The organism is Herbidospora cretacea (assembly GCF_001570605.1).
GTDB lineage: Bacteria > Actinomycetota > Actinomycetes > Streptosporangiales > Streptosporangiaceae > Herbidospora > Herbidospora cretacea.
In genome coordinates this window covers 170,880-285,219 of sequence record NZ_BBXG01000003.1, presented here as the reverse complement: position 1 = coordinate 285,219, position 114,340 = coordinate 170,880, and the positions used below count along the sequence as shown (strand labels likewise).

At 71.0% G+C, this 114,340-nt stretch carries 97 protein-coding genes, 1 other RNA gene and 1 pseudogene (1 of these 99 running past the window's edge); 45 read left to right on the top strand and 54 right to left on the bottom strand.

Annotation, left to right across the window (positions count from 1 at the left end):
* Positions 1-9 precede the first annotated feature (9 nt).
* Positions 10-921, bottom strand: coding sequence for an LLM class F420-dependent oxidoreductase (locus AW270_RS07115; protein ID WP_061291934.1), 912 nt, complete (start codon positions 919-921; stop codon positions 10-12).
* Positions 922-1,001: 80 nt separating this feature from the next.
* On the opposite strand from AW270_RS07115, the gene AW270_RS07110 reads away from it, so the two are divergent.
* Positions 1,002-1,973 (top strand): glycoside hydrolase family 18 protein, encoded by a 972-nt coding sequence (locus tag AW270_RS07110; protein ID WP_157521744.1) that lies wholly within the window; start codon positions 1,002-1,004, stop codon positions 1,971-1,973.
* Here AW270_RS07110 and AW270_RS07105 read toward each other — a convergent pair.
* Complete coding sequence (locus AW270_RS07105; RefSeq protein ID WP_061291930.1) at positions 1,915-2,337, bottom strand: hypothetical protein; 423 nt, start codon at positions 2,335-2,337, stop codon at positions 1,915-1,917. The genes AW270_RS07110 and AW270_RS07105 overlap by 59 nt on opposite strands.
* 437 nt (positions 2,338-2,774) lie before the next feature.
* On the opposite strand from AW270_RS07105, the gene AW270_RS07100 reads away from it, so the two are divergent.
* The gene (locus tag AW270_RS07100; protein ID WP_061291929.1) at positions 2,775-3,494 is read left to right on the top strand and encodes a hypothetical protein; all 720 of its coding nucleotides are present in this window, start codon (positions 2,775-2,777) and stop codon (positions 3,492-3,494) included.
* Positions 3,495-3,581: 87 nt separating this feature from the next.
* Here the strand turns inward: AW270_RS07100 and AW270_RS07095 are convergent, their stop codons facing one another.
* Both AW270_RS07095 and AW270_RS07090 read right to left on the bottom strand, forming a co-directional pair.
* Positions 3,582-4,814, bottom strand: a complete 1,233-nt coding sequence (locus AW270_RS07095) for a class I SAM-dependent RNA methyltransferase (protein ID WP_061291927.1) — start codon at positions 4,812-4,814, stop codon at positions 3,582-3,584.
* A gap of 7 nt (positions 4,815-4,821) precedes the next feature.
* On the bottom strand, positions 4,822-6,870 hold the full coding sequence (locus AW270_RS07090; RefSeq protein ID WP_061291925.1) for an APC family permease: 2,049 nt from the start codon (positions 6,868-6,870) through the stop codon (positions 4,822-4,824).
* 98 nt (positions 6,871-6,968) lie between these two features.
* Here AW270_RS07090 and AW270_RS07085 point away from each other — a divergent pair, with 98 nt between their 5' ends.
* Positions 6,969-7,640 carry a potassium channel family protein gene (locus AW270_RS07085; RefSeq protein WP_061291923.1) on the top strand — a complete coding sequence of 224 codons (672 nt, stop codon included), beginning with the start codon at positions 6,969-6,971 and terminating at the stop codon, positions 7,638-7,640.
* The gene (locus AW270_RS07080; protein ID WP_061291921.1) at positions 7,640-8,299 is read left to right on the top strand and encodes a potassium channel family protein; all 660 of its coding nucleotides are present in this window, start codon (positions 7,640-7,642) and stop codon (positions 8,297-8,299) included. Before AW270_RS07085 ends, AW270_RS07080 begins: the two co-directional genes overlap by 1 nt.
* An 18-nt stretch (positions 8,300-8,317) precedes the next feature.
* Here the strand turns inward: AW270_RS07080 and AW270_RS07075 are convergent, their stop codons facing one another.
* From AW270_RS07075 to valS, 6 genes are all read right to left on the bottom strand, one after another.
* A complete protein-coding gene (locus AW270_RS07075; RefSeq protein WP_245674596.1) occupies positions 8,318-9,004 on the bottom strand; it encodes a DUF3159 domain-containing protein in 687 nt (228 codons plus the stop codon).
* A gap of 20 nt (positions 9,005-9,024) precedes the next feature.
* Positions 9,025-9,411 carry an OB-fold nucleic acid binding domain-containing protein gene (locus AW270_RS07070; protein ID WP_061291917.1) on the bottom strand — a complete coding sequence of 129 codons (387 nt, stop codon included), beginning with the start codon at positions 9,409-9,411 and terminating at the stop codon, positions 9,025-9,027.
* A 70-nt stretch (positions 9,412-9,481) separates the two neighbouring features.
* The gene (locus AW270_RS07065; RefSeq protein WP_061291915.1) at positions 9,482-10,171 is read right to left on the bottom strand and encodes a DUF3710 domain-containing protein; all 690 of its coding nucleotides are present in this window, start codon (positions 10,169-10,171) and stop codon (positions 9,482-9,484) included.
* A 14-nt stretch (positions 10,172-10,185) separates the two neighbouring features.
* On the bottom strand, positions 10,186-10,623 hold the full coding sequence (dut, locus tag AW270_RS07060; RefSeq protein WP_030454392.1) for a dUTP diphosphatase: 438 nt from the start codon (positions 10,621-10,623) through the stop codon (positions 10,186-10,188).
* Between the two features lie 11 nt (positions 10,624-10,634).
* Positions 10,635-11,810, bottom strand: a complete 1,176-nt coding sequence (locus tag AW270_RS07055) for an AI-2E family transporter (RefSeq protein WP_061291914.1) — start codon at positions 11,808-11,810, stop codon at positions 10,635-10,637.
* Positions 11,811-11,852: 42 nt separating this feature from the next.
* On the bottom strand, positions 11,853-14,375 hold the full coding sequence (valS, locus tag AW270_RS07050) for a valine--tRNA ligase (protein WP_061291912.1): 2,523 nt from the start codon (positions 14,373-14,375) through the stop codon (positions 11,853-11,855).
* A gap of 68 nt (positions 14,376-14,443) precedes the next feature.
* Between valS and AW270_RS07045 the strand changes: the two genes are divergently transcribed.
* Positions 14,444-14,743: a DUF4235 domain-containing protein gene (locus AW270_RS07045; RefSeq protein ID WP_061291910.1), complete on the top strand. Its 300-nt coding sequence runs from the start codon at positions 14,444-14,446 to the stop codon at positions 14,741-14,743.
* Between the two features lie 118 nt (positions 14,744-14,861).
* Here the strand turns inward: AW270_RS07045 and AW270_RS07040 are convergent, their stop codons facing one another.
* From AW270_RS07040 to AW270_RS07020, 5 genes are all read right to left on the bottom strand, one after another.
* Positions 14,862-16,235: an alpha,alpha-trehalose-phosphate synthase (UDP-forming) gene (locus AW270_RS07040; RefSeq protein WP_061291908.1), complete on the bottom strand. Its 1,374-nt coding sequence runs from the start codon at positions 16,233-16,235 to the stop codon at positions 14,862-14,864.
* A 162-nt stretch (positions 16,236-16,397) separates the two neighbouring features.
* A complete protein-coding gene (locus AW270_RS07035) occupies positions 16,398-17,198 on the bottom strand; it encodes a hypothetical protein (RefSeq protein ID WP_061291906.1) in 801 nt (266 codons plus the stop codon).
* Positions 17,199-17,217: 19 nt separating this feature from the next.
* Positions 17,218-17,517, bottom strand: a complete 300-nt coding sequence (locus tag AW270_RS07030) for a DUF4193 domain-containing protein (RefSeq protein ID WP_030454398.1) — start codon at positions 17,515-17,517, stop codon at positions 17,218-17,220.
* Between the two features lie 233 nt (positions 17,518-17,750).
* On the bottom strand, positions 17,751-19,073 hold the full coding sequence (locus AW270_RS07025) for a sensor histidine kinase (RefSeq protein ID WP_061291903.1): 1,323 nt from the start codon (positions 19,071-19,073) through the stop codon (positions 17,751-17,753).
* The gene (locus AW270_RS07020) at positions 19,070-19,723 is read right to left on the bottom strand and encodes a response regulator transcription factor (RefSeq protein ID WP_061291901.1); all 654 of its coding nucleotides are present in this window, start codon (positions 19,721-19,723) and stop codon (positions 19,070-19,072) included. Before AW270_RS07020 ends, AW270_RS07025 begins: the two co-directional genes overlap by 4 nt.
* Positions 19,724-19,911: 188 nt before the next feature.
* Between AW270_RS07020 and AW270_RS39465 the strand changes: the two genes are divergently transcribed.
* Positions 19,912-20,076: a hypothetical protein gene (locus AW270_RS39465; RefSeq protein WP_169807267.1), complete on the top strand. Its 165-nt coding sequence runs from the start codon at positions 19,912-19,914 to the stop codon at positions 20,074-20,076.
* A 79-nt stretch (positions 20,077-20,155) separates the two neighbouring features.
* On the opposite strand, the gene AW270_RS07015 is transcribed toward AW270_RS39465, so the two are convergent.
* Entirely contained in the window at positions 20,156-20,965 is an 810-nt protein-coding gene (locus AW270_RS07015; protein WP_061291898.1) for an inositol monophosphatase family protein, read from the bottom strand.
* Between the two features lie 40 nt (positions 20,966-21,005).
* On the opposite strand from AW270_RS07015, the gene AW270_RS07010 reads away from it, so the two are divergent.
* Positions 21,006-21,743 carry an aminoglycoside adenylyltransferase domain-containing protein gene (locus AW270_RS07010; protein ID WP_061291896.1) on the top strand — a complete coding sequence of 246 codons (738 nt, stop codon included), beginning with the start codon at positions 21,006-21,008 and terminating at the stop codon, positions 21,741-21,743.
* A gap of 19 nt (positions 21,744-21,762) precedes the next feature.
* On the opposite strand, the gene AW270_RS07005 is transcribed toward AW270_RS07010, so the two are convergent.
* From AW270_RS07005 to AW270_RS06990, 4 genes are all read right to left on the bottom strand, one after another.
* Positions 21,763-23,961, bottom strand: coding sequence for an ATP-binding protein (locus tag AW270_RS07005; protein WP_063819122.1), 2,199 nt, complete (start codon positions 23,959-23,961; stop codon positions 21,763-21,765).
* On the bottom strand, positions 23,958-25,082 hold the full coding sequence (locus tag AW270_RS07000; protein WP_061291894.1) for a hypothetical protein: 1,125 nt from the start codon (positions 25,080-25,082) through the stop codon (positions 23,958-23,960). Before AW270_RS07000 ends, AW270_RS07005 begins: the two co-directional genes overlap by 4 nt.
* 6 nt (positions 25,083-25,088) lie before the next feature.
* Positions 25,089-26,228: a DNA methyltransferase gene (locus AW270_RS06995; protein ID WP_218009116.1), complete on the bottom strand. Its 1,140-nt coding sequence runs from the start codon at positions 26,226-26,228 to the stop codon at positions 25,089-25,091.
* A 179-nt stretch (positions 26,229-26,407) separates the two neighbouring features.
* A complete protein-coding gene (locus AW270_RS06990; protein WP_061291892.1) occupies positions 26,408-28,333 on the bottom strand; it encodes a S9 family peptidase in 1,926 nt (641 codons plus the stop codon).
* A 30-nt stretch (positions 28,334-28,363) separates the two neighbouring features.
* Between AW270_RS06990 and AW270_RS06985 the strand changes: the two genes are divergently transcribed.
* Positions 28,364-29,341: a ferrochelatase gene (locus tag AW270_RS06985; protein WP_061291890.1), complete on the top strand. Its 978-nt coding sequence runs from the start codon at positions 28,364-28,366 to the stop codon at positions 29,339-29,341.
* Here AW270_RS06985 and AW270_RS06980 read toward each other — a convergent pair.
* Positions 29,303-30,448, bottom strand: coding sequence for a lytic transglycosylase domain-containing protein (locus AW270_RS06980; RefSeq protein WP_061291888.1), 1,146 nt, complete (start codon positions 30,446-30,448; stop codon positions 29,303-29,305). The two genes, AW270_RS06985 and AW270_RS06980, sit on opposite strands and share 39 nt — an antisense overlap.
* 175 nt (positions 30,449-30,623) lie before the next feature.
* Here AW270_RS06980 and AW270_RS06975 point away from each other — a divergent pair, with 175 nt between their 5' ends.
* The 3 genes from AW270_RS06975 (at position 30,624) to sepH (ending at position 35,294) form a co-directional block, all read left to right on the top strand.
* Positions 30,624-31,826, top strand: a complete 1,203-nt coding sequence (locus tag AW270_RS06975; RefSeq protein ID WP_061291885.1) for an MFS transporter — start codon at positions 30,624-30,626, stop codon at positions 31,824-31,826.
* Positions 31,823-33,100, top strand: coding sequence for a D-arabinono-1,4-lactone oxidase (locus AW270_RS06970; RefSeq protein ID WP_061291883.1), 1,278 nt, complete (start codon positions 31,823-31,825; stop codon positions 33,098-33,100). Before AW270_RS06975 ends, AW270_RS06970 begins: the two co-directional genes overlap by 4 nt.
* A 376-nt stretch (positions 33,101-33,476) precedes the next feature.
* Complete coding sequence (gene sepH, locus AW270_RS40470) at positions 33,477-35,294, top strand: septation protein SepH (protein ID WP_061291879.1); 1,818 nt, start codon at positions 33,477-33,479, stop codon at positions 35,292-35,294.
* Here the strand turns inward: sepH and AW270_RS06960 are convergent.
* Positions 35,291-36,769 (bottom strand): PH domain-containing protein, encoded by a 1,479-nt coding sequence (locus AW270_RS06960; protein WP_245674595.1) that lies wholly within the window; start codon positions 36,767-36,769, stop codon positions 35,291-35,293. The genes sepH and AW270_RS06960 overlap by 4 nt on opposite strands.
* Positions 36,766-37,275, bottom strand: a complete 510-nt coding sequence (locus AW270_RS06955) for a PH domain-containing protein (RefSeq protein WP_061291877.1) — start codon at positions 37,273-37,275, stop codon at positions 36,766-36,768. Before AW270_RS06955 ends, AW270_RS06960 begins: the two co-directional genes overlap by 4 nt.
* 298 nt (positions 37,276-37,573) lie before the next feature.
* Between AW270_RS06955 and AW270_RS06950 the strand changes: the two genes are divergently transcribed.
* The 6 genes from AW270_RS06950 (at position 37,574) to AW270_RS06925 (ending at position 45,220) form a co-directional block, all read left to right on the top strand.
* Positions 37,574-38,071, top strand: a complete 498-nt coding sequence (locus tag AW270_RS06950) for a YbhB/YbcL family Raf kinase inhibitor-like protein (RefSeq protein ID WP_245674594.1) — start codon at positions 37,574-37,576, stop codon at positions 38,069-38,071.
* Positions 38,072-38,256: 185 nt separating this feature from the next.
* Positions 38,257-39,747 (top strand): hypothetical protein, encoded by a 1,491-nt coding sequence (locus tag AW270_RS06945; RefSeq protein WP_061291873.1) that lies wholly within the window; start codon positions 38,257-38,259, stop codon positions 39,745-39,747.
* Positions 39,748-39,798: 51 nt separating this feature from the next.
* A complete protein-coding gene (locus AW270_RS06940) occupies positions 39,799-42,003 on the top strand; it encodes a SulP family inorganic anion transporter (RefSeq protein ID WP_061291871.1) in 2,205 nt (734 codons plus the stop codon).
* Between the two features lie 42 nt (positions 42,004-42,045).
* A complete protein-coding gene (locus AW270_RS06935; RefSeq protein WP_061291870.1) occupies positions 42,046-43,047 on the top strand; it encodes an NAD-dependent epimerase/dehydratase family protein in 1,002 nt (333 codons plus the stop codon).
* Positions 43,048-43,148: 101 nt separating this feature from the next.
* Entirely contained in the window at positions 43,149-44,900 is a 1,752-nt protein-coding gene (locus AW270_RS06930) for a hypothetical protein (RefSeq protein ID WP_061291866.1), read from the top strand.
* A gap of 44 nt (positions 44,901-44,944) precedes the next feature.
* Positions 44,945-45,220, top strand: coding sequence for a hypothetical protein (locus AW270_RS06925; RefSeq protein ID WP_061291864.1), 276 nt, complete (start codon positions 44,945-44,947; stop codon positions 45,218-45,220).
* A 10-nt stretch (positions 45,221-45,230) separates the two neighbouring features.
* Here AW270_RS06925 and AW270_RS06920 read toward each other — a convergent pair whose 3' ends face one another.
* Positions 45,231-45,605 carry a cupin domain-containing protein gene (locus AW270_RS06920; protein WP_061291862.1) on the bottom strand — a complete coding sequence of 125 codons (375 nt, stop codon included), beginning with the start codon at positions 45,603-45,605 and terminating at the stop codon, positions 45,231-45,233.
* A gap of 58 nt (positions 45,606-45,663) precedes the next feature.
* Between AW270_RS06920 and AW270_RS06915 the strand changes: the two genes are divergently transcribed.
* Positions 45,664-46,119 (top strand): MarR family winged helix-turn-helix transcriptional regulator, encoded by a 456-nt coding sequence (locus AW270_RS06915; protein WP_061291861.1) that lies wholly within the window; start codon positions 45,664-45,666, stop codon positions 46,117-46,119.
* Here the strand turns inward: AW270_RS06915 and AW270_RS42085 are convergent.
* Both AW270_RS42085 and AW270_RS06905 read right to left on the bottom strand, forming a co-directional pair.
* Positions 46,116-47,078 carry a nitroreductase family deazaflavin-dependent oxidoreductase gene (locus AW270_RS42085; RefSeq protein WP_369408977.1) on the bottom strand — a complete coding sequence of 321 codons (963 nt, stop codon included), beginning with the start codon at positions 47,076-47,078 and terminating at the stop codon, positions 46,116-46,118. The genes AW270_RS06915 and AW270_RS42085 overlap by 4 nt on opposite strands.
* The gene (locus tag AW270_RS06905) at positions 47,071-47,595 is read right to left on the bottom strand and encodes an NADPH-dependent FMN reductase (protein ID WP_061291860.1); all 525 of its coding nucleotides are present in this window, start codon (positions 47,593-47,595) and stop codon (positions 47,071-47,073) included. Before AW270_RS06905 ends, AW270_RS42085 begins: the two co-directional genes overlap by 8 nt.
* 52 nt (positions 47,596-47,647) lie before the next feature.
* On the opposite strand from AW270_RS06905, the gene soxR reads away from it, so the two are divergent.
* Positions 47,648-48,106: a redox-sensitive transcriptional activator SoxR gene (gene soxR / locus AW270_RS06900; protein WP_061292402.1), complete on the top strand. Its 459-nt coding sequence runs from the start codon at positions 47,648-47,650 to the stop codon at positions 48,104-48,106.
* On the opposite strand, the gene AW270_RS06895 is transcribed toward soxR, so the two are convergent.
* Together AW270_RS06895 and AW270_RS06890 are read right to left on the bottom strand one after the other, a co-directional pair.
* Positions 48,090-48,875 (bottom strand): hypothetical protein, encoded by a 786-nt coding sequence (locus AW270_RS06895; RefSeq protein WP_061291859.1) that lies wholly within the window; start codon positions 48,873-48,875, stop codon positions 48,090-48,092. The genes soxR and AW270_RS06895 overlap by 17 nt on opposite strands.
* Before the next feature lie 63 nt (positions 48,876-48,938).
* Positions 48,939-50,132: an MFS transporter gene (locus AW270_RS06890; protein WP_061291857.1), complete on the bottom strand. Its 1,194-nt coding sequence runs from the start codon at positions 50,130-50,132 to the stop codon at positions 48,939-48,941.
* 1,005 nt (positions 50,133-51,137) lie between these two features.
* Between AW270_RS06890 and AW270_RS06885 the strand changes: the two genes are divergently transcribed.
* Positions 51,138-51,923 (top strand): TNT domain-containing protein, encoded by a 786-nt coding sequence (locus AW270_RS06885; RefSeq protein ID WP_082801363.1) that lies wholly within the window; start codon positions 51,138-51,140, stop codon positions 51,921-51,923.
* A 91-nt stretch (positions 51,924-52,014) separates the two neighbouring features.
* Here the strand turns inward: AW270_RS06885 and AW270_RS06880 are convergent.
* From AW270_RS06880 to rnpB, 4 genes and pseudogenes are all read right to left on the bottom strand, one after another.
* A pseudogene (locus tag AW270_RS06880) lies at positions 52,015-52,792 on the bottom strand (transposase family protein).
* Between the two features lie 481 nt (positions 52,793-53,273).
* Positions 53,274-53,873, bottom strand: a complete 600-nt coding sequence (locus AW270_RS06875; RefSeq protein ID WP_218009115.1) for a hypothetical protein — start codon at positions 53,871-53,873, stop codon at positions 53,274-53,276.
* A 176-nt stretch (positions 53,874-54,049) separates the two neighbouring features.
* Positions 54,050-54,334 (bottom strand): hypothetical protein, encoded by a 285-nt coding sequence (locus AW270_RS06870; protein WP_061292401.1) that lies wholly within the window; start codon positions 54,332-54,334, stop codon positions 54,050-54,052.
* A 295-nt stretch (positions 54,335-54,629) separates the two neighbouring features.
* Positions 54,630-55,021: RNase P RNA component class A (rnpB, locus tag AW270_RS06865), an RNA gene on the bottom strand.
* A gap of 237 nt (positions 55,022-55,258) precedes the next feature.
* On the opposite strand from rnpB, the gene AW270_RS06860 reads away from it, so the two are divergent.
* Positions 55,259-55,828, top strand: coding sequence for a GNAT family N-acetyltransferase (locus AW270_RS06860; protein WP_061291854.1), 570 nt, complete (start codon positions 55,259-55,261; stop codon positions 55,826-55,828).
* Positions 55,829-55,884: 56 nt separating this feature from the next.
* Here the strand turns inward: AW270_RS06860 and AW270_RS06855 are convergent, their stop codons facing one another.
* Genes AW270_RS06855 through AW270_RS06845 form a run of 3 tightly spaced genes read right to left on the bottom strand, consistent with a single transcriptional unit; the run spans position 55,885 to position 58,687 of the window.
* A complete protein-coding gene (locus AW270_RS06855) occupies positions 55,885-57,117 on the bottom strand; it encodes a bifunctional RNase H/acid phosphatase (protein ID WP_061291852.1) in 1,233 nt (410 codons plus the stop codon).
* Complete coding sequence (locus AW270_RS06850; protein WP_061291850.1) at positions 57,114-57,854, bottom strand: zinc ribbon domain-containing protein; 741 nt, start codon at positions 57,852-57,854, stop codon at positions 57,114-57,116. Before AW270_RS06850 ends, AW270_RS06855 begins: the two co-directional genes overlap by 4 nt.
* A 2-nt stretch (positions 57,855-57,856) precedes the next feature.
* Positions 57,857-58,687 (bottom strand): Nif3-like dinuclear metal center hexameric protein, encoded by an 831-nt coding sequence (locus AW270_RS06845; protein WP_245674593.1) that lies wholly within the window; start codon positions 58,685-58,687, stop codon positions 57,857-57,859.
* A gap of 38 nt (positions 58,688-58,725) precedes the next feature.
* On the opposite strand from AW270_RS06845, the gene AW270_RS06840 reads away from it, so the two are divergent.
* From AW270_RS06840 to AW270_RS06825, 4 genes are read left to right on the top strand one after another with little or no spacing between them, the layout of a single operon-like run.
* Positions 58,726-60,147, top strand: a complete 1,422-nt coding sequence (locus AW270_RS06840) for a flavin-containing monooxygenase (protein WP_061291848.1) — start codon at positions 58,726-58,728, stop codon at positions 60,145-60,147.
* 33 nt (positions 60,148-60,180) lie between these two features.
* On the top strand, positions 60,181-61,206 hold the full coding sequence (locus AW270_RS06835; RefSeq protein ID WP_061291846.1) for a dipeptidase: 1,026 nt from the start codon (positions 60,181-60,183) through the stop codon (positions 61,204-61,206).
* Positions 61,203-62,306 carry a M20/M25/M40 family metallo-hydrolase gene (locus AW270_RS06830; protein ID WP_218009114.1) on the top strand — a complete coding sequence of 368 codons (1,104 nt, stop codon included), beginning with the start codon at positions 61,203-61,205 and terminating at the stop codon, positions 62,304-62,306. The genes AW270_RS06835 and AW270_RS06830 overlap by 4 nt, the downstream gene beginning before the upstream one ends.
* On the top strand, positions 62,303-63,013 hold the full coding sequence (locus AW270_RS06825) for a hypothetical protein (RefSeq protein ID WP_061291844.1): 711 nt from the start codon (positions 62,303-62,305) through the stop codon (positions 63,011-63,013). Before AW270_RS06830 ends, AW270_RS06825 begins: the two co-directional genes overlap by 4 nt.
* Here AW270_RS06825 and AW270_RS06820 read toward each other — a convergent pair whose 3' ends face one another.
* Positions 63,014-64,444 (bottom strand): AMP-binding protein, encoded by a 1,431-nt coding sequence (locus AW270_RS06820; RefSeq protein WP_061291842.1) that lies wholly within the window; start codon positions 64,442-64,444, stop codon positions 63,014-63,016. It abuts the gene before it with no gap.
* A gap of 126 nt (positions 64,445-64,570) precedes the next feature.
* Between AW270_RS06820 and AW270_RS06815 the strand changes: the two genes are divergently transcribed.
* The gene (locus AW270_RS06815) at positions 64,571-65,890 is read left to right on the top strand and encodes a sensor histidine kinase (RefSeq protein ID WP_063819121.1); all 1,320 of its coding nucleotides are present in this window, start codon (positions 64,571-64,573) and stop codon (positions 65,888-65,890) included.
* Between the two features lie 30 nt (positions 65,891-65,920).
* Entirely contained in the window at positions 65,921-66,502 is a 582-nt protein-coding gene (locus AW270_RS06810; protein WP_245674592.1) for a TetR/AcrR family transcriptional regulator, read from the top strand.
* On the opposite strand, the gene AW270_RS06805 is transcribed toward AW270_RS06810, so the two are convergent.
* The 6 genes from AW270_RS06805 to AW270_RS06780 are packed head-to-tail and all read right to left on the bottom strand — an operon-like array spanning position 66,490 to position 74,686.
* Positions 66,490-68,553: an acetate--CoA ligase family protein gene (locus AW270_RS06805; RefSeq protein ID WP_061291837.1), complete on the bottom strand. Its 2,064-nt coding sequence runs from the start codon at positions 68,551-68,553 to the stop codon at positions 66,490-66,492. The two genes, AW270_RS06810 and AW270_RS06805, sit on opposite strands and share 13 nt — an antisense overlap.
* Positions 68,550-69,668, bottom strand: coding sequence for a Glu/Leu/Phe/Val dehydrogenase dimerization domain-containing protein (locus AW270_RS06800; protein WP_061291835.1), 1,119 nt, complete (start codon positions 69,666-69,668; stop codon positions 68,550-68,552). Before AW270_RS06800 ends, AW270_RS06805 begins: the two co-directional genes overlap by 4 nt.
* Positions 69,665-71,410, bottom strand: a complete 1,746-nt coding sequence (locus AW270_RS40465) for a thiamine pyrophosphate-binding protein (RefSeq protein WP_061291833.1) — start codon at positions 71,408-71,410, stop codon at positions 69,665-69,667. Before AW270_RS40465 ends, AW270_RS06800 begins: the two co-directional genes overlap by 4 nt.
* A complete protein-coding gene (locus AW270_RS06790; RefSeq protein WP_061291831.1) occupies positions 71,407-72,573 on the bottom strand; it encodes an acyl-CoA dehydrogenase family protein in 1,167 nt (388 codons plus the stop codon). Before AW270_RS06790 ends, AW270_RS40465 begins: the two co-directional genes overlap by 4 nt.
* On the bottom strand, positions 72,540-73,466 hold the full coding sequence (locus tag AW270_RS06785; protein WP_061291829.1) for a DMT family transporter: 927 nt from the start codon (positions 73,464-73,466) through the stop codon (positions 72,540-72,542). The genes AW270_RS06790 and AW270_RS06785 overlap by 34 nt, the downstream gene beginning before the upstream one ends.
* Entirely contained in the window at positions 73,463-74,686 is a 1,224-nt protein-coding gene (locus AW270_RS06780; RefSeq protein ID WP_082801362.1) for a metal-dependent hydrolase family protein, read from the bottom strand. Before AW270_RS06780 ends, AW270_RS06785 begins: the two co-directional genes overlap by 4 nt.
* Before the next feature lie 75 nt (positions 74,687-74,761).
* On the opposite strand from AW270_RS06780, the gene AW270_RS06775 reads away from it, so the two are divergent.
* On the top strand, positions 74,762-76,549 hold the full coding sequence (locus AW270_RS06775) for a S9 family peptidase (protein ID WP_061291825.1): 1,788 nt from the start codon (positions 74,762-74,764) through the stop codon (positions 76,547-76,549).
* A 77-nt stretch (positions 76,550-76,626) separates the two neighbouring features.
* On the opposite strand, the gene AW270_RS06770 is transcribed toward AW270_RS06775, so the two are convergent.
* From AW270_RS06770 to AW270_RS06755, 4 genes are all read right to left on the bottom strand, one after another.
* Entirely contained in the window at positions 76,627-77,466 is an 840-nt protein-coding gene (locus AW270_RS06770) for a hypothetical protein (RefSeq protein WP_061291819.1), read from the bottom strand.
* Positions 77,467-77,531: 65 nt separating this feature from the next.
* Positions 77,532-79,058: a glycoside hydrolase family 43 protein gene (locus AW270_RS06765; protein WP_061291817.1), complete on the bottom strand. Its 1,527-nt coding sequence runs from the start codon at positions 79,056-79,058 to the stop codon at positions 77,532-77,534.
* Positions 79,059-79,143: 85 nt separating this feature from the next.
* Positions 79,144-82,023, bottom strand: coding sequence for an endo-1,4-beta-xylanase (locus tag AW270_RS06760; RefSeq protein WP_061291815.1), 2,880 nt, complete (start codon positions 82,021-82,023; stop codon positions 79,144-79,146).
* 17 nt (positions 82,024-82,040) lie between these two features.
* The gene (locus tag AW270_RS06755; protein WP_061291813.1) at positions 82,041-83,420 is read right to left on the bottom strand and encodes a glycoside hydrolase family 5 protein; all 1,380 of its coding nucleotides are present in this window, start codon (positions 83,418-83,420) and stop codon (positions 82,041-82,043) included.
* 157 nt (positions 83,421-83,577) lie between these two features.
* Here AW270_RS06755 and AW270_RS06750 point away from each other — a divergent pair, with 157 nt between their 5' ends.
* Complete coding sequence (locus tag AW270_RS06750) at positions 83,578-84,591, top strand: LacI family DNA-binding transcriptional regulator (protein ID WP_061291810.1); 1,014 nt, start codon at positions 83,578-83,580, stop codon at positions 84,589-84,591.
* On the opposite strand, the gene AW270_RS06745 is transcribed toward AW270_RS06750, so the two are convergent.
* Genes AW270_RS06745 through AW270_RS06735 form a run of 3 tightly spaced genes read right to left on the bottom strand, consistent with a single transcriptional unit; the run spans position 84,581 to position 87,736 of the window.
* Entirely contained in the window at positions 84,581-85,438 is an 858-nt protein-coding gene (locus tag AW270_RS06745; protein ID WP_061291808.1) for a carbohydrate ABC transporter permease, read from the bottom strand. The two genes, AW270_RS06750 and AW270_RS06745, sit on opposite strands and share 11 nt — an antisense overlap.
* On the bottom strand, positions 85,435-86,436 hold the full coding sequence (locus tag AW270_RS06740) for a carbohydrate ABC transporter permease (RefSeq protein WP_061291806.1): 1,002 nt from the start codon (positions 86,434-86,436) through the stop codon (positions 85,435-85,437). Before AW270_RS06740 ends, AW270_RS06745 begins: the two co-directional genes overlap by 4 nt.
* Before the next feature lie 7 nt (positions 86,437-86,443).
* Complete coding sequence (locus tag AW270_RS06735; RefSeq protein WP_061291803.1) at positions 86,444-87,736, bottom strand: extracellular solute-binding protein; 1,293 nt, start codon at positions 87,734-87,736, stop codon at positions 86,444-86,446.
* Between the two features lie 282 nt (positions 87,737-88,018).
* Between AW270_RS06735 and AW270_RS06730 the strand changes: the two genes are divergently transcribed.
* The 7 genes from AW270_RS06730 to AW270_RS06700 all read left to right on the top strand — a co-directional run bounded on the left by AW270_RS06730 (position 88,019) and on the right by AW270_RS06700 (position 95,558).
* Positions 88,019-89,722: an alpha/beta fold hydrolase gene (locus AW270_RS06730; protein WP_157521742.1), complete on the top strand. Its 1,704-nt coding sequence runs from the start codon at positions 88,019-88,021 to the stop codon at positions 89,720-89,722.
* Positions 89,723-89,828: 106 nt separating this feature from the next.
* A complete protein-coding gene (locus AW270_RS06725; protein ID WP_061291799.1) occupies positions 89,829-91,184 on the top strand; it encodes a glycoside hydrolase family 30 protein in 1,356 nt (451 codons plus the stop codon).
* A 72-nt stretch (positions 91,185-91,256) separates the two neighbouring features.
* On the top strand, positions 91,257-92,291 hold the full coding sequence (locus AW270_RS06720; protein WP_061291797.1) for a Gfo/Idh/MocA family protein: 1,035 nt from the start codon (positions 91,257-91,259) through the stop codon (positions 92,289-92,291).
* The gene (locus AW270_RS06715; protein ID WP_061291795.1) at positions 92,279-93,118 is read left to right on the top strand and encodes a DUF6807 domain-containing protein; all 840 of its coding nucleotides are present in this window, start codon (positions 92,279-92,281) and stop codon (positions 93,116-93,118) included. The genes AW270_RS06720 and AW270_RS06715 overlap by 13 nt, the downstream gene beginning before the upstream one ends.
* Positions 93,106-93,744: a cupin domain-containing protein gene (locus tag AW270_RS06710; protein WP_061291793.1), complete on the top strand. Its 639-nt coding sequence runs from the start codon at positions 93,106-93,108 to the stop codon at positions 93,742-93,744. Before AW270_RS06715 ends, AW270_RS06710 begins: the two co-directional genes overlap by 13 nt.
* A 181-nt stretch (positions 93,745-93,925) precedes the next feature.
* Positions 93,926-94,492: a copper resistance CopC family protein gene (locus tag AW270_RS06705; protein ID WP_061291792.1), complete on the top strand. Its 567-nt coding sequence runs from the start codon at positions 93,926-93,928 to the stop codon at positions 94,490-94,492.
* Between the two features lie 43 nt (positions 94,493-94,535).
* Positions 94,536-95,558 (top strand): CopD family protein, encoded by a 1,023-nt coding sequence (locus tag AW270_RS06700; RefSeq protein ID WP_061291790.1) that lies wholly within the window; start codon positions 94,536-94,538, stop codon positions 95,556-95,558.
* On the opposite strand, the gene AW270_RS06695 is transcribed toward AW270_RS06700, so the two are convergent.
* The gene (locus AW270_RS06695; RefSeq protein ID WP_157521741.1) at positions 95,539-96,660 is read right to left on the bottom strand and encodes a hypothetical protein; all 1,122 of its coding nucleotides are present in this window, start codon (positions 96,658-96,660) and stop codon (positions 95,539-95,541) included. The two genes, AW270_RS06700 and AW270_RS06695, sit on opposite strands and share 20 nt — an antisense overlap.
* Before the next feature lie 56 nt (positions 96,661-96,716).
* Between AW270_RS06695 and AW270_RS06690 the strand changes: the two genes are divergently transcribed.
* The 4 genes from AW270_RS06690 (at position 96,717) to AW270_RS06675 (ending at position 103,713) form a co-directional block, all read left to right on the top strand.
* Positions 96,717-99,008 (top strand): beta-glucosidase family protein, encoded by a 2,292-nt coding sequence (locus AW270_RS06690; RefSeq protein WP_082801360.1) that lies wholly within the window; start codon positions 96,717-96,719, stop codon positions 99,006-99,008.
* On the top strand, positions 99,005-101,575 hold the full coding sequence (locus AW270_RS06685) for an alpha/beta fold hydrolase (RefSeq protein WP_061291785.1): 2,571 nt from the start codon (positions 99,005-99,007) through the stop codon (positions 101,573-101,575). Before AW270_RS06690 ends, AW270_RS06685 begins: the two co-directional genes overlap by 4 nt.
* Positions 101,572-102,417: an ABC transporter permease gene (locus AW270_RS06680; RefSeq protein WP_061291783.1), complete on the top strand. Its 846-nt coding sequence runs from the start codon at positions 101,572-101,574 to the stop codon at positions 102,415-102,417. The genes AW270_RS06685 and AW270_RS06680 overlap by 4 nt, the downstream gene beginning before the upstream one ends.
* Positions 102,418-102,714: 297 nt before the next feature.
* Positions 102,715-103,713 carry a terpene synthase family protein gene (locus tag AW270_RS06675; RefSeq protein ID WP_061291781.1) on the top strand — a complete coding sequence of 333 codons (999 nt, stop codon included), beginning with the start codon at positions 102,715-102,717 and terminating at the stop codon, positions 103,711-103,713.
* Positions 103,714-103,715: 2 nt separating this feature from the next.
* Here AW270_RS06675 and AW270_RS39450 read toward each other — a convergent pair whose 3' ends face one another.
* On the bottom strand, positions 103,716-103,883 hold the full coding sequence (locus AW270_RS39450; protein WP_169807266.1) for a hypothetical protein: 168 nt from the start codon (positions 103,881-103,883) through the stop codon (positions 103,716-103,718).
* A 129-nt stretch (positions 103,884-104,012) separates the two neighbouring features.
* Between AW270_RS39450 and AW270_RS06670 the strand changes: the two genes are divergently transcribed.
* Entirely contained in the window at positions 104,013-106,121 is a 2,109-nt protein-coding gene (locus AW270_RS06670; RefSeq protein ID WP_061291779.1) for an ATP-binding protein, read from the top strand.
* Here the strand turns inward: AW270_RS06670 and AW270_RS06665 are convergent.
* Positions 106,118-106,516, bottom strand: a complete 399-nt coding sequence (locus AW270_RS06665) for an ankyrin repeat domain-containing protein (RefSeq protein ID WP_061291777.1) — start codon at positions 106,514-106,516, stop codon at positions 106,118-106,120. The two genes, AW270_RS06670 and AW270_RS06665, sit on opposite strands and share 4 nt — an antisense overlap.
* A gap of 100 nt (positions 106,517-106,616) precedes the next feature.
* On the opposite strand from AW270_RS06665, the gene AW270_RS06660 reads away from it, so the two are divergent.
* Positions 106,617-107,516 carry a proteasome assembly chaperone family protein gene (locus AW270_RS06660; protein WP_061291774.1) on the top strand — a complete coding sequence of 300 codons (900 nt, stop codon included), beginning with the start codon at positions 106,617-106,619 and terminating at the stop codon, positions 107,514-107,516.
* A gap of 4 nt (positions 107,517-107,520) precedes the next feature.
* Entirely contained in the window at positions 107,521-108,531 is a 1,011-nt protein-coding gene (locus tag AW270_RS06655) for a Gfo/Idh/MocA family oxidoreductase (RefSeq protein WP_061291772.1), read from the top strand.
* Positions 108,532-108,595: 64 nt separating this feature from the next.
* Here AW270_RS06655 and AW270_RS06650 read toward each other — a convergent pair whose 3' ends face one another.
* Positions 108,596-109,405 (bottom strand): tyrosine-protein phosphatase, encoded by an 810-nt coding sequence (locus AW270_RS06650; protein ID WP_061291770.1) that lies wholly within the window; start codon positions 109,403-109,405, stop codon positions 108,596-108,598.
* Positions 109,406-109,492: 87 nt separating this feature from the next.
* A complete protein-coding gene (locus tag AW270_RS06645; protein ID WP_061291767.1) occupies positions 109,493-112,078 on the bottom strand; it encodes an ATP-binding protein in 2,586 nt (861 codons plus the stop codon).
* Between the two features lie 156 nt (positions 112,079-112,234).
* Here AW270_RS06645 and AW270_RS06640 point away from each other — a divergent pair, with 156 nt between their 5' ends.
* Positions 112,235-113,389 (top strand): SGNH/GDSL hydrolase family protein, encoded by a 1,155-nt coding sequence (locus AW270_RS06640; RefSeq protein WP_169807265.1) that lies wholly within the window; start codon positions 112,235-112,237, stop codon positions 113,387-113,389.
* 70 nt (positions 113,390-113,459) lie between these two features.
* Positions 113,460-114,340: the 5' portion of a choice-of-anchor I family protein gene (locus AW270_RS06635; protein ID WP_157521740.1), read on the top strand. Its footprint extends 649 nt past the window's final position; the window shows 881 of its 1,530 coding nt (coding positions 1-881); it begins with the start codon at positions 113,460-113,462; its stop codon lies beyond the right edge, outside the window.

Here is a 114,340-nt window from a genome sequence, read left to right as displayed (position 1 = left end):
GTAGCCGGGTCAGACGTGGGGCAGGACCTCGCGGGCGATCAGGTCGAGGTGGTCGAGGTCGGACAGGTCCATGACCTGGAGGTACACCCGCTCGGCCCCCAGTTCGGCGAACCGGCCGATCTTGTCGACGACCTCCTCGGGAGTGCCCGCGAGGCCGCCGGAGCGGAGCTGCGCCGGGCTCTCGCCGATGGCGGCGGCCCGGCGGGAGACCTCGGCCTCGTCGGCGCCGACGCAGACGGTCTGGGCGACCGAGTAGATCAGCGACCGGCCCGTCAGCTCGCTGGCCGCCCGGACCCGGGCGAACCCCTCGCCGACCTCGTCGACCGAGCGGAAGGGGATGTTGTACTCGGCGGCGTAGGTGGCGGCGAGCTTGGGCGTGCGGGTCGCGCCGAAGCCGCCGATGATGATCGGCAGCGGGTCCTGCACCGGCTTGGGCAGCGCCGGGGAGTCGGTGAGCTGGTAGTGCGTCCCGGCGTAGGAGAACGACTTCTCGGCCGCCCACAGCCCGGTGATGATCGCGAGCTGCTCCTCCAGCCGGTCGAAGCGCTCCTTCACCGGCGGGAAGGGGATGCCGTAGGAGCGGTGTTCGGCGTCGTACCACCCGGCGCCCAGGCCCAGTTCGATCCGGCCGCCGCTCATCTGGTCGGCCTGCGCGACGCTGATCGCCAGCGGCCCGGGGAACCGGAAGGTGGCGGGGGTGACGAGCGTGCCCAGCCGGATCGTCGCGGTCTCCCGGGCCAGCGCCGCCAGGGTGAGCCAGGCGTCGGTGGAGCCGGGCCCGGGGTCGCCCGCGTTGATGGCCTGATAGTGGTCGGATCGGAAGAACGCGTCGAACCCGAGCCGCTCGGCCGTCTGCGCGACCGCGAGCAGATCGTCGTAGGTCGCGCCCTCCTGGGGCTCCGTGAAGATCCTCAACTTCATTCGGCCATTATCGCCGTCCGGCCCTTGCTATGGTCCCTTGCGGATAGTAGTCGTCGCGCGACGCTCGGTGGTGATAGCACGTGGAATCCGCAAGCCGGCCCCGCCCTGTGGGCACGCCGTCGCGCGCCCTCGTCACGGCCGCCGCGACCTGTCTGGTCGCGGCCACGGGCGCCGCGCTGTGGCTGCTCCCGGCCGAGCCGCTCCCCGAGTGGGCCGCCCCCGTGACCCCGCCGGTCGCCGCCGCGCCCGCCGTCGCCGTGGCCCCCAAGGCCGAGCGGACCGTCCCCTATGTGACCTTCATCGACGCGATCCGCGCCGAGGGCGGGATCTCCCGCGCCCCGTCCTACCTGGTCGGCCACGTCAACGCGACCGGCTGCCTCCCGACGTGGAGCGGCCTCCCGGCCTCGGCGAAGAAACCGCTGGTCTCCTCGCTCCACAAGACCGGCCGCCCGGTGGCGCTGTCGTTCGGCGGGCCCCAGGGCGCCGAGCTGGCCGCGACGTGCCCGGGCCCCGCCCGGCTGCTGCGGGCCTACCGGGCGGTGCTGAAGGCCTACCGCCCCGAATCGATCGACTTCGAGGTGACCGACTCGGCCGACGCCGCCACGACCACGCGGCGGGCGGTCGCGATCCAGCGGCTCCAGGAGGAGGCCCGGCGGGCCGGCTCCGAACTGCTGGTGACGATGACCCTCCCCGCGACGAGGGCGGGCCTGTCCCTGGCCGACCGGGCGATGCTCAAGGCGACCCGGGCGGCGGGCGCGGAGATCGGCAGGGTCAACGTCCTGGTCCCGTTCGCCCCCGGCCGGCGCGACAACCTGCGCGCCCTGGCCGACGCCGCCCACGCGACCAACCGCCAGCTGACCCGGATGCTCGACCGCCCGGCCTGGCCCCACCTGGGCCTGACCCCGGTCCTGGCCGGCCCCGACGATCTGACGGCGGCCGACGCGAAGACGCTGGTCGCCTTCCAGACCAGGAACAGCCTGGGCGAACTGTCCGTCAGGGGCGCGACCCCGGCGGAAGAGGTCTCCCAGATCCTGACGGCCCCCCGTCAGTGACCGGTAAGGGCACCTCGATCGGGGTGCCCGCCCGGCGGCAGGCGCCCTCGACAGCGGCCAGAGCACTGACCAGAGCCGTGGTGTCGCCTCTTTCGGCGGCCAGAGCGGCGTCGTCCATCACGGGTTCGACCTCGCCGTTGGCTGCCTGGACGGCCCGGTCGATGTGACGCAGCGCGGGTTCGAGAGCCTGGCCGACGTCGGCCGCCGGACGGCTCGCGGCGTCGCGGAGGTCGTCGGCGGCCAGCGCGAACTCCAGGCAGGCGGCCGCGTTGACCGGGTCGGGCGCCTGGGCGCCGGGGCCGGCCTCGCCGGTGCCGCAGGCGGCCAGGACCAGGGCGAGGCCCAGTAAGAGGGTGATCCTCATGAGGCTCCTCGGGGGTTCTCCCCCAAGCGTTGCCCCGCAGGCCCGGCGAACCGGCGCTTCCGACCTGATTGGTTGGCGTACCAGGCCCTCCAGCCCCCGTGGCGCGTCATAACCCGCCCGGCTCACGACTGTGCGGTCTCCGCAGTCGGACGCCAGTCGGCGAGACCGTCGCCGAGGCGTCCTGATGTCCTCGAACCGGGCCAGATTCGGTGGAATGTCCAAGCCTGGAGGGCGGCGGCGCAGATCTCCAGGCCGCACATCTCCCGCGTCGGATCCTCCAGAGGGGGCTTCCTTCGCATCGGTGCCCCACGGGGCTGGTTCCCGCCGGACCGGGTCTTGAGGGTGACGGGCCGGCGCGGTCTTGTCGATCTGTAGACGTCTACGCCGCATCACCCTGCCTGACCGGTTTGTAGGCGATTGTCGGTACTCTGCGGCACGTGCTGGATCTTTCGTTCGCCGGGTCGACCCTGGCTCCCGAACCCCCCGTCACGCAGACGGACCTGATGCTCCCCACGATCACGACGCCGATCATCAGCGTCGCTCCGCCGGACGACGGCTCGATCGACGTGTGGAGAGAGATCATCTGGACCGACTTCGGCGGCGCGTTCCTCGGCGTGGTGGTCGCCATCGGGGTCGCGGTGTGGATCGCACGTCGCGACCACCGCGCACGCCTCGAAGACCGGCGCCTGGCGATCGCCACGCGACTCCTCGACGCCGTGAGCGAGGTCATCCGGCTCCTGCCCACCCGCGACGACGGCGAGATCCGGTCGGCTCTCGGCGCCCTCACCACCGTCACGACCCGGATCCAGGGGCAGTACGGCACGTCGCGGATCCACAGCCGCTTCACCACGTGGCTGGGCCAGGAGGTGACCAGGTTCCGGACCGACTGGCTGACCACGAACCTTCGCGACCTGGCGGCGAACCTCGACGGCGGCGTCGCGGAGCCGACCCGGACGTCGATCGGCGACACGAACGATCAGATCGCCGAGCTCACCACCATCCAGGACACCACGACAGCCTGGATGGTCGACCCGAAGGGATGGAAAGTGGACGAGTCCTACCAGGAGATCTGGCGCCGGCAGCGCAGCCTGCTCTTCGGCCCCACACCCGCTGAAGCAGTCTCTCCGGGAGCTCCGTCACCACGTCCATCGGAGTGAAGAAGGCCGGCAGCGCGTCCTCGATGGAGCGACCTGGAGTTCCGCGGAGCACCCGAAGCCCGCGGAACCCCGGGCCAGCGTGTCTTCCTAGTCTCTGACCAGCAACGCGACACATTCGACGTGGTGGGTCATCGGGTATTGGTCGAAGGCGCGGATGTCGGCCAGGTCGTATCCGAGCTCCTTGAACCACTTGATGTCCCGCGCCAACGTCGCCGGGTCGCACGACACGTACACGATCCTGGACGCCCGCAGGTTCGCCACCCGCTCCACGACCCCCCGCCCGAGCCCCGCGCGGGGCGGGTCGGTCACCACGAGGTCGGCGCGCTCGATCTCCAGCCGGTCGAGGGCCTCCTCGACCCGGCCGCGCTCGAAGGACACCTGGGGAACGCCCTGGAGGTTCCACCGCGCGTCCTGCACGGCCTGCGCCTCGGACTCGATGCCCAGCACGGCCCCCGACGGGCCGACGGCCTCGGCGAGACCGGCGGCGAACAGGCCGGCGCCGCAGTAGAGGTCCAGGGCCCACTCCCCCGGCTTGGCCTGGGCGAAGTCGAGGACCGCGTCGAGCAGGGTCTCGGCCGCCCCGGGGTGGACCTGCCAGAACCCGCTGGCCGAGACCCGGAAGTCGCGGTCGCCCACGCGCTCGACCAGAGTGCCGTGGCCTTGGATGACCCGGGTGCCCCGGCGGCCCTCGTCGAGCATCACGCTGGCGTCGATGTCGGGGATGCGCACGTCGCGGTGGGGCTTGGGGGTCACCACGACCGCGTTGTCGCCGCCCGTCGAGGCGATGAACTCCACCGAGGCGGCTCCCCGCCAGCCCTCGGTCGCGACGCGCAGTTCCTCGATCTCCGGGGCGGCGATCAGGCAGTCGGTCACCGGCTCGACCTCGTGGGAGCGGTGACGGCGCAGGCCCAGCAGGCCGTCGCGGCCGGTCGCGTACTGGACGCGGGTGCGCCACCCCAGGCCGTCGGGGGCGCCGGGGACCTCCTCGACGGTGATCTCACGGTCGATGCCCGCCAGGCGGGAGAGCTGTTCGGCCACCACGTCGGCCTTCAGGCGGCGCTGGGCCTCCAGCGAGGCGTGCTGCCAGTCGCAGCCGCCGCACTTCCCCGGCCCGCTGAAGGGGCACGGCGGGGTCACCCGGTCGGGGGACGCCTCCAGGATCTCCACCGCGTCGGCGCGCAGGAAGCGGGCCGTCTCCTCGGTGACCCGGGCGCGGACGCGCTCACCGGGAAGGGCGTGCCTGACGAAGACCACCCGCCCGTCGTGCCGGGCGACGCACCATCCGCCATTGGCCACCTGGCCCACCGTCAGTTCAAGCATCCCCCCATCATGCCTTGGGCCGGCCCCCGGACTGACCGGGCGGAGATCCGTAGGCCCGCCGTGCGGACCCCGGCGCGGCCGGTTCGGCGCGGCCGATGACACGGTCGGCCGACTGGAGCTGCCACGGCACGCTGGTGACCATGACCCCCGGCTTGAACAGCAGGTTCGCCTTCAGCCGCAGGGCGCTCTGGTTGTGGAGCAGGTGCTCCCACCAGCGGCCGACGACGTATTCGGGGATGTAGACGGTCACCACGTCGCGCGGGGAGCGGCGGCGCAGCGACTTGACGTACTCGAGGATGGGCCGGGTGATCTCCCGGTAGGGGGAGTCGAGGATCTTCAGCGGCACGGGGATCTCGCGCCGGTCCCACTCCTCCCGCAACCGCTGCGACTCCGCCGGGTCGACCCCGACCGAGACGGCCTCCAGGGCCGAGGGGCGGGTGGCGCGGGCGTACGCGAGGGCCCGCAGGGTCGGCTTGTGGATCTTGGAGACCAGCACGATCGCGTGGTTGCGGGCCGGCAGCATCGAGGCGTCGACGTCGTCCTCGGGGGCGGCCAGCTCGGCCGCGACCGCGTCGTAGTGGTGGCGGATGCCCTTCATCATCAGGAACAGCACCGGCATGGCGATGCAGACGATGTAGGCGCCGTGGGTGAACTTCGTGATCAGCACGACGACGAGCACGAGCCCGGTCATCACGCCGCCGAAGCCGTTGATCACCCGGGCGCGCATCATCTGGAACCGGACCTTGGCGTCGGCCTCGGTGCGCAGCAGCCGCGTCCAGTGGCGGACCATGCCGGTCTGGCTGAGCGTGAACGACACGAACACGCCCACGATGTAGAGGTTCAGCAGCTTGCTGACGTCGGCGTCGAACGCCCAGATCAGCAGGCCCGCCCCGGCGGCCAGGATGATGATGCCGTTGCTGAAGGCCAGCCGGTCGCCGCGGGTGTGGAGCTGGCGGGGCAGGTAGCGGTCCTGGGCCAGGATCGAGCCGAGCACCGGGAAGCCGTTGAACGCGGTGTTGGCGGCCAGGAACAGGATCAGCGCCGTCACGGCCGAGACCAGGATGAACAGGACCGTCCCCGGCCCGAAGACCGCCGAGGCGACCTGCGAGATGATCGGCTCCTGGTAGTAGTTGGGCCCGACCGCCGTGCCGTCGGGGCGCAGCAGGCCCTCGGCGACGTGGGCCGGCTCGGCGACCGTCACGCCCGCCTTCAGCCCCAGGAAGATGATGCCGGCGAACATGCTGACGGCGACCATGCCCATCATCAGCAGCGTGGTCGCGGCGTTGCGGCTCTTGGGCTTGCGGAAGGCCGGCACCCCGTTGCTGATCGCCTCGACCCCGGTCAGCGCCGCACACCCGGACGCGAACGCCCGCAGGATCAGGAACGCCATGGCGAACCCGGCCAGGTCGACCTCTTCGGGCACCACGTCGAACCCGGCCGTGGGGGCGCGCAGTTCGTCGCCCAGGACGCCCAGGCGGAACAGCCCCCACAGGATCATCCCGATCACGGAGGCCATGAAGAGGTAGACGGGGATCGCGAACAGCACGCCCGACTCGCGGATGCCGCGCAGGTTCATCATCGTCAGCACGACCACGATGACGATCGCCACGAGCGGCTTGTGGGTGGCCACGAACGGGATGGTCGCCCCGACGTAGTCGACGCCGTTGGCGACCGACACGGCCACCGTGAGCACGTAGTCGACCAGCAGCGCGCTGGCCACGGTGAGCCCGGCGTTGGGGCCGAGGTTGACCGTCGCGACCTCGTAGTCGCCGCCGCCGGAGGGGTAGGCGTGCACGTTCTGCCGGTAGGACGCCACCACCGTCAGCATGATCACCACGACGCCGACGGCGACCCACGGGCTGAAGCTGTAGGCCGCCACACCGGCGATGGAGAGGATGACGAGGATTTCCTGCGGCGCGTAGGCCACCGAAGAGAGCGCGTCGCTGGCGAAGACCGGCAGGGCGACGCGCTTGGGCAGGAGCTGCCCGTGCAGCTCGGTGCTGCGCAAGGCGCGCCCGACGACGAGGCGCTTGACGAGGTCCGTCACCTTTGGCACGACTGAGAAGCCTAGCCTCCCTGACCAGGGCACCGGCACGGGGCGGTACCCGTAGGCGGGATACTGTCCCCATCGACGTCTCGACACCGGCGGGGAGCATGCACATCGTGATCATGGGGTGCGGGCGCGTGGGTTCCACGCTCGCCCACATCCTTGAGGACAACGGCCATTCGGTCGCGATCATCGATCGTGATCCCCAGGCGTTCCGGCGCCTGCGTGCCGGGTTCCGCGGCCGCCGGGTGACCGGGATCGGTTTCGACCGCGACGTCCTCGAAGAGGCCGGCATCGAGTCCGCGCAGGCCTACGTGGCCGTGTCCAGCGGCGACAACTCCAACATCATCAGCGCCCGGGTGGCGCGCGAGACCTTCGGCGTCGACAACGTGGTCGCCCGCATCTACGACCCCCGGCGCGCCGAGGTCTACCAGCGGCTGGGCATCCCGACCGTGGCCACCGTGCGGTGGACCGCCGACCAGATCCTGCGCCGGGTGCTGCCCGAGGGCGCCGAGCCGCTGTGGCGCGACCCGACGGGTACGGTCGTGCTGGCCGAGGTGACCTACAACCCGGCGTGGATCGGCACCCGCGCCAAAGACCTCGAATCCGCTGTCGGCGGGCGGGTCGCCTTCTTCAACCGGATGGGCGAGGCGGTCGTCCCGCGCGAGGACACCGTGCTCCAGGAGGGAGACGTGCTCCACGTCGTCGCCTCCGGCAATCACATGGACCACATCAACAAGGTGCTGTCCGGCACTCCGGCCGAGACCGAGGAGAACTGATGCGCGTCACGATCGCGGGGGCGGGCGCCGTCGGCCGGTCGATCGCGGCCGAGCTCCTGGAGAACGGCCACGAGGTGCTGCTGATCGACATCGACCCCAAGGCCATCAAGATCGACAGTGTGCCGAGGGCCGAGTGGCTGCTCGCCGACGCCTGTGAGATCTCCGCGCTCGACGAGGCCGGGCTCAACGCCTGCCACGTCGTGATCGCCGCCTCGGGCGACGACAAGGTCAACCTGGTCGTCTCGCTGCTGGCCAAGACCGAATACGGCGTGCCGCGCGTGGTCGCCCGGATCAACCACCCGAAGAACGAGTGGCTGTTCAACGAGTCGTGGGGCGTCGACGTGGCGGTCTCCACGCCGCGTCTGATCAGCGCGCTGGTCGAAGAGGCGGTCAGCGTCGGCGACCTGGTGCGGCTGATGACGTTCCGCCAGGGGCAGGCCAACCTGGTCGAGCTGACCCTGCCGGAAGACGCGCCCGTGGTGGGCCAGCGGGCCGGTTCGGTGCCGTGGCCGACCGACTCGGCCCTGGTGGCGATCCTGCGCGAGGGCCGGGTGCTGGTGCCGTCGGTCGACGACCCGCTGGAGGCCGGCGACGAACTGCTGTTCGTGGCCAGCCAGGAGGTCGAGGAGGAGCTGGCCCAGCTCCTCGCTCCCCACTAGTTCCCTACGACGCGTTCGCTACGACGCGGTGGCCTCGGGAGCGGCGGTCCGCCCCCGGGCCAGCATCCAGCCGACCGTGGCCAGGGCGGCCAGGTAGACCGGCCAGCCGAGCGCCACCTTGGCGATGCCGAGCCAGAACACGTTCCCCGCGAGGTAGAGCGGGATCTGCACGGCCAGCTTGATCAGGCCGGGCAGCGCCATGATCCACGACAGCTTCACGCACAGGTCGACGATGCCCTTGTCGCGGTGCCAGGCGATCGGGTCGTCGGGGTTGGTCGCGCCGAGCAGGAAGCCCAGGAACGGCCAGCGCACCAAAATCGACAGGATCATCAGCGCCTCGACGACGGCGATCCACAGCATGCCGGGCAGGAACGCGTCCTCCGCGTTGCCGCTGCGCAGCGCGAAGAACGCGCCGATGCCGATGCCGAAGAGGCTGTTGAGCACGAACTGCGGCGTCGACCGCTGCACGATGCGCGCGATCAGCAGCAGCACCGACAGGGCGACCGACAGGATCACGGAGAACTTGAGGTCTTCGGTGAAGATCCAGCTCAGCGTGAAGGCGATCGTCGGCACGGCCGCCTCGACGGTGCCCCGCTTGCCGCCGAACGCCTTGGCGATCTGGGCGCGGACGACGGCCTCGACGGACTCGTGGGCGCTCGCCGGCGGGGTCACCGATGGGGGCGCGGCCTCTTCGGCAGTGCTCACGTGTGCTTCACCGTTCCTCGTCACCCGGCTGGGCGCAGTTCGTACCTGGGGTTGAACATGACCTTGCGACCGTCTTGCAGGCTCACGAGGCCCTCGGCCCGGACCACCCGGCCCGGCTCAATGCCGACGATCTTGCGTCGGCCCAGCCAGACCAGGTCGATGACGTCGGAGCCGTCGTAGAGCTCGGCCTCCAGGGCCGGCGCGCCGCCCCGCGGCCGGAGCGTCACCGTACGGAGAGTACCGGCCACGCAGAAGCGCTGGCGCTCACCACACGCCGCGATGGGCGTGGCTCCTTCGGGTTCGAGGCCTTCCCGGAGTTCGGCCGCCTCCAGCTCGGCCTGGCTGGTGGCCAACCGGCGGAAGAAGCCTCGTAGTCCGCCCTTTTTGACGGGCTCCTGTGTACTCATGATGCTTCAGCCTAGGCGATGGGCCGCCAGGTGCATAACGGTCCCATATCGACCGGGCAAAAGCGGGAATTCACCGCGTTTCGGTGATCTCCGGACCACGCTCGTACGGGTTGTACGACCCGTCGTCGGCCTGCTCCTCCAGGGCCTGCCGGGCCTCGGGCGGGAGCTGCAGCGCGATGCCCTCGCGGGGGGCCATCGGCTCGTCGCCCCGGACGACCACGACCTCGCGCACCACGCCCTCCAGCACCGCGGCGGCGTTGGGGTCGACGGCGGCGCGGCCGGTGATCACGGCCCGCAGGAACCAGCGCGGCCCGTCGACGCCGATGTAGCGGATCGGCGCCCGCTGCCCGTTCTCCTGCGGCACGTGGGCGTGGAGCTCGGTGCCGAAGGGGCCCTCGCGCTCCTCGACCGTGCCCTTGGCGGCCTCGACGTCACGGGAGAGCTCGACGCGCAGGTCGTCCCACAGGCCGGACTTCTTGGGGGCGGCGAAGGCGTGGAGCTGCAGGGCGCTCTCCTGGGCCAGCACCAGCGCGCCGACGATCTGCTCGCCGGCCACCTGGAGCTGGACCTCGAAGTCGGGCCCGATCGGCAGGTGGAGCCCGCCCAGGTCGACCCGGTCGGCCTGGGGGTAGCTGTCGGCGGAGTCCCAAGGGCCGGACTCACGGCCCGAGCCACCGGAGGCGGGGGTCTCCTGTCGCGGAGTGGGGTCGGAAGGCTTGTCGGACGGGGTCTCGGCCGCGCCACGTCGGCGTCGGAACACTTGGTTCACCTTTCCTATCTGCCGGTGGAGCCGAAGCCGCCGGCGCCGCGCGCCGAACCGGGCAGCCGCTCCACCTCGTAGAACGCCGCCTTCTCGACCCGCTGGATGACCAGCTGGGCGACGCGGTCACCGCGCCGCAGCCGGACGGCCTCCTTGAGGTCGGTGTTGAGCAGCGTCACCTTGATCTCGCCTCGGTATCCGGCATCGACCGTTCCAGGCGCGTTGACGAGCGTCACACCGTGCTTGGCGGCGAGCCCGGAACGCGGGTGGACGAACGCGGCGTAGCCGTCGGGCAGCGCGATCGCCACGCCCGTGCCGACCATGGCCCGCTCGCCGGGGAGCAACTCGACGTCTTCTGCCGCGTAGAGATCGGCACCCGCGTCGCCCGGATGGGCGTATGCCGGTAGCGGCAGCTCAGGGTCGAGCCGGTGGATCAGCACCTCGACACTCATGGATCGCAACCCTACCGGTTGGGGCCGCCCGGGACCGCGTCTCCCGCGCCTGGTGAGGGCTCTGGTTCAGGCGGTGCCGGTCCGATCATCCGGGGCGGTTCCTCCGGCCGGTCGCGGCGCAGCTCGGGCAGCGCCCGGTAGATCACCGCGGTCACCGGGACGGCCACCACGGCCCCGGCGATGCCGCCGATCACACCGCCGACGGCCAGCACGATGATGATGGCCAGCGGGTGGAACTCCAGCGCCCGGCCCACGATGAGGGGCTGCAGCACGTGGTTCTCCAGCTGCTGCTCGACCACCAGGACGCCGACGAAGATCAGGGCGTACACCCAGCCCTGGGAGCCGAAAACAACGAGGGTCGCGACGCCGCCGGCGAAGAAGATGCCGACGATCGGGATGAACGAGGCGAAGAAGATGAGCACCGCGAGCGGCGCCCAGAGCGGAACCCGCATCCCGGCCAGCACGATGCCGATGACCAGGGCGTGGACGGCCGCGACCGCGACCGTGCCGAGCACGTAGTGGGACAGGGTGCGCCAGGCGGCCCGCCCGGCGCGGTCGACCCGGTCGGCCGCGCCGCCGAACGCCCGCAGGAACCAGGCCCAGATCCGGTCGCCGTCCTTGAGCAGGAAGAACGTCACGAACAGCAGCAGCACGATCGCGGCCAGCACCTCGACGAGGGCGGTCGCGCCGGTCAGCACGGTGTCGGTGATCTGGCTGCGCTGCTCGTTGAGCTGGCGGGTGAGGTCGTCGACGAAGTCGGCGATCTGCGCCTCGCGCAGGTGGAGCGGCCCGGTGAGCAGCCAGTTCTGCACGTCGCGGGCGGTCCGCTGGATCTGCGCGACCAGACCGGGGAACTCCTCGTTGGCCCGGTTGCCGATCAGGAAGCCGATGCCGCCGATGAACGCCAGCGCGACCAGCATGGTCAGCCACGTGGCGTAGATGGGCCGCAGCCCGGCCCGGCGCAGCCGCTTGGTGATCGGGAACAGCAGCGCGGTCAGCAGGAACGCGATCGCGACCGGCAGGGTCACGAAGCTGAGCCTGGCGATGATCATGGCGACGAAGTAGACGACCACGCCGATGACGATCAGCCGCCAGGACCACGACGCGACGAGATTCAGTGTGGGCGGGACGTCCCCGCTCCGCCGGCCCTTCCCCGGGTGGGCCGCCCGCTCACGTTCTGCGATCACGCGTCCAGCCTGGCACGGGAACAGGCCGGACGCGCAACCGGATTAGCCTTCTTCGAGGACCGTCTTCACCACAAGCGGACCCTCCGCCGCCTCCAGCACGAACTCCTCGACGTTCCCCGCCGAGCAGAGGTCGTCCTGGGCGAGGCGGACCAGGTCGGCCTTCTCCCCGCGCACGTCGAGCCGGGCCACCTCGGCCCGCATCGACAGCTTGGCCGCCGACTTGGCCTTGCGGACCCGCGCCAGCACGTCGGCCACCGCCTCCAGGACGCCGGGGTCACCGCCGCGACCGCCGACCGACGGCCAGGAGGCGGTGTGGACGGAGCCCTCCCGCCACCACGACCAGACCTCCTCGGTCACGAACGGCAGGAACGGCGCGAACAGCCGCAGCAGCGTGTCGAGCGCGGCGCGCAGCGCGGCCACCGCCGAGGCGTCGCCGTCGTAGGCGCGCGCCTTGACCAGTTCGAGGTGGTCGTCGCAGAACGCCCAGAAGAACCGTTCGGTCCGCTCCAGCGCCTTGGTGTAGTCGAAGGCCTCGAACGCGCGGGTGGCGTCGCGGACCACCTCGTCGAGCGCGGCCAGCATCGACAGGTCGAGCGGCGCGGTGACCTCGCCGGGGTTGTCGTCGAAGGACAGCACGAACTTCGACGCGTTGAGGATCTTGATGGCCAGCCGCCGGCCGATCTTGATCATCCCGGTGTCGAAGGTGGTGTCGGTGCCGGGACGGCCGTTGGCGGCCCAGTAGCGGACCGCGTCGGAGCCGTACTCCTCCAGCAGTCCCATGGGCGTGACCACGTTGCCCTTGGACTTCGACATCTTCTTGCGGTCGGGGTCGAGGATCCAGCCGGAGATGGCGGCGTGCTTCCACGGGACCACGCCCTCCTCCTGGTGGGCCCGGACCATCGTGGAGAACAGCCAGGTGCGGATGATCTCGTGGGCCTGGGGCCGCAGGTCCATCGGGAAGACCCGCTGGAACAGGTCGGCGTCGCGCTCCCAGCCGCCCGCGATCTGCGGGGTCAGCGAGGAGGTCGCCCAGGTGTCCATGACGTCGGGGTCGCCCGCGAAGCCGAAGGGCTTGCCGCGCAGGTCCTCGGTGAAGCCGGGCGGCACGTCGCTCGCCGGGTCGACCGGCAGCATGCTCTCGGGCGGCGTCAGCGGCGCCTCGTGGATGATCTCGCCCTCGGAATCGAGCTGGTACCAGACCGGGATCGGCACGCCGAAGAACCGCTGCCGGGAGATCAGCCAGTCGCCGGCCAGCCCCTCGACCCAGTTGTCGTAGCGGACCCGCATGTGGGCCGGGTGCCAGATCAGCTCCCGCCCCCGGTCGAGCATCTCCCAGCGCAGCTTGGCGTCGCGCCCGCCGTTGCGGATGTACCACTGGCGGGTGGTCACGATCTCCAGAGGCTTGTCGCCCTTCTCGTAGAACTTGACCGGCCGCTTCACCGGCCGCGGCTGCCCCTCCAGTTCGCCGCTGTCGCGCAGCATCTCGACCATGCGCTCGCGGGCGCTGTGCATGGTCTTCCCGGCCAGTTCCTTGTACGGCTCCGCGTTCACGCCCTCCGGGGCGTCCGGCAGCATCCGGCCGTCCCAGCCGACGACGGCGCGCGTGGGCAGTTCGAGCTCCCGCCACCAGACGACGTCGGTGACGTCGCCGAAGGTGCAGATCATCGCGATGCCCGAGCCCTTGTCGGGTTCGGCCAGGTGATGGGCGAGGACCGGGACCTCGGCCCCGAAGACGGGGGTGCGGACGGTCGAGCCGAACAGCGGCCGGTAGCGCTCGTCGTCGGGGTGGGCGACCAGCGCCACGCAGGCCGGGATCAGCTCGGGCCGGGTCGTCTCGATCCAGACCCGGTCGGCGAACCCCTGCGCCTGCTGCTCGGGCGACAGGTGGAAGGCGATGCGGTGGAAGGCGCCCGGCCACTCGCGGTCTTCGAGCTCGGCCTGGGCGACGGCGGTCCGGAACGTGACGTCCCAGAGCGTCGGGGCCTCCGACAGATAGGCCTGCCCCCGTTCGAGGTTGCGCAGGAAGGCGCGCTGGGACGCCGCCCGCGCGTTCGCGTCGATCGTCTGGTAGGTCATCGACCAGTCGACCGACAGCCCGAGCCGCCGCCACAGCTCCTCGAACGCCTTCTCGTCGTCGGCGGTCAGCCGTTCGCACAGCTCGATGAAGTTGCGCCGGGAGATCGGCACCTGCTGCTTGCCGGGCTTGTCCGGCGGCTGGAAATCGGGGTCGTAGGGGACCGACGGGTCGCACCGGACGCCGAAGACGATCTGGACCCGGCGTTCGGTCGGCAGGCCGTTGTCGTCCCACCCCATGGGGTAGAAGACCGACTTGCCGCGCATCCGCTGGAACCGGGCGATCGTGTCGGTGTGGGTATAGGAGAAGACGTGGCCGACGTGGAGTGATCCGGAGACGGTCGGGGGCGGCGTGTCGATCGAGAAGATCTGCTCGCGCGGGCGCGTCCGGTCGAAGCGGTAGACATCGTCGGCGGCCCAGCGGGCTACCCATGCCTGCTCCAAGCCGTCGAGAGAGGGCCTGTCGGGGGGCAGTGGTCGCTGAGTCGTCATGCCACCAGATGTTATGGCGTACGGGCCTGGCGGACGCACCAGAATAAGGCTGTTACCGAGGAGGGATCATGGCGGGTAAGGAAGAGAAACCGGACATGCAGTGGCGCATCGTCGGCGGCCTGGTGGGGCTGGCGGTCGGCTTCGCCGCGAAGAAGGTGCTGTCCTTCGGCTGGGAGAAGGCCACCGGCAAGAAACCCCCGGCCAGCGTCGACTCCCCCGACGTCAGCCTCGGCGAGGCCATCGCCTACGCGGTCGTGATGGGCCTCGGCATCGAGGTCACCCGCATCATCACCACCCGCGCGGCGGCCAAGCGCTGGAAGAACTGGAAGGACATGGCCCAGGACGTGACGGACGAGCTCAAGGACTGACCCAGGCTTTGGATCTTGTGCCTTGCAGACAGGCGGCCTTTCCCGGAGGGCCGCCTGTCTATTGGGCGGATTCGGAGGCGCGACCCCAGGCCAGCCTCCGGCCGACCAGGGCTCACGCTCACGCCTCCAGGTCCGTCAGGAAGTCGCTGGCCCAGCGGTCCACGTCGTGGGTGGCGACGCGGCGGCGCAGCGACCGCATGCGGCGGCCGAGTTCGTGCGGGGGCTCGTGCATGGCGGTCATCATGGCGCGCTTCATGCCGTCGATGTCGTAGGGGTTGACCAGGTAGGCGTGCTTGAGCTCGTCGGCGGCGCCGGCGAACTCGCTCAGGACGAGGGCGCCCCGCAGGTCGTGGCGGCAGGCGACGTACTCCTTGGCCACCAGGTTCATGCCGTCGCGCAGCGGCGTCACGACCATGACGTCGGCGGCGCAGTAGAGGGCGGCCAGCTCGTCGCGGTTGTACGACTGGTGCATGTAGTTGATCGGCGACCACCCGAACAGGCCGTATTCGCCGTTCATGCGCCCGACCTGGAGCTCGATGTCGTTGCGCAGCCGGATGTACTCCTCGACCCGTTCCCGGGTGGGCGTGGCGATCTGCACGAACACCGCCTCGCCGGGCTCGATCCGGCCCTCGGCGAGCAGCTCGCCGTAGGCCTTGAGGCGCTGGCCGATGCCCTTGGTGTAGTCGAGCCGGTCGACGCCGAGCAGCACGTGGTCGGGGTTGCCGAGCTCGGCCCGGATCTCCTTGGCCCGCGTCATGATGTGGGGCTCGCGCACGAGCTGGTCGAGGGAGCCGAAGTCGACCGAGATCGGGTAGGCCTCGGCGCGGACGATCCGGTCGTCCATCTGGATCTCGTTGCGGCTGGTCGGGAGGTTGAGCACCCGCCGGGCGAGCCGGACGAAGTTGGAGGCGCCGCCGGGCCGCTGGAACCCGACGAGGTCGGCGCCGAGCAACCCTTCGAGGATCTCCTTGCGCCAGGGCAGCTGCCAGAACAGCTCGGCCGGAGGGAAGGGGATGTGCAGGAAGAAGCCGATCTTCAGGTCGGGCCGCAGCTTGCGCAGCATCGCCGGCACCAGCTGCAGCTGGTAGTCCTGGATCCACACGACCGCCCCGGGCGCCGCGGCGTCGGCCGCCGCCCGCGCGAACCGGTCGTTCACCGCCTTGTACGCGTCCCACAGCACCCGTGAGTAGACGGGGGTCGCCACGACGTCGTGATAGAGGGGCCACAGGGTGGCGTTGGAGAACCCCTCGTAATAGAACTCCACCTCCAGCTGCGACAACGGCACCGGGATGAGGTGCATCCCGTCGTGGTCGAACGGCTTGAGTTCCTCACCGGCCGCGCCGTGCCAGCCGAGCCATGCCCCGTCTCTCCGCTGCATCACCGGAGCGATCGCGGTCACGAGGCCGCCAGGACTGCGGCGCCATTGTTTTTCGCCCACACGGTCGACCGGCAACCGGTTCGCGACGATCAGGAACGAGCTGGTGCCACGCATGAGCCCTCCAGTTATCGCCTTACGGATAACCATACGTAAGGTCCCCGGACCCGCCCATACCCCCATCGACGTGCACAATTCATAACGTGAAGTGTGAGAATGATCTCCCGCAGGTCGTGACCTGTTACTTATTGGTTTAGACCAGATGGTAACGGTTTGATATCAGCGTGACGGAGCGGGGGGAAGACCCCGCTGACGCCGGAGATCCGTGCGCACGGCCTGAGCGAGGCGCTTGGTGGCGAGCCGGTTGAGCGTGCCGCCGGCGACCGCTCCCGTGAGGAAGGGGCCCAGGGTGGTGAGGTGCCGGCCGAGGGTGCGCATCAGCCGGTTGCGCAGCGAGGTCTTGGCCGCCGCCCCGAGGGCGAGCGTGACCGACGCGGGTTTCAGGGGGTCGACCCCTCGCTGCTTGGACCAGGCGACGGCGAACTGCGCCGCCCTGGCGGGCCCGGTGCCGGGCACCTGGACGCCGTAGACCTCGTGGAGTTCGGCCAGGAGCTTGACCTCGATGGCCGCCACGACGATCGTCTCGGCCACGAGCTGGGCCGGTGCGGAGAGAAGGAGAGGGGGCGCGGCGAACTCCGCCGCGGCCAGCGCGCCGCCCACGGCGCCGACGGCCATGGTGGCCTTCGTCGCGGTGCGGACGAGATCGTCGGCGAGTTGCTCGCCGGTCATGCCGTAGTGATGTTCCTGCAGGGTCGCCAGGTCGCGGATCGGCAGCCGCATGGCGACGTTCATGAACAGGTCGGCCAGCCAGCGGCCGCGGCCGACCCCGCTCGCGCCCGCCTTCCTGGCGGACGTGGCCAGCGCCCCGCTGAGGCGGCCGAGCAGCCTGCGCCGCTCGGCGCCGTCAGTTTCCCCCGGTTCGTCCTGGCTGACGAGCTTGCCGATGATCTCAGCGACTTCGTCGTCGCCGCTGTTCGGATCTCTGTTCTGATCTCTGGTCTGATCCGCTTCTGAAGCCATCAACGGACCCTTCCCGGAATCAGGCCGCGCACTCGCGGCAGACCTGCTGTCCGTTCTTCTCCGAGGCCAACTGGCTGCGGTGATGCACCAGGAAGCACCGTGAACAGGTGAACTCGTCGGCCTGCCGAGGAATCACGCGGAGCGAGAGCTCCTCGTTCGACAGGTCGGCCCCCGGGAGCTCGAGCGACTCGGCCAGATCGGTCTCGTCGATGTCGATGCTGCCCGACGACTTGTCGCTGCGCCGCGCCTGGAGTTCCTGAAGGCTGTCTTCACTCAGGTCGTCGTCAGTCTTGCGCGGGCTGTCGTAGTCGGTAGCCATTTGCGTACTCCATCCCCCTCATCTATATCTCTGACGCTTCGGGAGGGTGGCGCCCATACCGGGCAATCGGTACCCCGGTTGAATAGACACTGAACCTCCTGCCTCGCGAGGGTGTTCCCCACCTTGGCTCCGGTTAGCCAAATATGGCGAAACCACAGCATTGGCGGGATGACCCACCGCGTTCGACGGCACATCCAACCACATTGCGCGAGTGGATGTGCAGCAGGGCACGATCACCGCGCCGAGGGAGTCGCCGCGGGGGCCGAGCCCGGCAGTCGCACCGTCACCACGAGGCCGCCGCCGTCACGCGGGACCGCCGTGACCGTCCCTCCGTGGGCGCGCACGATGGCGCGCACGATGGACAGTCCGAGTCCTGCCCCCTTGGCCGACTCGATCCGGTCGGCGTGCAGCCGCCGGAAGGGCTCGAAGAGCGCGTCGACCTCGTAGGCCGGGACGAGAATGCCGGTGTTGGCGACCTGAACAACGGATGCCCCGTCCACGATTCCCGATCGCACCCAGACTTTTCCGCCGGACTCGTTGTTGTACTTGATCGCGTTCTCGACCAGGTTGCTGACGCAGCGTTCGAGCAGCACCGGGTCGCCGGTGACCTGGGCGGGGTGCAGGTCGTACTCGACGTCGACGTCCTCCTCGGCGGCGAAGGGGCCGAGTTGGTCGACGGCGGTCTTGGCGACGTCCTGGACGTCGACGGCCTTGCGCACCGACAGTTCGCGTTCGCTGCGGGCGAGCAGCAGGAGGCCCTCGATGAGGCGTTCGTGCCGGGCGTTGGTGCCGAGCAGGGTCCGGCCCAGCACCTTCAGGTCCTCGGAGGCGGCCGGGTCGGACAGGGCCACCTCCAGGACGGTCCGGTTGATCGCCAGGGGCGTCCTGAGCTCGTGGGAGGCGTTGCCGACGAATCTTCGCTGGGCGTCGAAGGCGCTGTTCAGCCGGGAGAGCATGGCGTCGAAGGTGTCGGCCAGCTCCTTGAGCTCGTCGTCGGGGCCCTGGAGGTCGATGCGCTCGTGGGCCAGCGAGGTCTCCGAGAGCTTGCGGGCGGTGGCGGTCATCTGGATGACCGGCCGCAGCGCCCGGTCGGCCACGACGTAGCCGAGGATCAGCGCGAGGATGCCCACGCCGAGCAGGGCCATCAGCGACCGCTCCAGGACGTAGCGCTGGGCCACCTCGATCGACTGGCCGCGCAGGGCGGCCCACCAGTCGCGGATCAGCGGGTCGACGTCCTCGGGCGGCGGCCAGGCGTCCTTGATCGCCCAGCCGACGAGGGAGTACATGACGAACACCAGCAGGGCCCCGGCGGCGAAGAACATCGCGCCGTAGGTGATGGTGAGGCGCCAGCGGATGCTGAGGCGTCCGGCCAGTTCCTTGATCTGCTCGGTGAGCGGGGGCTTGGCCGGGTGGAGGTCTCCCGGGGGCGGGCCGTCCCAGACGGGCGGGCCGCTCGGCGGCGGGGCCTGCTGCCGCCGGTAGGGGCCGGTGCCCATCGTCGAGGTCATCCGCACGTCGAGGGTCTCGGGCGCGGCGTCGTCCTTGCGCTCCGTCACAGCTTGTACCCCACTCCAGGTACCGTCTCGATCACCTGGGGCTCGCCCAGCTTCTTCCGCAGCGTCATCATCGTCACCCGGACCACGTTGGTGAACGGGTCGATGTTCTCGTCCCACGCCTTGTCGAGCAGGTCCTCCTGGCTGACCACGGCGCCCTCGGCGCGCAGCAGCTCCTCCAGGACGGCGAACTCCTTCTTGGTCAGCGTGATCTCGTTGTCGTCCCGGGTGACCAGGCGCTTGCCGGGGTCGAGCCGGATGCCCGAGCGCTCCAGGACCGGCGGCAGCGCCGACGCCGAGCGCCGCCCGAGGGCCCGCACCCGCGCCACCAGCTCCATGAACACGAACGGCTTGGCCAGGTAGTCGTCGGCCCCCAGCTCAAGACCCTCGACCTTGTCGTCGACGTCACCGCTGGCGGTCAGCATGATGATCCGCGAGGCGGTGCGCTGCGCCACCAGCCGCCGGGCCACCTCGTCGCCGTGGACCTTGGGCAGGTCGCGGTCGAGCACGATCACGTCGTAGTCGATGTAGCCCGTCTTCTCCAGGGCGGCGGCGCCGTCGTAGGCCACGTCGACGGCCATCGCCTCACGGCGAAGTCCGGTCGCGATCGCGTCGGCGAGCACGCGCTCGTCCTCCACCACAAGCACCCGCATCGGGCTCCTCCTTCATCAGGTGGCTTCATTCTCGCGGCAGTGACCGTAAGTGCACGGTAAGGCTCATCCCGAGATGGAGAAATTTCCATGTTTAGGTGTTTAAGCAGGGTGGGTAGAGGTGGACATACCCCCGAGCCTTCGCGTCCGCTTCCGCGTCGGCTCGTCGACCCCACAGGAAAGAAGGTGAGATGGGCGAGTTCACGAGCACGATCGAAACCCGGCTCGACCAGGCCTACAAGGGACTGCAGGAGGCCACCAACGCCGGCGACGATTTCCTCGCCGACACCCTCACCGCCGAGATCGAGGATCTTCGGAGGTTGGCCGACGACCACGGCATCCCTCTTCAGCGCTGACTGACCCAGGCTGGAAAAACCCTCCCGAGCAGAGCGAGGCCCCGCGCGACCAACAGGTCGGCGGGGCCTCGCGCTCTGCTCAGAGATCCCTTTCGGGGTCCAGGCCGAGCAGCAGGTCGTGGAGCTGGTCGAACAGCCCCGGCGCGGCGGCCAGGCCCATCTCGATGTTGTACGACGTCCCGCGCAGCCCCCCGACCTTCGCGCCGGCCTCCTCGGCGATCAGACCGCCCGCGGCGTGGTCCCAGTAGTTGGTGCCGCGCTCGTAGTAGGCGTCCACCCGCCCGGCCGCCACCGAGCACAGGTCCACCGCGCACGACCCGCCCCGGCGGATGTCCCGCACCCGGGGCAGCACCTCGGCCAGCACCTGCGCCTGCACGGCCCGGCGCCCCGCGGCGTACCCGAACCCGGTCGCCACCAGCGCCCGCTCCAGCGGCACCCCGGTCGAGCACGAGATCGGCCGGTCGTTCAGGAACGCCCCGCCGCCCCGGACGGCGGTGAACACCTCCCCCATCGGCGGCACGTTGACCACCCCCGCCACGATCACCCCGTCGACCTCGACGCCGATCGACACCGACCAGGCGGGCAGGCCGTAGAGGAAGTTGACCGTCCCGTCGATGGGGTCGACGACCCAGCGGGCGTCGCCCGCGCCGGGGGTGTCGCCGCCCTCCTCGCCGAGGATCGCGTCGTCCGGGCGGTTCTCGGTGATCCGGGCCCGGATCAGGTCCTCGGCGGCGCGGTCGAGGGCGGTCACGACGTCGGTGGGGCTGGACTTGGTCTCCACCACTTCGGGGCGGGCGGACAGCGCGGCGCGTTCGGCGAGCAGCAGGTCGCCCGCCTCGATCGCGATGCTCCGGGCGAGATCGAGGAATTTGTCCGGGTTCAGCGGCATGCGATCAGGCTACCGAGGCCCGCCGGATAGGTTTCCTCGCATGCCGCACCCGAACGCCACGCGCTACCTCACCCTGGCGGATCGCCTGCTGCCCGGCCGGATCACGGCCTTCTACCTGGTCGGCTCCGCCGCCCTGGGGGCCTTCCGCCCCCGCCGCAGCGACCTCGACTTCGTCGCCCTGACCTCGGGCGAGGTGAACGCCCGGGGCCTCCACTACGCGCGCATGCTGCTCGGCTTCCCCACCGTCAACGGCGTCTTCGTCCACCAGGACGACGTCGCGCGCCCGGTCACGACGATCCGCCCGCTGGCCTCCAGCACCGGCCTGCACTACCGCCCCGGGCAGGGCTTCGACGTGAACCCCGTGCAGTGGCTCGTCCTGCGCGACCACGGCATCGCCCTGCGCGGCCCGCACCCGCGCGAGCTGAACCTGGACCCCGAGCCCGCCCGGCTGCGCGAGTGGAACCTCGCCAACCTGAACGGATACTGGGCGGCGTACGCCGAGGCGATGCGGCACCGCCGGGTCCGCCGCGCGGAGATCGCCTGGGCGACCCTGTGCTCACCGCGCCTGCACTGCACGATCGCGACCGGCCGCGTGATCACGAAGGAGGCGGCCGGGGAGTACGCCCTGGCGACCTTCCCCGAGACCCACCACCGGGTGATCCGCGAAGGGCTGGCCTACCGGCGGGGCGAGCCCCCGCTCATGAGGGACGCGCGGGAACGCGCCCTGGCGGCCTCCGACCTCGTCCGGGCCGTGATCGCCGGCGCGATCGACCTCTGAACCGAGCCGTGGCCGGACGCTAGAGGTAATCCACGTCGGGCGGAGGAGCATTGCGATCGTCCGGCACCCACTCCTCAAGCGGCGGAGGTGCCCCTTGCTGAGCCGAAGGGGCGACGCCCCGCAACTTCACCCACTTGGCCGACTTCATGGGGTCGTTGGCTCGTGGGCGCGCTTCCGCCAGCCACGCACCGCGGCCGAGAACCTCGTTCAGAGCTCGTACGTCGAGTCCACGTTCTCGAATCCAATCCCGGCGATCTCCACTCCATGTCGGGGGTAGACCTACCGCGAGGATTTTCAGCAGCCCGCCCCAGGGGTAGCCCCGGTCAGTCCGTACCTCGCGGTGGAAGTCAGCGTTGTCGGCCAGTTGCTGGATCACCGCCTTCGCGAAGGTGTCGATGGTGTCGAGGTGGTCGGCGACGGTGACGCCGCGCCCGCCCGCAGCCTGGATCGCATGGCGGACAGCCTGCTGGAGTCGTCTCCTCAGCCCGGACGCGTAGCAGTCCACGGGACCACGGTCGTAGTTCGGATCGGCCGGCTTGACCATGTTTTCGAAGAGCATCGCGCGGATCGGAATGGGATACGGCGTGGTTCCGGCGCTGGACCAGAAGATCCCATGGCCGGGGATGGGTTCGTTCAGCAGGGACGACAGCAGATCGTCGGAGAAATGGGCGTTCGCTTTCTTCGCGGCGCGCAGGTCTCCCTCGCTGAGGAGATGGAAGATGAACCAGTTGTCCCCCTGGGAAAGGATCTCCGGAGGAATGCTGGCCGGCTGCTGAGTGATCAGTACCGCGCCGAGATCGTATTTCCGCCCCTCTTTGACCCAGGAGACGAAAGGACCCTCACCCTGCGCCGCAGCGGGGCTGAGGACGGACTGAGCCTCTTCGATGACCGCGATCGTCGGGATGCTGCGCGAGTTCTTCTTCGTGAACTCGACCTGGTTGTGTTCGAAGATGTGCTGGAGGATCACTCCCGCCAGGGCGAGCCCCTGCGCTCCACGCATTTGGGAGATGTCGACCACGCAGAGCATGCCGTCGGAGAGCGCTTGGCGGAGCGCCCCCAGAAGCTGGCTGGAAGGGTCGTGGAGTGCGTTGACGATACGCACCATGTTCGCGCGGGCCGCCAGCGCCTCTGCGTCCTGAGTGCCGTCGGACTTGAGCTGGAGAGCGCTGTAGATGTGGCGAAGGTCGGTGCCGCCCTTCTCCCGCCACACCTGATCGACCAGCTGTTCCCAGGCCTCGGGGCGTAACTGCTTGAGCTTGGCGACGTTCTGCTGGTCCTGGCGTTCGGCTGGGATGACCAGGGAGACGACCTTGGCCGCCTGGAGTTCCTTGATGTTGAGCTTCACCCTGTCCACGACGAAGGACCGGTAGAAGTCGCTGTCGCCCTCCTTGTCGGTGAAGACCACCAGCCGGTCTTTCAACTGGGGGACGTCACAGAGCCCCGGTCTGCCCTTGTCATCCGGCCAGTAGTACTCGCCGTCCGGATCGAAGATCACCGTGCCCACGGGGACTTGACGGTCCCGCTTGGTCGTAGTGGGCGCCTTGGCCTGGCCGTACAGGTTCGAGAACTGCATCTTCACGAGGTTGGACTTACCGAAACCGGCTCGCGCGAAGACGAAGGAACGCCTGCTGACCAATTGGTTGACGTTGAAACGTGGGATGACCTTGGGACTCCGTACTTCCAGCCACTCCACGTCGCCCACCCGTGGGTCGTCACCGGCGAACACGAACTCCCCGAATGCCAGGAACCCCAGTTCGGCTGCCTCGTCGCCGGCGGCGCCGGCCACGTGACGGAGAAGTTCCTCGGAGAGGAAGGCGACCTTCGCCCCCACATGGGGCAGTCGCCGGTGGGAGGGCACGAACATCGGCGGCTTTCCCGCTTCCCCGATCCGGAGGACGCCGAGGATGCGGATGTCGACGCGGTATTTCAGATACTGCTCCCGGAGGTCCTCCGGAATGGCGCGGTCTTCGCGCTGCTGCCGCAACGCGTAGTCCTCTCCGGTTCCGGAGACCAAGCGGCCCTGGGCGGAGATCGTGGTGATCCGGCCGAGCACCGCTTCGGTGTCGTTCTCCAATCCCACGATGATGAACTGCCCGTGCATGGGCGACGACTGGAAGTCGTTGCGGTAGGGCAGGACGAGGTCGGCGTGGAATTCCAGCCCTCCTTCCGAGAAACCGAGGAAGGTGCCGACCACATTCTGCTTCTCGAAGAGGGTCATTGATACCTCACAGCCGCCGGATCGGCGACGGCGAGGCGCTGGGCGTCGAACACATGCCGTCGATCAGCGGCGATCTGTTCACGAACGGCCTCCTCAAGTGAGTCCTGCAGAATCGCCAGGTCCAGGTCGACCACCTGCGCGTGCCGGTCGGCCTCCTGAAGGCAGTGCGGATAGAAGGGGACGGGAAAGCCCTTCTGCGCGTCGTCCAGCAGGGAACCGAACACCTGCTGGGCCCGGTCGGTCTCGCTGTGCAGGATGTCGACGGTCCACACCGGGTCTCCGGAACGGCCGCCGAACCTGACCAGATGCATCGCGCCCATGTTGAACTTCGGATTCTCCCTGCCGTCATCGGAGTCCTCCGGCGAACGGACGTACTCGTCCCATTCGTAGACCTTGCTCTGCAGCGCGGCAGGCACGGGGACGTAGCAGGCGTAACCGGCCCTGAAGACATCCTGAACGGCCATCGCGAGCCGATAGCGCTCGATCACCCGGGACCGCTTCGCGATGCCCACCAGGAAGATCTCTCTTCTGCGCGTCCTCCTGGTCACCTCGATCGCCTCTTTGATCTTCCTGTACATCTGGACGAAAAGGTCATCCCGGAAGATCTTGGCTCTGAGGAGACCGTCTCTGACGATCAGGGTGTCGCTGCCCCATGTCTGCTTCGTGATCAGGTCGTACAGCGCCGCCCATTCGCACAGGTCCCGGAAGACCAACGGCCACGACTGCGACTTCGGATTGGCAGGGATCATCGGGCTGAGATCGGCCAGCGAGGTGGCGTTCAGATCACTCATCAGCCTCCCTAGAGGGGTGCCCTGACGAAGGTGACGCCGGCCCAATGCGGTCGTGTCGCTCGACGGCGAGATGACGTCAAGGACCAGTTCCTGGCCGAAGGTGTCCACGACGCGTACTACTTGGAGCGAGAAGGGATTGAAGACCAGACGGTTGTTGCCCCCATCGGAGGCGACCAGCGAGATCCTGTTGGTGTTCCGGGGCTGAATGGTGCTGACGTCCTGTTTCAGCAGTGTGACGTCGCTCATCACCTCGTCCAGGAGATTCGAGTCACCCGACGTCGCCTGACGAACCAGCTCTTTCAACTCGGGAAGACGGTCCGGATCGAACATCGCCGATCACCCGCGTCTTCTCAGCAATTCGGCGGTGACATCAATCTCGTCGACGGCGACCCCCATCGTCTGATGTTTCCCGTTGAACTGTTCCGCCTGCCGGCGGGGCCCACTGGCGGACCCTGCCGGGCACACGTCCCGCACGAGCCATCCCGCTTTCGCCTCCCTTAGTGAGGCGAGGAGCATCTTCTCGGGTGAGACGCCGACGGAGGGAAGGGCCCCGAAGCGGATCACCAGATGAGCTCCGGGCGAGCATCGGCTCGCGACCGCGCGCCAGACCTCGGCCATGGCGGAGACGAAGGCCGCCTGGTTCCTCTGGGTGGCGAGTTGGCCCGCAGTCCCGTAGGGCACGTTCGGCGGCCCGCCGAGGAACCAGTTCCTGAGCCACTGGTCAGGCACATACGTCCGCATTCCGTAGTAGGGAGGGGACGTGACCACGAGGTCGAATCGTCGTTTCAGCCGGGCCACGGTCGAGGCCGCGTCTCCTGTCAGAACCTCCCCAGCGGTACGGGGCGGGAGGCCGCGCAGCATCCGCTCCGCTCTGCGCGTGATCACCTGAACCGGATCGACGAATACGGGCCGAAGATCCCGCTCACGCCAGAACCGGACCGCGTAGGCGGGTTTCGAGGCGTAGGTCCTAGGCATCTGGTTGGACAGATAGGACGGTAATCCCTTGTTTCTCGGGCCGTGGAGAATCCCCAGAATCAGGGCACGGAGCATCACCGAGGTGGGCGTGTCCTGCCGGTCGAGTAATCCCGTCCGGAGGGCGGCGATTTCCCGCAGCGTCCGGCTGTGGAAGGCCCAGTTCCAGAAATCCCCGGCAGGAGCGGGGGCACAGCCGTATTCCTTGATCAGTTTTCTGGTCAGGCGGACCACCGGCGCCGGCCCGACACGGGTGAGTTTCGCTCGGGCGATCGCACTCGCGACCGGATTCAGATCGATGCCCACTGCGGATCGACCGGCCAGCCGGGCGGCGAACAGAGTGGTTCCCCGACCGCAGAAGGGGTCAAGGACGCTCTTGGCCTCGGGATATACGGCCATCTGCCGAAGGGGGAAATCCAGCGGGAACATCGTGTAGTAGGGGCAAACCGCATTCAGTCGGAGCCAGTCTTCCGGCCATGCCTCCATGTCCACCGCTACCGGCATGCGGTGATCATAAAATGACAATCCGCCCGAGCATAGCTATGAACGGTGAATACTAACGAGATAGGGACGTATTCATCAGATCGAGATTAGATGCTTTACAGCGGAGGGGAACCGGGTACGCAAAAGGGTTTGTCTATAAATATGACGGGGGCCCGGTTACGAGAACCGAGCCCCGGTCGTCAGGCCACCGAGCCGGGCCTGTCCCAGTCCTCGCCCAGCACGTGGTGGGCCAGGAACGCGAAGACGGTGTCGTACCAGGCGATCGAGTTGCCGGGTTTGAGGATCCAGTGGTTCTCGTCGGGGAAGTACAGGAACTTGGCCTCGGCGCCGGTGCGCTGGAGGTCCCACCACAGGCGCAGGCCCTCCCCGATGGGGACGCGGTAGTCCTTGTCGCCGTGGATGACCAGCATCGGCGTGGTGATCCGGTCGAGCCAGTGGTGCGGCGACAGGCGCCGGTAGCGGTCGGAGCCGGGGGCGCCGAACTCGCGCTGCCAGTAGGAGGAGACGTCGGTCGTGCCGGCGAACTGGTCGAGGTTCCACAGGGAGGCGTGGGTGACGATCGCCTTGAAGCGGTCGGTGTGGCCGGCCACCCAGTTGGCCATGTAGCCGCCGAAGGAGCCGCCCATGGCGGCGGTGCGGGCCTCGTCGATCTCGGGGAGCTTGCAGGCGGCGTCGGTGATCGCCATCAGGTCGCCGTGGGTGACCGGGCCCCATTCGCCCCAGCCCCGGTCGATCATCCGCTGCCCGTAGCCGGTCGACATGGCGGGGTCGGGCAGCAGCACGGCGTAGCCCTTCGCGGCCATCAGCCAGGGGTTCCACCGCCACGACCAGTCGTTCCAGCTGCCGAGCGGGCCGCCGTGGATCCACAGCAGCAGCGGGGCGGGCTGCTCCGAGGCGGGCAGCACCAGCCAGGCGTGGATCTCGGTGCCGTCCTCGGCGGTGGCGGTCACCTCGGTGAGGGTGCCGGGCAGGTCGAGGTCGGGGGTGGGGGACGGCAGCGTGACGTAGCCGCCTTCGGTGAGCCTCACCGGGACGGGCGGGTGGTCGACGGCGCCGCGCAGGGCGTAGACGGTGCCGTCGGGGGCCACGTTGATCTCGATGTAGGCGCCGTGGTCGGAGGTGACGCGGCGGCGCTCGCCGTCGAGGGACACCGCGAAGATCGGGCGGCGGCCGCGGTCGTCGCAGGCGGCGTACAGGAAGGAGGAGTCGGGGGCCCAGGCGATCGAGTGGCCGGAGTCGCCAAGGGAGCGCTGGTCGCCGGTCTCCAGGTCGATCAGCCACAGCTCGCCCCTGGCCGAGAGGGTCTCGGTGGTGAGGCGCTCGCGGTGGCAGGCGACGTAGCGGCCGTCGGGCGAGACCACGACGGGACCCTCGAAGTGGTGGTCGTCGTCAGCGGCCAGGACGCGGCGCTCGCCGCCGGTCAGCGCGACCACGCGGGCGCGGTAGTCGCCGAGGGGGAACTCCTCGCGCCACAGCGCGACGACGGTCGCGCCGTCGGGGGTGACGTCGAAGGCGGTCCGCTGCAGCGCGTCGCCCGCGTCGGGGGTCAGGTCGCCGTGCTCCAGCGAGAACAGGCGGGGACGGCCGGGGCCGAGGTCGTGGTCCCAGAAGCGGACGGGGTAGCCCTCGTGGAGGATCGCGGTGATCCCGGCCTCCTCGCGGTCCTTGCGGCGCTGCCGCTCGGTGTCCGGGTCGCCGGGGAACACCTCGGAGAGGTACACCACCGAGGATCCTCCGGCCCGCACGCCGGAGATCCCGCCCGGACGGGTGGCCAGGCGGCGGGGCTCGCCGGTCTTCGGCAGCAGCCACAGGGCCGGCTTGTCGTTCTCGTCCTTCTCGGTCGGGTCGGGGCGGGCCGACACGAAGAGCAGGTCGCCGTCGGGGGTGAAGACCGCGCCGCTCTCTCCCTTCGCCGACCGGGTCAGCCGGGCAGGCTCGCCGCCGGGGTCGAGGGGGATGTCGTAGAGCGCCGTGCCGTAGCTCTTGCCGTCGGGGTTCAGGGACTGCGTGACGGCCACGAGCCGGGAGCCGTCGGGGGCCAGACGCAGCGAGGCCGTCCGGGGGACGGCGACGTAGTCACGCACATCCTGGAAGATCGAGCTCATCCGTCGAACCTACCCCCCTAAGCTGGGCACATGGGGAACTACGACGCGGTCGTCGTGCTGTCGTTCGGCGGGCCGGAGCGACCGGAAGACGTGCTCCCGTTCCTGGAGAACGTGGTGCGCGGACGGGGTGTGCCGCGCGAGCGGCTCCTGGAGGTGGAGGCCCACTACCAGGCCATGGGCGGGGCCAGCCCGATCAACGACCAGAACCGGGCGCTGATCGCCGAGCTGGAGAAGGTCGTCGACCTGCCGGTCTACTGGGGCAACCGCAACTGGCACCCCTTCCTGGAGGAGACCGTCGCCCGGATGAAGGCCGACGGGATCAAGAGGGCGGCGGCGTTCGCGACGGCGGCCACGGCCTCCTATTCGAGCTGCCGTCAGTACCGGGAGGACATCGCCCGCGCCGCCGCGGCCGTGCCCGGCGGGCCCGAGCTGATCAAGATGCGCCACTTCTACGACCATCCGGGGTTCGTCGCGGCGATGGCCGACCGCACCCGCGCGGCCCTCGACGAGATCGGCGGCGAGGCGCGGCTGGTGTTCACCGCCCACTCGATCCCGGTGTCGATGGCCGTCTCGGCCGGGCCGCAGGGCAACGCCTACGAGCGCCAGCTGCGGGAGGCCTCCGCGCTGGTCGCGGCCGAGGTCGGGGCAGCCGACTTCGACCTGGTCTGGCAGAGCCGCAGCGGCCCGCCGCAGATCCCGTGGCTGGAGCCCGACGTCTGCGACCACCTGGAGACCCTCCACGCCAAGGGCGTCGAGTCGGTCGTGCTGGTGCCGATCGGGTTCGTCTCCGACCACATGGAGGTCCTCTACGACCTCGACGTCGAGGCCCGAGACCGGGCCGCCGAGCTGGGCCTGCGCCTGGCCCGCGCGGGCACGGCCGGCACCCACCCGAGGTTCGTCGAGATGATCCGCGACCTGGTGAACGAGCCCGAGCCGACGGCCTGCCCGGTCACCTGCTGCCCGGCGCCCTCACGGGTACGCCCTGGCGTAGGCGGCGGCGAGTCCTAGGACCTTGTTCACGTAGTCCCACGAGTGGTTGTAGGCCCACACGGCCTTCCTGAGGCTCTCGCCGCCACCGGCCGCGCCGGTGGCGCACAGGTAGTTGGCCGCGCCGGGCACGGCGTCGTAGGCGCTCCAGATGTCGGCCTCGCCGTCCCCGTCGCCGTCGACGCCGTAGGCCCGCCAGGTGGCCGGCATGAACTGCATCGGGCCGAGCGCCCCGGCCGACGACGGGCCGTTGTTGCGGCCGTGGCCGCTCTCGACCTGGCCGATCGCGGCCAGGACCGTCCACGACAGCCCCGGGCAGACGGCGGCCGAGCGCTGGTAGAGCTCCAGGTAGCTCTCGGGGCGGCCGACGAGGGTCTGCTTCGGGGCGGCGTCCCGTCCGGCGGGCCGCTGCTCCTTGACCACCCCGATGGGCACGACGCTCGACCCGGTGCCCATCAGCTTGCGCACCCGCGTCCCGCTGACCTTCTCGCCGTGGACGAGCACGACCACCCCGTCGGAGAAGCCGAGCCGCTGCCCGAGGTCCTTGGAGATCAGGCCGTCGATGTTGGGGAAGCCGAGCGTGGCCGAGGCGGCGATGCGCAGGCGGGGGCCGTTGTCGACCTGGTACTCCTCCCCCAGGATCATCCCGAGCCGCTTCATGACGGCCCGGTCGGCGACCACCTCGCCGCGCGCGATGGCGCTCCACACCTCGGGGTGCTCGGCGACCGGCTTGGGCGTCCACGACCGGAACTGGGCCGGTTCGACGGCCAGCAGCTGCAGCGGGTGGCCCGACAGCCGCACCCCGCCGCCCGCCACGAGGGCGACCTTCTGGACGTGCTTGACCTTGGCGATGCGCAGCACCGTCTCCTGGGGCACCGGCCGGGGCGCGATGCCGAGCAGCTGCGGCGGGGTCACCTGGACGCCCGGCCCGCCGATGGCGGGGGGCGCGGAGGGGATCGTCCGGTCGGGGACGAGGTTCGGCACGTCCTCCCCGGCCACGGGCTGTTCCTCACCGGCGCCGAGCAGGAACACACCGCCGGCGGTGAGCGTCACCACGATCGTCGCGGCGAGCCCGGCCACGAGCGCGAGAAGCGGCGTGAACCGGGGATGACGGGGAGCCCTGTTCACGTTGGTACCTTATCGACCGGAAACTCACTTGCCATCCACATCGGCTGTGAGACATGGTCAGAAGAGTTTCAAGGGGAGTAAGCAGTAGTCGTCCGCGTGCCATCCCATTCCCCCATGGCCGCAGCCGTTCATCGGCTCGCCCGGACGCTTGGGTACGGGTTAGAGGTCTGTTCTCATGCGTACGTATCGGGGTCTGTTCCGCACGCCAGGTGCGAAGGGCTTCGTCCTCTCCGGTTTCGTCGGGCGCATCCCCATGTCCATGCTGGGCATCGGGATCACGCTGCTCGTCCAGGAGGTCACCGGATCCATCGCGACGGCGGGCGCGGTCGCGGCCGTCTTCGCCCTGTCCACCGCCGTCGGCGCGCCCGTCATGGGGCGGCTGAGCGACCGCTTCGGCCAGGCCCGGGTCGCGCTCCCGGCCGTGCTGGCGCACGGCGGCGCGCTCGTGGCGCTGATGCTGCTGGCGCACGCCGCCGCGCCGACCTGGACGCTGTTCCTGTCCGGCGCCTTGGCGGGCATGGCGGCGGTGCAGCTCGGGTCGATGGTGCGGGCCCGCTGGTCCCACCTGCTCGACGACCCGGCGAAGCTGCACACCGCGTTCTCGTTCGAGTCGGTCGCCGACGAGGTGATCTTCGTCACCGGACCGGCCTTCACCGCGCTGGTGGCCACGTCCCTGAACGTGTACGCCGGTCTCGTCGTCGCCGTCGTCCTGGCGGTGTCGGGCACGACGGCGTTCGCGCTGCTGCGGTCGAGCCAGCCGCCGGTCGTCCGGCACCGGGAGCACCGGGGGTCGCCGATCGCGATCCCGGGGGTGGCGCTGCTGTCGGTCGTCCTGCTCGGCATGGGGGCGGTGTTCGGCACGGTCGACATCGTCACGGTGGCCTTCGCCCAGGAACACGGCAACAGGGCGGTGGCCGGGCTGCTGCTGGCCTCGTTCAGCGCCGGGTCGATGGTCTCGGGTCTCTGGTACGGCTCCCGCGCCTGGAAGCTCACCCTCCGCAGCCGGTTCGTGCGCGGCCTCGGCGTGTTCGCGGTGGGCCTGACCCCGATCGTGCTGATCGGCGAGCTGGCCCCGATGGCGGTCGCGCTGTTCTTCGCCGGCCTGGCGATCTCGCCCACCCTGATCACCAGCTTCTCGCTGATCGAGCGGATGGTCCCGGCCACCCAGCTCAACGAGGGCATGTCGTGGCTGACGACCTCGATCGGGTTCGGCGTGGCGGTCGGCGCCTGGGCTGGCGGCCACCTGGCCGAGACGTTCGGCGCGTCCAACGCGTACGGTTTCGCCTACGGCTGCGCCCTGCTGGCGGCCGTCGTCGGGCTGGCCGGGTCGAGCGCACTACGAACGCCGGTGGTTTCTGAGTATCGTTCACATTCATGACGTTCACGAACTGGGCGGGCAACCAGTCGATCACCCCGGCTGAGACGCGTTCGCCGAGTTCACCCGCCGAGGTCGCGCAGGCCGTGGGCGACGCCCGGCGGCAGGGCCGCAAGGTCCGCATGACCGGCACGGGCCACTCCTTCACCGGGGTGGCCCTCACCGACGGGATCCTGCTCCGGCCGGACGGCCTGACCGGGATCCTGTCGGTCGGCGACGACACCGTCACCGTGGCCGCCGGGACCCCCGTCCACGTGCTCAACGTCGAGCTCGACCGGCGCGGGCTGGCCCTGGCCAACATGGGCGACGTCACCGTGCAGACCGTGGCCGGGGCGATCCAGACCGGCACCCACGGCAGCGGCCGGTCGGTCGGCGGGCTGGCCGACCAGGTGACCGGGCTGGAGCTCGTGCTCGCCGACGGGTCCCTGGTGACCGTCTCGGAGGGCGACCTGTTCGACGCGGCCCGGGTCGGGCTGGGGGCGCTGGGCGTCGTGACGGCGGTGACGTTCCGGGTCGAACCGGCGTTCCTGCTGCACAGCCGCCGGGCGCCGATGACCTTCGACGCGGTTCTCGACGCGCTGGACGCCTACACGCTGGACAACGACCACCTCGACTTCTTCTGGTTCCCGCACACCGACCGGTGCCTGGTCAAACGGAACAACCGGGCGACCGGCGGGCAGCACACGCCCGGCCGGTTCCGCACCTGGCTCGACGAGGTCTTCCTGGAGAACCGGGTGTTCGAGGTGACCAACCGGGTGGGGGCACGGTTCCCGGCGGTCATCCCGCCGATCAACCGGCTCTCCGGGGTGGTGCTCAGCGCGTCGGAGAGCGCCGACACCGCGTACAAGGTCTTCACCAGCGTGCGCGACGTGCGGTTCCTGGAGATGGAGTACGCCGTCCCGCGCCGCCACCTGGCCTCCGCCCTCCGCGAGGTGCGCGCCCTGGTGGAGCGGTCGCCGTGGCGGATCTCGTTCCCGGTGGAGGTGCGGGTCACGCCGCCCTCGACGGCCTGGCTGTCGACCGCCCACGACCGGGACACCGCGTACATCGCCTGCCACGTCTACCGGCGGACCCCGAACCCCTCCTACTTCGCGGCGGTGGAGGAGATCATGACCGCGCTGGGCGGCCGGCCCCACTGGGGCAAGCTGCACAATCAGGACTACACATATCTTTCAGGGGTATATCCGCGTTTCACGGATTTCGTGGCGCTACGTAACCGGCTCGACCCCGACCGTCTCTTCGGCAACGCCTACCTGGACCGTGTCCTGGGCGGCTAGTTCTCCGTCGAGTTGACCCAAGTTCACCACCCTCAGGTACGTCTACCGGGAGAATCCGACGAGGACCCCGAACCGCTTGCTCAACCCGCCTGTCTATAGCAGGGTGAACGCGACAAAGCGAGACGCGCACGGCCGAAGGCCGGGTGTGGCTCGCGCCACTGAACTGCCCGATAGACACGAGACGCGCACGGCCGAAGGCCGGGTGTGGCTCGCGCCACCCATCCGCCACGACGAATTGTGACTGGCGTCATGTCGCCTCCGCAGCCCCTGGAGAAGGCGATGTTCGGACATGCCGGGTACGGTGCTTGGAAGGCAACCGGCTCACGCGAGAGACTCAAGGGTCCGGGGGAAGATTCAGCACGACGAAGGGACTCGCATGCAGGAGCTCCGTCTCGTCGCGGTGAGTGAGGACGGCACTTACCTCGTCCTGGCCACGGCCGGGAGGGGTACCCGCTTCACGCTGCCCGTCGACGACCGGCTCCGCGCTGCCGTCCGCGGCAACTTCTCCCGTCTCGGTCAATTTGAGATCGAAGTGGAGAGCCCGTTGCGTCCCAAGGAGATCCAGGCCCGCATCCGTGCCGGTGAGACCGCCGAGGAGATCGCCGCCACGGCGGGCATCCCGGTCGAGCGGGTGCGCTGGTTCGAGGGGCCGGTGCTCCAGGAACGCGAGTACATCGCCCAGCAGGCCCAGCGGGTCGCCGTGCGCCTCCCCGGCGAGTCCGCCGCCCGCCCCACCCTCGGCGAGCTCGTCGCCGAGCGCCTCACCCGGCGCGGCGTCCCCGTCGACGAGATCGACTGGGACTCCTGCAAGCGCGACGACAACCTGTGGCGCATCAAGCTCGGGTACGTCTGGAACGGCCACACCCGCCACGCCGAGTGGCTCTTCGACCCCCGCCGCCGCCACGTCTCCCCCTACGACGACGAGGCCATGCGCCTGTCGGCCGACGACTACGCCGACCCCCAGGCCGAAGAGGCGACGGTACGCCCCTTCGTGCCCAGGATCGCGGGCAAGCTCGCCCCGGTCCCGCCGCCCGAGTTCGACTACGACGTGGCCGAGCCCGCGCCGCTGCGCGTCGCGCCGAACGGCAACCTGCCCGACCACTTCTCGCCCCGGTTCAGCCCCGAGCCGTCCCTTCCGGCCGCCTTCCACGAGCCCGCCGAGCCGCCCCGGCCCCCGAACTACGGGCCGCCGGAGCCCCAGGTCAGCGCGCCCCCGTCCCAGCCGACCCATTACTACACCGCGCCCGAGCCGCCGCCCGCCGCGCCCCCGGCCAAGGACACCCGCCTCGCGACCGCCGAGCCGCAGGCCGCCGAGCCGCCCGTCAGCGCGCCGGTGACCCCGGAACCGCAGGCCGCCGCGCAGGAGACGCCGAGCGCCCCCGAGCCGCAGGCCGGCCCCGCCGCCCCGGCCGAACCGGTCCGCGCCCCCGCGACACCGGAACCGCAGGCCGCCGCCCCCGCGACACCGGAACCGCAGGCCGCCGCCCCCGCGACAGCGGAACCGCAGGCCGTCGCTCCCGCGAGGCCGGAGACGCAGGTCAGCGCGCCCGTCGCCGAGCCGCGGCCGAGCGCGCCCGAAGAGGCGACCGCGACACCGGCCGCGCAGGAGGTCCGCCCGGCCGAGGCGCCGGCCGCCCCCGCGACGCCCGAAGCGGCTTCGGCGCAGGCGACTCCCGAGGCATCTGCGGCGCAAGAGGCCGCTCCCGAGCCGAAAGCCGCCGAGCCCGTCGTTCGCGAGGCTCAGCCGGTCGCGCCGGAACCGCGAAGCACCCCGGCCGCTCCGGCGGCGGAGGCGCGTCCCGCCGAGCCCGCCGCCCCGGTCGTGGACCGTGCCGTCGAAGAGGCGACCGCGTTCGTAGCGCCCGAGGCGCCCGCCGTCGTTCCGGCGCAGCCCACGCCCGCCCCCGTTCCCGCCCCGGCCCCCGCTCCGGAGCCGGTCGCCGAGGAGCCGGTGGAGGAGCCGCCCACTCCGGCGGTCATGCCGAAGACGGTCGCGCCACGGCCGGGGCCGCCCCGGGCCAAGCCGCCCGCGCAACGGCCCGCGCCGAAGGAGGACAAGCCGTCCGAGCCGGTGCCCGCGGGCGCCGCGCCCGCTCCGGCGCCCAAGCCCGCCCCGCGCCGCAAGTCGCGGGCGCGCCGGGCGTCCGTCCCGTCGTGGGACGAGATCATGTTCGGCGCTCCCAAGCAGGACTAACGCTTGAGGAAGGGCGCCATCCACTCGGGGGTGACCTCGGCGGCGAAGGCGGCCGCCTGGGTCTCCCCGGCGTCGATCGCCTTGTAGCCGCCGCTGCCCGCGCCGACCCCGGCGATCACGGTGACCAGTCCGGCCCGGCGCTGGAACCACGACTGCTCGATGGTCCAGCCGACCACCGCCCGGCGTTCGACGACCGCCTGGGCCCGGCGCAGCGATCCCGAGCGGACCGACAGCCGGGTTCCGTCGTAGGTGTGGCCCAGCGAGCGGTAACGGTCGAGGCCGAGCGCGATTCCGGCCACGGCCAGGACGGTGGCGATGATCCCGATGATGGTCTGGCCCAGGGCGTACAGGACCAGGGCCAGGACCAGCCACGGCGCGATCGCCCGGAACAGGCGGCGGCGCCGGGCGGCGGGCGGGTGAGGGCGCAGCGCCTCGCTGAACGGGCCGACGGCCTCGGCGGCGATGTCGCCGACGGCGGCGCGGGGGGCCACCGGCAGGAGCTGGCCGCGCGTCTGGGAGTCGCCGAGGCCGGTCACCACGGCCCACAGGCGGGCCACCTTCGCCTGGCGCTCCAATGGGCTCTCGGCGATCTCGTAGCCCCGGATGCGGCGGCGTTCGAGGGAGACCACGCGCCGGTTGATCAGGCCGCGCTCGGCGACCAGGTGGTCGCCCCGGCCGAACAACACGAAGTTCCAGTTGAAGACGGCGTACATGGCCGCGCCCAGGAACGGCATGAGCACGACCAGCGCGACCGCGACGCCGACGAGCAGCAGCGGGTGGCCCCAGAGCCACGAGCCGACCGCCACCGCGTCGTCCTCGTCGAGCCCGAGCTCGCCGCCCCACTGGAACGCCAGGCCGACCGCGCCGGCGACCAGCGCGAAAGGGGTGAACAGGAACGCGCCGGACAGCGGGCCGTAGCGGAGCCAGGCCGGGGGCACGCGCAGGAACACGTGGTCGCGCGGCGCGGCGGCGGCCTGTTCGAGAGGCTGCCCGGCGACCCCGGGGGCCCCAGTGACCCCCGCGTGGCGGGCCAGCAGCACGGCGCGCAGCCGTTCGGCCTCCTCGACCGTGATGCCGTCGAGCTCGCCCTCCTGCTTCTCGCCGCCCGCGCCGGTGTCGAGCTTCAGCACCGCCAGGCCGAGCAGCCGGTGGAGGAACGGGGTGGTGACGTCGACGCCCCGGATGCGCTCCAGCGGGATGACCCGGGTCGAGCGGCCGATGAAGGCCCGGGAGAGCTCCAGGCGGCCGCCGGTGATCGTGTAGGAGAAGGTGGCCCAGCGCACCACGGCGTACAGGACCGAACCGGCGACGCCGAACGCGGCCCAGATGAACGAGCGCGGCGAGAACCCCCCGGCGACCAGCACCCCCGCGAGCGGCACCAGCAGCGAGGGCAGCACCCTTATGGGGTCTATGAGCAGCAGGCGCGGGCTGAGCCGGGCGGCCTCGGGCACCGGCTCATGGAAGGGCAGGCTCACGTCGCGTCGTCCCGGAGTTCCTGGGCCCGGCGCGACAGCTCCTCGGCCAGCCGCGCGGCCACCTCGTAGTCGAGACCCTTGATCGTGGACGACCCCGCGTAGGACGCGGTCCGGATCTCCACCGTCGCCAGCCCGAAGAAGCGCTCCAGCCAGCCCTGCGCCTTGTCGACCGTCTGGATGCGGGACACCGGCACGAACACCCACTTGCGCGACAGCCAGCCCGACCGGGCGTAGACGACGTCGGCGGCCAGCTCCCAGCGGTGCACGGCGAACCGCACGACCGGCTCGGCGAGCACGAACGGCACCATCAGCAGCCCGAGCACGAGCGCGACCACCCAGGTGCGGTCGAGCAGCCACTGCGGGAGGAACTCCCAGCCGGTCATCCACATGGACAGCAGCACCAGCCCGCCCACCAGCAGCGCCGTCACGATGACGGCCTCCGCGAACCACAACGACCTGGCCCTCGGCGACACCTGGTTGGCGGGGTCACGCAACGCGTCACGCATCTGGCATCACGAGTCCACCCTAAATCGTCGGGATGTGCCGTTGGTCACCCCCCAACCCCCCCTTGAAGATTTCTACCGGCGAGTACCCGTTCCCCACCCGAAACATAGGAATCCCAGGTCACACGGGTTCGGGCGGAGGGGCAGGGTGAACGAACCCGGCTTATGTGGAGTTTCTTCTCGCGCTGGATCATCGCGATCCGGTCGGCGCACCAGCGGGATCCGCGTAGCATCAACGGGCATGGGGTCGCTGACGAAGTCCGTTCGCACGCGCCGAGCCGCTCTCCTACCGGCGGCTGTCGTGGCGCTGACGGCATCGACCTCGGGCTGCGGGATCGTGGGCGGCGGTTCGCCCGCCGACCTCGACGTGATCAGTGTGTCGAGCCCGCAGTTCCGTGACGGCGATCCACTGCCGTCCGGCTACTCGTGCAAGGGAGACCTGGGCAATCCGCCCCTCCGCTGGTCGGGTACGTCGGGCGCCAAGTCGGTGGCCCTCGTGGTCGACGACAACGCCGACGGGCAGAAAGCGATGGTGCACTGGGTGGTGTTCAACATCGACCCCAACACCACCGAGCTCGCGGAGAACGGCACCCCTAGAGGTGCCCGGCAGGGGCAGACGACCAATGGAAAAGTCGGATATGTGCCCCCATGCCAGCCCGATGACAGCTACCGTTTCACCGTCTACGCCCTGAACAAGGAGCTGGACCTCCCTCAGGGCGCCCCCCTCTCGGAGAGTCTGGCCACCATCGCGTCCCACACCATCGCCCGAGGTCGCCTCACGGCGGCTGACATCGAGTGACATGCTGATGACCGGAGGTAGTAGTGGTGGACCAATCTTCGCCTAGGGTGTGACAACGGTCATTGTGGTCGAGCAGAATCGGATCCTGAATTGCTGAGCGCAGGTGATCACAGGGGGCAGGTCGCGTCGATGGCCGCGCGATCTCACCGGCGCCGCTGGAAGGCCATGGCCTTGAGGGTGGTGCTATGACCGCGGTCATTTTGGGCCTTGTCGCCGTTGTCCTGCTGGTGCTGATAGTGGTGGCGCTGGGCATGCGGTCGATGAACCGGAGAGAGAGCGCGCTCTCCTCCGAGCGCATCAAGGCGATGGCCGAGGGCGCCGCGAAGAAGAAGGGCAGCCGGCCGGCCGAAGAGACGTTCTTCGAGAGTTTCCCCGAGGGTTTCGACGCGTTCGAGGAGCCGAAGAAGGCGCCGGTCAAACCGGTCGCCAAGGCCCCCGGCGCGCAGCCCCGTCCGGGCAGCCGCCAGGGCGCCAAGCCCGCGCAGCGTGGCAAGCAGCCCGCCGGCGCCGGTGCTCCCCGTGGCAAGCGGGGGGTCGACGAGTGGGGCGCCGACGACGACTACGACGACGACTACTGGTCGCGCGTCCGCGCCGACGACGGCGCGTTCGGGGGGACCATCAAGCAGCGCATGGCCCACTCCCGCCCGGTCGAGCCCGAGCCCGCCGCCTCCTCCCCGGTGTCCCCGGTCTCCTCCGTGTCCTCCGGGGCGATCGACCCCAACGCCGCGACTGTCCAGGGCATCCTCCCCCAGCGCCCGGCCGCCGTGCCGCCGCCCGCCGCCCCGGTCCCCGGTGTGGTGACCCCGATCGCGGCCACGCTCACCCCGGGCGTGGTCACCCCGATCAGCAGCGCGCTCAACGCGGGCACCCCGTCCAACGGTTTCTTCTCCCCCGACACCGGCGTCGTCGACGGCCTGCGCGCCACCCCCTCCTCGCAGCTCGCCGAGCAGAAGACGGTCACCTTCTCCGCCCCGACCCCCGATCTGACCAGCCCCGCGACCGGCCCGTTCCCCCCGCCGGGCGCCTCGACCGACCCGTTCTCCACCGGGCCGTCGACCGGCATGTTCGAGACCCGGCCGGGCGCTTTCGACCAGCCCGCCACCGGACCGTTCCCCAGCCGCCCCGGCTACGACACGGGCTACACCAGCGGCAACTTCCCGGTTCCGCCCGCGGCGCAGCCCGAGCCGATCCCCCCGGCCTACCCCGAGCCCTCCGGCTGGGCCGTCCAGCCCGCGCCCAACTACCCGCAGCCGCCGGCCGCGGCTCCCCCGGCGTGGGGCGGCGGCGACGTGTTCGACGACCCGCAGCCGGTGCAGGGCAGCGGGTCGACCTGGGCGGCCGGCGAGGCGGCGGGCTACCAGATGCCCGCTCCGCCGCCCCCGTCCTACAACGACTTCTCGACCGGGGCCTACCAGACCGGCAACCTGCCGACCCCGCCGCCCGGGTCCTACGAGGTCAGCGCCGGGTGGGCGACGATCGACGACTCCGACTCGGTGGCCGGCGCCTACGGCTACGACCAGCAGGGCTACCCCAACCCCGCCCCGCCGCAGAACACCGGCGGGAGCTGGCCCTCCTACGACGAGCTCTATCCCGAGCAGACCACCCGCAGCGGTGTCGGGCGGCGCGGCACCCACCGCGGCAATCCGGAGACCGACCAACCCGACTATTACCGCTGATTTCCCCGTCCGTGTTCGACCCCCCGGCTGACCTTGGCATAAAGTCGCCGCATGACCGGGGGTAACAGTTCGACCACGCAGCGTTTCATCGACGTCCTGCGGCATGACGTTCCGGCCTCACTCGTGGTGTTCCTGGTGGCGGTTCCACTGTCACTGGGCATCGCGGTCGCGTCCGGGGCGCCGATCGCGGCCGGGCTGGTGGCGGCGATCGTCGGCGGCATCGTCGCGGGCGCGCTGGGCGGCTCCGTCGTCCAGGTCAGCGGGCCCGCCGCGGGCCTGTCGCTGGTGGTGGCCGATCTCGTCCAGGTGTACGGCTGGCGGGCCACCTGCGCCATCACACTCGCGGCCGGGCTGCTGCAGATCGTTCTCGGCGCGTTCCGGGTGGCCAGGGCCGCCCTGGGGGTCTCCCCCGCCGTCATCCACGGCATGCTGGCCGGGGTCGGCGTCGTCATCGCGCTCTCGCAGCTCCACATCGTCCTGGGCGGCAGCCCGCAGCGGTCCGCGCTCGACAACCTGATCGAGGTCCCGGCCCAGGTGGCCACGCTCCACGGCGACGCCGTCATGATCGGGCTCCTGACGATCGGCGTGCTGCTGGTGTGGGACCGCATTCCCAAGGTCGGGTTCGTGCCCGCCCCGCTGGCCGCGCTGGCCATCGCGACGGTGACGGCGGCGCTGGCCGGCTGGAAGTTCACCGAGGTCGACCTCGCCAACGGGCTGAGCCAGCTCGCCGGGCCGATCCTGCCCACCGGCGACTGGCACGCCATCGCCGCCTCGATCCTGCTGGTGGCGGTGCTGGCCGGGGTCGAGTCACTGCTGACCTGCGTGGCCGCCGACCGCATGCACGACGGGCCGCGCGCCGACCTCGACCGTGAGCTGTGCGCCCAGGGCGTCGCCAACGTCGTGTCCGGCGGTCTGGGCGGCCTGCCGGTGTCGGGCGTGGTGGTCCGCACGACCACCAACGTCCGGGCGGGCGCGCGCAGCCGCTGGTCGACGGTGCTCCACGGCGTGTGGGTGCTGATCGCCACGATCGCGTTCGCCTCGGCGCTCGGGCTGATCCCGATGGAGGCGCTGGCCGCGCTGCTGCTGTTCATCGGCGTGAAGATGGTCAACCTGGGCACCGCCCGGGGGCTGCGCGGCCACGGCGAGATGCCGATCTACTTCCTCACCATGGCCGCGGTCGTGCTGCTCGGGCTGGCCGAGGGCATCCTCATCGGGCTCGGCCTGGCGGCGCTGCTGGCGCTGCGGCGGCTCACCTGGGTGTCGGTCGAGGTCACGCCCGGCGGCGGGCGCTGGCGCGTGGTGGTGACCGGGTCGCTCATCTTCATCGGGGTGCCCCGGCTGACCGACTCGCTGCGCACGATCCCGCGCGGGGCCGACGTCGACCTGCTGCTCAACGTCGACTTCATGGACAACGCGGCGTTCGAGGCGCTGCGCAACTGGCGGCTGGAACACGAACGGGCCGGCGGCACGGTCGAGATCGACGAGCTCCACGACGACTGGTACACCGCCGCCGCCAACGGCATCCGGGTGTTCCCGGCCAAGACCCCGCCGAAGATGGACTGGTCGTGGCTGCCGTGGTCGCACCGCCGGCCTCCGGAGGCCGAGGCGAACCTGCTGGAGGGCACCCGCGAATACCAGCGCCGGACCGCGCCGCTGATCCGGCCGCTGCTGACCCGCATGGCGCGCAAGCAGTCTCCGTCCCACCTGTTCATCACCTGCGCCGACTCACGGGTGATGCCCTCGGTCATCACCGCGAGCGGGCCGGGCGACCTCTTCATGGTCCGCAACGTCGGCAACCTGGTGCCCAGGTTCGAGTCGGTGCCCTCCGACGACTCGGTGGCGGCGGCGATCGAATACGCCGTGGGCGTGCTCGGCGTCTCCACCATCACGGTCTGCGGCCACTCGGGGTGCGGCGCGATGGCGGCGCTGCTCGGCGAGGCCCCCACGGGCCTGACGGCGGTGGGCAACTGGCTGCGCCACGGCCACCACACGGTCGAGCGGTTCGAGAACACCCCCCACGGCTCCGACGAGCCGGCGCTCGACCACCTGTGCCGGGTCAACGTGATCCAGCAGCTGGAGAACCTGCGCAGCTATCCGATGGTCGACCGTTTGGAACGTGCCGGGAAGCTGGAGCTGTCCGGGCTCTACTTCGACATCGGCACCGCCCGGGTCCACGTGCTCGACGTAGAGGGGTTCACCCCCGTGCCGGAGCTCCGCCCCGACGAATTCGCACAGGGTGAAATCGGCCGGGCGTGAAACGGCACGGATGACCAGCTTCCGGGCGCCCAGGATGGGGTCATGAGAATTCTGGTGATCGGCGGCTCGGTCTTCCTCGGCCGGGCCCACGTCGAGGAGGCCCTCGCCCGGGGCCACGAGGTGACGATGTTCAACCGGGGTGTCAGCCGCGCCGACCGGCCCGGCGTCGAGGTGGTCCACGGAGACCGGACCGACCACGACGACGTGGTGCGGCTGGTCGAGGGCCGCAGCTGGGACGCGGTCGTCGACGTGTGCGGCTACACCCCGGCGACGGTGCTCGACAACGTGCGGGTCCTCAACGGGCACGCCTCCCACTACACGTTCATCTCCAGCATCAGCGCCTACAAGGGGTTCCCCGAGGAGATCGGGGTCAACGAGGAGTCCGAGCAGTTCCCCGGCGACCCCGAGGCGACCGAGGGCGAATACGGCCCGCTCAAGTCGGGCTGCGAGCTGGCCGTGACCGAGAACTTCGAGGGCGGCGCGCTGATCGTCCAGCCGGGCCTGATCCTCGGTCCCCACGAGAACGTCGGCCGCCTGCCGTGGTGGCTGACCCGGGTCCAGCGCGGCGGCCGGGTGGTCGCGCCGGGCGACCCCGACCGGGAGATGCAGCTCATCGACGCCCGCGACATCGCCGCGTTCACGATCGCGCAGGTCGAGAAGGGCACCACCGGCAAGTTCCTGACCGGCGGCGTCCCGGCCAACACCACCTACGGCCGGTGGCTGCGCGAGTGCGTCGAGGTGACCGGGTCGGACGCCGAGCTCGTCTGGGTCGACGACGCGGTGCTCCACGAGCACAAGGCGCAGATGTGGACGGAGTTCCCCCTCTGGGCCGACGACACCATGCCCGGCGTGTGGCTGACCGACTCGTCGAAGGCCCACGCGGCCGGGCTGACGTGCCGGCCGGTCAGCGAGACCGTGCGCGACACGTGGGAGTGGCTGCGGCACATCCCGGTGGAGGAGCGGGTGTTCGGGGCGCGGTTCCAGCACGGCATCGACCCGGACAAGGAGGCCGCGATCCTGGCCGACTGGGACAGCCGGGCCTGACGACTTTCCCGGCATCCCCACCGAGAGTGGGACGCTGCCCCTAGGATTCACGAGCCGCGTTCAGACGGCTACACCGCGTGATGATTCGGGAGACGCGTTCCATGGCAAGGTCCATCAAGGGGAACTCCGCCCTTGCCCGGCCCTACCGCGACCTCGTGTGGCTCGCCTATCTGACGCTGCCGCCCGACAGCGGCGAGCGGCGGGTGCTGCTCGCCCACCGCCTCGCCGCCCGAGCGCTGCTGCGCCGTCCGGGCGACCCGGCCCAGGCCCGTCTCGACGTGCTGAAGCGGGTGCTGAAGCGGCGTCCCTACCCGCTGATCGGGTTCGGGCGCCGTCTGGAGGTGGTGCCGGCCGTCGTCCGCAGCGACGAGCGCGCCTTCACCGCCGCGCTGGAGGAGCTGCCGCCCGCCGCCCGCGCCGCTTACGCGCTCACCCGGATCGAGGGCCTCGACGCGGGTGAGGCCCGCCGTCTGCTGGCCGCCGCCGGGGTGGCCGAGCCGACGATCGCGCTGGCACTCGTCGAGGCGCTCGACGACGAGCACGGCCGCTTCGCCGACCACCGTCCGGCCGCCGACCCGACGCTGGCCCGCATCTACGGGCGGGGCCCGTCCAAGGTCCTGATCGCGCTGGCCGCCGCGGGCGGCCTCCTCGCCGTCTCCGGCGTCCCCCACCTGCTGGGTCTGTACGACGTCCGCGCCGCCACCGCCGCCGAACCCGCGCTGCCCGAGGTCGCCAGGGTCTCCCCCGGCACCTGGCGGACCACGACCACCCTCGACCTGCACACCTGGGAGCCCCGGGGCGACCTGACCGACGACGACGGCCTGGTCACCCGCGCGGTCCGGGCCTGGCAGGGCGAGGTGACCCCGCAGCCCGTGTCGGGCGCGCTGCCCAGCCCGCCGGTCGCGCCGCAGCTGCTGTTCGCGGGGGGTCTCGACGGCAACGCGGTCGTGCTGCTGCGCGACTCGGGCCGGGTCGCGCGCTACGCCGAGACGGGCCGGTCGCGGTCGCTGGAGGTGTTCCCCGAGCCCCGGCTGAAGGCCGACGGGTCGAGCCCGCTGAAGCTGTCGGGGGGCCGCTATCTGGTGCCGCCGTGGGTGACCGAGGTGTCGGCGGCCAACCTGAGCCGGCTGGGCGCCAAGTGGCGTCCGGTCGCGGTGACCGGCGGGGTGACCGAGCCGGTGCCGCAGGTGACGGCCGGTCCGTGCTGGCGCGGCCCGGTGCTGCGGCTGCGCGCGCCGGGGGTGGCCCACGGGATGCCGTACACGATGCTCGATCTGGGCCGGATCGGGCTGGCGAACGTGACCCACCAGGCGCCGCCGCCGGCCGAGGTCAACCGGCTCGGGCCCGAGGAGATCGACGTGTCGCCGGGCGGGTTCAGCGCGTGGGCCCACCTGTCGTGCGCGCTGCCGTTCCCCACGGCCGAGGCCGAGGCGGCGTCGGCCTGGGAGTTCTGGTCGGGCGAGCTGCCGGAGGCGGCGCGGGCGCGGTGGATGTGCGCCCGGTTCGCCAACGCCGACGGCACGAGCTCGGTGCGCGGCGTGCTCGCCGTCGCCACCCCCGGCCGGACGGTCACCATCCCGACGGGCGGCCTGACCGGAACCTGGGACTGCAGCCGGTTGAAGCGCCACCTGGTGTCGGCGACGTGGTGGCAGGCCCCGTCGGGGCAGTGGTACTACCTGGTGGCGGGCAGCCGCGACGTCCCCGCCATCAAGGTCACCGGGCCCACGGTGCGGGACGTCCTGGCCGGGCGCGGGCTGATCGCCGCGCTCGGGCCGAAGGGCGGGCCCCAGCCGGTCGGGGAGGTCACCGTGGACGCGGGGGCGACGACGGTCCTGCGCGAGACGAGTCCCTGACCGACCCTGACCGACCCTGACCGACCCTGACCGACAATGGCGTCGTGGACGACTGCGCCTGCGGGCACGCCCGGTTCTCCGCGCCCCGGGACCGGGCCGAGGGCCTGGTCCTGGCCGGGCACCTGCGGGCCGTCGGCCATCTGCTGGAGCCGGTCGAGCGCGACGCGTCCCGCTGGCTCGGGATCCTGCGGTGCACGGCCTGTGGCCGCCACTGGGCGGAGGACAGCATGTCGTCGGGCCACGCCGACCTGTTCTTCGTCTATCCCGTCGACACCGCCGACCCGAGCGCCTGGCTGGCGGCGGCCCGGCCGGTCTTCTAGCGGCGCTGTTCTAGGCGATCCACGGCGGGGTGCCGTGGACGGTGCCGTCGGGCAGGATCGCCCTGGCTCCCCCGGCGGCGGTGACGACGGCGGTGAACCCCTCCCCGGCGGCGGTGACCTGGCGGGCGGTGTGGGGCGGCATCACCACGGTGTCGCCCTGGGCGACCTCGAAGGTCTCGCCGCCGAGTTCGACGACGGCGCCGCCGCTGACGAACGCCCAGATCTGCTCCCGGTCGAAGTCGTGTCTCGGCCCGGCGACGCCCGGCCGGACCTCGACCCGCCACAGGGAGCGTTCGGCGCCGCCCTGGGTGGGCGAGGCGAAGGTGGTCATGACCCCGCCGGGGGTCTCGGAGCGGCGGGCGGACGCGGCGCGGACGACGGTCATGGCTGATCCCCTAAGATGGACAATGTCGTTGTCCATATAGTCAACCAGGTTGTCTTTCATGTCAAACGGGTTCGAGCTGCCGCTGCGGCTGCTGATGGCGTTCCGGGTGCTCATCGACGCCCTCCACGAGGAGCTGGCCGCCCAGGGACACCCCGACATGCGGCCCATGCACGGGTTCGTCCTCCAGGCCATCGCCCGAGGGGGCGACTCGGCCGCCTCCCTCGGGCGCACGCTGGGCGTGTCGAAGCAGGCGGCCGGGAAGACCGTCGAGACGCTGGAGGGCCTCGGATACGTCACCCGGGTGCCCGACCCGGCCGACTCCCGCCGCAAGAGGGTCGTCCTGACCGAGTTCGGGATCGACGCCCTGCGGCGGTCGGCGGCGGTGTTCGACGACCTGCGGGCGCGCTGGGCCCGCGAGCTCGGGGCCGAGCGGCTCGACGACCTGGAGGACGCGCTGCGCCGGATGACGCCCGGCGATCCGTTCCGGCTGGACGTGCCGGGCTGGTTCGGTTAGCTCCCCCAGCCGGGGACCGTCCGGTCGAGGATCACGAGGGGCAGGTCGCGGGGGGACTTGGTCTCGTAGGTGGCGTACAGGGGGAACATCTCGGTCATCGTGGGCCACAGGGCCCGTTTCTCCTCGGGGGTGGCGGTGCGGGCGCGGGCGGTGAAGACGTCCGGGCCGACCTGGACGGTCACGTCGGGGTCGGCGGTCAGGTTGAGATACCAGGCGGGGTGCGTGGGCGAGCCGCCGTTGGAGGCGACCAGCAGGTGGCGGGGGCCGTCGGTGCCGTAGAAGAGCGCGGTGCGGCGCGGGCGGCCCGACTTTCGGCCGGTCGTGGTCAGCAGGAGGGCCGGTCTGCCCTGGAAGGTGTGGCCCTTCCGGCCGCCCGACTCGACGTAGCCGGCCACGTGGGCGGCGACCCATCCCGTGGGGCTGGGCTCGATGTCGGCGCGCGGCCTGATGGGGGCGTACCTGCGGAAACCGCCGCTCTCCACACCGGGGAAGTCGTAGACGCGCTGCCAGGCGGGGTTGCGGTCGGCGATCGCCTCCTCGTGGGCCTCGGCGCCGGTCCAGCCGGCCAGGTTGAGCATGCGGGTGCCGTCGAGGCTGACGTGGAAGCGGCCCGAGATGCCGCCGGGGTGGGGCTTCTCCCCCGCCATGACCTCGAAGACGGTGTCGATCCAGCGGCGCACCCGGTCGGGGTCGGGCCCGTCGAACTCCGCCTCGACCGCGACCACGCAGCCCGGCGCGCGTCCGTCGGTGTCCTCGCGGTGGAGGTGGTAGCCGGTCGGGACCGCGCCGGTGAGGCCGGTCAGGAAGGCGCTCCCGTCGGTGGTCCACCGGCTGTAGGTCAGGACGGTGGTGGCGTCGAGGCTCTCGTACACCTCGAAGGAGACGAGCCCCTCGGGCCACGGGACCGGCGCCCAGCCGTCGGCGGCGTTGGACTCGGTCGTGAAGAACAGGTCAGGCAACGTTCGCTCCATAAGGGTGAGCCAGGCGGGCCGCCGCGAGGGCGCGGCCCCACCAGGCGAGCTGGTCGAGCAGCCGGTCGGCGGCGGCGCCGCACGGACCGGGGTCGATCGGGCTTCCGCCGGCGTCGAACCGGCCGGGGGCCCAGACGAAGGAGACGGTCTCCCGGACGGTCACCGCGTGCAACTCGGCGAAGACCTGCCGCAGGTGCTCGACCGCCCGCAGGCCGCCCGAGATGCCGCCGTACGAGACGAAACCGACCGGCTTGGCCTGCCACGGCGTGACATGCCGGTCGATGGCCGACTTCAGCGGGCCGGGGAAACTGTGGTTGTACTCGGGCGTCACCACGACGAACATGTCCGCGGCCGTCAGGGTCCCGCCATCGGGCTCGCCCTCGGCCAGGTCGACGACCTCGACGGTCAGGTCCGCGCGGCCCCGGGCGTGGCCCGCGAACCAGGCGGCGACGGTCGGCCCGAACCGGCCCTGGCGGGTACTGCCGACGATCACGACGAGTCTCATGGCTCCACCCTGGAACCTCAACAAGGGTTGAGGTCAAGCTAGGGTGCCCGGCATGACCCTCCCCCCGGAGATCACGATCGGCGAACTGGCCGGCCGCAGCGGCGTGCCCGCCTCCGCGCTGCGCTTCTACGAACGCCAGGGCCTCATCGACAGCCGCCGGACCACGGGCAACCAGCGCCGCTACGCCCGCGCCACCCTCCGGCGCGTGGCGTTCATCCGCGCCGCCCACCACTTGGGCATCCCCCTCTCGGTCGTCGGCGAGGTGCTGGCCCTGCTCCCGGCCGGAGAGGCCCCGACGCGGGAGTTCTGGGCGCGCGCCTCGGCGTGCTGGAGCGCCGAGCTCGACTCGCGCATCGAGCGCCTGGAACGCATGCGCGACCGGTTCACCCGCTGCGTCGGCTGCGGCTGCCTGTCGTTCCAGGAGTGCGCGCTGGTGAACCCCGGCGACGTGCTGAGCGGCGAGGGCGCCGGCGCGCGGCGGCTGTTCGACGGCGTCACCCCGCCCGGCTGACCACGCGCCCGGTGAAGTCGACCACGACGCGGTTGCCCACCGGCTCCTTCAGCGTCAGCGACGCCTTGGTCAGCGGGGCGGCCACGCGCCGGTCGCAGTCGCCCGTCTCGGTGCCCGACACCTTCAGCCCGATCTGGACGAACGACGGGAACTCCACCGCCGTCGGGACGATCCGCGGAGCCGCCGCCCCCGGGCACGGCATCCCCCAGCTGACGGTGAAGGTCGCCGACAGGGTCAGCCCCTCGACGGACAGGTCGGTGACCAGCGTGGACGGCACCATCGAGCCCAGCCGCCAGAAATAGCTCGCCGTGAGGGCGGGCCAGGTCAGCGTGCCGCCGCCGGCCAGCCGGAACTCCCACGCCGGCAGCTCCACCGGCCCCCGGTCGGTGGTGAAGGCCGACTCGGTGAGCTCGGTCCCCGCGACGAGGGCCTCGGTCCCGCCGGAGGCGACGTGGGACCGGACGGCGGCCAGGGCGTCCTGCGCGCTGGTGAGGGCGACGTACCGGGACAGGCCCTGAACGGTGAGCTGCCTCGGCGGCGGCACGGACGCGGGCAGCGCGACGGAGGCAGGCGCGCGCCCCCGGCCCGCCTCGTCGGTCAGCGGCAGCGGGTCGAGCACGATGAGCGGCCGGTCGAGCGCCGAGGTGACCGGGAAGTCCCGCCAGAGGTCGGCCACCTTCGGTCCCGGCGCCTTCGGCGGAGCCGTGGGGTCAGGGGTGCAGGCGGCGACGGCGAGGACGGCGAGCAGGAGCACGAGGACCCTGCGCATGTCGCCTCCCGTTCCGGGTTCCCACCCGAAGAGACGGATTCCGGGCATCAGGGGTTCGGACCGTCACGTGCGGCGTCCCCCGGCCCACAGCAGAGCGCCGACGGCGAGGACGAGCCCGGCGGCGATGACCGGCGCGAGAGCCGCGAACCCGAACCCGGCCGCGACCTCGCCGAACAGCGGCGGCCCGAGCAGCGACCCGAGGCTTCCCCCCTGGGCGACGAGCCCACTGCCGACGTCGGCGTGGTCGAGCCGCTCCAGGATCAGCGGGAGGGCGGCGAAGACGATGGCGGCCAGGAACCCGTTGGTGAGCGACAGCACCCCCGCGCCCCCGAGCACCCCGGCGAGCGGCCCGCCCCCGTAGACGAGCCAGGCCGCGGGCACGGCCAGCAGCCCGAACAGCGCCAGCACCCCGACCTTGCCGCCCCGCCGCAGCAGCAGGCCCGCGAGCAGCCCCCCGGCCGCGCTGAGCAGCGAGATCACCGACGTGCTCGCCCCCGCCGCGGCGGCCGACTGCTCGTGCTGCTCGATGAGCACCGTCGGCAGCAGCACGATGACCGGGATGGTCACCAGCGCGGTCAGGCAGAACGAGGCCGCCAGCACCCCCGGCCACCGCAGCGCCCGCAACCGCGGCACCGGCCCGCCCGCCTGCGGCCCCGCGGCTCCCGCGCGGGGCAGCCGCAGCCACAGCAGCGCCGCCATGATCAGGGTGAGCCCGGCGAGCATCCCGACCCAGCCCCGCCACCCGAAGGCGTCCCCCGCCGCGCCGCCGACGAGGGTGCTGGCGAACAGCCCCACGGAGACGAAGGTGGCCCAGAAGGAGAGGGCGGCGCTACGGTCGCGCTCGTCGGCGAGACGGAGGACGAGGACCGGGCCGGCGATGGTGACCAGGAGGTAGCCGATCCCTTCGACGATGCGTGCTGCCAGGAGGGTGACGAAGTCGCCCGCCAGGACGCTCGCGCCGCTGGCTACGGCTACCAGGACCAGGCCGTAGACGAGGGAGCCGTGGGCGCCGAAGCGGCGGACGAGGTAGCCGCCGGGGAGACCGAAGACGGCGCCTATGCCGACGATGGCGGAGATGATCCAGCCCAGCTGGGAGAGGGAGAGTTCTAGCTGGTCGGTGACTATGGGGCCTACGGGGGCGAACTTGCCTAGGCTCATGGCGGCTGCCACTCCGCCTAGGTAGACGAGGGCGATGGTGGCCCATCTGGAGCGGCGTCCGAGCTGGTGGGGGGTGTGCTGGACGGGCTCGGACTTCACGCTTCCTCCTTGGGACGGTGACCCTGGACGTTTTGATGCTTGTGGGGGTGGGGGCGTGGGTCAACCCGATATGGGGCGGGGGCCCGTCGGGGCGGAGGTTTTCTTGGATGGCGGGGGGTTTGACGGAGGCATTTGGGAGATGACGAGCCGGCCGGTTGGGGAGGTGTTCGCGTTCGCGACCGACGGGGATTCGACGAAGACGTTCCCGAGCTGACGAGGCAGCCAGCCGTGGGAAATGCACGCCATCCCCCAGAAGGTCTGACCAGGCGTTTCGAGCCAGTTCTTCGCGGAGATGCACGCCAGCACAGACCGGAAGGTCTGACCGAGGCGTTGCGAACCAGCTGGTCGCGCGAGACGCCCGCCATCACGAACCTACGGAAGGTGTGACCAAGGTGTTGGTGACATGACGAGCGGCGGGTCGGAGGAGGCCTACGCGATCGCGACTGGCGGGTTTGGCGGAGACGCTTCTGAGACGACGAGCCACCAGGTCGGGGGGAGGCATGCGCCGTCACGACTGACGGAGGACTGACGAAGGCGTTCCTGAGAGGACGAGCAAGCCGGTCACGCAAATACGCACGGCTCGACGCCCAACCTCGCGGTGGGGGTTCATGGGGCGTCTGTCCGGCCAGAGAAGCGGCCCGTGGCAGCCGCTGCCTGAGCAGAAGCCACGTTCTGGCCGCTGGCGAGCCTTCCGGCTCAGCGGCATTTCCTCTGTCGTCGCGGCACTCTTTCACCCTATTTGTTCACGTATGCGCGAGTAGGCCCAGCGGGAGACTCTCTCCAGTTCGCGGGCTTTGCCCGCATTCCAAACACCGATCGTTCGGTGGAGGTTTTACTTTCCCCTTATCGCATCGAAGGTGTGCAATAAGGGCAGCGGCGGGAATGTAGATCACGATCGCCGCATTCACACATACGGACATGTGCGTATTTCGCCGTCCGATGCGTCGCTGAATCGCTTGTGGTCTACCGTCATTCGCCTTGTTGTGCACGATCAATGGGGAAGTCATGCGATTCCACCGACGCAGCGCCATGCTGGCCACCGCGATGTGCCTGATGAGCGGCGTGGCCGCGCACGCCGACAGCGCCGTCCAGCCGAACACCCGTCTGGTCCAGTCGCCGCCGCCCGCCGGGCTGGTCTGCGGGCCGCCGTACGTGACCGGCGACCCTGACCTGGGGCCGACCTACCTGCCGAAGGCCCACTATCTCGGCGCCGTCCTGCGCGGTTATGTGCCGTTCGGTGGGCTCACGCCGCAGCACTTTCTCTCGCGGTACTGGGATTACGCCGTGCAGAATTACCGTTTCCCGCCTGACTCCGGATTCGGCCGGTCCGGGAATTACCCGAACGGGCGGCTGCTGGCCAAGACGACGTTTCTGCAGATCGGCATGAAGCTCGATCGTTTCGGCGGCAACGGGGGATCTTTCATGTCGCCGCTGGGCGACCTGTTCATCAAGCGCGCGCTGCCGCCGCGTAATCTCAACACCAATCCGGCGGATCCTCAGCATCCTTGCAATTACCATGCGTTCCGGGTGCTCAAGCCGTTCCGTGTCGAAGTGGGTCCGATCGCACCGGCGTTCCAGCAGCCTGGAGGCGGGACGCAGTATCACGTGGTCAGCAGGCTCATTCCTGAGGCTCCGCCGCTGCCGGAAGAGGTGCCGATCAGCTGGCTGCTGGATAACCACTACCTGGAGGAGATCGTGCCGGTGTACCGGGCTGTTCGCCCGGATGTCCGGCCCGTGAGCAGCCGCGGCAAGAAGAGTCACGGCACCTACCGGGTTCGAAGCGCCTACTGAAAAGGTCTGTCGCGTGCTCGTACTGGACCATGCCTCGCGGAGTGCAGGTCGATCTCCGGAATCCAGAGCGGTTGGCTACAAGGAGCCCTTTTCATCGTGATCGATAGCCGGTTTCGATGTGGTGCAGGACGAGGATGGCCTGCACCATCGTGGTGGCCTGATGAGGGCAGCAGCGGAGCTGCTCGATGATCTTCCAGGCTTTCAGCGTCGCCACGGCGCGTTCGCCGATCGCTCGGATGCGGGCATGCGCGCAACTGACGGCCTTCTGCCCGCTCGACAGCCGCGGTCGGTGCCGGTGGCGTTTGAACGGGGTGCGGATCGTCCCGCCCGCGCCTTGATAGCCCCTGTCCGCGAACACCTTCACCCCCGCCCTGGTCAGCGCGTCGACTAAACCTGCAGTGCGGGCGGACGTCAGATCGTGTGCGGCTCCGGACAGCGCGGGGGAGGCCCAGACCAGGCGTCCGGCCGGGTCGGCGAGCACCTGGACGTTGACCCCGTGCCGGCGGTGTTTGCCCGAGTAGTACGGCTGCTGGTCGGCCAGTCGGTCTATCGGGATGAGCGTGCCGTCCAGAATCGCGTAGGCCAGACGTTGGGTGTGCCACAGCGGCATGCACGTCATCGGCGAGCCCGGCGAGCAGGCCAAGGGTCTCGCGGACGTATCGCCAGGCGGTGCTGGTGCCGATCCCAAACCGGAGGCGAGCCGGGTATAGGTGTCGCCGTTACGCAGATGGGCCAGGACCCGCAGCGCCTGATGGCTGGAGTTGAGACGGCGCCATCGGCCGCCCAGGCCGGCGGTGCGCGCGGATCAGTTCGGCCAGGCGGATCAGGGTGTGGTTCGACAAGGGGATCGAGGCAGGGTAGGACAGCAATCGAGGCTCCCGGTCGGGCATCGGGTTTGGTCGATTTGCTGTCCTACCGGGCGCCTCTTCTCATGTCACCCCGACGCGCCGGACCTGCTGCGACCAGCACAGTCACGATGAAAAGGCCCAAGGCCCATCAAGGTGACGGTCGGCGTCCAGCCGGGCGCGTCACTCGGTCGACCCGGCCTCACCCGCAGTTTTAGATCACCGACAAAGTGCCCTTCCCGCCGCAAGACCTGGCCGGGAGGGCACACTCATGCAGGCCAGAAAGTCTTAAGGCGGACGAGTCGGCCTATAGGCCGGGTTCTCATTCCGCGTGAGCGCTGCCTGCACGAAGATGCTTGGAACCGCATGCCACCTGCAAGAATGTTGCCGCTCGTTCTCGTCGCTTGCCAGCAGTTCTCAACGCCATGTGCACTGAAAACGCCCGACGGCAACTCGTCAGGCAGTGCACGGGCACGGGCTGCCACCTGGACCTAAAGCTAAAGGGTCAGAATTCCTCAAAGAGTTCCGCTGCGGCCTTCGGATCCATGATGTTGGACCAGACCTGTTCGGCGGGGAGCAGATCGCGTTCGGGAAGCGCGTACTCGGGGAACCACGCATCCGCCTCACAGCCGGGAACCCGGCTCAGAATCATCGCGGTCAGGTTGGCCGGAGCTGAGCCGGTGATGCGAATAGCCGCGTAAGTCTCATTTCCGTCGTCAGCGCGGATCAGAATGCCGAGGCGGAAGCCGGGGAAGTCGGCAGCGTGTTCGTGTCCGTCGCGCAGGGAACCGCGTGCGAGATCGCGAATCGTGGAGTTGAGACGCAGGGCGAATCTGGTGGCCGCTTCGAGCTGGTAGCGGTCGTAGTCGGCGTCAGTGGGCAGGAGATGCCTGTTGTAGGTTCTGGTGGTCAGGGCTTGGTCGTGCTTCGCGTTGTGGCGGGCACGGGCCGCATTTCCGCCGGCTTCCAGAGTCGCGTAGAAGTCATCGCCGGAGCCGTCTTCGCGGGTGCCTGCGGCTACCAACCACGCAGAAACTTCGGCGTCGGGATCGTCGATCCATACGGCGCCGCGCCAGCGCTGCACCTTCACCTTGAACAGCACCACATCGTCGATGGCGCGGATGCGCTCGTGCGCGGTACCGGGATCGGCGAACTGCTCGGAAGCCTTTGTCCAGCAGGGGGTGGCTGATCGCGTCCAAGGGGATCTGCGCCGAGGGCAGGGACAGCTTCAGATCGTCGCGGAGGGCGCGCAGCGTGGGACGGACGCGATGCGTGGCGATGTCATTCCTCCCAGTCGCCAGTGCCGCCGAGTTCGGTGACGCGGTCGGGCGACAGACCGCTCAGCAGGGACACGCTGGAAGACAGGGAACCGTCCAGAACCTTCATCGACTCGATCATCCCGCGTCGGACCTGTTCCCGTTGCTGGTCCAGGTAGACACGTACTGCGGTGGCGACCAGGTCTTTCTTGGTCACTCCGAGGAAGTGGGCTCCTTGCGAGATCAGCTCATCGGTTGCCGGGTCGACCTTTAGCGGTGCTTGCCTCTTGGCCGGGCGTGGCATCGTCATGGACACCTCCTGAGCTCCTAGTACCCATGTACCTCAAATATACAACACGAAGGTTCACTTGAGAGTGGAACCGTGCTCGCCGCCTACCTCGAAGGCCCTCACGGCTGATGGATCTACCTGGGAGCGCACATCCATGCAGCTCGTAAATGCCGGAGGCGAAAAATCCAATAAACCGTTCCTCGGAGAGGAAGACTGGGCACGGCACCCACCGACAGAATGATCAGTTTCGCTCGCGGAACCCTGACGGAACCAGCGATCTTGGAAATGATCTCTCGCCTGATCGAAGGCTCAGGGGCGGACGAGTCGGCCTATAGGCCGGGTTCTGTGGTCATTGCTGACCGACGGCCATCCATCTAGGGCCACGATTGCTCGTGGTCTCAAGCGGTCTACCCGCGCGCCATCGAACGGGCTGCTCTCAAGCGGCGCGCGCGGGAGTCCGGGGACCCCCTTCTTGACCTTGCTCCGGGTGGGGTTTACCTAGCCACCCCCGTCACCGGGGGCGCTGGTGGTCTCTTACACCACCGTTTCACCCTTACCTCTCCCGTGAGGGAAAGGCGGTCTGTTCTCTGTGGCACTGTCCCGCGGGTCGCCCCGGGTCGGCGTTACCGACCACCCTGCCCTGTGGAGCCCGGACCTTCCTCGGCGGGACCCGTGGAAGGGTCCCGACGCGGCCGTCCGGCCGGCTCGTCCGCCGTGCCTCCAACCCTATCGGCTCTCCACGCCGCCCATGTGGCCCACTCCAAGTGGCCCGTCGGGCGTCACGCCGCGGAGCTGGGAGGACGCTGAGTGGTCCCCGTGAAAGTGGCCCGATCCTCAAGCGGGCCCCAAGGACACGGCAAGCGCGACCGCGTCCAATGACACAGACGGAGGCCGCGGGGGCGGCTACAACCGGAGTCGCACCAATCATCACCGAGGGGGAACACCATGAACCGGCCGCCCAGAGGGCCACGGCCCATCAGGATCAGCCCGCAGGCGCATCCCCGGCTGCGGGTCGGCGGGGTCGACCTGGTCACGCGGCCCATGACGCTCGACGACGCCCAGGGCGTACGGGACATGCATGAGAGATGTTCCCCGGAGAGTCTGCGGCTGCGGTACTTCGGGCCGCTGCCCCGGTTGAGCGAAGCGGTCATGCGGCTGTTCACCGATCCCGGGCGGGGGATCACGCTGGTGACCCATCCCGAAGGGGAGCCGGGGCGGGTCGTCGCGATGACGAACCTGATGGACCTGGAGCCGGGGGTGGCCGAGGTGGCGCTGCTGGTGGAGGACGACTGGCAGGGGCGGGGGCTCGGGCACGTGCTGATGCGTTACGCGCTCGCTCTCGCGCCGTCGAGGCGGGCGCGGGTGATCACCGCCAGTGTGTACGCCTCCAACAGCCGCATGCTCTCGATCCTGAAGGGCGCGGGGGCCGAACAGCCGTCGATGACCGGTCTGATCCTCGACGTCCGGCTCCCGCTCAGCTCGTCCGCGACCGAGGCCGCACCCTGCGGGGGCTGAAGAGCTTTCTTCCGTTACGGCTCCGCCTGGCCGGGCCACCCGACGGGCCTCGGGCGTCAGCGCGCGTAGGTCAGGTGGGCCGTGTCGTTGAAGACGCGCAGGACCGACGGGCCGTCGCTGTAGTAGTCGATGGCCGACAGGCACGCCAGGTCCAGGTGCATCCGGTAGAGCGCCTCGGGGGGCGCGTTCAGGGCGTGGCGGACCAGCAGTTTGATCGGGGTCACGTGGGAGACCAGCAGCACCGTCTCGCCCGGATGGGCGGCCAGGATGCGCTCCCTCGCGCGCTGGACCCGGTGTCCGGCCGCCTGGAAGCTCTCGCCGCCGGGCGGGGCCACCGCCGGGTCGGCCAGCCACGCGTTCGTCTCGTGGGGCCAGCGTTCGCGGATCTCGGCGAAGGTGCGGCCCTCCCAGGCGCCGAAGTCGGTCTCGCGGAGGTCCTCGTCGACGTGGACGGGCAGGCCGGTCGCCTTGGCCACGGCCTCGGCGGTCTGCCGGGCCCGGCCCAGGGGGGAGGAGACGATCGCGTCGAGCTTGGCCTCCGCCAGCCGGGTGGCGGCCTTCTCGGCCTGCGACTCGCCCAGCTCGGTGAGAGGGGGGTCGCCGAGGCCGGAGAACCGCTTCTCGACGGAGAGCGCGGTCTGGCCGTGGCGCAGCAGGATCAGCGTCGTGGCGACGCGGGTCGCGCCGGTCCACGGGTTGCCGGTCTGGCCGGACGACGTGGTGACGGTCACTTCTCCTAGAAGAGACGTCTGAGCAGTCGCGCCAGCAGACCCCTCAGACCCCGCCGCCGCCTCTTCCGGCCCCGGACCCTGATCCGGACCCGGGTCGAGGATCCTCGTCGTCGTACGCGTACTCGCACTCGCACTCGACCATTTCTCACCACGTGCCGCCGCATCCATCGCCTCGTTGGCCAGGGCGTCGGCGTGGGAGTTGCGCTCGCGCGGGATCCACGTCCACGTCACCCGGAAGCGCCGCGCCAGGGCGGCCGCCTCGGTGGCCAGGGGCCGAAGGCCCTCGTTCTTGATCTTCCAGCGGCCGGCCATCTGCTCGATGACCAGCTTCGAGTCCATCCGGACCTCGACCGGGATCCCGTCGAGGCCGAGGCCCGTCAGGGCGGTGAGGCCGGCGATCAGGCCGCGGTATTCGGCCACGTTGTTGGTGGTCACGCCGATCGACTCGGCCGCCTCGGCGACGACCGTGCCGTCGGGGGCGAAGACGACGGCGCCGTAACCGGCCGGGCCGGGGTTGCCGCGGGAGCCGCCGTCGGCCTCGATGGAGTAGGTCGTCACAGGCCCGACTCGTTGGTCCGGACGAGGATCCGGCGGCACTCCTCACAGCGCACGACCTCGTCGGGCTTGGCGGCCTTGATGACGTTGAGGTCGGCGATCGACATCGTCGTGCGGCAGCCCAGGCAGCGGCCGCCGCTCAGCAGGGCGGCGCCGACCCCGCTGGACTCGCGCAGCTTCTCGTAGAGGGCGAGGAGGTCGGCGGGGATCTCGCCCGAGATGGTCTTGCGGCGGGCGGTGACCTCGGAGCCCTCCTTGTCGATCTCGGCGAAGGCGGTGTCGCGGCGGCTCTCCGCGCCGACCAGGTCGGCGGTGACGGTCTCGCGCTCGGCGCGCAGGGCGTCGACGCGGGCGTCGGCGGTCTCGCGGCGCTCCATGATCTCCAGCACGACCTCCTCCAGGTCGCCCTGGCGGCGGTGCAGCGAGGCGATCTCGGACTGGAGGCCGGCCAGGTCGCGCGGGGAGGAGACGGCGCCGGAGTCGAGGCGCTTCTGGTCGCGCTCGGCCCGCTGGCGGACGGCGTCGACGTCGGACTCGGCCTTCGACTGCTCGCGGCCCAGGTCGGCCGCCTCGGTCTCGGCGGCGATCATCTGGGTGGCGATCTGGGCCAGGCGCTTGGTCAGGTCGTCGATGCCGGCCAGTTCGGGGAGGGTGCGGCGGCGGTGGCGGAGCCGGTCGAGGGCTGCGTCCTGCTCAGCCAGGTCAAGGAGGCGCTTCTGTGCGTCCGGTGCGGCTTTCATCCCTATCCTCGCTGTGCTGTTGTGGTCCAGGCGTCGGTGACCCTCTCGGAGACGCGCGCCTCCACATTATTGCCCGTCGCCGCGAGAGCCTGGGTCAGCCGTTCGGCGGCGTCGGTCAGCCAGGGCCACTCCGTCGCCCAGTGGGCGGCGTCGATCAGGGCCGGGCCGTCCTCTTCCGCGTACTCGCTGGCCGGGTGGTGGCGCAGGTCGGCGGTGAGGAACACGTCGACGTCGGCCCGCCGGGCCGCCCTGAGCAGGGAGTCGCCGGAGCCGCCCGAGACCGCGACGGTCTTCACCAGGCGGTCGGGGTCTCCGGAGACGCGCAGGCCACCGGCCGTGCGGGGCAGGCCGGTGGCGGCCAGGGCGGCGAACTTGGCCAGCGTCATCGACACCGGCAGCTGTCCCACCCGGCCCAGGCCCAGATGGGGGCGGTCGGGCAGCGGGGCCAGGGGGCGGAGCGAGCCTGCCAGGCCGACCGCCCGCGCGAGGGCGTCGGAGACGCCGGGGTCGGCGACGTCGGCGTTGGTGTGGGCGGTGTAGAGGGCGACGCCCGCCCTGATGAGGCGGTGGACGATGCGGCCCTTGGCGGTGGTCGCGGCGACCGAGGTGACGCCCTTCAGGTAGAGCGGGTGGTGGGTGACGACGAGGTCGGCGCCCCAGTCGAGGGCCTCCTCGGCGACGGCCGTCACCGGGTCGACGGCGAACAGCACCTTCGCCACGGGCTGGGCGGGGTCGCCGCAGACCAGGCCGACGGCGTCCCACGACTCGGCGGTGGCGGGGTCATAGGCCGACTCCAGCTTGCGCAGCACCGTCTGAAGGGTCGTCTCAGTCACTCTGGGAGGTTACCGGCCTCCGGGTTAGCGTGGTCTCCATGCGTGTCGCCATCGTCGGAGCGGGGTTCGGCGGCCTGTGCATGGCCGTGCACCTGGCGCGGAAGGGCATCCCCCACGTCGTCTTCGAGAAGGGCGACGGGGTCGGCGGGACCTGGCGCGACAACACCTATCCCGGGGCGGGCTGCGACATCCCCTCCCACCTCTACTCGTTCTCGTTCGAGCCCTGGTGCGACTGGTCACGACGCTATCCGGGGCAGCCGGAGATCCTCGCCTACCTGGAGATGGTCGCGGCCAGGCACCGCGTCCGGCCCCGGTTCGGGACCGAGGTGACCGAGCTCGCCCACGACGGGAGCGGCTGGCTGGTGGTCACGCCGGGAGGCGTCGAGCGGTTCGACGTGGTGGTGACGGCCGTGGGGCAGCTCAACCGGCCGCGCGTCCCGGAGATCCCCGGCGCGGAGACGTTCCGGGGCGAGGCCTTCCATTCGGCCCGCTGGGGGTCGCGGGACCTGGCGGGGAAGCGGGTCGCCGTCGTCGGCACGGGCTCCTCGGCCGCCCAGCTCGTCCCGTCCCTGGCCGGGACCGCCCGCCAGGTGGACGTCTACCAGCGCACCCCGAGCTGGGTGCTGCCCAAGGCCGACGGCGCGTTCTCGCCGCTGACCAGGGCGGTGTTCCGGCGGGTGCCGGGGGCCCACCGGCTCTACCGCGAATGGCAGTTCGCCTATCTCGAGAACACGGTGTTCCCGGCCCTGGTCGAAGGGTGGAGCACCGGGCTGATCAGGAGGGCCGGGCTCGCGCACCTCCGGAGCCAGGTCGCCGACCCCGGACTCCGCCGCAGGCTGACGCCCGGCTATCCGCCCGGGTGCAAGCGGATCGTCCTCGACAGCCGGTTCTATCCCGCTCTGACCAGGCACGACGTCGAGCTGATCACCGATCCGATCACCCGGATCGTGCCGGAAGGGGTGGAGACACCCGCCGGGGTCAGGCAGGCCGAGGTCATCGTGTACGCCACCGGCTTCCACACCACCGAGTTCCTGCTCCCCATGACCGTCACCGGAACCTGCGGCCGCGACCTCCGCGAGCAGTGGCGCGACGGCGCCGAGGCCTATCTGGGGATGGCCGCCCCCGGCTTCCCCAATCTCTTCTTCCTGTACGGCCCCAACACCAATTTGGGCCACAACTCCATCGTCCACATGCTGGAGGCCCAGGTCGGCTACGTGATGCGCTGCCTCCACCTGATCGCCCGCAGGGGGCGGATGGAGGTGACGGAGGCGGCCATGTCGGCGTACACGACCGCTTTGAACAGGGCTCTGGCGGCCACGGTCTGGAACCAGGGGTGCCGGAGCTGGTACAAGACCGAGGCCGGGAGGATCACCAACAACTGGCCCAGGAGCGCCCGCGACTACCGGAGACTCACCCGGCGTCCCCGGCCAGGGGCGTACAACTTCGGAGCGGGGCGGTAACGTCCGTTCAACCTTTCCGGAAGGAGCCACGCCATGCTGCACTTCGACGCGGTGGTGGCCGACACCCACAACGATCTCCTGATGGCCGTGGCCGCCCGCCCGCCGAGGAACTGGGCCGGCTACTTCCGCGACACCTGGCTCCCCCAGCTCACCGAGGGCGGGGTGAACCTGCAGGTCCTGCCGGTGTTCATCGACGACTGGTACAGGCCCGAGGGCGCGCTGCGGCAGACCCTCCGGATGATCGAGGCCGCCCACGTGATCGCCGCCGAGGTCGGCGAGGTCCGCCTCTGCCTCGACGGCGCCGAGATCGACGGGGCGCTGGCCGACGGGAAGATCGCGCTGGTGCTGGCCCTGGAGAGCATGCCCGGCCTGGACGCCAGCGTGGAGCTCATCCCGACGCTCCACCGGCTCGGGGTGCGGGTGGCCTCGATCGCCCACTGGGGCCGGACCCCCCTGGCCGACGGCAGCGGGGAGGACGCCACCGGCTCGCGGCTGACAGCGGCCGGGGTCGAGGCCCTGGAGATCATGGAGGAGCTGGGGATCGTCTTCGACGTCTCCCATCTGGGCGCCTCCGGCGTCGCCCACGTGCTCGAACGGGCCCGGCGGCCGGTCATGGCGACCCACTCGTCGGCGCGGGCGCTGCTCGACCACCACCGGAACCTGACCGACGACCAGCTCCGCGGCGTCGCCGCGACCGGCGGCGTGATCTGCGTGAACTTCCTCCCGGCGTTCCTGACCGAGCACCCCAGGAAGGTCACGGTCGACGACCTGGTCGACCACATCGCCCACATCGCCTCGGTCGCCGGCATCGACCACGTGGGCCTCGGCCCCGACTTCATCCGCGAGGTGCTGGCCGACCTGACCCCGCCCTGCTGCGAGACCAACGGCACGACCGGCCTCGACGTCGACGCCGTCATCCCCGGCCTCGACGGCCCGCGCGGCCTGCCGCTGGTGACCGAGGCGCTGGAGAAACACGGCTTCTCCCCCGACGAGATCCGGCTGATTTTGGGCGGCAACGTGCTGCGCCTGTTCCGGGCCGAGCTGGGGGTCCGCCGGTGAACCTGGGCGAGATGGTGGCCGACCTGGAGGAACTGGTCTGCGCCGAGTCGTTCTCCGCCGACCACGCGGCGGTGGCCAAGAGCGCCGACGTGGTCGCCGGGGTCGGCGCCCGGCACCTGGGCGCGCCGCCCGAGCGGGTGACGGTCCGGGGCGTGTCCCACCTGCGGTGGACCTTCGGCGAGCCGAAGGTCCTGGTGCTGGGCCACCACGACACGGTCTGGCCGGTCGGGACCCTGCGCGACATGCCGTGGAGCTTCCGCGACGGGATCGCGCGCGGACCCGGTGTCTTCGACATGAAGGCCGGGCTCGTGCAGTTGTTCCACGCCCTGGCGGCGCTGCCCTCCCTCGACGGCGTCTCGGTCATGATCGTCGGCGACGAGGAGCTCGGCTCCCCCACCTCCCGCCCGCTGATCGAGGAGGCCGCGCGGGGGCTCGCCGCCGCGTTCGTCCTGGAGGCGAGCGCCGACGGCGGGGCGCTGAAACTGGCCAGGAAGGGCATCTCCCGGTACGAACTCCTGGTGCACGGCCGGGCCGCCCACGCCGGCCTGGAGCCGGAGAAGGGGGCCAACGCCGGGATCGAGCTGGCCCACCAGATCATCGCCATCACGCGGGTGGCCGGGCAGGTGTCCTCCTCCTCCCGGCCCGGGTCGCTGTCGGTGACCCCCTCCCTCATGTCCGCCGGGACGTCGACCAACACGATCCCCGCCCTGGGGCGGGTGGCCATCGACGTGCGGGTCCCCGATGTGGCGTCCCAGCAGCGGGTCGACGAGCTGATGCGCGGCCTCTCCCCGGTCCTGGAGGGCACCCGGCTGGAGCTCATCGGCGGCCCCAACCGGCCCCCCTTCGACGGGGCGGCCTCGGCGGCGCTGTTCGAGCGGGCCGTGGGCATCGCGGCCTCTCTCGGGATGCCTCCCCTGACCGGGGTGTCGGTCGGCGGGGCCTCCGACGGCAACTTCACCGCCGGGGTCGGCACCCCCACGCTCGACGGGCTCGGCGCGCTCGGCGGCGGGGCGCACGCGCCGGAGGAGCACGTCCTGGTGGAGCACATGCCCGTCCGGGCCCGGCTGCTGACGGAGCTGGTGCGGTCGGTGCTGGCGTGAACGTCCGCGAACTGACGACGATCGCCGAGTTCGAGGCCCTCCACACGGTGTTCGACGAGATCTGGCGGCCCGACCCCGCCAACCCCCCGGTGACCGTGGAGCTGATGCGGGCCCTCTCCCACGTGGGCAACTACGTGGCGGGGGTCTTCGTCGACGGGCGGCTGGCCGGCGGGTCGGTGGGGTTCTGCGCGCCGCCCCGGCAGGCGACGCTGCACTCGCACGTGACCGGGGTGGTCGCGGCCGGGGCGGGGCTGGCGCTGAAACGGCACCAGCGGTCGTGGGCGCTGGCGCGCGGGATCTCGACGATCACGTGGACGTTCGACCCCCTCGTCCGGCGCAACGCCTACTTCAACCTGGTGAAACTGGGGGCACGGCCGGAGCAGTACTACGAGAACTTCTACGGGGCGATGGCCGACGTGGTGAACGCCGGGGACGAGTCCGACCGGGTGCTCGCGGTGTGGCGGATCGACACCGTTCCCCGGCGCGACGGCTCACCGGTGGCCGGCGGTCCTTCCGCGCGGGAGACCGACGCCCCCGTCCTGATCGCGCTGCCCGAGGACATCGAACGGCTGCGCCGGGACGACCCGGTCACGGCCAGACGCTGGCGGCTGACCGTCCGGGAGGAACTGGGCGGACGGCTGCGGCGCGGCTGGCGGGTGACCGGGTTCCGGGACGGCGCCTACGTCGTCGAGGAGCACGGACTCTGACTATCTCAGGTAGTCCTCCCGGACCTTCGTACGCGACAGTTTTCCAGTGGGCGTTCGCGGCAGGTCGTCCCGGAACTCGATCACCCGGGGATGCTTGAACCTGGCCAGCCGAGGCTCCAGGTGCTCCCTGAGCTCCTCCTCTGGCACCTTCTCCGACGTCTGAACCAGCGCCACCACCGAGTGGCCCCACTCCTCGTCCGGGACCCCGATCACCGCCGCGTCCACGACCGCCGGATGCGTCAGCAGGGCGGCTTCGATCTCGGCAGGGTAGATGTTCACGCCGCCGCTCACGATCAGGTCGGTGCGCCGGTCGAGCAGGAACAGGTAGCCGTCGGGGTCGAGGTAGCCGATGTCGCCGGGCGCGTACCAGTCTCCTCGTTTGGAGGCGGCCGTCTTCTCCGGGTCCTTGCGGTATTCGAAGGTGTTCAGGGACGACTTCACGTAGACCATCCCGGGCGTCCCGGGCGGCACGTCCTGGCCGTTCTCGTCGAGGACGCGGGCCTCCATCGTGGGGACCGGGCGGCCGACCGTGCCGGGGTGGGCGAGCCACTCGTGGGGCTTCACCGCGAAGGCGATCGTCGACTCGGTCGAGCCGTAGTACTCGTAGAGGACCGGGCCGAGCCAGTCCATCATCGCCTGCTTGACCGCGACGGGGCAGGTCGCGGCCGTGTGGATCACCTGGCGCAGTGACGACACGTCGTAGCCGCGCCGGACCTCCTCGGGGAGGCGGAGCATGCGGTGGAACATGGTCGGGACCATCATCGCGTTGGTCACCTGGTGCTTCTCGACCAGTTCCAGCACGGGTTCGGGGTCGAACCTCGGGGCGATGACGACCGTGTGGCCCATGTGGAGGGCGAAGCCGGCGTGGGCGCAGGGCGCGGAGTGGTACATCGGCGAGGTGACCAGGTGCACGTCGTCGCCGGGGCGGAGATCGAGGACCTCGCCGACGAACCAGAGGAAGGCGGGCATGACCTCTTCCGGCGTCCTGGACGACCGGGGCCGCAGCACCCCCTTCGGGAAGCCGGTGGTGCCGCTCGTATACCACATGACCTGGCCGTACGTCCGGTCCGGCGGGTCGGTGACGGGGTTGCCCAGCGCGAGGGCGGCGACGTCCTCCGGACCGCGGACGACCAGTTTCGCGTCGCTGTCGGAGACGATGTAGCCGATCTCCGTCTCGGTGAGGTGCCAGTTGACCGGCACCCAGTAGAGGCCCGTCTGGCCGGTGGCCAGGTACATGACCAGGGCGTCCAGGCCGTTGCGCAGGGTGCCGGCGACGACGTCCCCGGCGGTCAGGCCCCGCGCGCGCAGGCCGTGGGAGACCTGGTTGGCCAGGGCGAGCAGGTCGCCCGCGCGGACCTTCGTGCCGTCGACGTCGATCACCGCGAGGCGGTCGGGATCATTCCGGGCGATCAGGTAGAAGCTCGGGTCCATATGTCGAGCATTGCGCCAGACGACCTGTTTGCCCAGCCTTGACCACTACGAGTAGCCGCCGCCGGACTTTCTGTGATCATCTGGGACATCAGGGGGACAAGGTTGTTCGCATGGCACCGATGGTCGATGCGTGGCCGGTTGACGTTGGTCGCCGGTCTGGTCATGACGCTCGTGTGCCTTGCCGTGGCGGCCATCGTGCTCTTCGGGATCCGGGGGCTGGCCGGGCAGTACAACGTCGACCAGATCGTCAGTGCCGCGCTGAAGACCGTCCGCCTAGTGAAACTCGACCAGCTTCCGCCCGCCCTGCCCCATCAGGGGATCGCCGGGGTGCAGGTCCTGCGGCCCGACAGGCGGGTCCAGGCCGCCACTCCCAACCTTCAGGGCCAGCCACCCATCACGGACTTCGTGCCGCCGGAGACGTCCGTCCGGCAGGACCGGGTGATCTGCGATCTTCCGGCCTTCCCGGACGGCTGCATGACGATCGTCGCCATAAGGGTCTACGAGCTCGACGGCGAATGGATGGTGTACGGCGCCGACCCGGCCGTCCCGTGGTGGGTCGACCCCCGGCTCGACATGCTGCTGCTGCTCGGCAGCGCGGCGCTCATCGGGTTCACGGCGGCCGGGACGTACTGGCTGCTCGGGCGCGCCCTGGGCCCGGTCGACGCGATCAGCCGCGAACTCGCCACGATCACCGCCAGCGACCTGGGCCACCGGGTGCCGGTGCCCCGCTACCGCGACGAGATCCACCGCCTGGCCGAGACCGCGAACGCCACCCTCGACCGCCTGGAGGAGGCCGTCGAACAGCAGCGCCGGTTCGCCTCCGACGCCTCCCACGACCTGCGCAGCCCCCTGACCGCCATGCGCGCCGAGGTCGAGAGCGCCCTCCTCGACGTCGAGGGCACCGACTGGGCCGAGACCGGCGAGGCCATCCTGTCCAGCATCGACCGCCTTCAGGCTCTCGTGGACGATCTGCTCCAGATCGCCCGCCTCGACTCGAACACCCAGGGGCGCAACGACCCCGTCGACCTCGGCCAGCTCGCCGCCATGGAGCTCGACCGCCGCAGACGCCGGATCAGGGTCGTCCGCGAGTTCGAGCCCGGCGTGGTGATCCCCGGCGACCGGCTGCGCCTGGGCCGCGTCCTGACCAACCTGGTCGACAACGCCGAACGGCACGCCAACTCGCTCGTCGTCGTCCGGGTCTACCGGGAGGGCGACGAGGCCGTCATGGAGGTCCTCGACGACGGCGCGGGGGTGCCGCCCGACAAGCGGGAGCACGTCTTCCAGCGCTTCACCCGCCTCGACGCCGCCCGGTCCCGCGACGCCGGCGGCACCGGCCTGGGCCTGGCCATCGCCCGCCAGATCTCCGAAGGTCACGGCGGCAGCCTGTGCATCGAGGACAGCCCCAAAGGCGCCCGATTCGTACTGCGAATCCCCGTGTCGCGCTAGGGTTCCGCTGTGGCACGGGGAATCAGCCGCATGCGCCGGGAGGATCTGCTCAAGGTCGCCTGCGAAGTCATCGCGGCCCAGGGATTCGGGCACACCCGGACGGTCGACATCGCCCAGGCGGCCGGGGTGAGCCAGGCGCTGCTCTTCTACCATTTCGAAACGAAGGAGAGGCTTTTCGCCGCCGCTTTCGGATATGCCGCCGAACGCGACCTCGACAATCTGGAGGCGCTTCTCGAAACGGCCGGGGAGCCGCTGGAGAAGCTGCGGGCGATGCTGAAACTCTATTCGCCGAGCGGTAAATCGAAATCCTGGGCGCTGTGGATCGACGCGTGGTCGGAATCGATGCGCAATCCCGCCCTGGAGGACGTGTCCCGCGCGCTTGACCTGCGGTGGAAGGACGCGCTGCGGGGAATCCTGACGGCCGGGGCGGCCGACGGGGTCTTCCGGTGCCCCGACCCCGAGGGGGCGGCATGGCGGTTGATGTCGCTGATCGACGGGCTGACGGTTCAGGTGACCGTGCACAAACGGATGCTGACCCGGGCCCGCCTGTTCGAATTGGTCCGGACGGCCGCCGCCCACGAACTCGGCCTGGAGCCCGATCAGCTGGCGTAGGCGTCGAGGGCGACACCGTCTTTCAGCGGGTTGATTTCGATTCCGGTGAGTTCCGGGTGGGCGTGGAGAATGTCCCCCACCACGACGAGCGCATGGGCGACGGCGTCGATGTCGGCGGGCGCGGACCCGCGCCAGCCGTCGAGCAGACGCGAAACCCTGGTGGCCGCGATCACCTCTCTCGCCTGCCGGTGGGTCAGCGGGGCGAGGGCGGTGACGCTGTCGGCGATGAGCTCGGCGAGGACGCCGCCCGCGCCGAACGTGACCACCGGACCGGCGTGGGGGTCGCGGTGCGCCCCGACGATCAGCTCGGCGCCTGAGGTGGTGAGCTGCTCCTCGACCCAGAGGGGAAGGCCGAGCCGGTCCCGCATCAGCGCCGCCTCCCGGTGGAGGTCGGCCGGCGAGCCGATGCCGAGGACGACCCCGCCCAGCTCGGTCTTGTGGGCCGGGCCCAAGACCTTGAGGACCACGGGGTAGGCCAGGCCGGGATCGGCCCCCTCGTAGAGACGGCCCTCGGGGAAACCGACGCCGTGGGCCATCAGGGCCTGGCGGAGGGCGATGAATCCCGAAATCTCGCCCTGCGCGATGATCTGCGCGCGGCGGGCGTGGGCACGCGCTCCGGCGGTGGAGGACTGCTCGCGGAGCTGTCCGACGCCGACGGCACCATGTCCGGATATTTCGGTTGATGGCGACGGCGAGCCCGCCTGCCGGGGCCCGTCGCCGAACCGTCGCGGGGTCACGGCGCTCAGCCCCGCCATCAGTGCGTCGACGGTGCCGTGGACGGGGATCCCGGCGGCCCTCAGGAACTCCACGGTCGGGCCCTCGGGGCGCATCGTGTGGATCAGGCAGGGCGTGGTGGTGGTCGTCTCGGTCAGGCGGGCGGCGGCCGCGAGTTCGGCCGGGCCCAGCGACGGGCTGTCGGCGGCGTAGCTGGCGAAGTAGCCGGTCAGGACCACCGCGTCGACCTCGCTCGCGACGAGGTCCACGACCCTGGGATACGTCGACAGGTCCGACTCCCCCGCGCCCGCCAGGTCCACCGGGTTCGACAGGCCCGCCTCCGGCGGCAGGAGCTCGGCGAGCGCCTCGACGGTGGCGGGGGTGAGGGCGGGGACCTCCAGGCCGAGGCGTTCGGCCAGTTCGGCGGCGATGGCGCCCTGGCCGCCGCTGTCGGCGACCACGGCCACCCGCCGGATCGGGGCCGGGACGGCCAGGCAGGCCTGGGCGATGTGGACGGCCTCCTGGGGCGTGCGGGCGCGGATCGCCCCGGCTGCCCGGCAGAGGGCGTCGACGACCGCGTCGGGAGTGGCGAGCGCGCCGGTGTGGGAGGTGACCGCGCGGCGGCCCGCGGCCGAGCCGCCGACGGTCAGCAGGACGACCGGCTTGTCACCGGCCAGCGCGATCAGGTCGCGGCCGAGCGACAGGTCCTCCAGGTAGAGGATGACGGCGCGGGTGTGCGGGGCGGCGACGACCGCCTCGGCCAGTTCCCGCACGCCCAGGTCGGCCGCCGCGCCGACGGAGACGAACCGGGACAGGCCCAGGCCTTCCCGGGCGGCCAGGTAGCCGATCTCCAGGCCGACCGAGCCGCTCTGGGAGACGACGCCGATCGGGCCCGGGGTCAGCGTGCCCCAGGTGAGGGCGAGGGCGGAGGCGGAGTCGTACACACCCATGCTGGTCGGGCCCACGAGACGGGCCCCGGCCGAGCGCACCCGCTCGGCCAGCGCGGGCAGGCCGCCCGGGTAGACGACGCCCGCGGTGATGGCGACGAGGTGCCGGGCGCCGGTGTGCAGGGCGTCGTCGACGACCTGTTCGTAGGTGCCGGGCGGGGTGGCTATCGCGACCAGGTCGGGGGTCTCCGGCAGGTCGCGGAGGGTCCGGTGGGTGGGGTGGCCCAGCACGTCGGCGCCCCGGGCGTTGACCAGGTGGACCGGGCGTCGGGACGCGCCGCTGAGAGCGCCTTTCGCCAGCCAGTAGCCCCATTTGGCCGGGTCGCCGGAGGCCCCGACCACGGCGACCGTGCGGGGGTCGAAGAGCGCGTCGCCCGCCTGGCCGGTCATCGCTGGGCGGCCAGGTTGCGGGCGCTCAGCGCGTGGGCGACCTCCCGGGGGGTCCGGGCCGGGTCGGACATGATCTCCGTGGTCACCCGGCGCATCCAGGAGCGGATCTTGGCGAACGACGCGCCCGCGTCGGCCGGGATGTCGCCGAACAGCGTCCACCACCACCAAGAGTTGGTCGCCGAGTTGGCCACCACGTCGGGGATGACCACGACCCCCCTTCCGGTGAGGACGCGTTCGGCCTCCGGGGTCACCGGGACGTTGGCCGCCTCCACCACCAGCCTCGCCCGCACCCGCCCCGCCTCGGCCGCGCCGATCGCGTAGGAGACGGCGGCGGGGATGAGCACGTCGCAGTCGACCTCGAGCCACTCGTCGCGGGGGCGCTTGTCGCCCGGGACCCGGCCGAAGGGGTCGCGGGCGCGGAGCAGGCTCTCCACGTCCAGGCCGCCGGGGTCGGTGAGGAGGCCGTCGGCGTCGGCGACGCCGACCACGCGGACGCCCGCCCGCGCGAGGAACCGCGCGGTCGCGCCGCCCATCGAGCCGAAGCCCTGGATGACGGCCGTCGGTCTCCGGATGCCCAGGCGGTCGATCGCGGTCAGCGCCGACTCCGCCACGCCGCACCCTCCGGCCAGGTCGCCCAGGCCGATGCCGTCGACGGTCACGGCGAAGGCGGCGTCGAGGCGTTTCAGGGCGGTGTCGGGGTCGTCCAGGAGAGGCAGCACGGCGTCGATCGAGGTGCGCAGCCCGGCGGCGTGGCAGGCCTCCTCGATCGACTCCTGGCGCAGGCCGAGGTCCTCGCCGGTGGCCCAGTAGGTGGCCAGCAGCGGTTTCATGGCGGCGATGTAGCGGTGCAGCATGCCGGTCGCGGCCGGGTCGAGGGGGTCGCAGTCGATGCCGCCCTTCGCGCCGCCCAGCGGCTGGTAGGCCAGGCCCGGCTCGTAGGCGATGGCCTCCTTGCGGGACATGCCCCGGGCCAGGTCGGCCACCTCGTCCAGCGTCACCCCGGCGCGCATGCGCAGCCCGCCGCTGCTGACGCCCCGGCCCAGGCGGTCGATGACCAGGTAGCCGGGGCGGCCGGTGACGTCGTCGGTCCAGACGACCTGGAGGAACGGGGTCATGGCTGCTCCTGGATGACGATCACCGTGGGGATGTCGGCGGCGAACGCCTTCGCGATCTCCTCGGTCAGGTCGGGTGGGTCGGCCATGCCCCGCGCGCCGAAGGCGCGGGCCAGCGCGGCGAAGTCGGGGGTGTGGAGGTCGACGGCCACCGGGCGCATCGGGCGGGCCTCCATCTCGGCTCTGATCTCGCCGTAACCGCCGTTGACGGAGACGACGATGGGGAGATTGAGACCCAGTTCGACGGCGGTGGCCAGTTCCTGGACGCTGAACTGGAGCGCGCCGTCACCGGCCAGGACCACGACGGGGAGGCCGGGGTCGGCCACCTTCGCGCCAATGGCGGCGGGCAGGGCGTAGCCGAGAGTGCCGAAGCCGGTGGGGAAGAGGAAACGGCGCCTGAGGGTGGCGAGCGCGCCGTAGTAGCAGAACATCGAGTTGTCCGCCGCGACCACGGCCTCGCCGGGGAGAGCGGCGGCGATCGCCTTGAGGTCGGTCTGCCAGCGTGCGGAGAGGGCGGCCCGCTCCGCATCGATCCGCTGCACGATGGCGGTCAGCTCGGAGTCGACGGCGTCGGGGGTGGCGGCCAGCTCGGAGTCATCGGCGTAGGCGGCGGAGGCCAGCTCGGGGGCATCGGCGTAGGCGGTGGCGGCCAGCTCGAAATCGACGGCATGAACGGCGACGGCCAGCTCAGAGTCGTCGGCCTGGGGGGTGGCCGGTCTGGCGGAGATGTGGGCCTGGGATGCCGTGATCACGCCGGGGACCGGTTGCCTGGATGCGTGAGGGCTAAGGGCCGGCTCGTCGAGCCTGGTGCTCTCCCCGATGAGGTCGGCCAGGACCCGGAGGGCCTCCTCCGCTCGGGCCACGATCGGGATGGTCGCGGTCGTCGTCTGGCCGGGGTCGACGTCGACGCGGATGAGGGTGCCCTCGTAGGTGAAGTCGGTCCACAGGTCCGAGGGGGCCAGTTCGGTTCCCGCCGCCACGACCACGTCGCACGACTTCAGCCACGTCTGGGTGGAGGTCAGGAAGAGGGCGGGGCCGAGGTTGCGGTGGTGGGTGGGAGGGAGGATGCCGGTGCCGTTGACGGTGGTGACGAGCAGGGCGTTCAGGGTCTCGGCCAGGGCGAGGGCCGCCGCTCCCGCCTTCCGGGCCCCGCCGCCCAGGACGATGCCCACGCGCCTCGCCGCCGTCAGGGCCGCCACCGCTTCGGGAAGGCCGCCGCGGGCCGGGAGGGTGAAGTCGCCGGGGGCGTCGATCAGGTCGGCGGGGATCTCCATGTGCACGGGCCGGGCGCGCCCCGAGGCGAAGAAGGTGAACGCCGCCGCCAGCGCCGAGGGGATCTCGGCCACCGTCGTCACGCGGTGGCTCCACGCGCACACCGCGTCCATCGCGGCCGACTGGTTCTTGGTCTCGTGCAGGTAGCCGGTGCCGCGACGCGGATGCGTCGTGGGCACGCCGGGTGAGATGAGCAGCAGCGGGACCGAGTCGGAGTAGGCCTGCCCCGCCGCGGCGGCGGCGTTCAGGATCCCGGGTCCCGTCGTGGTCAGGACCACCCCGGGACGGCCGGAGATCCTGGCGTACCCGTCGGCGGCGTACCCGGCCCCCTGCTCGTGCCGGGGGGTGATCAGCCGCATCCCGTGGGCGGAGAGGGCCTCGTACAGGCCGAGATTGTGGGTCCCCGGAATGCCGAACACGGTGTCGACCCCGTGGGCGGCCAGGGTGGCCGCGACCGCCGTCGCTCCCGTCATGACCGGGCCAGCGAACGGGAGATGATCAACCGCTGGATGTCCGAGGTGCCCTCTTCCAGCTCCTCCAGTTTGGCGTCGCGCAGCCACTTCTCCACGAGGAACTCCCGCGAGTAGCCCCACCCGCCGAAGGTTTGCATCGCCGCCCACGCGCACCAGACCGCGTTCTCCGACGCCGTCAGCTTGGCGATCGCGGCCTCCTCGGTGATCGGCTCGCCCGCGTCGTGGAGGTCGGCGGCGCGCCGGGTCAGCAGGGCCGACACGTCGGTTTTGGCGGCCATGTCGGCGAGCCGGAACGCCACCGCCTGGTGGCCGATGATGGGCGTGCCGAACTGCTCCCTCTCCTTCGCGTACGCCACCGAGACGTCCAGGGCGGCGCGCGACAGGCCCGTGCAGGCGGCGGCGATCAGCACCCGGGAGGCGTCGAAGGTCCGCATGAGGCCGCGGAACCCCTGGCCCTCCCCGCCGAGCCGGTCGGCGACCGGGACGCGAACCCCGTCGAAGAACAGCTCCGCGCACGCGATGCCGCGCTGCCCCATCTTCGGCATCGGCGGCCCGACGGACAGGCCGGGGGTGTCCCGGTGCACGACGAAGGCCGTCACCCCCTTGGCACGGGTGCCGGGCGCGACCGTGGCGAAGACGACGAACCACTCGGCGAAGGGCGCGTTGGAGATCCACGTCTTCTGCCCGGTCAGCACGTAGTGGTCGCCGTCACGCTCGGCCCGGGTGGTGATGGCCGCCGCGTCGGACCCGACCCCCGGCTCGGTCGTGGCCAGCGCGGTCAGCGGCGGGTCGTCACCGGTCAGCGGCGCGAGCAGCCGCCGCTTCTGCTCGTCGGTGCCGAGTTCCAGGACGGGCGAGGCGTAGAAGCCGCCGGAGGTGATCAGGTTCCCGATGGAGATGTCGCCGTGGCACAGCTCCTCCTGCACCAGGCACTGGGTGACCAGGTCGGCGACCCCGCCCCCGCCGTACTCCTCCGGGATCATGAACGAGGTCAGCCCGGCCTTCGCCGCCTTCACCCAGACGTCACGGGGGAAGACGTGATCGCCCTCGTCGACCTCCCGGGCCCGGGGCCGGATCTCCTCGGCGGCGAACCTGCGGGCCAGCGCGACGACGTCGGCCTGCTCCGGGCTCAGCTCACGGCCGAGACGGGGGACTCTGGGCATGGTCTCTCCTCGGGTACGGGCCGGGCCACGATCCCCATCGCGGCCAGCATGCAGCCGCCCCCGACGAGGACGGTCCAGGTCAGCGGCTCGCCGTAGAGGACGGCGGCGAACGCGGTCGCCCACACGGGCTCGACCGCGATGACGACGGCGGCGGCGGTCGGCGGGACGTGCGCCTGCGCCCACGTCTGGGCGAGGAAGGTCCCCGCCCCGGCGACGGTGGCGAGGTAGACCACCCCGGTCCAGTCGAGGCCGGTCTGCGGCAGCGTGATCCCGCCGGGCGCGGCGGCGACGGTCATGACGACGGCCAGCGTGAGGATCTGCACGACCGACAGCGCGTACGCGTCCTGCGGCCGCGACCACTTCCCCAGCGCGACCAGATGGACGGCGTACAGCGCCGCCGACACCGCGGTCAGCGCGACCGCGCCGGCGGGGGCGCTGACCGACCCGCTGAGCAGGCTGAACGACGCGGTGCCGACGGTGGCCAGCCCGACCGCCGCCCAGGTCGACCGGCTGACCCGCGTCCTCAGCCAGACGAGGGCGATCAGCGGCGTCATCACGAGGTAGGACCCGGTGACGAACCCGGAGACCGACGACGGCAGCTCGGCCAGCCCGATGGTCTGGAGGGTCAGCGCGAGGCCGTAGACGAGCCCCAGGAGCGCGCCGACCGCCCACAACCGGGCGGGGAGACGGAGCAGGGCCCTCGGCCTGATGGCGATCAGGACCACCACGGCGATCCCGAACCGGGCGGCGTAGAGGTCGGCGATCGGCAGCCGCGCGACCAGGTCCTTGGTCAGCGGGAACGTGGATCCCCAGATGGCGGTGACGGCGACCAGCGCCAGCACCCCCAGGTGGTAGTGCTGCTTCGGCCTCCCACCGACGATTCCGGTGGTCATGAGACGGCCCGCAGGATGTCCTTGACGACCTCGCCGCCCTTCATCACGAACGCCACGTCGGCGAACTTCGTGATGTCGAGCTCTCCGGGCACGGCCACCAGGTCGGCGTACCGGCCGGGGGCGACGGAGCCGACCCGGTCGTCCCAGCCCATGCACTCGGCGCTCGTCAGCGTCGCCGCCTTCAGCGCCCCGATCGGGGTGAGGCCGTGGTCGACCATGGTGGCCAGCTGCCGCCCCTGGAGCCCGTGGGGGAACCCTCCGGCGTCCGTGCCGAAGCCGATCTTCACCCCGGCCCGGACGGCCTTCCGGAACCCCTCGCGCTGCGCCTCGGCGGTCTCGTCGTTCTTGCGGAGCTGTTCGGCGTCGTAGCCCTGCGACGGGCCGGTCTCGCGGATCCAGTCGGCCCACCAGATGTCCGCCGACAGGTAGGTCCCGTGGGCGGCCATCAGTTCGGCGGCCTCGTCGTCGAGGAAGCAGGCGTGCTCGATCGACCGCACCCCGGCGCGGACCGCCCGTTTGATGCCCTCGGTCCCGTGGGCGTGCGCGGCGACGTGCCGCCCGTACCAGGAGGCCTCCTCGACGGCGGCGCGCATCTGGGCCTCGCTCAGCTCGGGCGCGCCGGGCACGGTCCCGTTGGCCAGCACCGCGCCGGTGGCGATCAGCTTGATGAGGTCGGCGCCGTGGAAGATGATCTCGCGGACCCGCTCCCGGATGTCGTCGGCCGAGCACGTCTCGCCGAAGCGGAACTCCGCCGGCACCTCGACGTCGTGGGCGAACCCGGTCAGCATCCCGCCGCCGCCCCGGACCGTCACGTAGGCCCCGGCGACCGCCATGCGCGGCCCGAGGACGTGTCCGGCGTCGATGGCGTCGCGCAGCGCGACGTCGACGAAGGCGCGGAAGGTCCCGACGTCCCGCACCGTGGTGAACCCGGCGAGGAGGGTGTCGCGGGCGTTGGGGATCGAGGCGAAGGCCTGCCGGGCGGCGCTGTGCTTGAGCTCCTGCGCGTAGTCGCCGCACGCCGCCACCCCGACCAGATGGGTGTGCAGGTCGATCAGCCCGGGGGCGACGGTCACGTCGCCGAGGTCCAGGAGCTCGCCGTCGAACCCGTCGAAAGGTCCTGCCGAGACGATCCGGTCACCCTCGATGACGATGAGCTGATCGGTCAGCACCCGCTCGCCGACGACGTCGACGAGCCGCGCGCACCGCACCGCTCTGGCCACCGCACCTCCCCTCCTGTTTTACTGAGTCGCTACTCAAACACAGCGGGGTTTACCTTGGCAATAACGGGAGCGGCGATGCAACCGAAGGACCTGGCGGCCGACCGTCTGCTCTCCGAACCGGCCGTCTCCCCCGACGGTTCGCGGGTCGCCGTCATCGAGCGCCGCGTCGTCGCGGGCCGCGAGCGCCACCGCCTCCTCGTCGTCCCGACCGCCGGTGGCCCGCCCAGGGTCCTCACCGCCGACGCCTCCGCGCCGTCGTTCTCCCCTTCCGGTACGTCCATCGCCTACCTGCACAAGAACCAGGTGCACGTACGACCCTCCGCAGGCGGCCCCGCCCGCAGGGTGACGGCGTTCAAACGGGGCGTCGCCGAGTTCGCCTGGCTCGACGAGACCCGCTTCGCGGTGCTGGCCCCCGACGACGAGTCGCCGGTGATGCGCGGCGACGTGGCCAGGGTCGTCCGCCGCCTCGACTGGCGCGAGGAGGGCCACGGCCTGCGCCTCTACCCGACCCATGTCCACGTGGTGGGCGACGGGGTCACCCGCCTGACCTCGGGCGACTGGTGGGCGTCGTGCCTGCGCGTCCACGGGGAGCGGATCGGCTTCATCGCCGACCCCGGCGGCGACGACCGCGACCCGCACCCCCAGGTCCACGAGGTCACGTTGACCGGCGACCTCACCCGGCGCACGGACCTCCCCGGCCCGGTCCTGCGTTTCACCTACACAGAGGAGGGCGACGTCGTCACGGTCGCCCCTCCGGTACGCCGCCCCACCGACTGGGACCCGGAAACCGTCTGGCACGGGACCGAGCCCCTGACGGCCCACCTGGACCGGTTCGCCGGCCAGGCCCCCACCACCGACGAACGCCTGACGGTCATCTGCGACGACGGCCGCGATTACGCCCACGACCTGAGGACCGGCCGCGACCTGACCCCGAGGGAACTCGACCCGGTGGTGCACGCCCTCGCGGAAGGCGGCGGCGTCGTCTGCGCCGTGGCGTCGTTCGGCCCCGCCGCCCGCCCCGACCTCTACCGCCTCAACCCCCTGAAGCGCCTGATGTCCTCCGGCTCGACCTGGCTCGCCGCCCACCCCGCCCCGGTCCACCGGGAGATCGAGGTCGACGGCATCCAGGTCTTCCTCACCGCCCCGCCCGGCACCGACCTGGAGACCGCCCAGGCTCTCCCGACGGTCCTGGCCCTGCACGGCGGCCCCGCATGGGCGTGGCCGGTCGCCCCCGACTCCGACGCGCTGCTCCTGGCGTCGGCCGGCTACCTGGTCGTCCGCCCCAACATCCGGGGTTCCTTCCACCGGGGCCGCGCGTGGGGCGAGGCGCTCGGCGCGGACTGGGGCGGCCCGGACGCCGCCGACTGCCACACCGTCCTCGACCACCTGACGGAGTCGGGCCTGGCCGGAAAGCTGGCCTGCTACGGCAACTCCTACGGAGGCTTCCTGGTCAACTGGCTCATCGGCACCAGCGACCGCTTCGCCGCCGCCATCAGCCAGAACGGCGTGACCAACCAGGTGTCGGGCTTCGCCGCCTGCGACCTCGGAGCCGTCTACGACGTGGACTCTGGCCTGGGCGACACCTGGTCGGAAGAGGGCGTGGACCACCTCTGGAGAATCAGCCCCCTGCGCCACGTGTCGAGAATCGGCACCCCGCTGCTGCTCCTCCAGGGAGAACAGGACCTCCGCTGCCCACCGTCAGACGCGGAACAACTGTTCGTCGCCCTCAGACGCCAGGGCAAGAAGGTCGAGTACGTCCTCTATCCGGACTCGGGCCACTCCCTGACCCACGACGCCCGCCTGGACCGCCGCATCGACCGCTCAGAACGCATGCTCCACTGGCTCGACGACCACCTGGGCTGAGGCGAGTCAGTGGCGACCGGGACACCACGGAACAGGCTCGCCGCAGCAGGACCAGACCGGGATCGGCTCGTCGTCGCTCACGCGAACAACTCCCCGGCGTCGTCGACGAGGACCGCCCGCCTGAGCAGTTTCCTGACGTCGGCGATGTCGTCGCTTTCGGTGATGCGGGCGCGCTGCTCCGCAGTAAGGGGGATCCGCCGCAGTTCGAGGACTTCGAGCACGTCGGCGATGCCCTGTTCGACCATCCCCTTGCCGAAGTGCTCTTTCGCGAACGGGCTGAACACGGGTTTGGTCTCCAAGGCCTTCTCCAATCGGTGTTTGGCCGACTCGACGGCGAAGTGATAAGCGTATTCATAGTAATACGCAGCGTGTTTGACGGGCAGGGCCTCGAATCCCTCCAGGATGTCGTCGACCACCGCCTCGTCGTCGCTGTGGGCCATCAGGGAGAGCGTGGCCAGCTCGGGGTTGTCGACGACCTGCGCGCCCGTCACCAGAGGGATGTCGTCCGGCCCGATGGCCAGCGGGTCGATGTGGAAGGTCTCCAGCTGGGTGGGCATGCGGGTGGCGGCCCAGCGGGCGGTGCGCCTGTCGGGGCAGACGACCACGACGTGGACGGGGCAGTCGAGGTGCAGCCACACCGCGGCCGCGTAGCGCGGGAGTTGCCGGGCCTTGGCCTCCGACGGCTGGAGTTGCATCTCGACGATCAGCGCGGCAGTGGGCTCACGCTCGGGGCCGAGCGTGAGCAGCAGGTCGGGGCGGAGCTCTTTCGAGACGCGGTCGCTCAGTTCGAGCAGATGGGCCCGGACGGGTGGATCGCCGGGCATCTCCAGCAGCTTGGCCTGCCTGACCAGGTCGAGGGCGAGCCGGGGCCGTTCTCGGAAGAGCTGGTTGAGGGAGTCGTGTTGGGTTGTCGGCACGTGTCAGGACGTTACCGACTGATTACCTTCCGCACATGGCATTCGGTAGAACAGTCGCTCGAATCTCAGAGTGCTCGATAGTCGAACCAGGAGAAACGCGCGGAATTCGAACTCGAACGGCCCTCCGAGGTCGCGTACAGGGCGATCATCGTGCCGATGAAGCCGCCCGCCACCGTCGAGCTCAGGATCCGGCCGTCGACCGGCTGCCCGAGGGGCTGCCACTCGCCGGGTGAGAGGGCGTACCGCGCCTGGTAGTCCTGGCCCCAGGCCTCGAAGGCGAGCCAGACCCGCCCGCCGGGGGCGTCGGCGCGGGCCAGGAGGGTGTCGATGCCTTCGGCGCGGCTGACCAGTTCGAGGCCTCTCGCCCCCAGGGACAGGCGGATGTGGAAGGCGTCGTTCTGGATGAGGGCCAGGCCCGCGTGTTCGGCCGACCCGGGTGAGAAGGTCAGTTCGGTGTGGGCGGCGAAGTTCACGTGGGCCTGGGGGCGGGCCACCAGGCTGGGGTTGCCCCATTCGGTCAGCGAGGGCGGGCGCACGTCGAGGGTCAGTCCGTCGCCGACGGTCCAGAACGTCTCGCGCGGAGTCCGGAGGAACTGCCAGACCGGGTCGAGGCGGTCGAAGTGGTCGCACGCCGGGCCGGCCGGCCACCGGTGCGCGGGCAGCGACGGGCCGTCGAAGACCGGCGTCACCTGGGCGTAGACGGGCCACTCGTCCTCCCAGGTCACCCTGGTCAGGAAGGTCTCGCGGCCCAGGTTGTAGCCGTGTTCGCGCCGCACCGTGGACATGTCGGTGAAGGTGGTGCCGCCGTAGGGGCGGGTGGCGAGGAGGACCGACCACCACTCCCCCGACGGCGTCTCCACCAGGTCGGGGTGGCCCGTCGAGGTGATGGGGTGGCCCAGGCCCAGGTGGCGGTGGGTCAGCACCGGGTTGCGGGGGTTGCCCTCGTAGGGGCCGGTGACCGAGCGGGAGCGGGCGACCATGACGGCGTGCTCCTCGGCGGTGCCGCCCTCGGAGGTCAGCAGGTAGTACCACCCGCCGGCCTTGTAGATGTGCGGGCCCTCGGTCCAGATGGCGCGGCGCAGGTGGGGGGTCCAGATGACGTGCTCGTCGCCGACGAGCTTCAGCGACTCCAGGTCGAGCTCGCGGAGCCAGATCTCGGTGTCGCCGTCGTACTCCTTGTTCTCGCGTTCGCGGCTGCCGTGCATCCAGCAGCGGCCGTCGTCGTCGAAGAAGAGCGACGGGTCGAAGCCGCGGGTCTCGGGGAACCACACCGGTTCGCTCCACGGCCCCTCGGGCGAGGTGGCGGTGACCATGAAGTTCCCCGCCGTCTCCATGAGCGTCGTGATCATGTAGAAGACGCCGTCGTGGTGGCGGATGGTGGGGGCGAAGATGCCCGCCGACGGCTTCAGCCCGTCGAGGTCGAGGGAGTGCAGCACGTGGCCGAGCTGCCGCCAGTGCACCAGGTCGCGGCTGTGGAAGATCGGGACCCCGGGAAACCATTCGAACGACGACGTCACGAGGTAGTAGTCGTCGCCCACGCGGCAGATCGAGGGGTCGGGGTGGAAGCCGGAAAGGATCGGGTTGGCAGACACCGGCGGGAGCCTCCGGGAAGAAGGGCGCCGGGCCCCGCACGCTGCGGAAGGCGGGGCCCGGCGCCAGAACCTATTGGACCATGCACTACTTACCGAGCCGTAGCGCTCCCCATCGCGCCGTGGACAGATAGCTCTGTCCGGTCGGGTCGTGCCAGGTCACCGCCGCGGTACGGGCCGTCCCGGTCGCGTCGTTGATCTGCACGTCGAAGCCGAGCACCCGGTCGCGGGCCAGGGTCACCGTGGGCAGTTTGATCGCCGCCTCGACGATGTAGCCGGTCGAGGTGCGGGAGACCGCGCTGGTCAGGTTGTCCCTGATCGCGAACGCGTCGAACGTGCCGCCGATCGACTCGGCTCCGGTGAAGGAGATCCGGTACTGGCCGTCGTCGTCGTCGTAGCCCTTGGTCTTGTTGTTCTCGGGGTCGACGAAGATCTCGACGCTGTCCTCCTCCCACGCGTTCGGCGACTCGTCGCTGAGCACGGGGTCGGTCACCTTGGCCAGGACGTACAGGACGCCCGAGGGCGACCACAGCGCGCGGACCTTGGCGGTGGCGCCGGACGTGCCCTGGATCCAGGTGCCGGTGTCGACCGGAGTGGCCTTGTTCCAGACCGCCTCGGCGACGCCGTCGACCACCGGGGTCTCCTTCGGCGCGGTGAACTCCCTGACCTCGGGGACGAACGTCAGGGTCCCGCTGAAGACCGCGTCGGGGCCGGTGCGGACGTCGTCGGCCGTCAGGTCGAGGGCGGTGGCCGCGCCGGAGGGCAGCAGGGCCTCCGCCTGCCAGCCCGTGGCGGTCTTCCTCGTGTGCGCCTTGAAGCCCTGGGCGGGGGCGCCGCGCGGGATCTTGTACGTCGTGGATCCGAGCTTCACCGACAGGGAGTCGGTCCGGTCGTCGGTCGCATCGGTGACGTCCGCGAGGACGTACACACCCGAAGGGGCCTTGCGCAGTTGGAAGGAGGCCGACAGGTTCCCGGTCCGGGCCACCCGCGTGTCGGGCAGGCGGTCCCACTGCTCGTCCCGCTTGCCGTCGACGGTGACGGTCCCGGCCGGCACGGTCACCGCGAGCCGCGAGGCGGGCAGCTCCGACGGGTCGGCGATGCCCCAGAACGCGGGCTTGGCCTGGAGTTCGTCGTCGAAGGGCAGCGGCGCGTTGACGCGGGTGATCGGGAAGGTCGACAGCCAGGTCTCGTCGTCGGCCACGCCCCAGATCGTCACCGACGTCAGCTTGGCCGCCTGGCGGCGGAAGACGTCGAAGATCTCCTTGTAGCGGTGCCCCTGCTGGGCCAGCACCTCGGCCGGGACGGTCGCGTAGGTCGACACGAAGTCGGTGTAGACCGACACGTCGAGCTCGGTGACCTGCTGCTCCACGCCCAGCGTCGCGAAGCGCTCGATGGAGTCCTCGATGAAGTGGGCGGGCGGGTTCTCGATGTTGACGTGGAGCTGGTGGCCGACGGCGTCGATCGGCACGCCCTCGTCGCGGAGCTGCTTGACGACCTTGTACATCGCCTCCCGCTTGCGCGGGAACTCGGTGTTGTAGTCGTTGAACACCAGCGTCGCGGCGGGGTCGACCTCGCGGGCCACCCGGAACGCGGTGCGGATGTAGTCGAGGCCGGTGATCTCGAACCACGGCGAGCGGCGCAGGCCGTCGGGCTGGTTCTCGTCGATGACCTCGTTGACCACGTCCCAGGTGCCGATGCGGCCCTTGTAGCGGCCCATCACGGCGCGGATGTGGTTCTCGATCCGCTGGAGCAGGACCTCCTTGGTCGCGCCCTCGAAGACCCACGCGGGGGTCTGGCTGTGCCAGACGAGGGTGTGGCCGCGGAACTCCAGCCCGTTGCCGGTCGCGAAGTCGACCAGCGCGTCGCCCTCGTCGAAGGTGAACTGTCCTTCGGCCGGCTCGGTGGCGTCCCACTTGAGGGCGTTGCCGGGGGTGACGCTCCCGTAGTGCTTCTCGATGAGCTTGGCGTGCTCGCCGAGGGTGGCCCCCCGGTGGAAGGCCGCGCCGAGGGTGAAGGGCACGGTGTCCTTGAGCGACGGGATGCCGGTCTGGATGGGCTTGGGCGCGATGTACTCCAGCGCGAAGTCGTCGATCTCGAACGGCAGCGCACCCTCGGCCGACTCGACGTAGACGCTCAGGAAGTCGACGTCGTGGGCCAGCGTGTAGGTCCCGGTCAGGTGGGTCCAGCCGGTGACCGCCACGGGCGCGGCGATGCGCTCGTAGGAAGGGGTGCCGTTCTGCCGCCGCTCGATCGACAGGCCCAGTGACTGCGCCTGGGCGGACCTGACCCAGATCGACACGGTGTACTTCGACCCCTTGGCCAGCTTGCCGAGGACGTTCAGCGAAGGGCCGTCCCAGGAGGCCTGCCGGTTGGCGACGGCGAGCCCGAAGTTCCCGGCGTGCGCCGCCTGGCCGGTGGCGGTCAGCGTCGCGGCGGCGCGGGGGTTCCAGCCCTGGGCGGTCCCGGTCTCGAAGTCGGTGGTCAGGCCCGACTGCGTGGGGTCGCTGTCCGAGGTGATGACGACGTCGTCGACGGTGAAGTCGGCCGTCGCCTCGGAGCTCTCGAAGTAGAGGTTCAGGGTGGAGTCGGCGGAGTAGCTGTAGGAGCCGGACAGTTCGGTGAACTCGCCGGGGGCGGACGTCGCCGCCCCGACGCGCTCCCAGGTGGTCGAGCCACCCGCCGGGGTCCGCTCGACGGTCAGCGCGACCGCTCCGGAGACGCGGGCGGTCACGTTGTAGGTGACGCCCTTCTCGAAGGGCGGGGTGATCTGGGCGCCCATCCAGGTCTGGGTGCGCCCGGTCACGCGCAGCGCGCCGGTGGAGGTGTCGAGGGCGACCCCGTCACCGCGCGGGCCCCAGCCCTGGGCGCCCGAGGCGAAGTCGTAGGTGGCGATGGTGGTGACGTCGGCCCGGGCCGGGACGGCCAGGCATAACAGGACGAGCAGCAAGGCCGTCACGGCTCGGGACATGGGGGGTGTCTCCTGGACTATCGAGCAGGGCGCAGGTTCGCGCTGAGCAGGTCGAGCAGCGGCTGACGCCGGGCGCAGTTGGCGAAGGCGAAGGAGTCGGCCAGGGCCAGCAGCTCCTCGTCGCTCCTGCCGCGGAAGATCTCGGCGTACTCGGGGAGGAGCGCCTGGGCGATCAGGATGTGCCGGATGAGGTCGTCGATCTGGTAGCGGGCGCCCCACGGGTAGGGGTCCCAGGAGGGGAACTCGGCCTCCATGAGCTGGTGCAGCGGCGAGATCTCGGCCGCGCTCTCCTCCATCGTCGAGCCCCACCGGTCGGCGCCGAGGCGGCCCTTCTTGGCGATGAAGTCACCGAAGGTCCCCATGTACGGTTCACCGGCGGTGACGAGCCCCTGCAGGCCCACGTCCTTGTACGTCCAGAGCGACCACCCCGCCGAGTGCGCGTCGAAGATCTCCAGCTGGTCGCGGAGGATCTGGTAGCGCATGTCGTCGACCTCGGGCCGGCCGGTGTAGACGGGGCCGAACTCGCCCACCCAGATCGGCGTGCCGGTCTCGCGCTGGAACACCGTGCGCTTCTCGAAGGTGGCCTCCAGGGTCGAGCGGTCGACCCACTCGCCGCGCGTCTCGCCGGGGTAGGGGCCGCCGTGGGCGAAGCCGGCCAGGGCGTAGTCGTGGCAGACGAAGACCGTGTTCTCGTAGACCTCGCGGAAGATGGAGAAGTCGGTCGAGTAGGTGTTGCCGTCGAGGAACAGCACGTGGCCGGGGTCGACCGCGCGGATCGCCTTGACCAGCCGGTCGTAGAAGGGGCCGACGACCCGGCCGTGCACGTCGCCGGGCTCGTTGATCGGGTTGTAGCCGGCCACCCACGGGTTGTCCTTGTAGCGGTCGGCCATGACCTCCCACAGGTGGACGGCGCGGTCCTGGAACTGGCGGAACTTCCAGAACGCGGCGATGTGGGTGGGGTTGTCGGAGTGCCAGTGCTGGTTCTGCGAGCCGGGGAGGGCGTGCAGGTCGATGACGCTGTAGATGCCGCGTTCGGCCAGCAGGGCGATGACCCGGTCGAGGTGGCGGAAGCCGTGTTCGATGATCTCGAAGGGGCGGTCGTCCGACTCGAAGTGGTGGTAGTTGACCGGGATGCGGACGCAGTTCATGCCCAGGTCACGCAGCAGGTCGGCGTCGGCCGGGCCGAAGAAGGAGGTTAACAGGCGGTCGAAGAAGAGCTCGGAGCGCTCCTCACCCAGCACCTCGCGCACGGCCGACCGCATGGTCGACTCGTTGGCCGAGTAGCCGGTGATGAAGTTCTCCATGTTGAGCCAGCCGCCGAGCCCGACGCCACGAAGGCGCACCGGACGCCCGGACGGGTCGACGAGGTGAGATCCGGACACGCGCAAGTCGGGCATCGATTCCCCTTGAAAGTTTCGGAGTGTTACCGAATATTTCGCAAGCCGCAGCATAGATATCCAGCTCGCGGACCGTCAATAAAGTGCTGGGAGCGCTACCACCGGGAATGACGCCCCAGGTACGCATATCCGAAACCTTTCGGATACACTTCCGGCCATGCCAGCGAAAAGGCGGGTGACGATCGCCGTAATCGCCCAAGAGGCGGGTGTGTCGGTCCCCACGGTGTCCAAGGTCATCAACGGCCGTCCGGAGGTCGCTCCGGAGACCCGGCAGCGCGTCGAACGCCTGTTGCACAAGCACGGCTACCAGCGCCGGGTCAGCCCCGGCGACGGCCCCGTCGGTCTCATCGACCTGGTGTTCGCCGAGATAGAGAGCCCCTGGGCGATGGAGATCGTGCGCGGCGCCGAGACGGCCGCCCGCGAGTCGGAGTCCAGCGTCGTCATCTCCGTGCTCCACACCCACGCCGGGCCCGGCCGCGACTGGCTGGAGCGCATCGCCTCGCGCCGGACCGACGGCGTGGTCGTCGTCGCCTCGCGCCTGTCGTCCGGGCTCCAGAACCAGTTGTCGGCCCGGTCGATGCCGTTCGTCGTGGTCGACCCCGAGGGTGAGCCGGCTGGTGGCGTCGCCTCCGTCGGCGCCACCAACTGGCACGGCGGCCTGGCCGCCACCCGGCATCTGCTGGAGCTCGGCCACCGCCGGATCGGGATGATCGGCGGCCCGGCCGACATGCTGTGCAGCCGGGCCCGCATAGACGGCTACCGGGCCGCCCTGGAGACCGCCGGGGTGGCCGTCGAGCCGGGCCTGATCCGATACGGCAGCTTCCTCGCCGACGCGGGTCACGACCACGGTCATGCCCTGCTGTCACTGCCCGACCGCCCGACGGCCATCTTCGCCGGCAGCGACATGCAGGCCTTCGGGGTGTTCGAGGCGGCCCGGCAGCGCGGGCTGCGAGTGCCCGAGGACCTCAGCGTGGTCGGCTTCGACGACCTGCCGCTGGCCCAGTCGGCGTGGCCGCCGCTCACCACGGTCCGCCAGCCGCTCCAGGACATGGCCGAGCTGGCCACCCGGATGGTGCTGGCGATGGGCCGCGGGGAACACCCCGAGGCCCGCCGCGTCGAGCTGGCCACCGATCTGGTGGTCCGCGAGAGCACCGCGCCGATCACCCTTTAGTCGCCCCCGCCGTGAGGCCGCCGATGAGCTGCCTCTCGGCGACCGAGTAGAAGGCCAGCGCCGGGATCATCGCCAGGACCACGTACGCGAGGATCTTGGCGGTGTCGGCCGAATACTGGCCGGTGAACTGCTGCACGCCCACGGGGAGCGTCCACCAGTCCTTGTCGTTGAAGACCACCAGCGGCAGGAAGAAGTTGTTCCAGCTGTTGACGACGGCCAGCACCGACACCGTGGCCAGCGCGGGGCGGGCCATCGGCAGCAGGATCCGCCAGAAGAACCCGAACGGCGTGCAGCCGTCGAGGATGGCGGCCTCCTCCACCTCGTGCGGGATCGACCGGAAGAACGACCGCAGGATGATGATCGTCAACGCCAGGCCGAAAGCCGCCTGGGGCAGGATCACCCCCAGCGGGTTGTTCAGCAGGCCGAAGAACCGCAGGATGATGAACAGCGGCAGGATCGCCACCGCGAACGGGAACATGAGCCCGGCCGCGAAGACGGTGAACAGCAGCTCCCGGCCCCGGAACGCGAAGCGGGCGAACACGAACGCCGCCAGGGCGGAGACCGCGACGGTGATGAACGCCGTGGTCAGCGCGATCAGGGAGCTGTTGAACACCTGCCGCCAGAAGTCCGACGAGGCGAGCACGTTCGTGTAGTTCTCCGGCACCCACGGCGCCGGCAGCCCGATCGGGTTGTTGGCCAGCTGCTGGTTGTCCTTGAACCCGCCCAGGATCCCGTAGACGATCGGGACGAGGATGAACACGCCGATGATGACGACGATCGTGTGCAGGGCGATGGGCCTGAGGACCCGCCCCGGCGTGGTCCGGCGTTCCCGCGCGTGGACGCTCATCGGCGGCCACCTCCCATGGTCGTGGTGGCCCCGTCGAGGTCGCGCCTGAGCACGAACCGCTGGTAGCCGATGGCGAAGACCAGGCTGAGCGCGAACATCACCACGCTGATCGCGCTGGCGTAGCCGACCTGGAAGCGTTTGAAACCGAAGTCGTACATCGTCACGCCGAGAGTCTCCGACGCGTGCACGGGACCGCCCCCTGTCAGCACGTACACCAGGTCGAAGAGCTGGATGGTGCCGATCACCGACAGGAAGACCGTGATCCGGATCGTCGGGCCGAGCAGCGGCAGCGTCACGTAGCGGAACACGTGCCAGGGGCCGCACCCGTCGATCTGGGCCGCCTCGGTGAGCTCCTTGGGGATGCTCTGCCGTCCGGCCAGATAGAGGATCATGTAGAAGCCGAAGTACTTCCATGTGATCACGACGAACAGCGAGGTCATGACCGTGTCGGGCTCGGACAGGAAGCTCGACTCGCCGAGGCCCAGGAAGCCGAGGACCTCGTTGGCGAACCCGCGCTCCGGCGACAGCAGCATGCTGAACAGCACGGCCGCGATGACCTCGCTGAGCACGTACGGCATGAAGAACAGCAGCCGGTAGAGGGCCCGCAGCTTCATCTTCTGGTTCAGCAGCAGCGCGATGGCCAGGGCCAGCGGCAGCTGGACCACCAGCCCCAGCACGATCAGGAGCGCGCCGCGCCGCAGGTCGCCGAGGAAGATCTCGTTGTCGAACAGCCGGGTGAAGTTGTCCAGCCCGACGAAGTTCTTCGGCAGGAGCCCGAAGCCGTTCCATTTGAAGACGCTGGAGTACATCGCCAGCAGGATCGGCGCCAGCACCAGGAACGAGAACAGCAGCACGCCGGGGAGCAGGAACAGGATGATGGTGATCCGCTTACGCGCCTTGCCCCGGCTCTTGGGCCTGTGGGGCTGCGGCGGGGGGATCAAGCGTCGCGGGACCGGAGAGGCCGTGACGGCGCTCTCCGGTCCTTTCGTCGTCTTCACGCCGCGACTACTCCGACTGCGCGGTCTCGGTGATGGCCTTGACCACTTCTTCCGGCGACTTGGTCCCGGCGATCAGCTCGGCCACGCTGTCGTTGACCTGCGCGCCGACGGCCGGCGGGTAGGCCTGGTCGAGGTAGAGCTGGAAGCCGGTGGCCTTGGCCAGCACGTCGACGACCATCTTGCCGCGGGGGTCGGTGACGGCGTCCTCGGTGCCCTTGACGACGGGCAGCAGGGCGCCGGTGGCGATCTCCTTGCGGGCGTTCTCCGCCGACAGGATGAACTTCAGGAAGTCGGTGGCCTCCTTGGGGGCGTCCACGCCGACGGCGAAGCCGCCGCCGCCGCCGAGCGCCTCGGTGGCCGCGCCCTTGCCGCCCTCGACCGAGGGGAAGGGGAAGAAGCCGAGCGCGTCGCCGAGGTCACCGGCGGTGTCCTTCTGGACGGTCGGGGCCCACTGGCCCATCAGCTCCATGGCGGCCTTGCCGCCACCCATCGCGGCGGCCTGGCCGTCGGGGGTGTCGTAGGGGGCGCCCAGGAAGCCGTTCTGGAACGGCTTGAGGTCGGCCAGTTCCTTGAGCTTCTGACCGGCGGCGATGAAGTCGGGGTTCTCGAACGACTTGGCGGACGCCGCCTCCTGGAGCGCGGGCAGACCGGCGATGCGCATCGCGAGGTAGGTCCAGTAGTAGTGGCCGGGCCACTTGGCCTTGCCGCCCAGGGCGATCGGGGTGATGTTGGCGGCCTTCAGCTTGTTGACCGCGTCGAGGAACTCGGTCCAGGTCGCAGGCGGCTGCTCGATGCCGGCCTTCTTGAAGAGGTCCTTGTTGTACCAGAACCCGACCATGCCGATGTCATAGGGGACGCCGTAGGTCTTGCCGCCCAGCTGGTAGGCCGCCAGGGCGGCCGGGTTGAAGGTGCCCGACCAGTCGGCGATGTCGGCGGTGATGTCCTTGGCGATGCCGCCGTCGGCCTGCTGCTGGAGCACGCCGCCGCCCCACGTCTGGTAGATGTCCGGGCCCTCGCCCGACTGGGCGACGGTGGTCATCTTGGCCTTGAAGGCCTCGTTCTCCAACGGGTTGATGTTGATCGTCACGTTGGGGTGGGCGGCCATGTACTCCTTGGCCATCGCGTCCCAGACCGGCAGCATGGGCTCGATGTTCTGAATGTGCCACCAGTCGATGACGACCTTCTCCTGCGCCGCCTGCCCTCCACCGGGCGCGGGCGTCTCCTCGGCTCCGGATCCGCAGCCTGCGAGTAACAGCGCGGCAGCAGCCGCCGTCACCACTGCGCGTCGTGTCAACGACATATCGGTGGTTCCTTCCGTCCCGGGAATGCACTGCAAGAAACTTTCGATGAAGTTCCGATAGTTTCCCTTGATGGCAGGGAGGTTACATCGCGTTTTCCATGGGATCAACGGCCGTTGTGGAGCTGTTACTCGGCCCTTGCCGCTAGGGTGCTGCCGTGGTCCGGGCGGAGATCACGTGAAAAAGCGTGCAATCCCCCATCAAGTGCGGATATTTGGCAGTGAGGTCGACGGGTGCCCGGATGGAAGACGGCGGTGAGCCTGATCGCGGCTTCCGTCACGCTCATGGGACTTTCAGCACCCGCGCTCGCGGGCGCGCGCGAAAGCGGCGTGCGAGAGGGCGTCGAGGAGCACCCCTGCCCGGCGCCGGTCCCGGCCGGCACCACGTGCGGCTACCTGCTGGTCCCCGAGCGGCGCGACGCCTACCGGAGCGACACCGTCAGGGTGGGGTTCGCGGTGCGCCGGGTCGACTCTCCCGCCGGCCCGCCGGTGGTGTTCACCAACGGCGGCCCGGGGATGTCCTCCATCCAGCTGACCGGGACGATCGCCGCGATCGCGCCCGACCGTGACGTGGTGGTCATGGAGCAGCGCGGCGGCGCCTTCTCCGAACCGCGCCTGGAGTGCCCCGAGATCGTCACCGGCGCGCTCAAGGAGCTCACCTCCACCGGGCCGGCCAAGGGCGACATGGCGCTGGCCGCGCGCGCCTGCCGGGCCCGGCTGACCAGCGACCTGCGCGGCTTCCGCACCCAGGAGATCGCCGCCGACGTGGTCGAGCTGCGCCGCACCCTCGGCTACGACAAGTGGAGCCTTTTCGGCGTCGGCTACTCCACCCGCATGATGCTGCTGGCCGCCGCCATGGACCCCGAGGGCACCGCCTCGGTCGTGCTCGACTCCTACCTGCCCGAGTCCTACGCCGTCTACGACGAGGCCCCGGCCGCCCTGCGCTCCATGGCCGACCGGCTCGGCGTGGCCGGCCGCTACGACCAGATGGTCCGGAACCTCAACGCCGAACCGGTCAGCCTGGCCACCCGCGACCCGCTCACCCGCGCCCGCGTCGAGGTCTCCCTGTCCGGCGACGACGTGGCCACCCTGCTGGCCGAGTCGGTCTCCGACCCCGAGGTGCTGCCGATCCTGCCGGCGCTGATCGACGGCCTGGCCGACGGGCAGACCGACCTGCTGTCGCCGCTGGTCGACGCCGCCGCCGCGACGATGACCGGCCGCGAGTGGGGCCTCTACTACTCCGTGCAGTGCCAGGACGAGTGGCCGTCCAACCAGATCCGCTCCAGGGCCCTGTTCACGGTGTTCAACGACGCGACGACGTGCGCCGAGTGGCGGCTGCCCGCCTCCGGCGAGGAGGGCGCGCTGACCCAGTCGCCGGTGCTGGTCCTGGCAGGCCAGTACGACCCGGCGATCCCCGCCGAGAAGGTCCGGACCGCCAGCGAGAAGCTGCCCGCCGCCCGGTTCCAGGAGTTCGCCGGGGTCGGCTACGGCGTCTTCGAGGTCAGCGATTGCGGCCGGAAGACCATCGGGGCGTTCCTGGCCGACCCGGCCGCGCCAGCGCCCTGCGACCCGGCGAAAGCGCCCCGCGCCCTGGTCGAGCCGGGCGACGTGCACCTGACCCCGGCCGGCTACACCACCACCGGCTTCCCATGGGCGGTCGCGCCGCTGGGCGCGTTCGCGCTGCTGTCGCTGTTCCAGGTGGCGGGCGGGGCGATCACGGTGCGCCGGGGCGGGCTGCTGACCCTGCTGGCCGGGCTCGCCGGGGCGGCGTTCTGCGCCGTGGCGGCGTGGAGCGTGTGGGCGGTCTCCGACCGGGTGGCGTTCACCGTCGGCATCCCGCCGATCATCTTCTGGGCGAGCCTGCTGCCGATCGCGGCGACGTGCCTGTCGGTCGTGGCGGCGTTCCGCGACCGGGCCCCCGGGGTGCTCATCCTGCCCGCGGCGACCGGGCTCATCTTCACCGCCTGGCTCATCGGATGGGTTCTCTGACGCTTTTCCGACTCACGGCGTTGACGCGCGCGCCGTGAAACCTTTACGTTACCCGCAACGAAAAGTCTCGGTAATCTTGTGAAACTTTCGGAAAGCGGGTTCCCGCATGTCTCGACGTCACAAGGCGCTCTTCGTTCCACTGCTGATCCTCCCCCTCGTCGCTTTCACTCCCGAGCGCGCGGGCATCGACGTGCGCTCGTGGTCGGTGAAGCAGCGGATCGACGGGTTCGGTTTCTCCCAGGCGTTCCGGCGTAACGAGCTGGTGCGCGCGCTGTCGCCCGAGAAGCAGCGCGAGATCCTGGACCTGTGGCTGAGCCGGTCGAAGGGCGCCGGGTTCAGCATCCTGCGCCTGGGCATCGGCTCCTCGCCCGCGGGCAGCCCCTACGACCTCATGGTCTCCATCCAGCCGGAGAACCCCGGCGGCCCGACCGCCAAGCCCAAATACGTCTGGGACGGCGACGACGGCGGCCAGGTCTGGCTGGCCAAGGAGGCCAAGCGCTACGGGGTCGAGCGGTTCTACGCCGACGCGTGGAGCGCGCCGGGCTACATGAAGACCAACGGCAGCGACAGCAACGGCGGCGAGCTCCTGCCGGAGTGGCGCCAGGCCTACGCGGACTACCTGGTGCAGTACGCCAGGTTCTACGCCAAGGAGGGCATCAGGATCACCGACCTCGGGTTCACCAACGAGCCCGACCTGACGGTCTCCTACGCCTCGATGCGGTTCACCCCGCAGCAGGCCGCCGACTTCGTCAAGGTCCTCGGCCCGACGGCGGCCAGGGCGGGCATCAAGGTGGCCTGCTGCGACGCCGCCGGATGGTCGGAGCAGCGGCAGTTCACCGAGGCCATCGAGGCCGACCCGGTCGCCCGCAGGTGGGTGGCCACGCACACCGGCCACCCCTACGTCAGCCCGATCGACGGCCCGCTGCCGACGGACAAGCCCGTATGGATGTCGGAGTGGTCGCCCAACGGCGACACCTGGAACGAGAACTGGGACGACGGCAGCGGATACGACGGCTTCGCGGTGGCGCAGCAGATCCACGACTCGTTCACCACCGGCAACGTCAACGGCTACGTGTTCTGGTTCGGCGCCTCCCGGGGGGCCACCCGGGGCATGCTCCAGATCGACGAGGCGACCGGGACCTACCGGATCTCCAAGCGCTTCTGGGCGCTGGCCGCCTACAGCCGCTTCATCCGGCCCGACGCGGTCCGGGTCGACGTCACCGCGGCCGACCCCGCGCTGAAGGTCACCGCCTTCCGCAACAGGGACGGCTCGGAGGTGGTCGAGATCCTGAACACGGCGGCCACCGAGATCCGCACGAAGATCAACACCAGAGCCGGAAGGGCGACCGTCCACCTGACCGACGGGACGCGCGACCTGGCGGAGACACCACTGCCCGGCCGGGGTCCGAACAGGAACCTCACCCTGGCCCCGCGTTCTCTCACGACGCTCGTCGTGAGGTGAGACGCCCGGGCGGGCGCCCCTGGGAGCGTGGGCGCCCGCCCGGGTCACCAACACAACAGGAGGTAGGGCCGGATGATCCGGGTCGCCGTCGTCGGGACCGGTGGGATCGCCGGCGTCTGCCATCTTCCGGCGCTGCGCGCCCAGGCCCACCGGGCCGAGGTGGTCGCGGTCGCCGACGTCGACCGGGCCCGAGCCGCCGTGTTCGCGAGGGAACACGGCATCCCGAGCTTCCACGGATCGGTCGCCGAGCTGCTCGACCAGGCCCGTCCGGACGTGGTCCATCTGTGCACGCCGCCGGGCGGACACGCCGTCCAGGCGATCGAATGTCTCAAATCGGGCGCTTGGGTGTGGATCGAGAAGCCCGCATGTCGTTCACTTGCTGAGTGGGACGCCATCACCGCCGCCGAAGGGCCCGGCTACGCCTCCGTGGTCTCGCAGCACCGCTTCGGCTCCGGCGCCCGGCACCTGAGGGAGATCGCCCCGCTCCTCGGCCGCCCGGTGGCCGCCCTGTGCGTGACGGCCTGGTTCCGCGACCACGACTACTTCCAGGTCCCGTGGCGGGGCCGGTTCCGGACCGAGGGCGGCGGCCCGACGGTCGGCCACGCGATCCATCAGATGGACGTCATGCTCTCGGTCCTCGGCGACTGGACCGAGGTGAGCGCGATGACCGCGACCCTCGACCGTGACGTCGAGTACGAGGACGTCGCCATGGCCACGGTCCGCTTCGCCTCCGGCGCGCTGGCCTCCGTCGCGACGAGCCTGCTCTCCCGCCGTGAGGAGAGCTACCTGCGCTTCGACTTCACCGGCGCGTCCGTGGAACTCCGTCATCTGTACGGCTACCGCAACGAGGACTGGACCGCCACGACCGACCTGTGGCAGCCCCCCGACGACGTGCCCAGCTCCCACGAGGCCCAGCTGAGCGTGCTGCTCGACGCCTACGAGAAGAACGAACGCCCGCCCATGAGCGCCCGCCAGGGCCGGCAGGCCCTGGAACTGGCGACGGGGATCTACGCCTCGGCCCACCGGAGGCGGCCCGTGACCCGGGCCGAGCTCACCCCCGACGACCCCTTCTACCACCGGCTGGACGGCGGCGCATGGACGAGCTGATCTACGACGAACGCGGCGTGGAGATCCTCCGCTACGTGTACGACGACCGCGACACCGACGTCTTCGAGTCCCCCAAGCCCTACTTCCACCCGATCAGGACCCTCGAGGGCGACCTGGTCACCGCCTTCCGCCCGCACGACCACCGCTGGCACAAGGGCCTGGCGATGACGGTCTCCGACCTGTCGGGTGAGAACTTCTGGGGCGGCGGGACCTACGTCCGCGAGTCGGCGGGCTACGTCGACCTGCCGAACACCGGCACGATCCGGCACGACGGCTTCGACCGGCCGGGCGCGCAGCGGCTGAGCTGGCACACCCAGGCCGGCGAGCACTGGGTCGACGAACTGCGCGAGTTCCGGGTCACCGACGTCGAGGACGACTCGTGGGCGCTGGAGTTCACCACCACCCTGCGCAACGTGCGGGGCGCGGACCTGGTGTTCGGCAGCCCGACGACCAACGGCCGTCCGACGGCGGGTTACTGCGGCCTCTTCTGGCGCGGCCCGCGCTCCTTCGAGAACGGCGACGTGATCGCCGAGACGGGGGAAGGTCCTGAGATGATGGGCCGTACCTCCCAGTGGCTGGCCTACGTCGGCCGCCACGACGGTGTCGACCGCTCGTCGACGCTGCTCTTCCAGGCCCCCGCCCCGGTCACGTGGTTCGTGCGAACGACACCATTCGCGGCGGTCAACCCCTCGATCGCCTTTGACGAGATTGTTAACCTGCCGCGTGGAGAGAGCATGCGGCTGGGCTATCGCGTCGTCGTCTGCTCGGGGGGCTGGGACAGATCCCGGCTGGCCGCGTACGTGAAGGAGCACCCATGTTCGGCATAGGCGTCACCGCCCTGAGTGTCTACGACTGGCCCGCCGCCGACGGCCGGTGCGGCGGTTCGCCCCACCTGCACACGCTGTGCGCGGAGGCGTACGTCGTGGTCGCCGGCACCGGGTCGGTGCAGACCCTCACCTGGGAGGGTTTCCAGGAGACCCCGCTGGCCCCCGGGGCGGTGGTGTGGTTCACCCCGGGGACCGTCCACCGGCTCGTCAACGACGGCGATCTGAAGATCGTCGTGGTCATGCAGAACAGCGGCCTGCCCGAGGCGGGCGACGCCGTGTTCACCTTCCCCAACGCGGTGCTGACCGGTGACTACGACCGGGCCGCGGGGATGGCCCCGCGCTGGCGGCGCGACCTGGCGTTAGAGGGCTTCCGGCAGCTCAAGGAGGCCGGGCAGCCGGGCTTCGAGAAGTTCCTGGAACACGCCGTGCGCCTGGTCGGCGGGCGGCTCGACGACTTCGAGGACCTGTGGCGGGAAGGCCCGCTCAAGGCGGTCGAGGACACCGAGAAGCAGCTCGCGTCGCTGCGCCGGGGCGACTACGACTATCTGCGGGAGGCCCGCATCACCGAGGCGTCCGGCGAGCCGCGCGACGGCATGTGCGGGCACCTCTTCACCTATCCCGGCTAAGCGAGGCTTAAGAGCGGCTTAAAGCAGTACTATCAGGAAACTTTCTTAAAAGAACGCATTGACTCACCTGATCACGCGGCTTAGGTTCACGGTCATCGGGGCGGAACGATCCTGCCCGCCGAGGCGTCCGGGCCGCGTGAGAAAGGTGACGCTCACGCGGCCCGGGCTTACCCTGCCAATCGTGCGATTTCTCACCGTCTCGCTGGTGCTCCTGGCCGCCGTGCTGTGGCCGGTCCCGGCGTCGGCCCACAACGTCCTGAAGGGCAGCGACCCGGCCGAGGGCGCGTCGGTCCCCCACCTCGACCGGGTGACCCTGACCTTCGACCAGCCCGTCCGCGCCGACTTCGCGAAACTGGCCCTCACCGGGCCCGACGGGGCGCGCTACGACGCGGGCCTGACGGTCCGCGACGAGGTGGTGACCGCGACGGTGAAGCCCCTGACCACCGGCGGGGCCTACGTCATCGGCTGGCAGATCGTCTCCAACGACGGCCACCCGGTGTCGGGGACGATCAGGTTCACGTACACGGGCGCCGGGGCGGCCCCGGCGGGAGCCGCGGCGACCCTCGCGCCCGCGCCCGGCGCGGTGTCGGCGCCGATCCCGGCCGCCTCGGGCGGCAGCTGGGTCTGGGGCCTGATGGTCTTCGCGCTGCTGATGCTCGGACTGGCCACCTGGGTGCTGCACCGCCACGAGTCGCGGCCCCGCCACGCCGGGACGACCCCTCCCGCCCACGACCGGACCCTCGCGTGAGTCGCGCCGCCCGCCCGCACCCCGCCCCCGACAGGACCGCCGCATGACCCTGCTCGACTCCCGCCCCGCCGCCGCCGACCGGCGGCTGCGCGCGCTGCCCCTGGCGGGGCTGACCGGCGCCGGGCTGACCGCCGCCGTGGTGGCCACCTGGGCCACCCTCCCCGAACCCCCCTTCGGGCTGCCCACAGCGGGCCCCTGGGTCGAGTTCGGGCTCCCGGTGACCAGGTTCGTCCTGGACGTCGCCGCGCTCGTCACCGTCGGTCTCAGCCTCTTGCCGAAGCTGCTCGGGTTCGACCATCCCGAGGCCACCGAACCGGCCGCGTCCCGGGCCCGCCGCTGGGCCGTCTACTCGGCGGTCGTGTGGGCCTTCGCGGCCCTGGTCTCGACGCTGCTGAGCGCCGCCGAGGTGATGCCGGGCCGCTTCCCCGACGTGCCGCTGTACGTGGACGCGATCGGCTCCGGCCAGGGCCTGGTGGTGAGCGGGGCGGCGGCCGTCTTCAGCGCGGCCATCGGGATCTTCGCGGTCAGGTTCGGCGAGAAGGTCCCCGCCGAGCTGCGCGTGGGCGCGGCGGTGTTCGGGCTGCTGCCGCTGCCGGTGACCGGGCATGCCTCGAACTGGTACTGGCACGACCTGAGCATGGTCGCGATGGAGCTCCACGTCATCGGCGCGGCCCTGTGGACCGGCGGCCTGCTGGCGGTCGCGCTGCTGCTGGTGTCCGACCGCGAGCTGCTGGGCCGCACCCTGCCGAGGTTCTCCAGGCTCGCCACCACCGCGCTGCTCGTGGTCAGCCTGTCAGGGTTGTTCACCGGGCTCGTCGAGCTGCTGCTCTCCCCCGCGGAGGCGTTCCCGGCCTCGCTGGTGACGACCCACTACGGCCTGCTGGTGGTCGTCAAGACCGTGCTGGCCGGGGTGATCGCGCTGCTGGCCGCCAACATCCGGTGGCGGCTGCTGCCCGGCGTGACCGCCCGCCGCCCGACCGCTTTCGCGGCCTGGGCGGCGGTCGAGCTGACCGTGCTGGGCCTCGCCTACGGCGTGGCCGTGGTCATCACACGGACGGGCGGCTGAGCCGTCTCCCGGCGAGCTCGACGACGAGCCACGCCACCGCGAGGCCGCCGAGCGCGTAGGGCCACGCCCAGGGGGCGTAGGGCGGCGCGATGAGGTAGGCCTCCTGGAGCCAGAGCCCCCCGAACACCCCGCCGGTGACGAGCAGCGCCCCGGCGGCGACCCGCACGTACGCCTGCGGCACCAGGAACGCCAGGTCGACGCAGATCGCGCCGAGGAGCAGGAAGAACGGGATCGCCGAGGTGGGGAAGCCGATCCCGGCCAGCAGCGGCCAGATCACCATCCGGTAGGCCAGGTAGCCCGCCGCGATGAGCGTCGCGGTGAACCGGTAGCCGGTCGCCTTCCGGGCCGCCACCAGGATGGCCATGCCGACGATCCCGGCCCACAGCGAGTAGACCTGGTCGGGCACCGGCAGCGCGAAGTTCTGCACCGCGATCAGGTCGACCGGCCGCCCGAGGTCCTCGGCCGCGAAGGCGAGCAGCGACGGCTCGGCCTCCGGCTCGCCCCGGATCCAGGCGGCCAGGCCGATGACCCCGTACTCCTGGTGCTCGCTCGGGAAGATCGCGTTCTCCAGGAAGAAGCCGAACAGCGCCGCCAGCACGACGGTCCGCCGGCGGCCCGGCTGCGCGCCGACGTACCACCCCCGGATCACCCCGGCGATCATGAACGCGGTGCCGATGAACAGCAGCGCGTGGGACGGGCTCCACGCGGTGATGTCGAGGCCGTTGACCTTGTGGTTGATCAGGTCGAGCGGGATGGCGACCAGGAAGGTGCCGGTCCCCCACAGGATCAGCCGCTGGGCCGCCTTGTCGACGCCGTAGCCGGTGTACCAGTGCACGATGGTCAGGCCGACGACGATCATCGTCCCGACGGTGTTGATCAGATGGGGCGGCGCGAGGTCGTCGCGCAGCCAGCGGAAGTGCCACGAGACGTCCCAGGACGCCCCGAGCACCTTGAGCGCGAACGCCACCAGCCAGGCCGTGTAGATCAGCCGGAAGACGTCGGGAGGTGTCGGGCGGCCGGGCAGGCCACGCGACCAGAGGGGCAGGCCCCAGGCCACGACCTGGCGGGGCACCCGCGTGAGCATCGTTGTTCCAGTCGCCACGCGCGAATTGTGCCGTTCCCTTTACTCACGGCGCAATCAAACGATGAGGTGAGCAGATGAATCTCGACCGCAAGGCAGCCCTTCTCGGCGGGCAGGACATGTGGACGCTCCCCGCGGCGCCCGAGATCGGCCTGCCCTCCCTGGTCACCTCCGACGGTCCGATCGGGGTCCGCGGCGCGCGGTGGATGGCCGGCGACCCGGCCCTCGCCCTGCCGTCGCCGACCGCCCTGGCCGCCACCTGGGACGTCGGCCTGGTCCGCCGGGCCGGCGAGGTGCTGGCCGCCGAGTGCCGCCGCAAGGGGGTGCACGTGCTGCTGGCCCCCAGCGTCAACCTGCACCGGACGCCGCTGGGCGGGCGGCACTTCGAGTTCTTCTCCGAGGACCCGCTGCTGACCGGCGAGATCGGCGCGGCCTACGTGGCCGGGGTGCAGTCGGGCGGGGTCGGCGTGACGGTGAAGCACTTCGTGGCCAACGACTCCGAGACCGAGCGGATGACCGTGGACGTCCAGGTGGACGAGCGCACCCTGCGGGAGCTCTATCTGGCGCCGTTCGAGCTGGTCGTGCGCAAGGCCGCGCCGTGGGGCGTGATGGCGGCCTACAACGGGGTGAACGGGGTCCCGATGTGCGAGCACGCCGGGCTGATCGAAGGAGTGCTGCGCGGCGAGTGGGGCTTCGACGGGATCGTGATGTCCGACTGGACCGCCGCCCGCGACGCGGTCAGGTGCGCGCTCGGCGGGCTCGACCTGGCCATGCCGGGGCCGGGCAGCGTCTACGGGGAGCCGCTGGCGCGGGCGGTGCTGGAGGGGCTCGTACCGGAGGAGATTCTCGACCTCAAAGTGGCCCGGCTGAAGGCGCTGTTCGCCCGGGTCGACCTCGCCGATCGCGAGTCCGAGGACGGCGCGGCGTTGGCCCGGGAGATCGCCGCGCGGTCGTTCACGCTGCTGACCAACGACGGCGTGCTGCCGCTCGACCCCGGCCGGAAGGTGGCGCTGATCGGCGGACCGGCCGCCGACCCGCGCGTCACCGGCGGCGGGAGCGCGATGGTGTTCCCCGACCACACCGTGTCGCCGCTGGAGGGCCTGACGGCCGCCGGGGTCGACGTCGCGTACAGCCGGGGCGCCGACGCGAGCGCGACGGTCGCCCCGGCCGTCATGGCGGCGACCGCGACCGCCCGCGACGCGGCGGGCCGGGTGCTCGGCGAGTTCCCCCTCAAGGACGGCGCGCTGCTGTGGCTCGGGACGCTGCCGGTCCCCTACGAGGAGCTGCACACCGTCGAGATCAGCGGCGTCCTGGACGCGGCGCCCGGCTGGAACACCCTGGCCGTCCAGGGGGTCGGCCGCTTCACGCTGGAGGCCAACGGCAGGACCCTCTTCGACGGCGCGGTCCGCCCGGACGCCGACGACCCCCTGGCCGGGTTCTTCTTCCCGCCCCAGCACGAGGTCCTCGCCGACCTGCCGGGCCCCGTGGTGGTCAGCCTGGTCCACACGGTCCGGCACGCCCCCGAGCCGCCGTTCTTCGTCGGCTTCGCCCTCTGCCACCGCGAACCGCGCCCCACCACCGGCCGGATGATCACCCAGGCCGTCGAGGCGGCCCGGGAGGCCGACGTGGCGGTCGTCGTGGTCGGCACCTCGAAGGAGGTCGAGAGCGAGGGCTTCGACCGCACCTCCCTGAAACTGCCCGGCCGCCAGGACGAACTCGTCTCCCGGGTCGCCGCCGTCAACCCCCGCACGGTCGTCGTGGTCAACGCCGGGTCGCCGGTCGAGATGCCATGGCGCGACGAGGTCGCCGCGATCCTGCTGACCTGGTTCCCCGGCCAGGAGGGCGGCCACGCCCTGGCCGACGTGCTCACCGGCGCGGCGGAGCCCGGCGGCCGCCTCCCCACGACCTGGCCCGCCGAGCTCGCCGACTGCCCGGTGATCAACGTCACACCGGAGGAGGGCGTGCTCCGCTACGACGAGGGCCGGTTCGTCGGCTACCGCGCCTGGGACCGCCACGGGACCGCCCCGGCGTTCCCCTTCGGCCACGGCCTCGGCTACACGACCTGGTCCTACGACGAGATCGCCGTCGACGGCCTGGAGGTGACCGTCACCCTGACGAACACGGGCCCCCGGCCCGGCCGGGAGGTCGTCCAGGTCTACCTGGCCCCCGACGAGCCGGGCGACCGCCCGGCCCGCTGGCTGGCCGCCTTCACCACCTGCGCGGCACAGCCGGGTGAGACGGTCTCGGTCACCGTCGAGATCCCCCGCCGGGCGGTCGAGGTCTGGACCGAGAGGGGCTGGGAGGCCGTGCCGGGCGCCTACCGGGTCCTCAGCGGACTCTCAGTCAGCCCCACTAGGCTCAAGATATGACGTTTCTCGGGGGCCGGCGCGGCCTCGCCGTGCTGGCCGCCGTGCTCGTCGCCGTGGCCGCGATCGTGTGGCTGGTCTGGCCGTCCGACGGTCCGCCCCAGGGGGAGGACGTCGTGATCCCCGTCGTCGACGGGCCGGCCGACGACCAGAAGGTCCTGATCGACGCCTCCTACTTCGCGCCCGCTGGCGGCGGGAAGGCTCCGGCCGTGCTGCTCGGGCACGGGTTCGGCGGGAGCAAGGACAGCGTCCGCGACCAGGCCGGGCAGCTCGCCGAGCAGGGTTACGCCGTGCTGACGTGGTCGGCCCGGGGGTTCGGCCGGTCGACCGGGGAGATCGCGCTCAACTCGCCCGACTACGAGGTCAAGGACGTCAGGCAGCTGATCGACTGGCTGGCGAAGAAGCCCGGCGTGCTGCTCGACGCCGCGGGCGACCCGCGCGTGGGCATGGCGGGCGGCTCCTACGGCGGCGCGATCGCCCTGATGACGGCCGCGAACGATCCCCGCGTCGACGCGATCGCGCCGTCGATCACCTGGTACGACCTGGCCGACGCCCTCTTCCCCGAGGCGTCCGGCGCCGGTCCGGCCCAGGGCGTGTTCAAGAAGATGTGGGCCGGGATCTTCTTCAGCGCCGGGGGCTCGGGCCTCAACCCCTCGACGCAGGCCGACGGCCTGGCCCGGCTCCTCAGCGGCTCCTCGGGGCAGCCCGCCCCCGACGGCATCACCCCCGAGCAGGCGCAGTGCGGCCGGTTCCTGCCGGCGATCTGCACGGTCTACCAGGAGATCGCGGCCACCGGGAAGGCCACGCCCGAGGCGATCGAGCTGCTCCGCAGGTCGAGCCCGGTCTCCGTGCAGGGCCGGATCAAGGTCCCCTCGCTGATCATCCAGGGCCAGCGCGACTCGCTGTTCCCGCTCGGCCACGCCGACCTCAACGCCAAGGCCATCGCGGCCACCGGCGCGCCGGTCGAGGTCGCCTGGATCGCCGGGGGCCACGACGGCGGCGACGCCGAGGCCGACTTCGTCCTGGCCCAGACGCTCAACTGGTTCGACGCCCACCTGAAGAAGTCGGGCGCGGCCACGGGTGAGGGCTTCACCGTCTCGCGCGACGGCGGCCGCGACCCCGGCACCCGCCAGAACGTGCTGCTCCACGCCGAGGGCGCGGCCTACGCCGGGCTCGGCGGGACCGTGACGACGCGGCTCGACCTGCTCGGCCCCGACCAGGAGGTGGCCACGCCGCCCGGCGGCAGCCCGGCCGCGATCTCCTCGGTGCCCGGCCTCGGCAGCCTGCTCGGCGGCGGCGCGGGCGGCGGCGGCTCGGCGGGCGCCTCGCTCGACCTGCCGGGCCAGGTCGCGACCTTCCAGACCCGCCCGCTCGACACCGCGCTCACCGTGACCGGTTCGCCCACCGCCGAGATCAAGGTGTACGGCGAGGGCGAGGTCACCCTGTTCGCCAAGCTCTACGACGCCGCCTCCGGCCAGCTCGCGGTGCTCCCCGGCGGCCTGGCCGCGCCCCTGCGCGTGACCGCCACCCCGGCCGGCACCCCGGTGAAGGTCGCCCTCCCGGCGATCGACCGCCGCGTCGAGCCCGGCCACGTGCTGCGCCTGTCGGTGACCACGACCGACATGGCCTACGCGCTGCCGTCTCAGCCGAGCGTCCACCGGGTGGGGCTGGGCTCGACCACGCTGACGATGCCGGTCGACGCCGGGCTGGCCGCGCCGGTCACCGGGCCGGCCTGGTGGACGTGGGCGTTCCCGCTGGTGTCGGTCCTCGCGGCGGCGGTGATCCTGCTGACCGGACGGCCGCGCCGGGCCGCCATCGCGCCCGACGCCGCGCTGGCCGAGGTGCCGCTGGAGATCACCGGCCTGACCAAGCACTACAAGAACGGCCACCGGGCCGTCGACGACCTGTCGTTCCGGGTCGAGAAGGGCCAGGTCCTCGGCCTGCTCGGGCCCAACGGCGCGGGCAAGACGACCACGATGCGGATGATGATGGGGCTCATCCACCCCGACGAGGGCGAGATCCGCATCTTCGGCGAGAAGGTCGTGCCGGGCGCGCCGGTCCTGTCGCGGCTGGGCTCCTTCGTCGAGGGTCCCGGCTTCCTGCCCCACCTGACGGGCCGCGACAACCTGAAGCTCTACTGGCAGGCCACCGGCCGCCCGGCCGCCGACGCCCACATGGAGGAGGCGCTGGAGATCGCCGGTCTCGGCGCCGCCGTCGAGCGGCCCACCCGCACCTACTCCCAGGGCATGCGGCAGCGCCTGGCCATCGCCCAGGCCATGCTGGGCCTGCCCGACCTGCTCGTGCTCGACGAACCCACCAACGGGCTCGACCCGCCCCAGATCGCCGAGATGCGGCGGGTGCTGCGGGCGTACGCGACGAAGGGCCGGACCGTCATCGTCTCCAGCCACCTGCTCGGCGAGGTCGAGCAGACCTGCAGCCACGCCGTCGTGATGCACCGGGGCCGCCTGGTCTCGGCCGGGCCGGTGACCGAGCTGCTCAGCCGCGGCGCGCTCAACGGTTCCACCCGCCTGGAGGACGTGTTCCTCGACCTGATCGGAGAAAAGGCTTGACCGCGACCGGTTACGCGCCCGGGCGCACGCTCCCGCTCCGGGTCGAGTTCGTCCGCCAGTTCCGGCGGCGGCGCACGATGGTGATGTTCGCGCTGCTGGCGGCGCTGCCGTGGATCCTGGTGATCGCCTTCCAGTTCGGCCCGAACAACAACCGGGGAGGCGGCAACGGGCTGCGCATCTCCGACCTGGCGACCGAGGGCGGGCTGAACTTCGCCGCCTTCGCCCTGTCGGTGTCGGCGAGCTTCCTGCTGATGGTCGCGGTGGCGCTGTTCTGCGGCGACACGGTGGCCAGCGAGGCCAACTGGTCGTCGCTGCGCTATCTGCTGGCCGCGCCGATCCCGCGCGACCGGCTGCTGCGCCAGAAGCTGATCGTCGCGCTGACCTATTCGGCCGCCGCCGTGACGGTCGTGCCGGTGATGGCGGTGGTGGCGGGCACGATCGCGTTCGGCTGGCACGACATCCGGGTGCCCGGCACCGGCGAGCTCATCCCGGCCGCCGACGTGCTGCCGAAATTCGGAATCGTCATCCTGTACGCGATGGTCAGCAATCTGGTCGTCGCATCACTGGCGTTCCTGCTGTCCGTGAGCACCGACTCGCCGCTGGGCGCCGTCGGCGGCGCGGTCGGCCTGGTGATCGTCAGCACCATCCTGCAGGCCGTGGAGGCCCTCGGTGGCCTGCGGGAGTTCCTGCCGACCTTCTGGAACACCGCCTGGCTGGACGCCCTGGCGCCGGTGCCCGACTACAGCGGCATGATCAAGGGGGCCGCGGTCGCGGTGACGTACGCCGCCGTCCTGCTGGCCTTCGCGTTCCGCCGGTTCCGCCGCAAGGACGTCGTTTCCTGACATTGACAGTCCTCCGATTTCGTGTAGGAATCGATGGGACAAAAGGCTCAATTAAGCTCGGACGCTTTAATTAAGCGCAATCACGCCCACACAACTCACCGGGCCGAAAACTCCTGCGCTCCGGGACCGTGCCAATGCCGTCCCACTTTTGTCGGGCCCGGCCAGACGAACCGGAAGGACCTGCTCGTGACCAGCGTCGTTTCGTCGCCCCGGTTGGACGTCCCCTCGTTCTACTGTCCTTTCCCCTACGCCATCTCCCCCGAAGCCGATGAAGTGGACCGTGCCACGGTCAAATGGATGGATGATTTCGGACTCTTCCGATCAGCCGAGCAACGCGAATACCTGGCCGCCCAGCGCATCGGCCACTGCGCCGCGCTGGCGCTGCCCCACGGACGCGGAGAAGGGCTGCGCCTGGCGGCCGACTACGTCTTCTGGTTGTTCACCTTCGACGACATGTACTGCGACGAACGCGTGCACGACATGTCTCTCGACGCCTTCGTGCAGTTCGTCAGCAAACTCACCCGCATCGTCGAGGCGCCCACCGCGAGGATCCTCACCGACGACCCCTGGGCCGAGGGCCTGCGCGACATCCGGTTACGCCTGGAGAAGGCCGCGACCCCGGTGCAGCTCGCCCGCTGGGTCGAGGAGCAGCGCAAGTACCTGTTCGGGCTGATCTGGGAGACGGCCAACCGGCTGGAGGGCCGGATCCCGGCCGTCGACGACTACGTGACCATGTGGCTGAACGCCAGCGCCTGCGGGGCCAGCGTGATGTTCGTCGACATCAGCGCCGGCTACGAGGTCAGCGCCGATGACATGGCCGACTCGAGGGTACGGGCGCTCACCGAGATGGCCAACGCGATCATCGCCTGGGACAACGACCTGATCTCCTTCAACAAGGAGTCCTACCGCCAGCACCGCTACGGCTATCCGCAGATCCAGAACCTGGTCAGCGTGCTGACCTCGGGCGGCCTGTCGGTCGAGGAGGCCTCCGCCGAGGCGGTCCGCATGCGCGACCGGGTGATGACCCTGTTCCTCAAGGTCGGCGACGAGGTCCGCGCGGACGCCTCCCCCGCGCTCGGCCGCTACGTCCACGGCCTGGGCGAGTGGATCAGGGGCTATCTGGCCTGGGCGATGAGCACCGGCCGCTACCTCGACCCCCGCAACCCGACCGACCGCGTCGCGGCCGACCCGGTCGCGATGCCGGGATCATGGAAGGAGCGCGCCAGCGACGACCGCCTCGAACCCCTGCCGCTCCCGGCCATCACCTGGTGGTGGGACCAGCTGGCGGTCAGGTGAGGTCACCAGTGGGGCGGGCGGTCCTCCAGGAAGCGGGAGATGTCGTCGGACGATTCCCGCCACTCGCCCCACCCGTGATCGGTGTCGTCGAGGGTCTGGTCGGGAAGCACCGGTAGGCCGTCGTCGGACAGGTCGACCGGGCGCAGTTCATCGGGCTGCGGCTCAGACATGGTTCCCAGCCTAGCGAAGGGGCACCACAGGATGAGGTATCTCCCCAACGCTCCCCACAGGCAAATCCCTCTAAAGGTACGATGCCGGAGCAGGTGCAAGCCGGAACGCGACACCCCCCGTGAGGCGGCATGGCGACCCCAGCAGGTAGGCGCAGAGAGGGCAATCTTCCGGCGGAGCTCACCAGCTTCGTCGGGCGGTCGCGGCTGCTGACGACGATCAGGCAGCGCATCCAGCAGTCGCGACTGGTCACGGTGACCGGGATCGGCGGCGTCGGCAAGACGCGGACCGCTCTGCGGGTCGCCCATCAGCTGCGCCCCCAGTTCGACGACGGCATCTGGTACGTCGACCTGGCCCGGCTGCAGGACGCGTCGATGCTCCACCACACCGTCCGCACCGCCCTGGGCCTGGCCGACCAGTCGAGCCGTCCCGGCGGCGACTCGCTGGCCGACTGGATGGGCGAGCGCAAGGTGCTGCTCATCCTCGACACGTGCGAGCACATGGTCTCGGCCTGCGCCGAGCTGATCGAGGACCTGCAGAGCCGCAATCCCAACCTGCGGGTGCTGGCCACCAGCCGCCGCTCGCTCGACGCCGCCGGCGAGTCGGTGGTGCCGATCCCGCCGCTGCAGGTGCCGGGCGAGGATCCGGGCGAGTCGCCCTACAACAACGACGCCGTCGAGCTGTTCCGGCAGCGGGCCACCGCCGTGGTGCCCGACTTCACGGTCGAGGAGAACAACGTCACCGCCGTCGCCGAGCTGTGCGTGCGGCTCGACGGCATCCCGCTGGCGATCGAACTGGCGGCGGTCCGGCTGCGCGCCCTGTCGGTGGAGCAGATCCTCGGCCTGCTGACCGACCGGTTCTCCCTGCTGGCGGGCGCCTCCCGCACCGCGTTACCGCGCCACCAGACGCTCCGGGCCGCGATCGGCTGGAGCCACGAGCTGTGCGAACCGGCCGAACGGCTGCTCTGGGCCCGCCTGTCGGTGTTCTCGGGCGACTTCGAGCTCGACGCCGCGCGCTACGTCTGCGCCGGCGACACGCTGCCGCCCGACCGGATCATGGACGTCATCACCGGCCTGGTCGACAAGTCGGTGCTGCTCAGCTACAACACCGTCTCGGGCCAGCGCTACCGCCTGATCGACACCCTGCGCGACTACGGCGAGGAGTGGCTCGACAAGCTCGGCGAGACCGACAACCTGCGCCGCCGCCACCGCGACTACTACCTCCAGCTCGCCGAACGCGGCGAGCACGCCTGGTCGGGCCCGCGCCAGGTCCACTGGTTCGTCCGGATGCGCCAGGAGCACGACAACGTCCGCACGGCCGTCGACTACTGCCTGTCGGTGCCCGGCGAGGTCCGCATCGGCCTCGAACTGCTCTCCTCGCTCTGGTTCATGTGGGTGGCCTGCGGCTTCATGCGCGAGGGCCGCCACTACCTGGAGCGCGCGCTCCAGATCTCCCGCCAGGCCAGCAAGGAGCGCTGCCGGGCGCTGTGGACGCTCGCCTACGTCTGCAACATGCAGGGCGACCACGACGGCGCGACCGAGGCGGCCGAGAAGTGCTCCTCGGAGGCGCTGGAGGTCGGCGACTCGGGCGCGGTGATCTTCGCGACCAAGATGCTCGGCACCAGCGCCATGCTGAAGGGCGACTTCAAGCGGGCCACCGCGCTGCTCGGCGTGGCGATCGAGTTCCACAAGAGCGGCCGCGAGCTCAACCCCGGCCTGCTCCCGGCCGTGGCCGAGCTGGCCCTCGTGCTCACCTACCAGGGCGACTACCACGAGGCCGAGACCCTGGTCCAGGACTGCCTGAAGATCTGCAACGAGCGGGGCGAGCTGTGGATCCGCTCCTACGCCGTCTGGATCCAGGCCGTGCTGGAGATCGAGACCGACCGGACCGACAGGGTCAAGGCGAGCGCCCGCGAGGCGCTGCGGATCAAGCGCCACTTCCACGACGTGCCCGGTGTGCTGCTCTGCCTGGAGACGATGGCCCGGCACGCCGCCGCGACCCACCAGGAGGCCCACGCGGCCTACCTGCTGGGCGCCTCGGAGCACAACTGGCGGGCCTCGGGGCTGGCCCAGCTCGGCTCGCCCTTCCTCAGCGAGGATTTCAAGCGCACCATCAAGCAGTGCAAGGAGACCATGGGCTCGGAGGAGTTCGAGCGGGTGTTCGCGGCCGGGCAGGCGCTGTCGCTGGAGGACACCATCGCGGTCGCCCTCGGCGAGCTGGAGGTCATCGACGACCTCTAGGCCCCGTCTTCACCGAGGCCGAAGATCTCCAGGGAGGTCGTGTCGCCGAACATCCGCGCGGTGTCGGCGGCCGACGGCCGGCCCTCGTGGGGGTCGGCGCCCGCGTCGTACAGGGCCCTGACCACGTCGTGGTTCTTCTTGAACACGGCCCCGGCCAGCGGGAGCTGGCCCTTGTCGTTGGGGCGGCCCGGGTCGGCGCCCCGGTCGAGCAGCGCCTTCACCGTCTCGGCGTGGCCGTGGTAGGCGGCCAGCATGAGCAGGGTGTCGCCGTTCTCGTTGTGCAGGTCGGCGGGGACGCCCGCGTCGACGTAGGCGACCAGTTCGGCGGTCTGCCCGCCCCGGGCGTATCCGAACAGCCGGGTGGCGAAGTCGACGAGTTCCTGATCCGGCTCCATGCGCCCTATTGTCGCCCGGTAGGGTCCCCGAAACGGCGTGGAATCGATTCACCCCGCCGGAGGTTCTGTAGAAGACAGACCGTGAGAAAGGCTGCCAGTCGTGTACGACCCGACGGATCTCTACCGGCTCGACGGTGACGTCCCCGAGCTGACCGATCCGGTGCTGCTCTACCACTTCGAAGGTTTCGTCGACGCGGGCGGAGCGGGGCGGCTGGCCCTGGGGCACCTGATGACGGAGCTGGACCACCGGGTCGTGGCCACCTTCGACGTCGATCGGCTGATCGACTACCGGTCGCGGCGGCCGGTCATGGTCTTCGACACCGACCGCTGGGTCGAGGCCGACATGCCCGAGCTGACGCTCCACCTGGCCCACGACCTGACCGGGACCCCGTTCCTGCTGCTCACCGGTCCTGAGCCCGACCGCGAGTGGGAGCTGTTCACCGAGGCCATCGGCATGCTGGCGACCCGGCTGAACATCGGCAAGATGGTGACGATCCACGGCATCCCGATGGGCGTCCCGCACACCCGCCCGATCGGCCTGACCGCCCACGGCAGCCGTCCTGAGCTGATCAACGGCCAGGTGAGCCCGTTCGGCAAGGTCCAGGTCCCCGGCAGCGTGGCGGCCCTGCTCGAACTGCGGCTCGGCGCCAAGGGCCACGACGCCCTCGGCTACTCCATCCACGTCCCCCACTACCTGGCCCAGGCGGAATACCCGCAGGCCGCGGTGACCGCCCTGGAGGCGATCACGAGGGGCACCGGCCTGGTCTTCCCGATGGACGCCCTGCGCGACGCCGCCGACAAGACCACGACCGAGATCGAGGAGCAGATCCAGGCCAGCGCCGAGCTGTCCGGCGCCATCGCGGGCCTGGAGCAGCAGTACGACGCCTTCACCTCCGGCAAGGACAACCTGCTGGCCGACTCGACCCCGATGCCGACGGGCGACGAACTGGCCGCCCAGTTCGAGGCGTTCCTGGCGGAGCGCGACGACCGGGACTCGTGACACCGTGACCGACGACATCAAGGTCGGCCTGGTCGGCTACGGCCCGGCCGGCGAGTTCTTCCACGCGCCGCTGATCGCCGCCACCCCCGGTCTGCGGCTGGCCGCCGTGGTGACGGGCGACCCGGAGAAGGCGGCCCGCATCGGGCCCGGCGTCGCGGTGGTCCGCCACGCCGCCGACCTCCATCCCCTGGTCGACCTCGTCGTGGTCGCCTCGCCGAACCGCACCCACGTGCCGATCGCGAGTGAGGCGCTGCGCGCCGGGCTGCCGGTCGTGGTCGACAAGCCGCTGGCCGCCACCGCCGCGGAGGCGCTGGAGCTGGCCGCGCTGGCCCGTGAGCGGGGCCTGCTGCTGACGGTCTTCCAGAACCGCCGCTGGGACGGCGACTTCCTCACGATCGAGCGCCTGCGCCCCCGCCTGGGCGAGATCCGCCGCTTCGAGTCCCGCTTCGAGCGCTGGCGCCCGGTCCCGAAGGGCGGCTGGCGCGAGCAGGGCGGCCCCGAGGACCTCGCCGGTCTCCTCTACGACCTGGGCAGCCACCTGGTCGACCAAGCCCTCCAGCTCCTCGGCCCGGTGACGTCGGTGTACGCCGAGGCCGATGTCCGGCGCGAGGGGGTGCGGGCCGACGACGACAGCTTCATCGCCCTCACCCACGCGAACGGGGCCCGCTCCCACCTGTGGGTGAGCGCGGTCGCGGCGAACCTGGGCCCGCGCTTCCGGGTGCTGGGCTCCGAGAACGCGTACACGAAATGGGGCATGGACCCGCAGGAGGACCGGCTCCGGGCGGGCCGCAGCCCGGCCGAGCCCGGCTTCGGCGACGGCGAGCCCGGCTTCCTCGGCGAGGAGCCCGTGGCGACCGAGCCGGGGAACTACCGGGCCTTCTACGAGGGCGTCGTCCGGGCGCTGTGGGGCGAGGGACCGCCGCCGGTGACCCCGCAGTCGGCGGCCGAGGCGCTGACCGTCCTGCGGGCCGCCCGGGTGTCCGCCGACGAGGGCCGCGTGATCACCCTCCGCTAGGGCTCGGGTGGCCGCGCCTGGTCGGGTGGCCGGCCAGGCGGAGCCGTGACGGAGAAAGGGCTTCTCAGTCGCGCAGGCGGGAGCGGAGGGCGGCGGTGTCGTCGTCGGTCCAGCCGTGTTCGGCCAGCCAGCCCAGCGGGCCGCCGTAGCGGGTGTCGAGGATCTCCAGGAAGTGCTCGATGTACTCGGCCCGGGGGATGTGGCTGTCGGCGGGCTTGGAGTCGAGGTCGACGCGGTAGGTGTCGCTCGACCTGAGCCGCTCAAGGATGGCGGCGATGCGGTCGCCGGTGGCGACGTAGTCGGCCACGATCGCCTCGCGGGTGACCCCGGCGACCTCCTCGGCCAGCGCGCACAGCACGCCGGTGCGGTCCTTGCCGGCCGCGCAGTGGACCAGCGCCGCGCCGTCGCTGCGGGCCATCGCGCGCAGCGCGGCCACCACCGAGTCGGGGCGGTCGCGCAGGTAGCCGTAGTAGTGGCCGGTGACCCGGAGCTCGGGGTCGAGCCGCTCGGCGTCGGCCCACGGCAGCGCCCGCTCGTCGAGCTCCTCCGACTCGTCGGGGTCGTCGCTGGCCGCGTCGGTGAACAGGCCGCCCTCGGCGAACAGCGTGTGGTGGTGGATCGCCACGTCGGGCTCGTCGGTGAGCGGCCCGGGACCCTCCAGCCGGACCTCGGTGTTCGATCTCAGGTCGATCACGTCGCGCAGCTTCAGCTCGGTGACCAGCAGGTTCACATCGGCGGGGGTGAGGCTCTGCAGGTTGTCGGAACGGAGGACCCGGCCGGGGCGGGTGAGGCCGCCGTCAACGGTCGGCAGACCCCCCAGGTCCCGCACGTTGACCGCACCTTCGAGAACAATCCAGCGCTCATTCTCATTCATCACGTATGAGCCTATCTGTCGCGTCTGGAATCTGCCCGATCTACACGTCGGTGGCGTGGCGCCCGTATGAACCCTCCGTACCCCTGATCAGCGGGGTGCCCGTGCCTGGGCGAGCGCGTCCTGGGCGCGGCGCGCCCCCGCCTCGTTCCCGAGGCTCTGGTAGATGTCGAGGGCCTGGCGGGCCGGGTCGTAGGCCTCGGCGGGGCGGCCGGCGCGGATCAGCACCTCCGCGATCGTGCGCAGGCCGCGCGCCGCCCACCAGCGGTCGCCGAGGGCCTCGAAGTCCAGGACGGCCCCCCGGAGCATCGCCACCGCCTCGTCGACCCGGCCCAGGCGTTCCAGCACCCGGCCCTGGCTCACCTCGGCCCGCGCGACGCCCCACGAGTCGCCCAGTTTCTCCAGCATGTCCTTGGCGTCGCGGACGTTGGCGTACTCGGTGAGCATGTTCGCGGGGTCGCCGATCTCCCCGGCGGCGCGCAGGCTGCGGGCCTGCTCCCACTCCTCGCCCCGGTCGCGGAAGGAGCGGACGGCGAACCCGAGCGCGTTCCCGGCCAGCACGAAGTTGCGCTCGGCCCCCGCGGAGTCGCCCCGGGTCAGGCACATCCGGGCCTCGGCGCCCAGCACCTCGCCGAGGGCCCGCTGGGTCTGCGCCTCGGAATAGCGGTTGCCGGCCCGCTGGAAGGTGTCGAGCGCCTCCTCCAGCAGTTCGCGGGCCTCGGTGTAGCCGCGCTGGGCCAGCCGGAGCTCGGCCAGGTTGCGCTGGGAGCGGGCGGTCCACCAGCCGTCTCCCTCGGCCTTGAAGGCGGTGATGGCGCCGATCAGGTAGTCCTGGCCCCGGTCGAGGTGGCCGCTGGTGAACAGGGTCATGCCGACCGCGCGCATGGCGCGGGCCGCCCACCAGGGCTCGTTCTGCTCGGTGAGCAGGTCGAGGGCGCGCTGGGCGTCCTTGAGGGCCTCCTCGCCCCGGCCGACTCCCCCGGCGACGGCCGACCGTTCGAGCAGGGCGATGCCGAGGGCGCGGGGGTCGTCCATGCGTTCGGCGGCGTCGCAGATGATGTCGGCCACGGCCTGCCAGTCGGACCAGTAGGCCCGCAGCGAGTGGCACAGGGAGCAGAAAGCCCGGCCGATGCCCCAGGCCAGGTCCCACATCTCCAGCTGCCGGGCCAGGTGCACGGCCGACAGCAGCGTCAGGCGTTCGGCGGAGAACCACGTGCCCGAGGTGACCTCGGGGCTCTTGGGCACCCGGACGGCCGCGCCGGTCGGCTCGATGCGGGGCCAGGTGATCTCGTCGGGGGAACGGCCGGCCACGTGCGGGCGGGGGCTCCAGTCCTGCGGCCAGCGGGTGGCGGCGGCGGCCTCGGCGCGGCGGCGGTAGCCGTACAGGACGCGTTCCATGGCGGTGTGGCGGGCGGGCGCGTGGTCGGCGCGCTGTTCCTGGGCGAACAGGCGGACCAGGTCGTGGAGGCGGTAGCGGGTCTGGCCGGTCAGGTCGCGGCCGGTCACCTCGGCGAGGTGGCTGGCCACCAGCGCCTCGATCTGGTCGGCGCCGTCGGCCTCGGAGACGTCGAGCAGGTCGCCGGCCACCCAGGCGGGGACGTCGGAGGCCGGGAAGCGGGCCAGCAGGCGTAACAGGCGGCGCTGGGTGCCGGTGCACTCGTCGTAGGACAGCTGGAGCGAGGCCCGGACGCTCTTGTCCATCTCCTTGCCCACCTCCAGCTGGTCGAGGCGGCGGCTCTCGTGTTCGAGGCGGTCGTACAGGTCGAGCAGGGTCCAGTGGTTGCGGGTGGCCAGCCGGCCGCCGCAGATGCTGATGGCCAGCGGCAGCCGGTCGCAGGCCCGGACGATGCCGAGCGCGGCGTCGAGGTCGGCGGCCACCCGTTCGGAGCCCGCCAGGCGGGCCAGCAGCTCGACGCCCTGCGCCTCGGTGAAGGCGGTCACCTGCTCGTCGAAGGTGTTGCGCAGCATCAGCGACCTGCGGGAGGTGACGATGACGGCGCAGCGGGGCTCGGTCGGGATGAGGTCCTGGATCTGGTCGGCGTCCTGGGCGTTGTCGAGGAAGATCAGCAGGCGGCGGCCGCTGGTCCACGTCCACCAGAGTTTCTGCAGTTCCCGCAGGCTCCCGACGTCGGTGGTGAGGCGGGCGCCCAGGGCCCGCAGGAAGGCCATCAGCACCTCCTCCGGCCGGACCGCGCCGTCGGCGCCGCGCAGGTCGAAGTAGAGCTGGCCGTCGGGGTAGCGGCCGACCATCTCGTGGGCGAACCGGGAGGCCAGCGCCGACTTGCCGACGCCGCCCTGGCCGTAGAGGGAGGCCACTATCGGGGAGTCGCCGTCGTGGCGGGCGAACAGGTCGCGCAGCTCGGTCAGCAGTTCGGCCCGGCCGGTGAAGTGGGCGATCACCGGGGGCAGCTCGGCGGGGATGGGTGTGCCGCCCGCCTCGGCCTTGCGGTCGCGGCGGCCCGAGGGGTCGGCGGTGGCGTAGGCGAGCACGCCCGCGAGCACGGCGGCGACGCCGGTGATCCCGATCCCGGCGGCGACGGGGAGCTCCCAGATGTTGAGGACGGCCGCCGTGGCGCTGGCGACGGCGGCCACGACGCCGACGGCCGCCGGACCGGCCAAGGACGAGCGGCGCGGCGACGGCAGGCGATCGTCGTCGTCGCGGGGAGCTTCCGACATCCTGTGGTCCCCTCAGGAAGGTGATCTAGTCAGGATTCAAGCACGCCTGTCCCCATTCATCCGCAAGTCCGAGTCTCGTGGGCGAATTGGCCGTAATGTATGGCGTCTCAGTGATCGAACGTTCAGGGGAGAGGGATGTCGCGGCCGGTCGTCCGGATGATCGTTCTGGTATCGGTGCTGGTCGCGGGGTTACTCTCCGCGCAACCGGCCGCCGCGGCGCCCAAGACGCACCTGCTGGGCACGTGGTCGGCCTCGGTGGACCGGCTCCCGACGGCGATCGGCGGGCAGACCGTGCGGATGGTGGTGCGCCTGTCCGTGGGCGGCCCGGGTCTGCGCATCCGGCTGACGAACCTGTACGGATCGGGCGCGATCGTGCTGCGGTCGGTCCACGCCGGGCTCCAGGCCTACGGCGCCGAGATCGAGACCGGCACCAACCGCCCGGTGCTCTTCGGCGGGAGGAACTACGTCCGCATCCCGGCCGGCAAGGCGGTGTGGAGCGATCCCCTGCCCGGCCGCTACGCGCGCGGGAGCGACCTGGTGGTCAGCGTGTTCGTCCCGGGCAACCACTCCCGGGTGACGGGCCACGAGAGGGCGTACGCGACGACCTTCCTGTCCGACCCCGGCGACCACGCCGCCAAGGACGACGGCTGGAAGTTCAGCTACACCAGCACCCAGTGGTACTTCCTGGACCGCGTGGCCGTCACCGCGCCCGCGACCGTGCCCGCCGTGGTCGCCATCGGCGACTCGCTCACCGACGGCGCGGGCCAGCCGACCGACTCCAACCGCCGCTGGACCGACTTCCTCAGCCAGCGGCTCGGGGGCAGGGCGTCGGTGCTGAACGCGGGCATCGCGGGCAACCGGCTGCTCCAGCCGGTGACGGGCGCGAGCGTCTACCAGCGGTTCGGCCGCGACGCCCTCGCCCAGCCGGGGGTCAGGACCGTGGTCCTGTACGCGGGCATCAACGACATCGCCAAGGGTTCCTACACCTCGGCGGCGCCGATCATCCACGCGTACAAGAAGCTCATCCAGTACGCCCACCGGCACAGGGTCCGGGTGGTCGGCGCGACGCTGACGCCCTTCTACGGCTACCCCGCGTGGACGGAGGACCGGGAGGCGGTGCGACTCCAGGTGAACGACTGGATCCGCAGGAGCGGGGCGTTCGACGCGGTCGCCGACTTCGACGCGGCGCTGCGCGACCCCACCTACCCCGACCAGCTCGCCGCCGCCTACGACTCCGGCGACCACATCCACCTGAGCGACCAGGGCCGCCGCAAACTGGCCTATTCGATCCGTTTGTCGGCGATCGTCTGAGACGTCCGGTTAACCGGTGGATCACCGCGCGTTCAGCGCGGGGTCACCGGGTTTCGCCACGCTTTCGCGCATGCACAACAGGACCCTCCTCACCGGCGTGCTCGTCGCCGGACTGCTCGTCGCCACCCCCGCCGAGGCGAGCGCCCACAAGGGCATCTCGCTGCACTTCCTCGGCCGCCACACCACGGGCGCGTTCGACGCCGGCGCGTCGGAGATCACCGCGTACGACGCGAAGACCCGCCGCGTCTTCGTCGTCAACGCCCAGGCCGGCACCGTCGACGTGCTCGACATCCGCGACCCGAGGGCCCCGAAGAAGGTCGGCACGCTCCAGACCCCCGGCGCCAACAGCGTCGCCGTGAAGAACGGCCTGGTCGCCGTCGCCCAGCAGGCCGACGACAAGACCAGGCCCGGCACGGTCGGCCTCTTCTCCGCCTCCGGCCTGAAGAAGATCCGCTCGGTCACCGTCGGCGCGCTGCCCGACATGGTGACCTTCACCCCCGACGGCTCGAAGGTCCTCGTCGCCAACGAGGGCGAGCCCTCCGGCTACTGCGACGGCGACGTCGACCCCGAGGGCTCGGTCAGCATCGTCGACGTGCGCCGCGGTTCGGTGAAGACGGCCGACTTCCGCCGGTACATCGGCAAGGAGGACCGGCTCCGCGCGCGGGGCGTGCGGATCTACGGCCCCAAGGCCAACGCCGCCCAGGACCTCGAACCCGAGTACATCACCACCGACAGGCACGGCCGCACCGCCTGGGTCTCGCTCCAGGAGAACAACGCCCTCGCGATCGTCGACCTGCGCTCGGGCCGCGTGACGGACGTCGTCCCGCTGGGCCTGAAGGACCACAGCCGCCCCGGCAACGGGCTGGACGCCTCCGACAAGGACGGCAAGATCAACATCGTCCCGCGTCCCGTCAAGGGCATGTACCAGCCGGACGCCCTCGCCTCCTACGA

What these genes read in the sequence shown, in the direction of transcription:
- AW270_RS07115 (WP_061291934.1), bottom strand. Translation starts at nt 921, where the DNA reads ATGAAGTTGAGGATCTTCACGGAGCCCCAGGAGGGCGCGACCTACGAC.
- AW270_RS07105 (WP_061291930.1), bottom strand. Translation starts at nt 2,337, where the DNA reads ATGAGGATCACCCTCTTACTGGGCCTCGCCCTGGTCCTGGCCGCCTGC.
- AW270_RS07095 (WP_061291927.1), bottom strand. Translation starts at nt 4,814, where the DNA reads ATGCTTGAACTGACGGTGGGCCAGGTGGCCAATGGCGGATGGTGCGTC.
- AW270_RS07085 (WP_061291923.1), top strand. Translation starts at nt 6,969, where the DNA reads ATGCACATCGTGATCATGGGGTGCGGGCGCGTGGGTTCCACGCTCGCC.
- AW270_RS07080 (WP_061291921.1), top strand. Translation starts at nt 7,640, where the DNA reads ATGCGCGTCACGATCGCGGGGGCGGGCGCCGTCGGCCGGTCGATCGCG.
- AW270_RS07070 (WP_061291917.1), bottom strand. Translation starts at nt 9,411, where the DNA reads ATGAGTACACAGGAGCCCGTCAAAAAGGGCGGACTACGAGGCTTCTTC.
- dut (WP_030454392.1), bottom strand. Translation starts at nt 10,623, where the DNA reads ATGAGTGTCGAGGTGCTGATCCACCGGCTCGACCCTGAGCTGCCGCTA.
- valS (WP_061291912.1), bottom strand. Translation starts at nt 14,375, where the DNA reads ATGACGACTCAGCGACCACTGCCCCCCGACAGGCCCTCTCTCGACGGC.
- AW270_RS07045 (WP_061291910.1), top strand. Translation starts at nt 14,444, where the DNA reads ATGGCGGGTAAGGAAGAGAAACCGGACATGCAGTGGCGCATCGTCGGC.
- AW270_RS07040 (WP_061291908.1), bottom strand. Translation starts at nt 16,235, where the DNA reads ATGCGTGGCACCAGCTCGTTCCTGATCGTCGCGAACCGGTTGCCGGTC.
- AW270_RS07035 (WP_061291906.1), bottom strand. Translation starts at nt 17,198, where the DNA reads ATGGCTTCAGAAGCGGATCAGACCAGAGATCAGAACAGAGATCCGAAC.
- AW270_RS07030 (WP_030454398.1), bottom strand. Translation starts at nt 17,517, where the DNA reads ATGGCTACCGACTACGACAGCCCGCGCAAGACTGACGACGACCTGAGT.
- AW270_RS07020 (WP_061291901.1), bottom strand. Translation starts at nt 19,723, where the DNA reads ATGCGGGTGCTTGTGGTGGAGGACGAGCGCGTGCTCGCCGACGCGATC.
- AW270_RS39465 (WP_169807267.1), top strand. Translation starts at nt 19,912, where the DNA reads ATGGGCGAGTTCACGAGCACGATCGAAACCCGGCTCGACCAGGCCTAC.
- AW270_RS07015 (WP_061291898.1), bottom strand. Translation starts at nt 20,965, where the DNA reads ATGCCGCTGAACCCGGACAAATTCCTCGATCTCGCCCGGAGCATCGCG.
- AW270_RS07010 (WP_061291896.1), top strand. Translation starts at nt 21,006, where the DNA reads ATGCCGCACCCGAACGCCACGCGCTACCTCACCCTGGCGGATCGCCTG.
- AW270_RS07005 (WP_063819122.1), bottom strand. Translation starts at nt 23,961, where the DNA reads ATGACCCTCTTCGAGAAGCAGAATGTGGTCGGCACCTTCCTCGGTTTC.
- AW270_RS07000 (WP_061291894.1), bottom strand. Translation starts at nt 25,082, where the DNA reads ATGTTCGATCCGGACCGTCTTCCCGAGTTGAAAGAGCTGGTTCGTCAG.
- AW270_RS06995 (WP_218009116.1), bottom strand. Translation starts at nt 26,228, where the DNA reads ATGCCGGTAGCGGTGGACATGGAGGCATGGCCGGAAGACTGGCTCCGA.
- AW270_RS06990 (WP_061291892.1), bottom strand. Translation starts at nt 28,333, where the DNA reads ATGAGCTCGATCTTCCAGGATGTGCGTGACTACGTCGCCGTCCCCCGG.
- AW270_RS06985 (WP_061291890.1), top strand. Translation starts at nt 28,364, where the DNA reads ATGGGGAACTACGACGCGGTCGTCGTGCTGTCGTTCGGCGGGCCGGAG.
- AW270_RS06975 (WP_061291885.1), top strand. Translation starts at nt 30,624, where the DNA reads ATGCGTACGTATCGGGGTCTGTTCCGCACGCCAGGTGCGAAGGGCTTC.
- AW270_RS06970 (WP_061291883.1), top strand. Translation starts at nt 31,823, where the DNA reads ATGACGTTCACGAACTGGGCGGGCAACCAGTCGATCACCCCGGCTGAG.
- sepH (WP_061291879.1), top strand. Translation starts at nt 33,477, where the DNA reads ATGCAGGAGCTCCGTCTCGTCGCGGTGAGTGAGGACGGCACTTACCTC.
- AW270_RS06955 (WP_061291877.1), bottom strand. Translation starts at nt 37,275, where the DNA reads ATGCGTGACGCGTTGCGTGACCCCGCCAACCAGGTGTCGCCGAGGGCC.
- AW270_RS06945 (WP_061291873.1), top strand. Translation starts at nt 38,257, where the DNA reads ATGACCGCGGTCATTTTGGGCCTTGTCGCCGTTGTCCTGCTGGTGCTG.
- AW270_RS06940 (WP_061291871.1), top strand. Translation starts at nt 39,799, where the DNA reads ATGACCGGGGGTAACAGTTCGACCACGCAGCGTTTCATCGACGTCCTG.
- AW270_RS06935 (WP_061291870.1), top strand. Translation starts at nt 42,046, where the DNA reads ATGAGAATTCTGGTGATCGGCGGCTCGGTCTTCCTCGGCCGGGCCCAC.
- AW270_RS06930 (WP_061291866.1), top strand. Translation starts at nt 43,149, where the DNA reads ATGGCAAGGTCCATCAAGGGGAACTCCGCCCTTGCCCGGCCCTACCGC.
- AW270_RS06920 (WP_061291862.1), bottom strand. Translation starts at nt 45,605, where the DNA reads ATGACCGTCGTCCGCGCCGCGTCCGCCCGCCGCTCCGAGACCCCCGGC.
- AW270_RS06915 (WP_061291861.1), top strand. Translation starts at nt 45,664, where the DNA reads ATGTCAAACGGGTTCGAGCTGCCGCTGCGGCTGCTGATGGCGTTCCGG.
- AW270_RS06905 (WP_061291860.1), bottom strand. Translation starts at nt 47,595, where the DNA reads ATGAGACTCGTCGTGATCGTCGGCAGTACCCGCCAGGGCCGGTTCGGG.
- soxR (WP_061292402.1), top strand. Translation starts at nt 47,648, where the DNA reads ATGACCCTCCCCCCGGAGATCACGATCGGCGAACTGGCCGGCCGCAGC.
- AW270_RS06895 (WP_061291859.1), bottom strand. Translation starts at nt 48,875, where the DNA reads ATGCGCAGGGTCCTCGTGCTCCTGCTCGCCGTCCTCGCCGTCGCCGCC.
- AW270_RS06885 (WP_082801363.1), top strand. Translation starts at nt 51,138, where the DNA reads ATGCGATTCCACCGACGCAGCGCCATGCTGGCCACCGCGATGTGCCTG.
- AW270_RS06870 (WP_061292401.1), bottom strand. Translation starts at nt 54,334, where the DNA reads ATGACGATGCCACGCCCGGCCAAGAGGCAAGCACCGCTAAAGGTCGAC.
- AW270_RS06860 (WP_061291854.1), top strand. Translation starts at nt 55,259, where the DNA reads ATGAACCGGCCGCCCAGAGGGCCACGGCCCATCAGGATCAGCCCGCAG.
- AW270_RS06850 (WP_061291850.1), bottom strand. Translation starts at nt 57,854, where the DNA reads ATGAAAGCCGCACCGGACGCACAGAAGCGCCTCCTTGACCTGGCTGAG.
- AW270_RS06840 (WP_061291848.1), top strand. Translation starts at nt 58,726, where the DNA reads ATGCGTGTCGCCATCGTCGGAGCGGGGTTCGGCGGCCTGTGCATGGCC.
- AW270_RS06835 (WP_061291846.1), top strand. Translation starts at nt 60,181, where the DNA reads ATGCTGCACTTCGACGCGGTGGTGGCCGACACCCACAACGATCTCCTG.
- AW270_RS06820 (WP_061291842.1), bottom strand. Translation starts at nt 64,444, where the DNA reads ATGGACCCGAGCTTCTACCTGATCGCCCGGAATGATCCCGACCGCCTC.
- AW270_RS06815 (WP_063819121.1), top strand. Translation starts at nt 64,571, where the DNA reads ATGCGTGGCCGGTTGACGTTGGTCGCCGGTCTGGTCATGACGCTCGTG.
- AW270_RS06810 (WP_245674592.1), top strand. Translation starts at nt 65,921, where the DNA reads ATGCGCCGGGAGGATCTGCTCAAGGTCGCCTGCGAAGTCATCGCGGCC.
- AW270_RS06805 (WP_061291837.1), bottom strand. Translation starts at nt 68,553, where the DNA reads ATGACCGGCCAGGCGGGCGACGCGCTCTTCGACCCCCGCACGGTCGCC.
- AW270_RS06800 (WP_061291835.1), bottom strand. Translation starts at nt 69,668, where the DNA reads ATGACCCCGTTCCTCCAGGTCGTCTGGACCGACGACGTCACCGGCCGC.
- AW270_RS40465 (WP_061291833.1), bottom strand. Translation starts at nt 71,410, where the DNA reads ATGACGGGAGCGACGGCGGTCGCGGCCACCCTGGCCGCCCACGGGGTC.
- AW270_RS06790 (WP_061291831.1), bottom strand. Translation starts at nt 72,573, where the DNA reads ATGCCCAGAGTCCCCCGTCTCGGCCGTGAGCTGAGCCCGGAGCAGGCC.
- AW270_RS06785 (WP_061291829.1), bottom strand. Translation starts at nt 73,466, where the DNA reads ATGACCACCGGAATCGTCGGTGGGAGGCCGAAGCAGCACTACCACCTG.
- AW270_RS06775 (WP_061291825.1), top strand. Translation starts at nt 74,762, where the DNA reads ATGCAACCGAAGGACCTGGCGGCCGACCGTCTGCTCTCCGAACCGGCC.
- AW270_RS06760 (WP_061291815.1), bottom strand. Translation starts at nt 82,023, where the DNA reads ATGTCCCGAGCCGTGACGGCCTTGCTGCTCGTCCTGTTATGCCTGGCC.
- AW270_RS06755 (WP_061291813.1), bottom strand. Translation starts at nt 83,420, where the DNA reads ATGCCCGACTTGCGCGTGTCCGGATCTCACCTCGTCGACCCGTCCGGG.
- AW270_RS06750 (WP_061291810.1), top strand. Translation starts at nt 83,578, where the DNA reads ATGCCAGCGAAAAGGCGGGTGACGATCGCCGTAATCGCCCAAGAGGCG.
- AW270_RS06745 (WP_061291808.1), bottom strand. Translation starts at nt 85,438, where the DNA reads ATGAGCGTCCACGCGCGGGAACGCCGGACCACGCCGGGGCGGGTCCTC.
- AW270_RS06735 (WP_061291803.1), bottom strand. Translation starts at nt 87,736, where the DNA reads ATGTCGTTGACACGACGCGCAGTGGTGACGGCGGCTGCTGCCGCGCTG.
- AW270_RS06730 (WP_157521742.1), top strand. Translation starts at nt 88,019, where the DNA reads ATGGGACTTTCAGCACCCGCGCTCGCGGGCGCGCGCGAAAGCGGCGTG.
- AW270_RS06725 (WP_061291799.1), top strand. Translation starts at nt 89,829, where the DNA reads ATGTCTCGACGTCACAAGGCGCTCTTCGTTCCACTGCTGATCCTCCCC.
- AW270_RS06720 (WP_061291797.1), top strand. Translation starts at nt 91,257, where the DNA reads ATGATCCGGGTCGCCGTCGTCGGGACCGGTGGGATCGCCGGCGTCTGC.
- AW270_RS06715 (WP_061291795.1), top strand. Translation starts at nt 92,279, where the DNA reads ATGGACGAGCTGATCTACGACGAACGCGGCGTGGAGATCCTCCGCTAC.
- AW270_RS06710 (WP_061291793.1), top strand. Translation starts at nt 93,106, where the DNA reads ATGTTCGGCATAGGCGTCACCGCCCTGAGTGTCTACGACTGGCCCGCC.
- AW270_RS06700 (WP_061291790.1), top strand. Translation starts at nt 94,536, where the DNA reads ATGACCCTGCTCGACTCCCGCCCCGCCGCCGCCGACCGGCGGCTGCGC.
- AW270_RS06690 (WP_082801360.1), top strand. Translation starts at nt 96,717, where the DNA reads ATGAATCTCGACCGCAAGGCAGCCCTTCTCGGCGGGCAGGACATGTGG.
- AW270_RS06685 (WP_061291785.1), top strand. Translation starts at nt 99,005, where the DNA reads ATGACGTTTCTCGGGGGCCGGCGCGGCCTCGCCGTGCTGGCCGCCGTG.
- AW270_RS06675 (WP_061291781.1), top strand. Translation starts at nt 102,715, where the DNA reads ATGGATGATTTCGGACTCTTCCGATCAGCCGAGCAACGCGAATACCTG.
- AW270_RS39450 (WP_169807266.1), bottom strand. Translation starts at nt 103,883, where the DNA reads ATGTCTGAGCCGCAGCCCGATGAACTGCGCCCGGTCGACCTGTCCGAC.
- AW270_RS06670 (WP_061291779.1), top strand. Translation starts at nt 104,013, where the DNA reads ATGGCGACCCCAGCAGGTAGGCGCAGAGAGGGCAATCTTCCGGCGGAG.
- AW270_RS06665 (WP_061291777.1), bottom strand. Translation starts at nt 106,516, where the DNA reads ATGGAGCCGGATCAGGAACTCGTCGACTTCGCCACCCGGCTGTTCGGA.
- AW270_RS06650 (WP_061291770.1), bottom strand. Translation starts at nt 109,405, where the DNA reads ATGAATGAGAATGAGCGCTGGATTGTTCTCGAAGGTGCGGTCAACGTG.
- AW270_RS06645 (WP_061291767.1), bottom strand. Translation starts at nt 112,078, where the DNA reads ATGTCGGAAGCTCCCCGCGACGACGACGATCGCCTGCCGTCGCCGCGC.
- AW270_RS06640 (WP_169807265.1), top strand. Translation starts at nt 112,235, where the DNA reads ATGATCGTTCTGGTATCGGTGCTGGTCGCGGGGTTACTCTCCGCGCAA.